This window comes from Actinomycetota bacterium, assembly GCA_004297305.1.
In the GTDB taxonomy this organism is placed as follows: domain Bacteria; phylum Actinomycetota; class Actinomycetes; order S36-B12; family FW305-bin1; genus FW305-bin1.
This window is the reverse complement of record SCTR01000008.1, coordinates 1-115,343: the sequence shown is the minus strand read 5'-3', so window position 1 is coordinate 115,343 and position 115,343 is coordinate 1. Positions and strand designations below refer to the sequence as shown.

General features: G+C 71.7%; 103 protein-coding genes, 1 tRNA gene, 1 other RNA gene and 1 pseudogene. 47 read left to right on the top strand and 59 right to left on the bottom strand.

Translation table 11 applies throughout. The features are described from left to right. Positions 1-361: 361 nt before the first annotated feature. The 5 genes from EPO13_08305 (at position 362) to EPO13_08285 (ending at position 5,155) form a co-directional block, all read left to right on the top strand. Positions 362-1,834: an MFS transporter gene (locus EPO13_08305; protein TAK69240.1), complete on the top strand. Its 1,473-nt coding sequence runs from the start codon at positions 362-364 to the stop codon at positions 1,832-1,834. A gap of 96 nt (positions 1,835-1,930) precedes the next feature. Beyond that, entirely contained in the window at positions 1,931-2,443 is a 513-nt protein-coding gene (locus EPO13_08300; protein ID TAK69196.1) for a hypothetical protein, read from the top strand. Between the two features lie 346 nt (positions 2,444-2,789). After that, complete coding sequence (locus EPO13_08295) at positions 2,790-3,068, top strand: GlsB/YeaQ/YmgE family stress response membrane protein (protein TAK69195.1); 279 nt, start codon at positions 2,790-2,792, stop codon at positions 3,066-3,068. A gap of 26 nt (positions 3,069-3,094) precedes the next feature. Further along, complete coding sequence (locus EPO13_08290) at positions 3,095-4,075, top strand: iron-containing redox enzyme family protein (GenBank protein ID TAK69194.1); 981 nt, start codon at positions 3,095-3,097, stop codon at positions 4,073-4,075. Positions 4,076-4,093: 18 nt separating this feature from the next. Further along, entirely contained in the window at positions 4,094-5,155 is a 1,062-nt protein-coding gene (locus EPO13_08285) for a glycosyltransferase (protein ID TAK69193.1), read from the top strand. Here EPO13_08285 and EPO13_08280 read toward each other — a convergent pair. From EPO13_08280 to EPO13_08265, 4 genes are all read right to left on the bottom strand, one after another. Next, positions 5,093-5,338, bottom strand: coding sequence for a CDGSH iron-sulfur domain-containing protein (locus EPO13_08280; GenBank protein ID TAK69192.1), 246 nt, complete (start codon positions 5,336-5,338; stop codon positions 5,093-5,095). The two genes, EPO13_08285 and EPO13_08280, sit on opposite strands and share 63 nt — an antisense overlap. Positions 5,339-5,635: 297 nt before the next feature. Then, positions 5,636-6,889, bottom strand: coding sequence for an MFS transporter (locus EPO13_08275; GenBank protein ID TAK69191.1), 1,254 nt, complete (start codon positions 6,887-6,889; stop codon positions 5,636-5,638). Between the two features lie 7 nt (positions 6,890-6,896). Next, positions 6,897-9,980: a bifunctional [glutamine synthetase] adenylyltransferase/[glutamine synthetase]-adenylyl-L-tyrosine phosphorylase gene (locus EPO13_08270; protein ID TAK69239.1), complete on the bottom strand. Its 3,084-nt coding sequence runs from the start codon at positions 9,978-9,980 to the stop codon at positions 6,897-6,899. 167 nt (positions 9,981-10,147) lie between these two features. Next, positions 10,148-11,485 carry a glutamine synthetase gene (locus tag EPO13_08265; protein ID TAK69190.1) on the bottom strand — a complete coding sequence of 446 codons (1,338 nt, stop codon included), beginning with the start codon at positions 11,483-11,485 and terminating at the stop codon, positions 10,148-10,150. A gap of 195 nt (positions 11,486-11,680) precedes the next feature. Between EPO13_08265 and EPO13_08260 the strand changes: the two genes are divergently transcribed. Beyond that, the gene (locus EPO13_08260) at positions 11,681-13,492 is read left to right on the top strand and encodes an NAD+ synthase (GenBank protein ID TAK69189.1); all 1,812 of its coding nucleotides are present in this window, start codon (positions 11,681-11,683) and stop codon (positions 13,490-13,492) included. Here EPO13_08260 and EPO13_08255 read toward each other — a convergent pair. Then, entirely contained in the window at positions 13,389-14,042 is a 654-nt protein-coding gene (locus tag EPO13_08255) for a TetR/AcrR family transcriptional regulator (GenBank protein TAK69188.1), read from the bottom strand. The genes EPO13_08260 and EPO13_08255 overlap by 104 nt on opposite strands. After that, a complete protein-coding gene (locus tag EPO13_08250) occupies positions 14,042-15,679 on the bottom strand; it encodes an MFS transporter (protein TAK69238.1) in 1,638 nt (545 codons plus the stop codon). The genes EPO13_08255 and EPO13_08250 overlap by 1 nt, the downstream gene beginning before the upstream one ends. Before the next feature lie 303 nt (positions 15,680-15,982). On the opposite strand from EPO13_08250, the gene panB reads away from it, so the two are divergent. Then, on the top strand, positions 15,983-16,900 hold the full coding sequence (panB, locus tag EPO13_08245) for a 3-methyl-2-oxobutanoate hydroxymethyltransferase (GenBank protein TAK69187.1): 918 nt from the start codon (positions 15,983-15,985) through the stop codon (positions 16,898-16,900). A gap of 56 nt (positions 16,901-16,956) precedes the next feature. Here panB and npdG read toward each other — a convergent pair whose 3' ends face one another. Continuing rightward, positions 16,957-17,676, bottom strand: coding sequence for an NADPH-dependent F420 reductase (gene npdG, locus EPO13_08240; GenBank protein TAK69186.1), 720 nt, complete (start codon positions 17,674-17,676; stop codon positions 16,957-16,959). Positions 17,677-17,705: 29 nt separating this feature from the next. On the opposite strand from npdG, the gene EPO13_08235 reads away from it, so the two are divergent. Together EPO13_08235 and EPO13_08230 are read left to right on the top strand one after the other, a co-directional pair. Then, the gene (locus tag EPO13_08235; protein ID TAK69185.1) at positions 17,706-18,383 is read left to right on the top strand and encodes a hypothetical protein; all 678 of its coding nucleotides are present in this window, start codon (positions 17,706-17,708) and stop codon (positions 18,381-18,383) included. A 132-nt stretch (positions 18,384-18,515) separates the two neighbouring features. Beyond that, positions 18,516-19,166 (top strand): histone H1, encoded by a 651-nt coding sequence (locus EPO13_08230; GenBank protein ID TAK69184.1) that lies wholly within the window; start codon positions 18,516-18,518, stop codon positions 19,164-19,166. A gap of 97 nt (positions 19,167-19,263) precedes the next feature. Here EPO13_08230 and EPO13_08225 read toward each other — a convergent pair whose 3' ends face one another. Then, positions 19,264-20,199 (bottom strand): acyl-CoA thioesterase II, encoded by a 936-nt coding sequence (locus EPO13_08225; GenBank protein TAK69183.1) that lies wholly within the window; start codon positions 20,197-20,199, stop codon positions 19,264-19,266. 346 nt (positions 20,200-20,545) lie between these two features. Between EPO13_08225 and EPO13_08220 the strand changes: the two genes are divergently transcribed. The 5 genes from EPO13_08220 (at position 20,546) to EPO13_08200 (ending at position 24,121) form a co-directional block, all read left to right on the top strand. Next, the gene (locus EPO13_08220) at positions 20,546-21,469 is read left to right on the top strand and encodes an ROK family protein (protein TAK69182.1); all 924 of its coding nucleotides are present in this window, start codon (positions 20,546-20,548) and stop codon (positions 21,467-21,469) included. A 58-nt stretch (positions 21,470-21,527) separates the two neighbouring features. Continuing rightward, positions 21,528-22,043, top strand: a complete 516-nt coding sequence (locus EPO13_08215) for a MarR family transcriptional regulator (protein ID TAK69181.1) — start codon at positions 21,528-21,530, stop codon at positions 22,041-22,043. A gap of 121 nt (positions 22,044-22,164) precedes the next feature. Beyond that, positions 22,165-22,983 (top strand): TIGR03620 family F420-dependent LLM class oxidoreductase, encoded by an 819-nt coding sequence (locus EPO13_08210; protein ID TAK69180.1) that lies wholly within the window; start codon positions 22,165-22,167, stop codon positions 22,981-22,983. A gap of 149 nt (positions 22,984-23,132) precedes the next feature. Next, positions 23,133-23,615 (top strand): hypothetical protein, encoded by a 483-nt coding sequence (locus EPO13_08205; GenBank protein ID TAK69179.1) that lies wholly within the window; start codon positions 23,133-23,135, stop codon positions 23,613-23,615. Between the two features lie 149 nt (positions 23,616-23,764). Next, positions 23,765-24,121 carry a cupin gene (locus EPO13_08200; protein TAK69178.1) on the top strand — a complete coding sequence of 119 codons (357 nt, stop codon included), beginning with the start codon at positions 23,765-23,767 and terminating at the stop codon, positions 24,119-24,121. A 61-nt stretch (positions 24,122-24,182) separates the two neighbouring features. Here the strand turns inward: EPO13_08200 and EPO13_08195 are convergent, their stop codons facing one another. Continuing rightward, positions 24,183-24,473, bottom strand: a complete 291-nt coding sequence (locus tag EPO13_08195; GenBank protein ID TAK69177.1) for a hypothetical protein — start codon at positions 24,471-24,473, stop codon at positions 24,183-24,185. 241 nt (positions 24,474-24,714) lie between these two features. On the opposite strand from EPO13_08195, the gene EPO13_08190 reads away from it, so the two are divergent. After that, positions 24,715-24,954 carry a hypothetical protein gene (locus tag EPO13_08190; GenBank protein TAK69176.1) on the top strand — a complete coding sequence of 80 codons (240 nt, stop codon included), beginning with the start codon at positions 24,715-24,717 and terminating at the stop codon, positions 24,952-24,954. Between the two features lie 636 nt (positions 24,955-25,590). Here the strand turns inward: EPO13_08190 and rnpB are convergent. Continuing rightward, positions 25,591-26,007, bottom strand: an RNA gene (gene rnpB / locus EPO13_08185) — RNase P RNA component class A. A 90-nt stretch (positions 26,008-26,097) separates the two neighbouring features. Between rnpB and EPO13_08180 the strand changes: the two genes are divergently transcribed. Further along, complete coding sequence (locus EPO13_08180; protein ID TAK69175.1) at positions 26,098-27,273, top strand: hypothetical protein; 1,176 nt, start codon at positions 26,098-26,100, stop codon at positions 27,271-27,273. A gap of 2 nt (positions 27,274-27,275) precedes the next feature. After that, positions 27,276-28,061, top strand: a complete 786-nt coding sequence (gene yaaA, locus EPO13_08175; protein ID TAK69174.1) for a peroxide stress protein YaaA — start codon at positions 27,276-27,278, stop codon at positions 28,059-28,061. 22 nt (positions 28,062-28,083) lie between these two features. Here yaaA and EPO13_08170 read toward each other — a convergent pair whose 3' ends face one another. From EPO13_08170 to EPO13_08135, 8 genes are all read right to left on the bottom strand, one after another. Further along, entirely contained in the window at positions 28,084-29,304 is a 1,221-nt protein-coding gene (locus EPO13_08170; GenBank protein TAK69173.1) for a bifunctional RNase H/acid phosphatase, read from the bottom strand. A gap of 1 nt (position 29,305) precedes the next feature. Next, positions 29,306-30,070 (bottom strand): hypothetical protein, encoded by a 765-nt coding sequence (locus EPO13_08165; protein ID TAK69172.1) that lies wholly within the window; start codon positions 30,068-30,070, stop codon positions 29,306-29,308. Beyond that, positions 30,067-31,221: a Nif3-like dinuclear metal center hexameric protein gene (locus EPO13_08160; GenBank protein ID TAK69171.1), complete on the bottom strand. Its 1,155-nt coding sequence runs from the start codon at positions 31,219-31,221 to the stop codon at positions 30,067-30,069. The genes EPO13_08165 and EPO13_08160 overlap by 4 nt, the downstream gene beginning before the upstream one ends. 47 nt (positions 31,222-31,268) lie before the next feature. Further along, entirely contained in the window at positions 31,269-31,832 is a 564-nt protein-coding gene (locus tag EPO13_08155; protein TAK69170.1) for a DNA starvation/stationary phase protection protein, read from the bottom strand. 135 nt (positions 31,833-31,967) lie between these two features. Beyond that, positions 31,968-33,188, bottom strand: a complete 1,221-nt coding sequence (locus EPO13_08150) for an ABC transporter permease (protein ID TAK69169.1) — start codon at positions 33,186-33,188, stop codon at positions 31,968-31,970. After that, positions 33,185-34,102: an ATP-binding cassette domain-containing protein gene (locus EPO13_08145; GenBank protein ID TAK69168.1), complete on the bottom strand. Its 918-nt coding sequence runs from the start codon at positions 34,100-34,102 to the stop codon at positions 33,185-33,187. Before EPO13_08145 ends, EPO13_08150 begins: the two co-directional genes overlap by 4 nt. A 134-nt stretch (positions 34,103-34,236) precedes the next feature. Beyond that, positions 34,237-35,001 carry a class I SAM-dependent methyltransferase gene (locus tag EPO13_08140; GenBank protein TAK69167.1) on the bottom strand — a complete coding sequence of 255 codons (765 nt, stop codon included), beginning with the start codon at positions 34,999-35,001 and terminating at the stop codon, positions 34,237-34,239. A gap of 117 nt (positions 35,002-35,118) precedes the next feature. Further along, a complete protein-coding gene (locus EPO13_08135) occupies positions 35,119-35,598 on the bottom strand; it encodes a MarR family transcriptional regulator (GenBank protein ID TAK69166.1) in 480 nt (159 codons plus the stop codon). Between the two features lie 115 nt (positions 35,599-35,713). Here EPO13_08135 and EPO13_08130 point away from each other — a divergent pair, with 115 nt between their 5' ends. Continuing rightward, entirely contained in the window at positions 35,714-36,373 is a 660-nt protein-coding gene (locus EPO13_08130) for a DsbA family oxidoreductase (protein TAK69237.1), read from the top strand. After that, positions 36,373-37,230: an LLM class flavin-dependent oxidoreductase gene (locus EPO13_08125; protein TAK69165.1), complete on the top strand. Its 858-nt coding sequence runs from the start codon at positions 36,373-36,375 to the stop codon at positions 37,228-37,230. The genes EPO13_08130 and EPO13_08125 overlap by 1 nt, the downstream gene beginning before the upstream one ends. 140 nt (positions 37,231-37,370) lie before the next feature. On the opposite strand, the gene EPO13_08120 is transcribed toward EPO13_08125, so the two are convergent. Then, a complete protein-coding gene (locus EPO13_08120; GenBank protein ID TAK69236.1) occupies positions 37,371-37,730 on the bottom strand; it encodes a transcriptional regulator in 360 nt (119 codons plus the stop codon). A 117-nt stretch (positions 37,731-37,847) separates the two neighbouring features. Here EPO13_08120 and EPO13_08115 point away from each other — a divergent pair, with 117 nt between their 5' ends. Both EPO13_08115 and EPO13_08110 read left to right on the top strand, forming a co-directional pair. Further along, positions 37,848-38,759, top strand: a complete 912-nt coding sequence (locus EPO13_08115) for an alcohol dehydrogenase (protein ID TAK69164.1) — start codon at positions 37,848-37,850, stop codon at positions 38,757-38,759. Between the two features lie 44 nt (positions 38,760-38,803). Next, positions 38,804-39,814: an alpha/beta hydrolase gene (locus tag EPO13_08110; protein TAK69235.1), complete on the top strand. Its 1,011-nt coding sequence runs from the start codon at positions 38,804-38,806 to the stop codon at positions 39,812-39,814. A 183-nt stretch (positions 39,815-39,997) separates the two neighbouring features. Here the strand turns inward: EPO13_08110 and EPO13_08105 are convergent, their stop codons facing one another. Then, complete coding sequence (locus EPO13_08105) at positions 39,998-40,294, bottom strand: MerR family transcriptional regulator (protein TAK69163.1); 297 nt, start codon at positions 40,292-40,294, stop codon at positions 39,998-40,000. Positions 40,295-40,419: 125 nt separating this feature from the next. On the opposite strand from EPO13_08105, the gene EPO13_08100 reads away from it, so the two are divergent. After that, the gene (locus tag EPO13_08100; protein ID TAK69162.1) at positions 40,420-40,851 is read left to right on the top strand and encodes an Hsp20/alpha crystallin family protein; all 432 of its coding nucleotides are present in this window, start codon (positions 40,420-40,422) and stop codon (positions 40,849-40,851) included. A gap of 306 nt (positions 40,852-41,157) precedes the next feature. Here the strand turns inward: EPO13_08100 and EPO13_08095 are convergent. From EPO13_08095 to EPO13_08085, 3 genes are all read right to left on the bottom strand, one after another. Beyond that, a tRNA-Val gene (locus EPO13_08095) sits at positions 41,158-41,233 on the bottom strand. A 20-nt stretch (positions 41,234-41,253) separates the two neighbouring features. Beyond that, positions 41,254-41,715, bottom strand: a complete 462-nt coding sequence (locus tag EPO13_08090; protein TAK69161.1) for a peroxiredoxin — start codon at positions 41,713-41,715, stop codon at positions 41,254-41,256. An 88-nt stretch (positions 41,716-41,803) separates the two neighbouring features. Beyond that, positions 41,804-42,235: a DUF3052 domain-containing protein gene (locus EPO13_08085; protein ID TAK69160.1), complete on the bottom strand. Its 432-nt coding sequence runs from the start codon at positions 42,233-42,235 to the stop codon at positions 41,804-41,806. Between the two features lie 163 nt (positions 42,236-42,398). Between EPO13_08085 and aceE the strand changes: the two genes are divergently transcribed. The 7 genes from aceE (at position 42,399) to EPO13_08050 (ending at position 51,876) form a co-directional block, all read left to right on the top strand. Beyond that, positions 42,399-45,215: a pyruvate dehydrogenase (acetyl-transferring), homodimeric type gene (aceE, locus tag EPO13_08080; protein TAK69234.1), complete on the top strand. Its 2,817-nt coding sequence runs from the start codon at positions 42,399-42,401 to the stop codon at positions 45,213-45,215. Positions 45,216-45,304: 89 nt separating this feature from the next. After that, positions 45,305-46,465 carry a PucR family transcriptional regulator gene (locus EPO13_08075; protein TAK69159.1) on the top strand — a complete coding sequence of 387 codons (1,161 nt, stop codon included), beginning with the start codon at positions 45,305-45,307 and terminating at the stop codon, positions 46,463-46,465. A 79-nt stretch (positions 46,466-46,544) separates the two neighbouring features. Then, the gene (locus EPO13_08070) at positions 46,545-47,732 is read left to right on the top strand and encodes an acyltransferase domain-containing protein (GenBank protein TAK69158.1); all 1,188 of its coding nucleotides are present in this window, start codon (positions 46,545-46,547) and stop codon (positions 47,730-47,732) included. An 11-nt stretch (positions 47,733-47,743) separates the two neighbouring features. Next, on the top strand, positions 47,744-48,736 hold the full coding sequence (locus tag EPO13_08065; GenBank protein ID TAK69233.1) for a ketoacyl-ACP synthase III: 993 nt from the start codon (positions 47,744-47,746) through the stop codon (positions 48,734-48,736). Positions 48,737-48,873: 137 nt separating this feature from the next. Continuing rightward, positions 48,874-49,113 (top strand): acyl carrier protein, encoded by a 240-nt coding sequence (locus EPO13_08060; GenBank protein ID TAK69157.1) that lies wholly within the window; start codon positions 48,874-48,876, stop codon positions 49,111-49,113. 115 nt (positions 49,114-49,228) lie between these two features. Then, positions 49,229-50,467, top strand: a complete 1,239-nt coding sequence (locus EPO13_08055; protein TAK69156.1) for a beta-ketoacyl-[acyl-carrier-protein] synthase family protein — start codon at positions 49,229-49,231, stop codon at positions 50,465-50,467. Next, positions 50,467-51,876: an acyl-CoA carboxylase subunit beta gene (locus tag EPO13_08050; GenBank protein TAK69155.1), complete on the top strand. Its 1,410-nt coding sequence runs from the start codon at positions 50,467-50,469 to the stop codon at positions 51,874-51,876. The genes EPO13_08055 and EPO13_08050 overlap by 1 nt, the downstream gene beginning before the upstream one ends. Positions 51,877-51,926: 50 nt before the next feature. On the opposite strand, the gene EPO13_08045 is transcribed toward EPO13_08050, so the two are convergent. Next, a complete protein-coding gene (locus EPO13_08045; protein ID TAK69154.1) occupies positions 51,927-52,682 on the bottom strand; it encodes a DUF3145 domain-containing protein in 756 nt (251 codons plus the stop codon). Here EPO13_08045 and EPO13_08040 point away from each other — a divergent pair. After that, on the top strand, positions 52,660-53,085 hold the full coding sequence (locus tag EPO13_08040) for a hypothetical protein (protein ID TAK69153.1): 426 nt from the start codon (positions 52,660-52,662) through the stop codon (positions 53,083-53,085). The two genes, EPO13_08045 and EPO13_08040, sit on opposite strands and share 23 nt — an antisense overlap. Positions 53,086-53,135: 50 nt before the next feature. Here the strand turns inward: EPO13_08040 and EPO13_08035 are convergent, their stop codons facing one another. Then, a complete protein-coding gene (locus tag EPO13_08035) occupies positions 53,136-54,407 on the bottom strand; it encodes a hypothetical protein (GenBank protein TAK69152.1) in 1,272 nt (423 codons plus the stop codon). After that, positions 54,404-55,126, bottom strand: coding sequence for a hypothetical protein (locus EPO13_08030; protein ID TAK69151.1), 723 nt, complete (start codon positions 55,124-55,126; stop codon positions 54,404-54,406). The genes EPO13_08035 and EPO13_08030 overlap by 4 nt, the downstream gene beginning before the upstream one ends. Positions 55,127-55,233: 107 nt before the next feature. Here EPO13_08030 and EPO13_08025 point away from each other — a divergent pair, with 107 nt between their 5' ends. Next, positions 55,234-55,479: a DNA-binding protein gene (locus EPO13_08025; protein ID TAK69150.1), complete on the top strand. Its 246-nt coding sequence runs from the start codon at positions 55,234-55,236 to the stop codon at positions 55,477-55,479. Between the two features lie 50 nt (positions 55,480-55,529). Here the strand turns inward: EPO13_08025 and EPO13_08020 are convergent, their stop codons facing one another. After that, complete coding sequence (locus EPO13_08020) at positions 55,530-56,108, bottom strand: hypothetical protein (protein ID TAK69149.1); 579 nt, start codon at positions 56,106-56,108, stop codon at positions 55,530-55,532. A gap of 398 nt (positions 56,109-56,506) precedes the next feature. Between EPO13_08020 and EPO13_08015 the strand changes: the two genes are divergently transcribed. From EPO13_08015 to EPO13_07995, 5 genes are all read left to right on the top strand, one after another. Then, the gene (locus EPO13_08015) at positions 56,507-56,695 is read left to right on the top strand and encodes a hypothetical protein (GenBank protein ID TAK69232.1); all 189 of its coding nucleotides are present in this window, start codon (positions 56,507-56,509) and stop codon (positions 56,693-56,695) included. Further along, complete coding sequence (locus EPO13_08010; GenBank protein ID TAK69148.1) at positions 56,692-57,486, top strand: ImmA/IrrE family metallo-endopeptidase; 795 nt, start codon at positions 56,692-56,694, stop codon at positions 57,484-57,486. The genes EPO13_08015 and EPO13_08010 overlap by 4 nt, the downstream gene beginning before the upstream one ends. Beyond that, positions 57,483-58,043: a hypothetical protein gene (locus EPO13_08005; GenBank protein TAK69147.1), complete on the top strand. Its 561-nt coding sequence runs from the start codon at positions 57,483-57,485 to the stop codon at positions 58,041-58,043. Before EPO13_08010 ends, EPO13_08005 begins: the two co-directional genes overlap by 4 nt. A gap of 117 nt (positions 58,044-58,160) precedes the next feature. Further along, entirely contained in the window at positions 58,161-58,865 is a 705-nt protein-coding gene (locus EPO13_08000) for a hypothetical protein (GenBank protein TAK69146.1), read from the top strand. 123 nt (positions 58,866-58,988) lie between these two features. Next, positions 58,989-59,522, top strand: coding sequence for a hypothetical protein (locus EPO13_07995; GenBank protein ID TAK69145.1), 534 nt, complete (start codon positions 58,989-58,991; stop codon positions 59,520-59,522). Positions 59,523-59,963: 441 nt separating this feature from the next. Here EPO13_07995 and secA read toward each other — a convergent pair whose 3' ends face one another. The 8 genes from secA to EPO13_07955 form a co-directional block, all read right to left on the bottom strand. Next, the gene (gene secA / locus EPO13_07990; protein ID TAK69144.1) at positions 59,964-62,771 is read right to left on the bottom strand and encodes a preprotein translocase subunit SecA; all 2,808 of its coding nucleotides are present in this window, start codon (positions 62,769-62,771) and stop codon (positions 59,964-59,966) included. 144 nt (positions 62,772-62,915) lie between these two features. Further along, complete coding sequence (locus EPO13_07985) at positions 62,916-63,689, bottom strand: SDR family oxidoreductase (protein ID TAK69143.1); 774 nt, start codon at positions 63,687-63,689, stop codon at positions 62,916-62,918. Positions 63,690-63,771: 82 nt separating this feature from the next. After that, complete coding sequence (locus EPO13_07980; GenBank protein TAK69142.1) at positions 63,772-65,739, bottom strand: glycoside hydrolase family 15 protein; 1,968 nt, start codon at positions 65,737-65,739, stop codon at positions 63,772-63,774. A gap of 74 nt (positions 65,740-65,813) precedes the next feature. Next, positions 65,814-66,530 (bottom strand): ribosome-associated translation inhibitor RaiA, encoded by a 717-nt coding sequence (gene raiA, locus EPO13_07975; GenBank protein TAK69231.1) that lies wholly within the window; start codon positions 66,528-66,530, stop codon positions 65,814-65,816. A gap of 134 nt (positions 66,531-66,664) precedes the next feature. Then, positions 66,665-67,441, bottom strand: a complete 777-nt coding sequence (locus tag EPO13_07970) for a ComF family protein (GenBank protein TAK69230.1) — start codon at positions 67,439-67,441, stop codon at positions 66,665-66,667. Positions 67,442-67,656: 215 nt separating this feature from the next. Beyond that, on the bottom strand, positions 67,657-69,390 hold the full coding sequence (locus EPO13_07965; protein ID TAK69141.1) for a hypothetical protein: 1,734 nt from the start codon (positions 69,388-69,390) through the stop codon (positions 67,657-67,659). After that, complete coding sequence (locus tag EPO13_07960) at positions 69,387-71,405, bottom strand: HAMP domain-containing histidine kinase (protein ID TAK69140.1); 2,019 nt, start codon at positions 71,403-71,405, stop codon at positions 69,387-69,389. The genes EPO13_07965 and EPO13_07960 overlap by 4 nt, the downstream gene beginning before the upstream one ends. A gap of 1 nt (position 71,406) precedes the next feature. Beyond that, positions 71,407-72,084 carry a response regulator transcription factor gene (locus tag EPO13_07955; protein ID TAK69229.1) on the bottom strand — a complete coding sequence of 226 codons (678 nt, stop codon included), beginning with the start codon at positions 72,082-72,084 and terminating at the stop codon, positions 71,407-71,409. Here EPO13_07955 and EPO13_07950 point away from each other — a divergent pair. Further along, positions 72,026-74,335 (top strand): glycosyltransferase, encoded by a 2,310-nt coding sequence (locus EPO13_07950; protein TAK69139.1) that lies wholly within the window; start codon positions 72,026-72,028, stop codon positions 74,333-74,335. The genes EPO13_07955 and EPO13_07950 overlap by 59 nt on opposite strands. Positions 74,336-74,366: 31 nt before the next feature. Here the strand turns inward: EPO13_07950 and EPO13_07945 are convergent, their stop codons facing one another. From EPO13_07945 to EPO13_07900, 10 genes are all read right to left on the bottom strand, one after another. Beyond that, positions 74,367-75,185 (bottom strand): CPBP family intramembrane metalloprotease, encoded by an 819-nt coding sequence (locus EPO13_07945; GenBank protein ID TAK69138.1) that lies wholly within the window; start codon positions 75,183-75,185, stop codon positions 74,367-74,369. Positions 75,186-75,195: 10 nt separating this feature from the next. Next, on the bottom strand, positions 75,196-76,635 hold the full coding sequence (locus tag EPO13_07940; GenBank protein ID TAK69137.1) for an adenosylhomocysteinase: 1,440 nt from the start codon (positions 76,633-76,635) through the stop codon (positions 75,196-75,198). A 120-nt stretch (positions 76,636-76,755) separates the two neighbouring features. Next, positions 76,756-77,685 (bottom strand): cation diffusion facilitator family transporter, encoded by a 930-nt coding sequence (locus EPO13_07935; GenBank protein ID TAK69136.1) that lies wholly within the window; start codon positions 77,683-77,685, stop codon positions 76,756-76,758. Next, complete coding sequence (gene manA / locus EPO13_07930) at positions 77,682-78,782, bottom strand: mannose-6-phosphate isomerase, class I (GenBank protein TAK69135.1); 1,101 nt, start codon at positions 78,780-78,782, stop codon at positions 77,682-77,684. Before manA ends, EPO13_07935 begins: the two co-directional genes overlap by 4 nt. Before the next feature lies 1 nt (position 78,783). Continuing rightward, on the bottom strand, positions 78,784-79,911 hold the full coding sequence (locus EPO13_07925) for a mannose-6-phosphate isomerase (protein ID TAK69134.1): 1,128 nt from the start codon (positions 79,909-79,911) through the stop codon (positions 78,784-78,786). Positions 79,912-79,914: 3 nt separating this feature from the next. Continuing rightward, positions 79,915-80,103 (bottom strand): Trm112 family protein, encoded by a 189-nt coding sequence (locus EPO13_07920; protein ID TAK69133.1) that lies wholly within the window; start codon positions 80,101-80,103, stop codon positions 79,915-79,917. After that, on the bottom strand, positions 80,100-81,470 hold the full coding sequence (locus tag EPO13_07915; protein ID TAK69132.1) for a phosphomannomutase/phosphoglucomutase: 1,371 nt from the start codon (positions 81,468-81,470) through the stop codon (positions 80,100-80,102). Before EPO13_07915 ends, EPO13_07920 begins: the two co-directional genes overlap by 4 nt. Positions 81,471-81,559: 89 nt before the next feature. Beyond that, the gene (locus tag EPO13_07910) at positions 81,560-81,805 is read right to left on the bottom strand and encodes a hypothetical protein (GenBank protein TAK69131.1); all 246 of its coding nucleotides are present in this window, start codon (positions 81,803-81,805) and stop codon (positions 81,560-81,562) included. Between the two features lie 176 nt (positions 81,806-81,981). After that, positions 81,982-82,344: a DUF3499 domain-containing protein gene (locus EPO13_07905; GenBank protein ID TAK69130.1), complete on the bottom strand. Its 363-nt coding sequence runs from the start codon at positions 82,342-82,344 to the stop codon at positions 81,982-81,984. A 68-nt stretch (positions 82,345-82,412) separates the two neighbouring features. Further along, positions 82,413-83,069, bottom strand: a complete 657-nt coding sequence (locus EPO13_07900; protein TAK69129.1) for a hypothetical protein — start codon at positions 83,067-83,069, stop codon at positions 82,413-82,415. A 170-nt stretch (positions 83,070-83,239) separates the two neighbouring features. On the opposite strand from EPO13_07900, the pseudogene EPO13_07895 reads away from it, so the two are divergent. Next, positions 83,240-83,729 (top strand): annotated as a pseudogene (locus EPO13_07895) (metallopeptidase family protein). 24 nt (positions 83,730-83,753) lie between these two features. Here the strand turns inward: EPO13_07895 and EPO13_07890 are convergent. The 5 genes from EPO13_07890 to EPO13_07870 all read right to left on the bottom strand — a co-directional run bounded on the left by EPO13_07890 (position 83,754) and on the right by EPO13_07870 (position 93,023). Further along, positions 83,754-84,569 carry a glycosyl hydrolase family protein gene (locus EPO13_07890; protein ID TAK69128.1) on the bottom strand — a complete coding sequence of 272 codons (816 nt, stop codon included), beginning with the start codon at positions 84,567-84,569 and terminating at the stop codon, positions 83,754-83,756. Positions 84,570-84,773: 204 nt separating this feature from the next. After that, on the bottom strand, positions 84,774-86,246 hold the full coding sequence (locus EPO13_07885) for a hypothetical protein (GenBank protein TAK69127.1): 1,473 nt from the start codon (positions 86,244-86,246) through the stop codon (positions 84,774-84,776). Continuing rightward, the gene (locus EPO13_07880) at positions 86,243-89,668 is read right to left on the bottom strand and encodes a family 2 glycosyl transferase (GenBank protein ID TAK69126.1); all 3,426 of its coding nucleotides are present in this window, start codon (positions 89,666-89,668) and stop codon (positions 86,243-86,245) included. The genes EPO13_07885 and EPO13_07880 overlap by 4 nt, the downstream gene beginning before the upstream one ends. 63 nt (positions 89,669-89,731) lie before the next feature. Beyond that, positions 89,732-89,980 (bottom strand): WhiB family transcriptional regulator, encoded by a 249-nt coding sequence (locus tag EPO13_07875; GenBank protein TAK69228.1) that lies wholly within the window; start codon positions 89,978-89,980, stop codon positions 89,732-89,734. Positions 89,981-90,269: 289 nt separating this feature from the next. Beyond that, positions 90,270-93,023, bottom strand: coding sequence for a 7,8-didemethyl-8-hydroxy-5-deazariboflavin synthase (locus tag EPO13_07870; GenBank protein TAK69125.1), 2,754 nt, complete (start codon positions 93,021-93,023; stop codon positions 90,270-90,272). A gap of 60 nt (positions 93,024-93,083) precedes the next feature. Between EPO13_07870 and EPO13_07865 the strand changes: the two genes are divergently transcribed. The 3 genes from EPO13_07865 to EPO13_07855 all read left to right on the top strand — a co-directional run bounded on the left by EPO13_07865 (position 93,084) and on the right by EPO13_07855 (position 96,135). Further along, positions 93,084-94,118 (top strand): 2-phospho-L-lactate transferase, encoded by a 1,035-nt coding sequence (locus EPO13_07865; GenBank protein TAK69124.1) that lies wholly within the window; start codon positions 93,084-93,086, stop codon positions 94,116-94,118. A gap of 19 nt (positions 94,119-94,137) precedes the next feature. Further along, positions 94,138-95,493 (top strand): coenzyme F420-0:L-glutamate ligase, encoded by a 1,356-nt coding sequence (locus EPO13_07860; GenBank protein ID TAK69123.1) that lies wholly within the window; start codon positions 94,138-94,140, stop codon positions 95,491-95,493. Positions 95,494-95,574: 81 nt separating this feature from the next. Continuing rightward, positions 95,575-96,135, top strand: coding sequence for an HNH endonuclease (locus EPO13_07855; GenBank protein ID TAK69122.1), 561 nt, complete (start codon positions 95,575-95,577; stop codon positions 96,133-96,135). Here EPO13_07855 and EPO13_07850 read toward each other — a convergent pair. Continuing rightward, positions 96,120-97,046, bottom strand: a complete 927-nt coding sequence (locus tag EPO13_07850; protein ID TAK69121.1) for a DNA-3-methyladenine glycosylase 2 family protein — start codon at positions 97,044-97,046, stop codon at positions 96,120-96,122. The two genes, EPO13_07855 and EPO13_07850, sit on opposite strands and share 16 nt — an antisense overlap. Between EPO13_07850 and EPO13_07845 the strand changes: the two genes are divergently transcribed. Then, positions 96,949-97,902, top strand: coding sequence for a DUF3105 domain-containing protein (locus EPO13_07845; protein ID TAK69120.1), 954 nt, complete (start codon positions 96,949-96,951; stop codon positions 97,900-97,902). The two genes, EPO13_07850 and EPO13_07845, sit on opposite strands and share 98 nt — an antisense overlap. Positions 97,903-98,023: 121 nt before the next feature. Here EPO13_07845 and EPO13_07840 read toward each other — a convergent pair whose 3' ends face one another. Continuing rightward, positions 98,024-99,106 carry an NDP-sugar synthase gene (locus tag EPO13_07840; GenBank protein TAK69119.1) on the bottom strand — a complete coding sequence of 361 codons (1,083 nt, stop codon included), beginning with the start codon at positions 99,104-99,106 and terminating at the stop codon, positions 98,024-98,026. On the opposite strand from EPO13_07840, the gene EPO13_07835 reads away from it, so the two are divergent. The 3 genes from EPO13_07835 (at position 98,996) to EPO13_07825 (ending at position 101,548) form a co-directional block, all read left to right on the top strand. Continuing rightward, positions 98,996-99,916, top strand: coding sequence for a TIGR03089 family protein (locus EPO13_07835; GenBank protein ID TAK69118.1), 921 nt, complete (start codon positions 98,996-98,998; stop codon positions 99,914-99,916). The two genes, EPO13_07840 and EPO13_07835, sit on opposite strands and share 111 nt — an antisense overlap. 464 nt (positions 99,917-100,380) lie before the next feature. After that, positions 100,381-100,851, top strand: a complete 471-nt coding sequence (locus EPO13_07830) for a winged helix family transcriptional regulator (protein ID TAK69117.1) — start codon at positions 100,381-100,383, stop codon at positions 100,849-100,851. Positions 100,852-100,969: 118 nt separating this feature from the next. Further along, complete coding sequence (locus EPO13_07825) at positions 100,970-101,548, top strand: carbonic anhydrase (GenBank protein TAK69116.1); 579 nt, start codon at positions 100,970-100,972, stop codon at positions 101,546-101,548. Between the two features lie 259 nt (positions 101,549-101,807). Here the strand turns inward: EPO13_07825 and EPO13_07820 are convergent, their stop codons facing one another. The 3 genes from EPO13_07820 to EPO13_07810 form a co-directional block, all read right to left on the bottom strand. Further along, a complete protein-coding gene (locus tag EPO13_07820; protein ID TAK69115.1) occupies positions 101,808-103,574 on the bottom strand; it encodes a SpoIID/LytB domain-containing protein in 1,767 nt (588 codons plus the stop codon). 180 nt (positions 103,575-103,754) lie between these two features. Then, positions 103,755-106,307 carry a glycosyltransferase gene (locus EPO13_07815; GenBank protein ID TAK69114.1) on the bottom strand — a complete coding sequence of 851 codons (2,553 nt, stop codon included), beginning with the start codon at positions 106,305-106,307 and terminating at the stop codon, positions 103,755-103,757. Beyond that, positions 106,304-107,248 (bottom strand): glycosyltransferase family 2 protein, encoded by a 945-nt coding sequence (locus EPO13_07810; protein ID TAK69113.1) that lies wholly within the window; start codon positions 107,246-107,248, stop codon positions 106,304-106,306. The genes EPO13_07815 and EPO13_07810 overlap by 4 nt, the downstream gene beginning before the upstream one ends. Positions 107,249-107,455: 207 nt before the next feature. Here EPO13_07810 and EPO13_07805 point away from each other — a divergent pair, with 207 nt between their 5' ends. Continuing rightward, positions 107,456-108,361, top strand: a complete 906-nt coding sequence (locus EPO13_07805; GenBank protein TAK69227.1) for an ABC transporter permease — start codon at positions 107,456-107,458, stop codon at positions 108,359-108,361. After that, positions 108,348-109,256 (top strand): ABC transporter ATP-binding protein, encoded by a 909-nt coding sequence (locus EPO13_07800; GenBank protein ID TAK69112.1) that lies wholly within the window; start codon positions 108,348-108,350, stop codon positions 109,254-109,256. The genes EPO13_07805 and EPO13_07800 overlap by 14 nt, the downstream gene beginning before the upstream one ends. Positions 109,257-109,267: 11 nt before the next feature. Here the strand turns inward: EPO13_07800 and EPO13_07795 are convergent, their stop codons facing one another. The 4 genes from EPO13_07795 to EPO13_07780 all read right to left on the bottom strand — a co-directional run. Then, complete coding sequence (locus EPO13_07795) at positions 109,268-112,399, bottom strand: glycosyltransferase (GenBank protein TAK69111.1); 3,132 nt, start codon at positions 112,397-112,399, stop codon at positions 109,268-109,270. Then, a complete protein-coding gene (locus tag EPO13_07790; GenBank protein TAK69110.1) occupies positions 112,396-113,394 on the bottom strand; it encodes a hypothetical protein in 999 nt (332 codons plus the stop codon). Before EPO13_07790 ends, EPO13_07795 begins: the two co-directional genes overlap by 4 nt. Further along, complete coding sequence (locus tag EPO13_07785; protein TAK69109.1) at positions 113,394-114,470, bottom strand: hypothetical protein; 1,077 nt, start codon at positions 114,468-114,470, stop codon at positions 113,394-113,396. Before EPO13_07785 ends, EPO13_07790 begins: the two co-directional genes overlap by 1 nt. 11 nt (positions 114,471-114,481) lie before the next feature. Then, positions 114,482-115,343, bottom strand: an 862-nt coding sequence (locus EPO13_07780) for a glycosyltransferase (GenBank protein TAK69108.1), incomplete at its 5' end; no start/stop codon positions are given.

Below are 115,343 nucleotides of genomic sequence, written 5' to 3'. Positions count from 1 at the left end.
ACGAGTACCCAGCGCTGCACAACACTTGACGAATCCACCGCCAACGGCCGCGCCCCAACCGCGCTTGACGATCGAACGGCGGGGACCAACCGCGCTCGACGATTCGAGGGCCGACGTTCCCCAAACCGTGCTTGACGGATCGACACAGGGTGGCCGCCCGACCTTGCCCACGATCACGACCGCGGTGCGCCAACCGTGCTTGACTATTAACGGCCAGCGGTGTTCCGACCAGGCTTGACGATCGTGGCGAAGCCGGAAGCCAACGCTGCTTGACTATCCCGGCCGGCCGGCGACCGGAACGATCGCTCCGGTCCGCGGTACAGTGACGCCCATCGAGGTCGCCGAGCCGGGGGAGGTCGCCATTCCACCGCCGGCCCACCGCACCCATCACCAGCGGACGTTCGCGCTGCTGGCGACCGGCATCGGTGCCTTCGCCCTGCTGCAGTCCCTGGTCGTCCCTGCCCTGCCGGTGTTCCAACAGAGCATGGGGACCTCTCAGGCGGCGGTCACCTGGATGCTGACGGCGTACCTGCTGTCGGCGTCGGTGTGCACTCCGATCATCGGGCGCCTCGGGGACATGAAGGGGAAGAAGCGCCTCTTCGTCATCACGCTGATCGTCCTCGGCGTCGGGACGGTTCTCTCCGCCTTCGCGACCACGCTCCCGATCATGATCGTGGGCCGGGTCATCCAGGGCATGGGAGGCGGTTTGCTCCCGCTGGCGTTCGGCATCATCCGCGACGAGTTCCCATCGGAGAAGGTGCCGAACGCGATCGGGTCGATGGCCGCGCTCACCGCCGTCGGCATCGGGTTCGGCATCGTCTTGGCCGGGCCCATCGTCGACCTGCTCAGCTATCACTGGCTGTTCTGGTTCCCGATGATCCTCATCGTCACCTCCACGATCGGGACGGCGCTGTTGGTCCCGGAATCGCGGGTGCGGGCCGCCGGCCGGATCAACTGGACGGCCGCGGTGCTGCTGTCGGTGTGGCTGGTGGCGCTCCTGTTGGCCATCAGCCAGGCACCGACCTGGGGGTGGCTCGCGCCCGGGACGCTCGGCCTGCTCGGCTGCGCCGTCGTCGTCGCCGCCCTGTGGGTCGCCGTCGAGGCCCGCTCGGCACATCCGCTGATCGACCTGCGGATGATGACGATCCGCGCGGTCTGGACCACCAACCTCGTCGCGCTGCTGTTCGGGATGGCGACGTACGGGACCTTCGGCTTCCTGCCCGCGTTCCTGCACACCTCGCCCGAGGCTGGCTACGGCTTCGCCGCACCGGTGTCCGAGTCCGGCCTGATGCTGCTGCCGCAAGCGATCATGATGTTGCTGCTGGGGATGTGCGCTGGACGGCTCGCGCAACTCATCGGCTCGCGAACCGTCCTCATGCTGGGCGCCGCGATGGCCATTGCCCCGTTCCTCATGCTGGTGTTCTTCAACGACCAGAAATGGCAGATCTACCTGGCGACCGCCTTCCTCGGCATCGCCATGGGGATGGCCTTCGCCGCGATGGCCAACCTGATCGTGCAGGCCGTGCCACCGGACCAGACCGGCGTCGCCAGCGGCATGAACGCCAACATCCGGACCATCGGCGGCGCGCTGGGTACCGCCCTGATGGCCACCATCGTGACCGCCGGAGTTGCTCCGGGCGGTGTCCCGGAGGCGGCCAGCTACGACCGCGGGTGGAGCTTCCTGTGTCTGGCCACCGCGTTGAGCGTCGCGGCCGGCTTCCTCATCCCGCGCTTCCCCGCTCCCCCGGGCGGCACCGAGCCCGACGTCGAACTGCGCCACGCCGAACTGGCGATCGTGGCGGGCGGCACCGTCGTCGGCGACGACCCGGAGTAGCCGACCCGTTCGTCCTGGTCGCCGCAATCCCGCAACACCGGGCACCACCGCCGGACAGCTGCCTATGCTCGAAGCCGGACTACCGACAGGGGGACCATGGCCGCCGAATCCACCCACCAGCACTTCGTCCGAGGCCTCGTCGCAGTGCACGAGCAGCTGCGAAGTGGCGCGGAGCAGGTACGTCAGCTTGCCGCGGCCTCCAGTCCTCACCAAGGGGCGCAGCTTGCCTCCGCGGTTGACGGATTCACCGAAACGCTGCTGGACCATCACCGATCCGAGGACGTCTTCTTCTTCCCTGCCTTTCGCGCTGCGGCTCGGTTGTCGCGCAACGACTCGGAATTCCTCGACCTCCGCGACGCCGAACATGTCCCGATCCACCGGCTTGCCGTTGAGCTTCGCGACCTGCTCCCCCAGTTCGACGGACGACGAGTCCCGACGCAGCTCGAGCATCGAGTGACCGCGAACATCACCGAGCTGGGCGAACTGTCACTGCCCCACTTCGCCGAAGAGGAACGAGTTCTCACCGCGGACCACCTCGCAACCATGATCACTGACCGGGAACTCGGCAACGTCTACCGGGACATGGGCCGCAACTGGAACCGCACCTGAGGATCGGCCCGCACAAGGGCGGCCCGTACGCCGGGGCCCGCTGCGCTCCGGGCACCGCTTCGGTCGGCCGCCGGCAGTGACCGGAGCAGCTCCCGCCACGCCCACGGACGACGCGGTCGCCGTGGGCGTGCGCGACGGCCCGTCGCCCCCGGTCCCCCTGGCTTGTCTTGCCGGACGGCCGCGGCCCGTCATGCCGCGCGTCCGCCGCCCGCGGCGGGCGGGGTTGGCCGGACTGCGGCCGGCGTGATGGCTGGTCGCGTTTCGCCCCACGGGTTGCCGGGGAAGACCTCCGCCGTCGATGTACCGCGCCGCAGGGCGCCGTCCCGATCCAACTCGGAGGAACGACATGATCGGCTTCATCATCGGTCTGCTCATCGTGGGCCTCATTGCGGGGGCACTTGCTCGGCTGCTGGTCCCCGGGCGGCAGGACATGTCGATCCTCATGACCATCGTGCTGGGCATCATCGGATCGTTCGTCGGCGGCTTCCTCGGCTACCTGATCTTCCACAAGGACGCGAGCGAAGGCTTCCTGCAGCCGGCCGGGATCATCGGCTCGGTGATCGGGGCAGTCATCGTGCTGCTGCTGTGGGGCTGGCTGTCCAACCGGACCGCCGTACGCCGGTAACGCCGGCCTCAGCCGGAATCGCGACGATGCGTACCCCGCTGGCGAGGGGCCCCATCAGCGAGGCCGTCATTGGAGTGGTCCGTGGTCGCCAGCCCATGGGCCACTCCGTCTCCCAGGCGATAGCCGATAGCCCCGATCCCTTGTCCGACAGCGATCTGCAGCTCGCCTTGGCCGTGTCGTACGAACTGAACTACGGCGGCTTCGTCGACGAGGTGGGCGAGCCGGAGTGGGATGAGACGCAGCTGGCGCTACGGCGGCAACTGGAGACCGCCTTCGCGTGCGCCCTGCACTCGACGGTGCAGCAGCCGACGCCCTCCGAGGAGCCGGTGGCACGGCAGCTACGCCGCGTTGTCGAGGGCACCCCAGGTCCGCCGCTGTCGTCGTTCCTGCAGCGCACGGCCACCGCGAGCCACTACCGGGATCTGCTGACGCAGCGCGCCGTCTATCACCTGCGGGAAGCCGATGCGCACACCTGGGGCATCCCCCGATTGCGCGGGCGTGCCAAGTCGGCACTGGTCGAGATTCAACTGGACGAGTACGGCAGCGGGGTTCCGGGCCGCGCCCACGCGGCGCTCTTTGCCGCCACCATGCGCCAGTTGGGCCTCGATGACACCTACGGCGCCTCCTGGGATGTCGCCTTCGCCGAGACCCTCGCGGCCAACAACCTCATGTCGTTCTTTGGCTTGCACCGCAAGCACGTCGCCGCACTCGCCGGGCATCTCGCGGCCCTGGAACTCACCTCGACCGTGCCGAACCGGCGCTACGCCGCGGGTCTGCGACGGCTCGGGTTCGGCGCGGACGCGACGGCGTTTTTCGACGAACACGTCGTAGCCGACGCCTTGCACGAACAGGTCGCGGCTGTCGATCTGTGCGGGTCGCTGGTCCGCGACGACCCCGGCGCGCTTGGCGACGTGCTCTGGGGTGCGGCAGCGTGCGTGGAGCTGGACGCGCGGGCTTCCCACGCCCTGTTCCGCCGCTGGCAGTCGTCCAGCGTCGGCGCGGCGTGACCGCCGGACGGCCTGGGCATGACGACGACCGAACTCGACGTGGACTACGTCCTGCCGCTTCGCTGGCAGGACGACCGCGACCTGGCCGACCTCGCCGAATACCTGCGCGGGATCTCGCCGTACGTCCGGATCATCGTCGTCGACGGCTCCGACGAGGAATTGTTCCGTAGCCACTGCCGGACCCTGGACGAGATCGCGGACGTCGTACGGCCGTGCTTCGCCGGCCGCAACGGCAAGGTCACCGGCGTCCTCACCGGCCTCGCCCGCTGCCACAGCGAGCACGTCGTCATCGCCGACGACGACGTCCGGTACAACCCGTTCAGTTTGGCGGCTGTCGTCGCGGCACTGGCCGACGCGGATCTCGTCGGACCCCAGAACTACTTCTCTCCGTCCCCGTGGCACGGTCGCTGGGACACCGCGCGTTCGCTGCTGAATCGCTGCTTCGGCGCGGACTATCCGGGCACTTTCGCCGTACGCCGCTCTCGTTTCGTGGCAATGGGTGGCTACAGCGCCACGGTCCTGTTCGAGAATCTCGAACTCATGCGGACGGTACGCGCGGCCGGCGGCCGGGTGAGCCGCCCCCTCGGAATCTACGTCGAACGCCGTCCGCCGAGTTCCGCCAAGTTCTTCTCGCAACGCATCCGGCAGGCCTACGACGACCTCGCGCAGCCGCCGCGTGCAGCGCTGTTCCTGGCGGTCGTCCCCGCTGTGCTCGTCACAGCCCTGCGTCGCCCTGGCTGGTTGATACCGGCCGCTGCGGCGATCGTCGGGATGGCCGAGGTCGGCCGGCGCCGCGCCGGCGGCCGGTCCGTCCTACCGGCATCCGGCAGCCTGCTCGCGCCGCTGTGGGTGCTCGAACGCGGCATCTGCAGTTGGCTCGCGGTCGGCTGTCGCTGGCGGTACGGCGGCGTCCGTTTCGGACCGCACCGCCTTCGGCGGGCGGCGCATTCGAACCGGGAACTGCGCGCCATGGCTCGGCATCGACGCGACGCACTGCTAGCCGAGCCCGAAGAAGGCTCAGGCCGGCCGGTGCGGCCGCTGATCGAGACCGTCGTCGGAGAACCGGCTGCCCTGATGTGAGCCGTCGCAGAACGGTTTGGTCGAGGAGAAACCGCAGCGGCACAACGCAACGGTGCGGCGACCCGGTTCGATGAGACGGCCGTCGGCGTCGCGGATCTCGAACTCGCCCCGCAGGACCAGCGGTCCGTCGCGGTACGGCGTAATGCTGGCCCCACGCGTCGGCTCGCCCACGGCTGCGGGCATTCCCGGGCCGCGGGGGCGTCAAACGGGAGGGACGAGACTGATCAGGACGCGTCAGCGGTGCGCACCGGATCGACGGCAGCGTCACGACGGCGTTCCGCGACGGTGTGGTCGAGCACCGGAATGAGCCCGACCAACAGCGCGATCTGCTTCTCGTCCCTGGTGGTGGCCATGACGGGTCCCCTCATCAACGTGGTCCCTCGTCGAACACGACTCACCGTAGTCGCCCTGGCACGCACCGGCGGCTGTCGTCAGGCAGCTGCGACACGACTGCGACCGGCGTGACCAGACTGCGACACGTCACATTTCGTCGAGCGCCCGCAGCCGGCTTCGGAGTTCATGGCCAGGCCACAACCGCACCATCAGCCCCAGCGCGAGCAAGCCGACGACGCCGCCCACCACGACCGCGAACGCCGGCGAGGTGAGGTCCGCGATCCAGCCGGTGAGCAGGAAGCCGAGCGCCGAGGTCAGGGTGAAGCCCGCACCCGCGATCCCGGCGACTCGCCCGCGCTGTGACGGCGGAGTGAGGATGTTGGTGAAGGCCATCAGGGAGACGACGAAGGCCGACAACACGCCCGCGGCGCACCACAGCAACGCGGTCACCGCGACGGTAGGGCTGCCGGCCGTCGCCAGCATCGGCAGCGTGCACGCCACCGCGAACGGGAAGACCAGGTCCAGTTGCACCAGGGGCCGTTGCCGGCCGATGAGGACGCTGCCGACCGCGGCTCCGGCCAGGCTGATCGCCATCAACGCGCCGCCCCACTCGTCGCCGACACCCTGGTCTCGCGCGTAAGCCAGGGCCGCCGCCTCCGGCGCCACCAACGGCCAGGCCATCAGGCAGGCCAACAGGACGACGGACCGGCGGGACCGGTCGCGGGCCAACAGCACCGCGCCCTCGCGCAGATCCGACAGGAGGACCAGCAGCGACGGCTCGCCCACCAGCGCGGCCGGACGCGGCTTCAACGTCAAGGAGAGAATGAGGAATGACGCGGCGAACGACACGGCGTCCAGCGCCAGCGCCACCTGCGAGCCGAGCAGGTTCACCACGACGGCGCCCAGGGCGAGCCCGATGATCTGGTTGATCAACGTCAACGAGCGCGTCATCCCCATGCCGGCCGCGATCTGATGGGCCGGCAGCACGTCGGGCACCGTCGCCGTACGCGCCGCATCGAACGGCGCGGTGAACAACTCGGCGACGAAGAGGATGGCGAACGGCACCCAGAGCGGCACGCCGGTGACCACCGTCAGTGCCATGAACGCGACGATGAGGGCGCGGGCGGCGTCGGCGACGAGCATGACGCCCCGCCGGGACAGCCGGTCGGCGAGCGGGCCGAGCAACGAGCCGCCGAAGACCGCGGGGACCGCGCCGACGGCGAATGCCGCCGCGGCCCCCAGCGCCGACCCGGTCCGGTCCAGCACGAGCAGGGCCAGCGCTACCCGGGCGACCTGGTCACCGGATTCGCTGGCCACCTGGGCGGCCACAATGCCGCGGAACTCGCGGTGCGCGAGGACGTCCCGGTACCGGACCGGACTCGCCCCCGACTGCACGCTCATCTCCGCCTCACTGGTAGAAGACCCGCTCGACGACACTCCTCGCCCGGCGGGTCAACCGTCGGTAATCGTCCAGCAACCGACCGCTATCGGACGGACCGTAGCCCAGCACGTGCGCCACCGCTCGCAGCTCGCGCAGGTCCGACGGGACCGAGTCCACCGGCCGGCCCCGCACCAGCATGGCGGCGTTGCGCACCCGGCTGGCGATCCGCCACGCCCCGAGCAGCGCCTCGGCGTCCTGGTCGTCGAACAGCCCCGCTGCTTCGGCGGCGCGCAGCGCGGCCAGCGTGCCGGTGGTCTGCAGGTTGCGCTGCTGTCCGGCGTACCGCAGCTGCATGAGCTGCACCGCCCATTCGACGTCGGACAGGCCCCCGCGGCCGAGCTTCGTGTGCATCGCCGGATCCGCGCCGCGCGGCAGCCGTTCGGCCTCCATGCGCGCCTTGAGCCGCCGGATCTCCCGGACCGCCTCCTCGTCGACCCCGCCGTCCGGCCACCGCAAGGGGTTGGCGAGTTGCAGGAAGCGCTGCCCCAACTCCGGATCGCCGGCGACGAACGAGGCACGCAGCAGTGCCTGGCTCTCCCAGGTCTCGCTCCACCGCGCGTAGTAGGCGGCGTACGCCGACAGCGTCCGCACCAGCGCCCCGGCGCGGCCCTCCGGTCGCAGGTCCGCGTCGATCACCAGCGGTGGGTCCGGTGACGGTACGGCGAGCAGCCGGCGAAGCTCGTTGGCCACCGCGAGCGCCGCGTCAGCCGCCGCCCGCTCGTCGGCGCCGGGCAACGGGTCATGGACGAAGATCACGTCGGCGTCGCTGGCGTAACCGAGCTCACGGCCGCCGAACCGGCCCATCGCGATGATCGCCAGGCGCGTGGGCAGCTTGCCGCCGGTGCTCCGTCCGACCGACCGGACCGCGGCCTGCAATGCCCCGACCACGGTCGCGGCGGTCACCTCCGACAGCGCCGCGCCGACCGCCTCGATATCCAGCAGCCCCGACAGGTCCGCCACCGACACCCGCAACAGTTCCCGGCGACGCAGCGCCCGCACCGCGGCGACGGCCAGTTCCGGATCGTCGTAACGCGTCGCCGCCGACAATGCCTCGGTTTCCAGGGCTTCCTGACTGCGCGGGACAAGTTCGCCGTCGTCGGCGAGCATCCGGACCGCCTCCGGGGCGCGCAGCAGCAGCCCGGAAGCATAACGACTGGTCGCCAGCACCGCCGCCATCCGCTCTGCCGCAGCCGATTCGTCGCGAAGCAACCGCAGATACCACGGGGTGGCTCCCAGCGAATCGGACAGCCGGCGGAAGGCCAGCAGCCCGGCGTCGGGGTCGGGAGCGTCGGCGAACCACCCCAACAGCACGGGCAGCAGCGTGCGCTGGATCGCCGCGCGCCGGGCCATCCCGGAGGTCAGCGCTTCGATATGCCGAAGCGCCCCGGCGGGATCGACGTACCCGAGCGCGACCAGCCGCTGCTCGGCGGCCTCCGGGGTGAGGCGGGCGTCGCCGGCTGGCAGCCGGGCGACGGCGTTCAGCAACGGCCGGTAGAACAGTTTTTCGTGCAACCGGCGTACCTCACGCCGGTGCCGCCGGAACGCCGCCACCAGGTCGTCCACCGGATCGACCCGGAAACCCAGCGACCGGCCGAGCCGCCGCAGGTCCGCGTCGTCGTCCGGGACCACGTGGGTACGGCGCAACCGGTGCAACTGGATCCGATGCTCCAGCCGACGCAGGAACCGGTACGCCGTGGCCAGCGAGGCGGCGTCCTCCCGGCCGACGTAACCCCAGGTGGACAACGATTCCAACGCTTCCAACGTGTTGGAGCTGCGCAGCATCACGTCGCTTCGCCCGTGGACCAGCTGCAGCAATTGCACCGCGAACTCGACGTCGCGCAGGCCACCGGGCCCGAGTTTGAGTTGCCGTTCGGCATCGCGGGACGGTACGTGCTGCTCGACGCGGCGCCGCATCGCCTGGACGTCTTCGACGAAGTTCGACCGGTCAGCGGCGGCCCAGATGAACGGCAGGACCGCATCGACGTACGCCGCCCCCAGCGCGCGGTCGCCGGCCGCGGGGCGCGCCTTCAGCAACGCCTGGTACTCCCAGGTGCTCGCCCAGCGCTGGTAGTACGCCACATGGCTGGCCAGCGTTCGAACCAGCGCGCCGCTGCGACCCTCCGGGCGCAGTGCCGCGTCGACCTCCCAGAGGCTGCCCTCGGCAGTGGTCGCGCTGCAGGCCCGGATCACCCCGGCGGCGAGCTTGGTCCCCGTCGCCAGGGCGCCGACCTCGTCCCCGCCCGGGAACGGTTCGGCGACGAAGATGACGTCGACGTCGCTGACGTAGTTCAGTTCACGCCCGCCACACTTACCCATCCCGATCACCGCGAACCGGCACGGCGGCGCATCCGGCGGCAGGCCGGCACGGGCGACGGCGACCGCCGCGTCCAATGCGGCGTCGGCGAGCGCGGCCAACGCCGCGCCGACCTCCTCGACCGGCAGCCCGGGGCCGCCGTCGTCGCCGACCAGGTCGAGCGCGGCCAGGCTCAGCAGCAGGCGCCGGTAGGCGACGCGCAGGTCGGCCAGCACCTCCGGACCCGCACCCCGGGCGACCGGCACCTCGTCCGTCGGGTCCGCGCCCACGGCCCGCAGCAATGCGCCGCGGACCGCCGCGGCGTCCAGCGGTTCCCGTACCCAGTCGTCGGTCAGCGCCCGCCACTGCCCCGGGTGGCGGACCAGGTGGTCGGCCAACCCCAGCGAGGTGCCGAGGACGGCGATCAGCCTGCGGCGCAACGGTCCTGCTGCTGCCACCGCGCCTCGCAGCGCGGTAGCCTCCGCGGCGGCGGCGTCCGGCGTGCCATCCCCGCCGGCGGCACTGTCCACGACTCGGATCAGGCAGACCAGCGCTTGATCGGGATCGGCGGCATCCCCGAGGTCGTCGAGCAGCAGGTCCACGGCGTCCGCCGGCAGCGCCGCCAGCAGTGCCTGCATCGCCGGGGAATCCAGCAGGCCGTCCGCGCGGGCGACGTCGACGAAGCCGAGCCGAGCCAGTCGGGCCTGCCGGCTCGACGGCCGGCCCGCCGGTCCGGGCTCGGCCCGGTGGCCGGGCAGCGTCGTCACCCGGCGACCCTAGCCGCCACGTCGCCGGCCGATCCCCGTCCGCCGCGCACGCTCAAGCGCGGGAACCTGCACCTGGTCCGCCGGCACAACCTCAGCAGACCGGCGACGTCAGCGCGCGGCCACCTCAGCGCGCCGGCAACCTCCGCGGACCGGCGACCTCAGAGGACCGGCAGGTACCGATCGAGCTCGTAGCGGCTGACCTGACGCCGGTAGTCCTCCCACTCCGCCTTCTTGTTGCGCAGGAAGAAGTCGAAGACGTGCTCCCCCAAGGTCTCGGCCACCAGCTCCGAGCCCTCCATCGCCTCGATGGCCTGGTTCAGCGACTGCGGCAGCGGTCGCATGCCGAGCGCCCGGCGTTCGGCCTCGGTGAGCGACCACACGTCGTCCTCAGCACCCGGCGGCAGTTCCAGGCCGAGTTCGATGCCCTTCAGGCCCGCGGCGAGCAGCACGGCGTACGCCAGGTACGGGTTGCACGCACTGTCCAGCGAACGGACCTCGACCCGGGTCGAGTTGCCCTTGGTCGGCTTGTACATCGGAACCCGTACCAGCGCCGAGCGGTTGTTGTGCCCCCAGCACACCCACGCCGGCGCCTCGCCGCCACCGGCCAGCCGCTTGTACGAGTTGATCCACTGGTTGGTGACCGCGGTGATGTCCGGAGCGAACTGCAGCAGGCCGGCGATGAACGACCGCGCGACCTTCGACAGCTGGAGATCCGCGCCCGCCTCGTGGAAGGCATTGCGATCGCCTTCGAACAGTGACAGGTGCGTATGCATACCGGAGCCCGGATGGTCGCGGAACGGCTTGGGCATGAACGAGGCATACATGCCCTGCTCCAGCGCGACCTCCTTCACCACCAGCCGGAACGTCATGACGTTGTCGGCGGTCGTCAGCGCGTCGGCGTACCGCAGGTCGATCTCCTGCTGGCCCGGCCCGCCCTCGTGATGACTGAACTCGACCGAGATCCCCATCGCCTCGAGCAGGCCGATGGCCTGCCGGCGGAAGTCGTGACCCACGTTCTGCGGCGTGTGGTCGAAGTACCCGAAGCTGTCCACCGGGACCGGGTCGCCGCCGGGCTCCGGCTTGTCCTTGAGCAGGAAGAACTCCACCTCGGGATGGGTGTAGAAGGTGAAGCCGAGGTCGGCGGCGCGCGCCAGGGTCCGCTTGAGCACCCAGCGCGGATCGGCGTACGACGGCGACCCGTCGGGCATGAGGATGTCGCAGAACAACCGCGCGACACCCTGGTTCTCGCCGCGCCACGGCAGGATCTGAAAGGTCGACGGATCCGGGCGCGCCAGCATGTCCGACTCCGACACCCGGGCGAAACCTTCGATCGCCGAGCCGTCGAAGCCGATGCCCTCGGCGAACGCGCCTTCCAGTTCGGCCGGGGCGATCGCGACCGATTTGAGAGTGCCGAGCACGTCGGTGAACCAGAGGCGCACGAACCGCGTGTCGCGCTCCTCGATCGTCCGCAGCACGAACTCGGTCTGCTTGTCCATGGCGGTCATCCTGCCCCGTGATCGGTTACGGCGGTATTGCAGGGGCCCGCGACACGGAGGGGACCGTCGCGATGCGACGCCTGGTGCGAGCATCGGCGCCCGCCACGACCGGACGGTCCCGCGATCGTCGGCCGGCGAGAGTCGGCGTACCGGTCCCCGGCAGCGCGGTCGCTGCGGCGCGGCTAGCCTCCCGACGTGCCATCGCTGCGCCTCGCCCTCGCCCAGTGCAATCCCACCGTCGGAGCTATCGCGGCGAACGCCGCCGACGTCCGGCGCTGGACCGCACAGGCGGCAGCGGCCGGCGCCGACCTGGTCGCCTTTCCCGAGCTGATGCTCACCGGCTATCCGGTCGAGGACCTGGCACTACGACCGTCGTTCCGCGAAGCCTCCCGCCATGCCCTGCACCAGCTGGCCGGGGACCTGGCCGATGACGGGCTGGCCGGGATCCCCGTCGTCGTCGGCCATCTGGACTGGATCGACGGCCGCGAGGACCGCGTCGGGGCGCCCCGCGGCGCGCCGGTGAACGCGGCGTCGGTGCTGTACGGCGGGCAGGCCGTGGCGCGCTACGTCAAACACCATCTGCCGAACTACGGCGTGTTCGACGAGGCCCGGTACTTCGTCCCCGGGGCGCAGGCCTGCGTGGTGCGGGTGCGCGGTGTCGATGTCGCGCTGGCGATCTGCGAGGACCTCTGGCAACCCGGCGGGCCGGTCGCGCAGGTGCGCGGTACCCACGCCGGCCTGCTCGTGGTGATCAATGGTTCGCCCTACGAACGCAACAAGGACGACGTCCGGCTGCAGTTGTGCACCGACCGGGCCGCCGAGGCCGGCTGCACGCTGGCCTACCTGAACATGGTCGGCGGGCAGGACGAGCTGGTTTTCGACGGCGACTCGATCGTGGTCTCCCCCGCCGGCGACCTGCTCGCCCGGGGGCCGCAGTTCGCCGAGCACCTGCTCGTGGTCGACCTGGACCTGCCAGCGGCCACCGCGCCACGACGGCTGCCCGATGGCGGCGACATCCTCGTGCTGCCCGATCACCCCACGCCGGACCGCCCACGCCAGATCCCACCGCGGGCCGAACCGCTGGCCGAACCGGCAGACGTGTATGCCGCGCTCGTGCTCGGCCTGCGGGACTACGTGCGCAAGAACGGGTTCCGCAGTGTCGTGCTCGGCCTGTCCGGTGGCATCGACTCGGCGCTGGTCGCCGCCATCGCCTGCGACGCCATCGGGGCGCAGAACGTCTACGGCGTGTCCATGCCGAGTTCGTACTCCTCCGAGCACTCCCGCAGCGACGCCGCCGAGTTGGCGCGCCGCACCGGCTGTCAGCTGCGTACCGTGCCGATCGCCGGCATGGTGGACGCGTTCGCCGCAGTCCTGCCGCTGTCCGGGCTCAGCGAGGAGAATCTGCAGGCCCGGGTCCGCGGGACGACGCTGATGGCGATCTCCAACTCCGAGGGACACCTCGTCCTCGCGACGGGCAACAAGAGTGAGCTGTCGGTCGGCTATTCCACGATCTACGGCGACGCGGTCGGTGGCTTCGCACCGCTGAAGGACGTGGCCAAGACCCTGGTGTGGGAACTCGCGCGGCAACGCAACGCCGCCGCGCTGGCCGCCGGACAGGTCCCGCCGATTCCGGAGTCCAGCATCGACAAGCCGCCCAGCGCGGAACTTCGGCCCGGCCAACTCGACAGCGATTCACTGCCGGACTACGCCGTCCTGGACGACCTGCTCGACGACTACGTCGAACACGACCGCAGCGCCGCCGATCTCGCCGCCCAAGGCTTCGACCCGATCCTCGTCGAGGACGTCCTGCGGCTCACCGACGGCGCCGAGTGGAAGCGACGGCAGTACCCCCCGGGGACCAAGATCTCGTTCCGGGCGTTCGGGCGGGACCGCCGGTTGCCGATCACGAACCGCTGGCGCGAACCGGCGCCTCCGTCCCCGCCACATCCGTCGCCACCGCAGCAGCAGTCCGCGGGGCCTGGTCTGGACGAAGCCCCCGCAGGATGACGTCGAGATACTCCTCGACGGTCGCCTCGGGAGCGACATCGACCCCGCTGCGACGCAGCCCGGCCTGGTGCAGGATCGGACCGACCAGCAGCTGAATCATGACGTCGAACTCGACGTCGTCCCGCAGTTCCCCTTGCGCGACAGCGTCTTCGAGCACCTGCCGCAAAGCCGCTCGCCGGGGCCGTACCACGCGCTCGAAGTAGAGCTGGAACACCTCGGGATCGCGCGAGTGGGTCAGCATCATCGGCCACAGGTCGTCGGCCGCGCACGGCGACTGCTTGTGCCGGGCCAGCTCTCCCAGGAACTGCAGGAGATAGTCCCGCAGCGGGACGTCTCCACGCGGCGGCGGGGGCGCCGGTTTGAGACCGTCGATGACCGCAGACACGAGATCCGTCTTGGTCGGGAACCGGCGGTAGATCGTCGCCTTGCCGACGCAGGCCCGGGCGGCGACGGCGTCGACCGACAACTCGGCCAGGCCGCGTTCGTCGATGATGTCCATCACCGCCTGGGTGATCGCTCGGTCAGCCGCCACGCTGCGCGGTCGGGCCATCACCGCTCCTGACGGATCGATTCCGCCGGAGCGTTGCGCTCCAACGGAGCCTCCTCGACATGGGCGAGGTGGTCGCTGTCCTCGTCGACCAGATGAACGGCGTCAGCAGCATGCTCCGGCTCCGGCGCCCTGCCCGGCTGGCCGTGACCACCCGCCCAGGGCACCGCCTCCGCCTGCTTGGGCAGCCACACCAGAATGGCCAGCGCAGCGACAAGCAACGTGACCGCGGCCACCCAGCCACTGACGTGCAGTACCTGCAGGAACGCGTCGTTCGCGTCGTCGAGCAGCGACGCCGCGACGCCGGCTGGCAGCTGCCCGGACGCAGTCGCGGCGTCCACCACACCGACCGTCGCTCCCAATGAATCCGACGCCGCGGTCTGGGCGGCCGGCGGCAACGCCGAGGCAGACAGCGCCGGCGAGAACGCGTGCGCGTAGATGCTCGCCCCGACCGAACTGATGATCGCGACGCCGAGTACCCCGCCGACCTGCCGGACGGTCTGCTGCACCGCCGACGCCGGCCCCGATCGCTGCGGCGGAGTGGCCAGGGTCATTCGCGTCGTCGCCGGCGCCATGACGTTGCCCATGCCGTACCCGAACAACAGCGCTGCCACGATCATGAACCAGATAGGCGTGTCCCGGCCGTACAGCGCAATCCCGACCGATCCCAGTGCCGCGAAGGCCAGCCCCCCGGCGATGACCGTACGGGCCCCGATCCGGCGAACGACCGCAGCGCTGGCCGGCGCACCGAGCAGCTGCCCGGCGGCGAACGGCAGGAACAAGCAGCCAGCCACCAATGGCGACCAGCCCCGCACGATCTGCATATAGAAGGTCAGAAACAGGATGACTCCGGATAGCGCCGCGAACGACAGCGACGCCACGCCCAGCGGCGTACTGAAGGAGCGGATCCGGAACAACGTTACGTCCAGCGACGGATGGTCGATTCGGGACTCGTACCAGAGGAAGGCGGCCAGCACCGCGACACCGCCGGCGATCCAGGCGTACGTCGCCCACAGTCCCCAGCCGGCTTCCTGAATGCCGTAGACCAGCATGAGCAGGCCGATGACCGACAGGACGAGGCCGACCGGATCGAGCTTGCGCCGCACCGGGTTCTTCGTCTCCGGCACCACCCACGCCGTGCCGACGAGCCCGATGACGACCACCGGGACGTTGATGAGGAAGACCGAACCCCACCAGAAGTGCTCGAGCAGCATGCCGGCGACGATGGGCCCGAGCGCGATGGAGCCACCCGCCGCCGCCGCCCAGATCCCGATGGCCTTACCGCGCTCCTGCGGCGGGAAGATGACCGTGATGATGGCCAGCGACAGCGGAAGCACGGACGCGGCACCGACGCCCATGAGGGCGCGAGCGGCGATGAGTTGTTCCGGGGACTGCGCCCACGCCGTCAGCGCGGAGAACAGCCCGAAACTCGCCATGCCGATCATGAGGGTCTTCTTGCGCCCGTAGCGGTCTCCGAGGACGCCCCAGGTGAACAGCAAGGCGGCGAAGACCAACGCGTAGGCATTGATCGACCACACCAGTTCGCTCTGCGTCGCGCCGAGATCCTCCTGGATCGTCTTGAGCGCGACGTTGAGGACGGTGTTATCGAGCACGACGATCACGAGGCTGGTGACGAGCACGGCGAGCATGGACCATCGCCGCGCGTAGATGCCGTCGGTGACGCTGTGCTGCGCCACGCTCCCCGTGACCGGACCGGTCTGCCGGCTACCCGGCGGCTGCTGCGCACTCATCGTTGCCTCCTCGTCGGTCGCGTTGGACCGTACGCCCGCCGATTCCGAAACGCAACGGTATCGTTTCGGAATTCTGAGGATGCCGCCGCGGATCCTCAGCAAGCGGGCCGCATTGGCGTCGGCATCCGGGCTCTGCGACCATGGCTCCGTCCGGGGACTCCGTCAGGGAGCCTCGAGAGCGGAGGTTTCGCCATGTCTGAGCACGTCGTCGGGGCTGGGCCATCCGAGGCTGGGCTATCCGAGGCTGGGCAATCGACGCCGGTCGGACGCGACCTGGCCCCCACCCCGTTGCTGTACGGCGGCGCATCCGGGGGCCGACGGGTCACCGTTCGCGACATCGCGGAGGCCAAGGCCCGCGGCGAACGCTGGCCGATGATCACCGCCTACGACGCCCCCACCGCGCAACTGTTCGACGAAGCCGGAGTTCCGGTCCTGCTGGTCGGCGATTCGGCCGCCATGGTCGTCTACGGACACGATTCGACCGTGCCGGTGACGGTCGACGAACTGCTTCCCTTGGTTCGCGCCGTGACGCGCGGCAGCCGCCGCGCCCTGGTCGTGGCGGATCTCCCGTTCGGCTCGTACCAGGCGTCAGTGGCGCAGGCGCTGGAAACCGCGTCCCGGTTCATGAAGGAGGGCGGCGCGCACGCGGTCAAGCTCGAAGGCGGCCAGCGGGTGCTACCACAGGTCGAGGCGCTGGTATCCGCCGGGATTCCGGTGATGGGTCACCTCGGACTGACCCCGCAATCGGTCAACGTGCTCGGCGGCTACCGGGTCCAGGGCCGCGGCGAAGCCGGAGAGCGGTTGTTGCAGGACGCCAAGGCGCTGGAGGCGGCGGGGGCATTCGCCATCGTGCTCGAGGTCGTGCCGGCCCAGCTGGCCGAACGGGTCACGGCGTCGATCTCGATCCCGACCATCGGGATCGGTGCCGGCCCAGCTACCGACGCCCAGGTGATCGTGTGGCAGGACCTCGTCGGCCTGACGCCGGGGCCGGGCCCGAAGTTCGTCCGGCGGTACGCCGACATCCGTACGACGATCGCCGAGGCGGTCAATGCCTGGGCCGCCGACGTCGTCTCGGGGGCGTATCCGGCCGAGGCCAACACCTACCACTAGCCCGATCTCGGTTCCGGCGGCGCACGGATTCCGCGTGGGGATCCGGCGTAGGGGGATCAGATGTCGGTGATCCGTACGCCCGCGTGGGCCTTGTAGCGCCGGTTGATCGAGATCAGGTTGGCGGTCAGGGCCTCGACCTGTCCGGCGTTGCGTAACCGTCCGCCGTACACCCCGCGCATTCCCCGGATGCGGCTCGCCAGCGCCTGAACGAGATCCGTGGCAGCCCGGTCGTCGCCGAGGACCAGGACATCGGTGTCGATGCTGTCGATCTGCTCGTCGAGCAGCAACAACGCCGAGACGTGGTGGAACGCCGCGGTGACCGTGCTGCGCGGCAGGATCGCTGCGGCCTGCTGCGCTGCGGAACCTTCGTCGACTCGCAAGGCGTAGGCACCCTGCTTGTCGAAGCCCATGGGATTCACGCAGTCGACGACGACCTTGCCGGCCAGCTCGTCGGCAAGGGACGCCAGTAGCGCTCGATGGCCGTCCCACGGGACCGCCACGACCACGATGTCGGCCTGCCGGGCACAGTCAGCGTTGGTCGCGCCGGATGCGTTGGGGCCCAATGCGGTGGCGGCAGTCTGTGCCCGACCGGCGTCCCGGGAACCGACGACGACGCGCTGCCCGGCACGGGCCAGGCGCAGCGCCAACCCGCGGCCCTGATCTCCGGTGCCGCCGAGGAATCCGACGACCAACGACGACACGTCCGGCGCAGCTGACGCGGCCTCGGACCCTGCTGCACTGTTCGACACCTCGGTCACGGAGCCAGATCCTGTCATGGCCGCTGTTGCTACGGCACCATGGGTTCATGGACGTGTCCCGCGTCGGCCTGCTCCGCGAGATCCTCACGGATACGCCGTGGTTGCGCCGCACCGCCGAGTTCGGCAGGTCCCTGCAGCGCTCGACACGAAGCGAGCAAGGCCTGTTGCTCGTCGGGACACCGGACGACGAACCATGGCATCTGGCCGCCCACCTCGACGACGAATCCCGATACGCCGGACTTCCCGGACTGCGACCGATGTTGATCCGGTGGTCGCCGCCGCCCGATGCGCCACCGCACCTGGCCATCACGCTGGAACGACTCGAACGCGCCAGTCGCGGCGAAACGCTGTTCGTCGTGTCGCCGGGCGACTCCCCGGGTGACCTGCTCGAACGGGTCGAGGACGCGAAACGGGTGGGCGCGACGGTATTCGCCATGTCGGCCGACGACACCGAACTCGGGTCGATCGCCCATGAATCGCTTGTCGTGCCGGCTGCCGGCTTGATCCTGCCCCCCGACGCGGCGCAACTGCTGTCCATTCCGCCGCCACGAGCGGGTGGGATCGTCCTGGAACCCGGGCTGTCCTTCGACACCGCCCAGCACCTGGTGTCCGCTGCGGCCGGCGAACCCGGCGAGCGCGGGTCGCGCCATAAGGCTGGTCTGCGAGATCGCTTGGCGCGCATGCTCGATGCTATTTCCGGGAGTCCGCGCGGCGACGCCTTCTGACACGTGCCGTTATCACGACTCCGGCACGATCGGCCGTACCGACGCGTGTCAGCCCGCGTTTTCTGCCACGCTCTGCAACAGTTCTGCTGAGTCCTTCCGGCATCCGGTCGGAGGACAACCCAAGGAGGCACCGTGGCGGCCCTCGCCAAGAAGGCCCCGGCCAAGAAAGCGCCAGCGAAGAAGGCTGCCGCCAAGAAGGCCCCGGCCAAGTCCGTGGTGAAGAAGGCACCAGCCAAGCGAACGTCGGCGAGGACGACCATCGCCACCAAGGCCCCGGCCAAGAAGGCGGCCGCGAAGAAGACGACGGCCAAGAAGGTGACGGTGAAGAAGGCTGCGGCGAAACGTGCGCCGGCCAAGCGGACCGCGGCATCCTCGCCGGTGCGGAAGGCGACAACGACCAGAACAGTTGCCAAGCGGCCCATCGCCAAGAAGGCCACTGCTACCGGGAAGTCGGCGGCGACCACCAGGACAGCGAAGAAGGCCACCACCAAGGCAGTAGCCCGTAAGGCGGCTACCCGCACAGCAGCCCCAGTGAAGCCTGCGACCCGGACGACAGTGGCCAAGAAGGCGCCAGCCAAGAAGACGACGGCGAAGAAGTCGCCGACTCGGGCCGTTCCGGTCCGCAAGACCGCAGCGCCGACTGCCCGGAAGGCCGCTACGAGGAAGACCGCTGCCAAGAAGACCGTCGTACGCAAGACGACGGCACGCAAGACGACGGCACGCAAGACTGCCGTGCGCACGACTGCCGCACAGAAGGCACCCGGTCGACGCACGACTCGCTGACCTGGTCAGTCGGAAGACCTCACCTCGCAACGAGGGTGGCCACGCCCGGACGGACGTGGCCACCCTCGTTGCCTGTGTACCACTGCCGACCCGGGCGCTACCGCCGGCGCCGGAAAAGTCCTTCCTGCACAACCGATGCCGCGAGGACGCCGTCGGCGGTGAAGAAGCTGCCCGTGGCCAGACCACGCGCCCCCGACGAACTCGGCGACTCCTGCGCGTACAGCATCCACTCGTCCATCCGGCAGGGCCGGTGGAACCACACCGCGTGGTCCAGACTCGCGACGTTCGCATACTGCTGCTGCGTCAACAGTTCATTCGGTCGACCGCTCGCGTTGACCACGGCTCGCAGCAACGCGATATCGCTGGCGTACACCAGGATCGTCTGATGCAGAAGCGGATCGTCGGGAAGGCTCGACGACGTTCGGATCCACATGTTGGTGCCCAACCCCGGGCCGCCGTAGCCGCGAGGATCACCGTCGTACCGCACGTCGAACGGCGAGTCGGCGCCGGTGAGCGGCGACTTCGCGCCCTCGTGGAGCAGCGAGTAGCTGACCAGTTCGTCGGCCGGCCGCACCTCGGGCATAGCGGCCTGGTGATCGAAGCCCTCTTCCTCCACCTGGTACGACGCCGAGAGGACGAAGATCGCCTTGCCGTGCTGGATCGCCACGACCCGTCGGGTGGCGAACGACCGGCCGTCGCGAAGGCGATCGACCTCGTAGACGATCGGAATCGTCGGGTCGCCGGGCCGCAGGAAGTACGAGTGCAGCGAATGGATGCTGCGGTCGGTCGACACCGTCCGGCTGGCAGCGACCATCGCCTGCGCCGCGACCTGGCCACCGAAGACGCGCTGCATTCCGTCGTCCGGGCTGCGACCCCGGAAGATGTTCTCCTCGATGCGTTCCAGATCGAGGATGTCGTCGACGAGGGTCCGCAGCGTGGTGTCGGTGGCCGCAGCGTCGACCGTCGCCTCGCCGACAGCCGTGTCATCGAGACCCGTCGTTACGGCCTGGCCGGTACCCGTCGACTCGTTCATGCGCCACTCCTCCTGGCCCGGCCCCCTGGGACCGATCGCCGCCGGCTGCACCCTACGGGCGTGCCGGAGTTGGCCGGCCGCAGGCGCTCGCGAAGACGCTCGTCACCCGCCGTCAGCTCGATGCGTCGGCTGCTGCGGGTGAGCGGCGTCAGTCGTCTTCGGCGGCCTCCCAGGCGTCGTTGCGTGCCCGGGCGGTGTCCAGGGCTCGTGCGGCGGCAGCTTCGGTCGGGAACGGTCCGAGGCGCTCGCTGTGGGGGCAGCCGGCCTCGGGTTCCACCCGGTTGTGGATCAGGCACCAGTACCAGTTCATGGGCGCTCCTACCCTCGTCGCGACGACAAGCCCAGCATGCCCGGTCGGCACGCTGCCGTCGCGCCCCGCAGTACGGCGTACCCGCGGCTGCGGCGCACCGGGACGGTTCGGCTCGTCGCGAGGCAAACCCGGGTGAGCCGGTGGCAAGGTGTCGCCCAGACCCGTGCGGCGAGCGGAGGACCGATGGACGCCCAACCAACCACCCCGACCACCTGGCCTGACGACGTGCGAACGCTGTCGGTCGACGTGGGTGGCTCCGGTTTCAAAGCGTCCGTCCTGGACTCCCTGGGCCAGATGGTTGCCGACCGGGTCCGGGTCGACACGCCCTATCCGTGCACACCAGAACGATTCGTGGAGGAGGTCAGTGGCCTGGTGGCCGGACTTCCTTCGCACCACCGGGCTTCGGTCGGCTTCCCCGGCCTGGTCCGATCCGGCCGCGTGGTCCACGTGCCCTCGCTGTCGCGGCGGGAGTACGGCGGCCCGGAGGACCCGGAACTGGCCACCATGTGGCGCGGCTTCGACCTGGCCGGACCACTGGCGCGCGCCTTCCGCGTCCCGACGAAGGTCGCCAACGACGCCGACGTGCAGGGGTGCGCGGTGGTCCGCGGAGACGGCTTCGAGTTCGTGATGACGCTCGGCACGGGCTGCGGCACAGCGCTGTTCGACAACGGCCGGCTGCTGCCCCACATCGAACTGTCGCACGCGCCCTTCCGGAAGAAGGAGACCTACGACATCCAACTCGGCAACGCCGCACGCAAGGAGATCGGCAACGACGAGTGGGCCAAGCGGGTCGTTCAGGCGATCGAGTCGTTCGACTCGTGGCTGTACTTCGATCGGATCTACGTCGGCGGCGGCAACGCCAAACACCTGGGAGACGCCCACCTGGGCGCCAAGGCCGAAATCGTGCCCAACACCGCCGGCATCCTCGGCGGCATCCGCATTTGGGATCTTGAACGCTGACGGGTGCTGCCCGATAGTTGCGGTTTCAATGGCGCGTCCCGGCGCGTACCCTCGCGACATGACCCGGTGGCTGGACGCCGAACAGCAGAAGCACTGGCGGGCGTGGCTGGCCGCCAGCCGACTGCTGACCGAGCACCTCAACCGCGATCTGATCGCCTCGCAGGGCTTGTCCGGCGCGGACTACGAGATCCTGGTCCGGCTGTCCGAGGCACCGACACGGGCGCTGCGCATGAGCGAATTGGCGGACAAGACGTTGTCCTCCCGGTCACGGCTGTCTCACCAGGTCGACCGCATGGAGGCAGCGGGCCTCGTGGTCCGGCAGGAATGCCCCGGTGACCGGCGCGGCGCACTGGCGGTCTTGACCGAGGCGGGCTTCGCGCGTCTGGTCGCCGCTGCTCCCGACCACGTCCGGGCGGTGCGGGAGAGCCTGGTCGACGTCCTGACCGACGAGGAGTTCGCTGCGCTCGGCCGCGCGTGCGCCAAGGTGGTGGCGCACCTGACCGGCGAGGAACCGACCGGGTCTGCCTGCGGCACCGGCGGGACGCTGGATGCGGCGGAAGCCGTTACCGGCTGACCCGTTCTGCCGCAGCGGGTCTGGACGACGGCTCCGTGCGAGTGTTCCCGGCTGCAGCGCGACAATCCGCTTCGGATATCGCCGTTGACCTCAAGTGGACTTGACGTCGTACCGTTTCCGGATGCGCAGCTTGCCGGATCTTCAGGGCATCGGGATCGCCAGCACCACACCGTTCACCGATGACGCACAGCAGGTGGCCGACGAGGCGCGGCAGGTCGAGGAACTCGGGTTCGCGACGCTCTGGCGCTCCGGGGTTCTGCCGATGGTCGAGGTAGCGGTTCGCGCCACCGACCACCTCCCGGTCGCGACCGGGATCATCCCGGTGTCGAAGGTGGCGGCACCGGACGTCGCCACGACCTACCAGGCGCTGCAGCACGACCATCCGGGCCGGTTCGTGGTCGGGCTGGGCGGCGCGCATGACCGGCACCCGCTGCGCACCCTGGGTACGTACCTCGACGCCCTCGACGCGGCAGGCATACCGCCCGAGGCCCGGGTGCTCGCCGCGCTCGGGCCGAACATGCTCGACCTGGCCCGCGACCGGGCCGGCGGCGCCTATCCGTACCTGGTGACTCCGCAGTACGTCGCCGACGCCCGGGCGCGGCTGGGTCCCGACCGCCTGGTCGCCGTCCTGCTGATGACAGCGCCGACCACCGACCGGGAGCGGGTACGCCGCGTCGCTGGCGAGCCGCTGGCGTTCCTGACCGCCGCCGGCGGCTACCGGCGGAACCTGCTGCGGCTGGGCTTCAGCGAGTCCGACATCGACGAGGTGAGCGACCGGCTGCTCGACGGCATCGTCGCCTGGGGCGACGTTGACGACATTGCGGCACGGATCGCCGCGTACCACGCCGCGGGAGCCGACCAGGTCGTGCTCCGGATCCTCGACATCGATGGCGACCTTCCGGCCAGCCGCGAACGTCTCGCGTCAGCGCTCCTGCACTGACGGCCGCCGACCGGCGGCGTCCTGAACCAGGTCGAACAGGGCTGCGCGCGAGAGTGTTATGCGCGGCAACGCAATCCGGGACGGGGCGGGATCCTCGATGTCTGACCCTGCTGAGACAGTGTCGATGAAAACAGCAGAAGGGGAGAACGATGGGTCAGAAGATCCTGTACATCGACATGGACGGCGTCATCTGCGACTTCGAGTCGGCCTTCGACAAGCTCGACCCGGAAGTCCGAGCTGAATACAAGGGACGGGAGGACCAGATTCCCGGCCTGTTCGCTCTGATGGACCCGATCCCCGGCGCAATCGAGGCGGTCACCACGTTGGCGTTGCTGTTCGACACCTTTGTGCTGTCGACCGTGCCATGGGGCAACACCGCCGGGGCCAGCCAGAAGATCGAATGGATTCAGCGTCACTTCGGATCCGACAACGGCAGTCCGTTGTGGAAGCGCGTGATCCTGTCGCACCACAAGCATCTCAACCGGGGCGATTTCCTCATCGACGATCGTCACCGCAACGGTGCAGCAGAGTTTCCGGACCACAATCCGGGAGGCGAGTGGCTGCACTTTGGTAGCGAAGCCTTCCCCGACTGGCCGACCATCGTGGCCTACCTCCGCGGGCGGGCCGCCTGACATTGCGCTCCGGCGCGTGCGGCGTCGGCTCGGTCCGGCGCCAACTGCTCAACGCCTTTCCGCACCCTCCGGCCATTGACGTCCGGTCAGCGGAGGAGTACGCCTGAACCGGCCCCAATCCGGCACCGACCGCACCGTGGGAGACCGCCATGTCAACAATCGACAGCAGGAGCTTCGACAAGCCAGACGAGACCCGCCGACCGGCCAAGTCCAGCATCGACATCGTCCGGCTCGGGGACAACGAGGTCGGCCGCTTCACCTTCGAACCTGGCTGGCGTTGGTCGGAGTGCATCAAGCCCATCGTGGGCGGCGAAGCCTGCCAGGTCGAGCACGTCGGCTATGTCGCGTCCGGACGGTTGCACGTGGTGCACGACGACGGCTCGACCGCGCAGCTGTCCGCCGGGGATGCGTACCGGATCTCACCCGGGCACGATGCCTGGGTCGAGGGCGACCAACCGTTCGTCGGCTACGAGTTCAAGGGCGCGGCGACCTACGCGAAGGCCTGACCGCCCGATCGCTTCGACATGGGCCACGGGCCGCGTCCTGTCTGGCGCCGCAGGCGTCGGATCAGAAATCAGACATGACGAGGGCGTAGGCGACAGCCATCGCCACCACTGCCGCGAGAAGGACGAACTGCAACGCCAGGCTGACGAGCATGACGATCCGGTCGGCGCCAGATGAGCGGCGCCAGTACACGGCCGCCAGCACGACGCTCGCCATCAGCACGACAGGAAGCAGGAGCACACCGCGATAGGTCACGAGACAGATCAGGGCAAGCGGGATGGCGAGCAAGAGCCACACCCCGCGCCGCCGCGGATCGGTGAGACTCGGCAATTCCGCAGGCGGCGGAATAGCCATGGCACCTCCCCCGCGTCCGCGCCCCAACGGTTCCGGCGTTACGACGTTCCGATCAGGGCATCGTACGGCGTGACGCGTCGTGTCGGCTCCCCTGGGCGCCCAGGTCTCACCGGTTCGACGTCGCACGGACGGCAAGCCCACCGAGCCCGTCACGGTTCCCTCGGCCTGTAGCTGGCGGAGGTTCACGGGCCCGTCACCTCTCCTCGTCACCCTGGCCGTACCAGCTGACGAGGAGGCCACGATGATGGCGATTCCCGATGCCACGCCCGACGTTCTGACGGCCTGGTGGGACGGGTTGAGCTTGGACGACCAGCGTGCGATCCATCTGGAATGGGTGCGCACCCCGGACCCGCTCGATCCGCTCACCCCGGCCAGCTTGCGTCGGTGGTTCCTCCTGCTCCCGCCGGTGGTGGCGACGGCGCTGCTTCGAGCGTGGCAGGACGACGAGGGAGCGGTCGGAACTCACCCGTCGCTCCGTTAGCCGACGGCAACGCCGTCGCCCTGCCCACTCGACGTGGCTCAGCAGGCTTGCCGTTTCGGGTCGAACCGTGACGTGGCTTGCGTGCGAACCGGATGCACCGGGCTAGAAGGCGACTCGCAGGTCTCGTGCGTGCATGCCGAGGAATCGCCTGGCCTCACGCATCGTGTCGAACTCCAGGTCGAGGCCGCATCCGCAGCCGCACCTGACGACCCAGGACTCGTCGTGCAGAGCGAGCGAAGCATGGTGGAGTTTGTCCATGCACCCAGGATGACCCCGTGGCAAGCCATCTGCGAAACCATTCGGGCACTGTCGCAGGGAGTTCACACGACTGTTGCTTCGCTTCAATATGACACGAAGGAGCGAGGGTTTTGGCCCCGCCCGGCTACTGGGTCGACGGCCGGGCGGGTATCCCGACAGTACGACGCTCGTACCCGCGCCGGATGAAGTCCGGATGAACATCGAGCAGCATGCCGATGTCGGACACCGCCGCCAGGTCTAGCGGCATGTCATCGCGCAGGCCCGCCAGCCGTCGTACCGACCAGACGGCCGTCAGGGCCGCGCAGACCGGATGGCCGTCGGGGCAATGGGTGATCTGCAGTGCCCACTGTCGCGCGCCAGGAGCGAGGGGGCAGGTGACGGACGAGTCGACCTGTAAGCCGGATCCTGTGCCCACCGCGAGCGGCGAGCGACGGTCATCCATCTGCGACCACCGTTGCCGGTGGCCTGGTGCGGTCTACCCGCGGACTCGGGCGGGCAGCCCTCGAACGTCCGCGCAGGTGCCTCGCTCGAAGGCTCGTCACCCTCTCGACCTTGCTCCGGGTGGGGTTTACCAAGCCGCGCCGGTCACCCGTCGCGCTGGTGGTCTCTTACACCACCGTTTCACCCTTGCCTGCCGCCCGGGTCGAAGACCTGGCCGGCCGGCGGTCTGTTCTCTGTGGCACTGTCCCGCGGGTCACCCCGGGTGGGCGTTACCCACCACCTTGCCCTGTGGAGTCCGGACTTTCCTCTGCGGCCCTCACGAGGGAGCGCCGCAGCGACCGTCCGGTCGGCTCGTCCGCCGGCACTGAGCGTATCCGGCCGGCCCCCTCGAGGAGTCGACGGGTGGCCGGCCCTCAGGTCAGCGCGCCCGCGAGGATCTGGCCTATGTCTGCACCGTTGTCGGCCGTGCGCGCCGTGCCGGCGTGGTCGGCTGCGGTGGGCCTGGCAGCCGTCCTGGTCGTGACCGGCGCCGTACCGTGGGCGCAGGCCGGCCAGACCACACAGCGATTGGCACCGCTGCTGGTCTTCCTCGTGGCCGCGACGGTCCTGGCGGAGCTGACGGACGCCGCGGGCGTCTTCGACCGTGCGGCTGCCTGGGCGGCACGCGGCGCCCGCGGTCGCACCCGGGTGCTGTACGTCCTCATGTCCCTGGTCGCCGTTGCCGTCACCGTCGTGCTGGGTCTGGACGCCACAGCGGTGCTGCTCACCCCGGTCGTCCTCGCTGTGGCGCGGCGGATCGGATCGCCGCCGTGGCCGTGGGCGCTCGCCACCGTCTGGCTGGCCAATACCGCCAGCCTGCTGCTGCCGGTGTCCAATCTGACGAATCTGCTTGCGGCGGAGCGCCTTGGGCTCGATGCCCGGAGCTTTGCCACACTGCTGTGGCCGGCCGCCCTGACGGCTATCGCCGGGACGATCCTGGTGCTCACGCTCACCGTCGGCCGGCAGGTCCGCGGCAGGTACGCGGTGATGGACGCTCCGCCCGTGGCCGACCGCGGCCTGCTCGTCGTGGCGAGCGCATGCTGTGCCGCACTCGTGGTGCTGACGCTGGCGGGCCTGCCGCTGCCGGCCGTTGCCGCGGGATGCGCGACGGTCCTCGCGGCGGTGACGGCGGTACGACGCCCGGCCGCGTTGCGGACCGCGTCCCTGGTGCCATGGCGGCTGTGCCTGCTCGTCGTCGGCCTGTTCGTGATCGTGACGGCGCTGCTGGACCACGGCCTTGCCGCGTGGACGGCGGCCGCTGCAGGCGACGGCGACGGGCTCGGCGCGCTCGTGCGGTTGGCGGGGCTCGGTGCGCTGACGTCGAACGCCGTGAACAACCTGCCTGCCTACCTCGCGCTCGAACCGACTGCAGCCGAACCCATGCGGACCGCGGCCCTGCTGGTCGGCGTCAATGTCGGGCCGGTCGTCACGCTGTGGGGTTCGCTCGCCACGATGTTGTGGTGGGACCGCTGCCGTGCACGCGGCATCCCCGTATCGGCGCGACGCTTCGCCGGCTCCGGTGCCGTCCTCGCCCTCGTCCTCGTCCCGCTGGCCGTCCTGGCCTTGTCCTGGAAGGGCTGACCGTGCTGGTTCTGCTGCCACCCAGCGAAGGGAAACGTCCGCCGGACCGGGGACACCCGCTGCAGTTGGACACCCTGTCGTTTCCCGACCTCACCGTGACCCGGGAACGGGTGCTCGACGCGCTGGTCCGGTTGTGTCGCAACGACGCCGGGCAAGCCGCGCGGGTTCTCGGCCTGTCCGCGGGGCTGGCCGACGAGGTACGGCGCAACGTCCGGCTGGCCGCTGCACCGACCGCGACGGCCGCCAGGATCTACACCGGCGTCCTCTACGAAGCGCTCGACGTGGCGTCGCTGGATGCAGCGGCACGGCGGCGTGCGCACCGGTGGATCGCGGTGTGCTCCGGCTTGTGGGGCCTGCTGCGGCTGACCGACCGGATCCCGGCGTACCGGCTCGCTGGCGGCGTCGTGCTGCCGGGCCTCGGATCAGTGACGGCCGCCTGGCGACCGGCTCTGGCACAGGCACTTCCACGCGCAGCCGGTAACGGGATCGTGCTGGATCTCCGGTCGACCAGCTACGCCGCGGCATGGCGGCCGGACGCGGCGACCGCCGGCCGCACCGTGGTCGCCCGAGTCCTGGCGGAACAACCCGACGGCAGGCGAACGATCGTGAGCCACTCCAACAAGGCGACCAAAGGCCGCCTTGTCCGGGCACTGCTGACCTCCGGCCGTACGCCGGCAACCCCGGCGGCGTTGGCGGCCGCGTGCTCCGACGCCGGGTACGACGTCACGCTCACCGCGCCCGGCCGGCCTGCGGCGGCCTGGACGATGGACGTGGTCGTCCGCGACTGACCCCTGACCGGTTCGGACCGTGCTAGGCGTCCTCGGCAGATTCCACGCCGCGCAGGTGTGCCGCTTCGGCGTAGCCGAGCAGCGTCGACGTACCGTCCTGCCACCACGCCACCGTGGAGATCGAGCACGGCGCGAGTTCCATGCGGAACAGGCTGTGCAGCGGCGCGTCCAGCGCGGTCGCCACGGCGACCTTGATCGGTGTGACGTGGGCGACCACGACGATCCGCTTGCCGCGGTAGCGGTCGATCACTGTGGCCAGCGCCGCGGCGACCCGGGTCGCGACCTCGGCGACGGATTCTCCCCCCGGCGGTGCGACGTCGGTCGAGGCGAGCCACGCCGTCAGCTGCTGCGGCCACCGCTCCTGCACCTCGGCGAAGGTGAACCCGTCCCACTGGCCGAAGGCGCACTCCCGCAGGTCCTCGACGAGGTCGACAGACGCACCGAGTTCGGCTGCCACCACCTCGGCGGTCTGCCGGGTGCGTCGCAGTGGCGACGCGACGACGACGTCTGCCCCGCCGCGTGCCACCAGGTCGGCCGCTGCCGCAACCGCCTGTGCCACACCGACGGGCGCCAGCGCCGGATCGGTCCCGCCGGAGCCGGAGAACTGCCGGGCCAAGCTCATCGGACTGGCGCCGTGGCGCAGCAACAACGTCGTGGTCGGCGGCCAGGCTGCCCGCCAGCCGGTGAACCGGTCCGGTGGCCTGACCTGGTCTCCGGTCGCACTGGCGGTCCCGGTCGCGGCTGCCTCCGCGACGGCGGCCGGGCCATCCGGTCGCTGCGGGGGCGGAGCCGGCGGGCTGCCCGGCGTACGGCGCAGTTGCCCGGACTCCCCCCGCTGGACCGCGTCCAGCGACTCGTTCACCAGCGCGTCGGCGGCGGAGTTCGCCTTCCGCGGCACCCACGTGAACGTCACCTGCCTGGCTGAGATCAGCTTGCGGGCCCGCGTCGCGAGTTCTCGCATGGCCGGGTGCTTGATACTCCACCGCCCCGACATCTGCTCGATGACGAGTTTGGAGTCCATCCGGACCTCGACGGCCGCGGCAGCGTCCAACGCTACGGCTTCCACCAGTCCGGCGACCAAGCCGGAATACTCCGCGACGTTGTTGGTCGCCACGCCGAGGAAACCCGCGACCTCGACCAGCACCTGACCGGTCCCGGCGTCGCGAACCAGTGCGCCGTACGCCGCCGGCCCCGGATTCCCGCGCGAGCCGCCGTCGGCCTCGACGACGAACGAACGACCCACGTCAGTCCGCAGCCGGCCGGCCGGACAGGCCCGATTCGGGGGTGCGGACCAGAATGCGGCGGCATTCCTCGCACCGGACTATCGCGTCGGCCGGCTCCGCCCGGATCCGCCCCAGGTCGGTCACCGTCAACTCCATGTGACAGCCCTCGCACCGGCCCCGCCGCAGCGCCGCAGCGCCGACGCCACCGTTGTCGGCGCGGAGCCGGTCGTACAGTGCGTGCACGTCAGCTGGGATGTCGGCGGCAACGCCCCCTCGTGCCGAGCCGACCCGATCGCGTTCCCGCTCGAGATCAGCCACCGCGGCGTCTCGCGCCGCGGTGGCGTCGGCCAGGTCGGCGGTGGCGGCGTCGCGGTCGTTGACCAGGGAGCTCACTGCCTGCTGAGCGCCGTCCAGCCGCTCCATGAGATCCAGTTCGATGTCTTCCAGTTCGGTCTGCCGGCGAGCCAGGGAGGCCAGTTCGTGCTGCAGGTCCTCCAGTTGACGGGCCGACCCGATGCCGCCGGAGTCCAGCAGCCGTTGGTCGCGAGCCACCCGTTCGCGGACCTGCTCGACGTCGGCGTCGGCCTTGGCCTGGTCGCGCTCCAAGTCCGCCACGATCGTCTGCGCCGCAACCACCTTGTCGCGCAACACCCGCAGTCTCGCTTCGACGTCGGCCAGCCGCGCCGCCTCCGGCAGATTGCGGGCCCGGTGATCGAGTTGGGCGAGGGTCGTGTCGATGGCCTGCAGGTCGAGCAGGCGCAACTGCACGGCGGGGTCGGCGTTCACCGGATACTCCTCAACTGCTGCGTCCAGGGATCGGTCGGGGTTCTGGACACCTCGATGTCGACTGTGGCTCCGACAGCGGCGAGGTCCTGGGTCAACAGCGCGGCAGCCTGCGGCAGCCACGGCCACTCACCCGCCCAGTGCGCGACGTCGATGATCGCGCAGCCGCCGCGGGCCAGGTGCTCCAGCGCTCGATGGTGGCGCAGATCCGAGGTGACGAAGACGTCGGCACCTGCCGCGTCGGCGGCGTCCAGCAGCGAGTCGCCGGCGCCACCGCAGACCGCCACCCGGTTCACCATGGCGTGGAGGTCACCGGCGACACGGACGCCGTGTGCCGTGGCGGGCAGGGCCGCGGCTACCACGGCGGCGAACTCGCCCAGTGACGTCGACGCGGGCAGCCGGCCGACCCGGCCCAGCCCAGTCGAGGCCGGTCGGGGCGCCAGTTCGATGACGTCGTACGCCGGCTCCTGGTACGGATGCGCTGCGACCAGGGCACGCACGACCTCGACCCGTCGCTGCCGGGGCACGAGCATCTCCAGCCGGCGCTCGACGACCGAGGTCAGCTGACCGACCTGACCGACCGCCGGCATCGCCCCCGGCAACGGACGGAAGCGGCCCTCCCCGTCGGTGAGGTAGGAGCAGCGGTCGTAGTCACCGAGCTGACCGGCACCGGCGTCGGCCATCGCATCGGCCACCGCCTCGACGTCGTCCGGCGGCACGAAGACCACGACCTTGTCCAGCGGCGGCGCATCGTTGCGCTGCAACGGGACCAACTCCCCGACACCGAGTACGCCGGCCAAGGCGTCGGAAACCCCGGGAGCTGCGACATCGGCGTTGGTGTGCGCGGTCAGCAACGCGCACCCGCCACGCACCAGGCGATGGACCAGCCGACCCTTCGGGTCATTGGCAGCGACCCCGTGCACTCCGGCCAGGAAGAGCGGATGGTGCGTCACCAGCAGGTCTGCACCGCTGGACAGCGCTTCATCGACCACGACGTCGACCGGGTCCACGGCGAACAACACCCGCGAGACGTCCTCGTCCGGATCACCGCACACCAGGCCGACGGCGTCCCAGGACTCCGCACTGCTCGGGTCATAACGCCCGTGCCACAACCGCAGCAGCTCAGCGAGCCTGACGCCGTCGGACCGGGACACCGCAGCAGGCTAGCGGCCGCGTCCCCGCGCGCCGGCCCACGGCGGTCTCAGCGCTGGGCGCGACGCGCCGCGGTCCGCTCCGTCTTGGCGCCCGCGGTCGCCAACCGGCCGTCCGAGCTCTCCAGGTGGGCACGGACGAACCACTGGAACTGCTCGAGTTGTTGGGCCTGCTCGATCAGCATGTCCTGGGTCACCGGGTCCGGCTCGTCGGTGGCCTCGATGGCCTCCCGGTGCGCGGCGATGACCCCGTCGTACACCTGATCCAGCGCGCCGAGATGCGCTATCGCGTCGGCCCGCCCGATCGCGTAGTCGTCCCAGCTGCGGGCCGCGACGAGGGCACCCGGCGTGCCCTGCGGCGATCCACCGAGGGTGGCGATCCGCTCGGCAGTGTCGTCGACCATGAGGCGTACGGCGTCCACCTGCGGATCGAGCATGGTGTGGACGGCGATGAAATGCGGGCCGACCACGTTCCAGTGGATGTGCTTGAGCGTCAGCGCGAGGTCGTTGAGCGCGTCGAGCCGGCGCTGCAGGAGGGCGGTGACGGTATCGGCGTCCTTCTGGTCCATGCCAGGGACGGTGAAGGCGACCTTGCTGCTTCGAGACGACGGCATAGCGAACCTCCACGAGGACGGCGGGACGGCCCTGACCTACCCCACGCGCCATCGGTCCGAAACGCGACGGCACCGATACGGCTGCGCGGTGGTGGCCCGGCTCGACGGCTACCCGTTGGTGGCCCGGCGCGACCGCTACGAGGTCGTAGCCCGGCGCGCCCGGCCGCGCCGTACGCCGGCAAGCGCGTCACGCCAGCCGATCCGGGCACCGCGGCGCAGCAGGACCTGCTCGTACACGATCGCTGTCAACCACCAGCACAGCGCGATGGCCAGTGTGAGCAACAGCAGCCCGAGGCCGACCTGCCATACCGGTGCCGCGCCGGCGGCCATGCGCATCGGCATGAGCAGCGGAGTCAGCGGCGGGATCAGCGACAGCACCGTGGTCAGGGTGCTCTCCGGGGCGTACCCGACGACGAACACCACGAGGTAGGCGCCCAACAGGACGGTGCTGATGGGAGCCGCCGCGGACTGCGCATCCTCCTGCCGGCTCACCAGCGAGCCGGCCAGGGCGAACAACACGGAGTACAGCGCATATCCCCCGAGGAACCACACGATGGCCATCGGGAGGGCCGCCCAGACATCGTCGGGCACGACTACCCCGCTGATGCGTAACGCCGCGACGCCGGCGATGACGACGAGCACGAACTGACCGAGTGCGACCAGCCCGATGCCGATGACCTTGCCTGCCAGCAACTGCCGGGGGTGGACTCGGGCGAGCAGGACCTCCACGACCGCCGACGCCTTCTCCTCCACCACACCCACCAGCACGTACTGCCCGAACGTCTGCAGCATGATGAACAACAGAATCGCCGCCACCGTCCCGGCAACCACTTGCAGCGGCGCGACCTGCGGCGTCTCGGCGACGTCGCTGACCGGCAGTGCCGGTGGCGACAGTGCGGTGGTGATCTCGGCGCTGCTCAGCCCCGCCGCCTGCAGGCTCTGCACGGTCCGGGCTCGAGCAGCGGCGTCCTGTGCGAGGGCTCGCGCGTCCTGCCCATCCGAACCGGACACGAACAGCGTCAACGGATCTCCGGCGATGGCGACGTCGACATCACCGTGCAGAACTGCCTGTCGCGCCGCGTCGGTCGTCGGCAGCGTGACGACCTCGATCGCCCGGCCCTCCGCCGCCGCGACGGCCGGCAGCGTTCCCGTCACGCCGGCGCCGACCTGCATCGTCACGCCGATGCGGACCGGCTTGGGGTCGTTACCTCCGACGAGCCGGGCGATCACCCCGCCGGCCAGGATCGCTACCAGAAGGAGCAGGGTCACCACGATGAAAGACTTGGCGCGCAGGCGCTCGCGAACTTCGCGATCGACGATCAGGCGGACCGCCGGCGCCGCGGCGTCGGCCCTCACGAGGCAGTCCCGACCGGCTCGTCGTCCTCAAGTGCGGCTCGGCCGACCGCGCGGAGGAACACGTCGGACAGGCTCGGAGGCGCAAAGGTGAACGACACCAGGCGGCCGTGGCTGCCCGCGGCGGCGATGAGATCTCCCGGGTCGGCATCCTGGCCGACCTCGAGGCGGTAGCGCCGGCCGTCGTCGATCGCCACCGCCCCCGCCGCCTGCCATCGGGTGGGCTCGGCGAACTCGACATCCACGTAGCGCGCAGCACTGCGGGCCCGCAGGTCGGCGACGTCGCCGCGCAGCACGACCTGGCCACGATCCACGATGATCACGGTGCTGCACACGTCGGCGACGAGGTCCAGTTGGTGGCTGCTGAGCAGCAGTGCCGCGCCTCGCTGGACCTGCGACCGCAATACGGCGACCAGCCGCTCGGTCGCGAGCGGGTCGAGGCCGGAGAACGGTTCGTCGAGGATCAGCAACTCCGGTTCGTCGAGGAGAGCGAGCGCCAGTTGGACCCGCTGCTGGTTGCCGCTGGACAGCTGTTGCACCGCGTCGTCGGCGCGCTCGGTCAGATCGAGCCGGTCCAGCCACTCGTCCGCGGACTGCCCCGCCGCGGACTTGCTCCGCCCGGACAGCCGCGCGTAGTAGACGAGATGGTCTCGTACCCGCATGCGCTGGTACATGCCGCGTTCGGCCGGCATGTACCCGAACCTGCGACAGACGGCTCGGTCGACGGCCTGCCCCTGCCAGGTGACGCGCCCGGCGTCCAATGTCAGCAACCGCATGATGGCGCGCATCGTGGTGGTCTTGCCCGCGCCGTTCGGCCCGAGAAAGCCGACCGTCTGGCCGGGTTCGACTTCGAACCCGACGTCGTTCAAGGCGAGCACGGAGCCGTATCGCTTGGTGAGTCCCTCGACGAAGAGCACCGTCCCGACGGTACCGCCGCAGCCGGGCAGGTGCTGCGTATCGGGCTGCTGAGGCCGCCAGAACGCGACTGGTCAGCCTGGGCGACGGCATCACGCGGACGGATTCACGCAGTGACGTCGGCGCGACGCCACCGCTACTGCGGCGATGCCGGCGCAGGGCGTGGTCGGCAGAAGAACAGGTGGTCGTAGGCGTCCCCGTCCAACGCGTACCGGGCGCGCTGCTCGGCCGTGAAATCCATCGGATCCACCTCGACGGTGAACCCGGACTCGGTCAGCCGCGCCGCGAAGCCGTCGACGGTGTACCACCGCACGTGGTCCCGCTGGCCGAAATGCTTCGCGCGCTCAGCCGGATCCACGATGGACGCGTCCTCGTAGATCTCCGTCCGGTTGGGATCGCAGGGGACGTTGAGCACTGCCCATCCGGCCGGCCGGAGAATCCGGGCGAATTCGGCCATGGCGACGCGATCGTCGGTCACGTGCTCCAGCACATGGGAACACAGAATGACGTCGAAACTGTCGTCGGGGAAGTCGATGGCGGTGATATCGAGCTGCAGGTCCACACCGTGGGCGTACAGGTCACCGGTGAGATAGTCGAGCTTCTCCAAGCGCCCGAGAGTACGGCGCAGGCTGCGCTCTGGCGCGATGTGCAGGACCCGCAGCTTCGCGTCGAACAGGTCGGTACGTTCCCGAAGAAACAGACCGACCCTCCGGTGACGCTCCAGCGCCGCACAACGCGGGCACTTGGCGTTCGTCCGGTTCTTCACGGGCATGAATCGGTCGAAGTGCCCGCCGCACAGCGGGCACTCGACCCGGTTGCCGCGGTAGGCGCGAGCCCGCCGCAGCCGTCGTACCACCGCGAACGCACGCGCCCTGATGGCGCCGAACCGGCCCTGCGCCACCGGCCCACCTTCCGCCAGCTCACGGGCGGATCGGACGACCGCCCCGCGCAATATGGCCAATCCCGCCGTCGGTGTCCACCATGGCCAGCTCCGCATTCTCAGGAACGTTGGTGGGCCCTACAACCCGCAGTCGAACTCTCCGATCCCGGGATTCGCCGTAGCAAGCCGATCCAGGGCCGCGGTGACGCGGCGAAGTTCGGCGGCGTCGAGGTAGTCGGCGAAGAAGGTGGACACGACGGCGTCGATGACCGGCTGGGCGGCCGCCAGCAGCTGGCGCCCCGTGGCGGTCAGTTCTGCCCACGTGGCCCGGCGGTCGGTGGGTGGCCTGGTCCGCGTCACCCAGCCGTCGGCTTCCATCTTGGTGACCAGGCGGGTGATCCCGCTGCGCGAGATCATCAGCTCGGTGGCCAGTGGCGCCATCCGGAGCCGTCCGTCCGAACGTTCCAGTGCCGCCAACACCTCGCGCTCGAAGTAGGTCACGCCGAGGGTGGCCCGCAGCTGGTTGTTGAGATGCGCAAAGAGCAGCGAATCCGCGCGGTACAGCGCACGCCACGTGGCGAGCTGGGTCTGCGTCGCTGTCATTCGCTTGGTCACCATCTGCCCGATTCTACGGCTAACAGTTGACTCGTGAACCGTCGGCGCTTAGGTTTAGGTGCGAATCGTTCATATACGAACTGTAGACGGGAGCGGCGACTCGATGGCCGACCATCAGCTGATGATCGACTTCTACGCCGACATCCTGTGCCCCTGGTGCTACATCGGCCATCGTCGGCTGCGGTCGGCGTTGCGCGATGCGCCCAGCAGCGCGGTCATCGTCCGCTGGCGCAGCGTGGAACTGTCGCCTGGCCTGAGCCGGGTCCCCGCTGACACCGCGGCGCAGCAGATGGCTGCGGCGACATGGTGGGGCGACCAGGCAGCCGCGCGGATCGCTGACATCCGCTCCCTCGGCAGCGCCGAGGGGCTGCAACTCAATCTGCACGTCGCTCGCCCCGTCAACTCCTTCGATGCGCACCGTCTGGTGAAGTTCGCCGCCCACCACGGTCGGCAAGGCGACATCGTCGAGGGCCTGCTGTACGGCTACCACACCGAAGGTGTCAACATCGCCGATCACGGCGCACTCGAAGAGATCGGTACCCGGGCGGGACTGGGCGGCAACGACATCCGGTCCTTGCTGGCCGGCGACGCCTTCGCTGCGGAGGTACGAACCGACGAACGATCCGCCCGGCAGCGCGGGGTGAGCGGCGTACCTTCGCTGGTTCTGGGCGACGGCCCTCCGCTCACCGGCCTGCACTCGACTGTGTTCCTACGCCAGCTCATCCACCAGGCCGTGACCGACGCTGGCGACGCGCTGACACGAGACGAGAATCCCTGATGGACATCGGAGTCGGGCTGCCCGGTCACGCCCCATGGCGCGATGCTCGACAGCTCGTCGAGTGGGCGAGGCGCGCCGAGGCGCGCGGCTTCTCCTCGGTCAGCGTGAGCGATCGCCTGCTGTGGCCGACGCCGGAACCGCTCACCCTGCTGGCCGCGGCGGCGGCGGCCACCAGACGGATCCGCCTGCAGACCAGCGTCTTGCTGGCGCCGCTTCACAGCAACAGCCTGCTGTTCGCCAAGTCGATCCTCACCCTCGACCACCTGGCCGGCCCTCACCGGCTGCGGCTCGGACTGGTCGCCGGCTTCCGGGACGACGACTTCGCAGCCTCGGGCGTGCCGTACCGAACCCGTGGCGTCGCCTTCGACGCCCTGCTCGGGCGACTCGCCGACGCGTTTCACGACGGCGCCGGTACCGGGCTGCTGCCCGCCACACCAGGCGGTCCTCCCCTGCTATTCGGGGGCACCTCCGCCGCCACCGTCCGCCGTATCGCTCGCCGGGGACAGGGATGGCTGGCCGGGACCGCCACCGCGGACGACCTCGACCAGTTCGTACCCGAACTGGTCGAGACCTGGCAGCAGCGCGGCCGCACCGGCACGCCCCGAGTGATCGCCTCGACGATGTTCGCACTCGGTCCCAACGCGAGAACCGCGGTGCGACAAGCTATCGGTCCCTACTACGCCTTCGCCGGCGACGAGTGGGCACAGCACGGCATTGCCACCGCCCTCACGTCGCCTGACAGCATCGCCGCCACCGCAGCCGAGTTCGAAAGCCACGGCTGCGACGAACTCATCTTCACCGGCAACGACGCCGATCCGGATCAGGTCGACCTGCTCGCCGACGCCCTCGGCCGGTAGCCGAACGGTGGCATGAAGGACGCGCCCACGAGCACGTCCTGCGCGGCTGCCGACACCACGCAAGCTCTGAGCGCCCTGCTTCTCGTCGAGATGATGTGCGTTGTGCGGCCACGAGTCGTCGTGAGCAGCGGGACGGAAACTCACCCGCCGTCGGTGAGCGCCGGCTGCTGATCGTAGGTGTCGCGGGATGCGGCAATCTCGTCCATGTGGGCATACGCCCACCGGCGGACAACAGCGATGGCGTCCTCGAGGCTTTGGCCGAGCGGGGTCAGTCTGTACTCCACCTTGGGCGGAATCGTCGGGTACGCGTGGCGGTGGACGAGCCCGTCTCGCTCCAAGGCCCGGAGGGTCTGAGTGAGCATCTTCTGGCTGATGCCCTCGACCTCAGATCGCAGCTGCGAGAACCGCTTCGTGCCGGTCGACAACGCGTAGAGGACGAGCAGCGACCACTTGTCCCCCACCCGTCCGATGACCTGGCGGGTGGGACAAGCCGCAGCCATGACGTCGAAGCGCCCGTCGTCCGACCGCAACGCTGCGATGTTGGTTACCACAGGGTGTGTATAGCACCAATTGATGCCTACTTCCCAAGAGGGCCTGTCGTTGTGACGCTGTCGTGCATGCAAGCGTGGATGACGACAGAACCCGGATCGATCGCCCTGGGGCAGGTCGGTGAGCCCGAGCCCGGACCAGACGAGGCAGTGGTTGCGGTCCAGGCGTTCTCGCCCAACCGGGGTGAGACTTTCGTGCTCGACCATGCCCCGCCCGGCTTTCGGCCCGGCAAGGACATCGCGGGGGTCGTCTTGCGGCCCGCCGCCTCCGGACGAGGACCGGGTGCGGGGACTCGCGTGGTCGCGCACCTGGACCACTCCGGTTGGGCCGAGCGAGTGGCCGTGCCGTTGGATCGGCTCGCGGTCCTTCCCGAAGCGATTAGTACTACCCGGGCCGCTGCACTGCCGCTGGCCGGCCTCACCGCGATCCGGCTGACCAGGGTCACCGGGCCCCTAGCCTCGCGCCGCGTCCTGTTGACCGGCGCGTCAGGCGGAGTCGGCCACTACTTCGTGGAACTTGCCGCGGCCCAGGGTGCGCAGATCACCGTCGTGACCGCGGACGAGGACCGCAGCCGCCAACTGATCGAGCTCGGCGCCGCCGATTGGGTCAGCAATGCAGCAGAAGCCGTCGGGCGGTTTGACGTGGGACTGGACTCAGTGGGCGCCGCAGCAACCGCGACCGTGCTGAGCAAACTGACCGTGCACGGGATGCTGGTCTGGTTCGGCCAGGCCAGCCGAAACCCTCCAACGCTGGACTTCTTCGATTGGAGCGGCGGATCGAGCGCCACGATCCGCAAGTTCCTGTACACCGACGATCCAACCCCGACTGCAGACGACCTCGCCGCGTTGGTACGTCTCGTAGCTGCCGGCCGGCTGCACCCCGAGATCGGCCGAGTCGCCGGTTGGGCAAACACGTTGCAGACGATCGAGGCGATGGTAACCCGCCAGGTACGGGGCAACGCGGTCTGCACTTTGCCCTGAGCTACAAGGAGATGCTGATGACTGTCCTGCTCGATCAACCCGAGATGCTGGAGCCAGTGGTCGCGTTGGGCCGATCGCGGGCGATCGCTGCCGGCGTCGATGCCAGTGAGTACGACGCCATCACGGCTACGCTGCGCCGCGCCAGCGAGTGGACGACAGCGTTTCGAGCCGCCGGCGCAGCCCACCTCGCCGACGCCCGCCGGGCCGAAAGCGACGGCAACCCCATCACCCAGGCAGACGCCTACCTGGCTGCGGCCGCGTGCTGTCACATCGCGACCACCCTCCCGGCCGACGATCGCGACGGCCACGCCGAAGCAGCCGACGCCATGGCCCGAGCGCTCGCCATCCTCCAGCCCGGTGCGCAGACCCTGACCGGTGCGGCCTTTCGCGGCACCCTGACCGTCCCGCAGGGCGACCCGGAAGCACCACTGGTCGTGGTCGTGCCTGGACTGGACTCGAGCCGCGTCGAGTTCCACGCCAACACGATCGCCTTGCAGCGCCGCGGGCTCGCCACCCTGTCGATCGACGGCCCCGGGCAGGGGGAACTGGCATCGACCACGACGGTCCGCGCGGACTATCACGCGGTCGTCAGCGAGGCGCTCGACACCGCCCTGGCGACTGGGCTGACGCCGCGCAGGATTGGGCTGATGGCGCTCAGCCTCGGCGGGTACTACGGCGCGCTGTCCCTTGCCCGTGAGCCCCGACTACAGGCCGGCGTCACCGTCAGTGGCCCCTCAACCATGGTCTGGGACGAGCTTCCCGCACTCCTCCAAGCAATCCTGACCATTCGCGCCGGCAGTCGCGACGCTGCTGCCGCCTTTGCGGCTCATGTCGACGTGCGCACTTTCGCTGCGGAGATCCGCCAGCCGCTGTTGGCCATCGACGGCGAGAACGACGTCATTCCCGGGTACAGCGACGGTGCCGATCTCGCCCACCTGGCGCCGCACGGCGAACATCTCGTGATTCCTGCGGGCGACCACCTGGTGGGCAACCGCAGATGGCAATGGCTTCCCCGAGCCGCCGACTACCTCCACCGCAAGCTCACGCGGCAGTGATTGCGCGGGACACCCGCCCGACAGCGCATGATCACGCAGGGGCGGCTGGCGTGCATTACCCCCCTCCCCACCTGCGCACTGCCTGGGTCCGCCGACCACCCGGTTGCCCCTGGACTCCCATCTCGTCCGGCAGCATGGCGGCCGCGGAGTCCCTAGAACGGATCCTGCACCGCGGCCGGTCGCTTAGGACGTACGCAGCTGCTCAATCTGGGCCCGGAGGTCAGCGTTCACCGCTTCCAGTTCCAGGATGGCGGCGACGCCGGCGATGTTGATCCCGCTGGACATGAGAGCGGTGATACGTCGCAGGCGGGCCACGTCGTCGGTGCTGTAGCGGCGCGTCCCTCCGGGCGTCCTGCCGGGCTCGAGGAGGCCTCGTTTCTCGTAGAGGCGCAGGCTCTGGGCGTCGAGGCCGACGAGCTCAGCGGCCGTGGTGATGCCGAACAGGCCCTGGCCGGCCTGCAGGTCCTCGTCGGCGGTCATGACTGCCTCCGTTGCCGGCCCGTCCCGATGTTGCGATCTATGTTAGACGACATCTAATATCTGTGGCTGTCGACATAGATAGGTGGTTTGGGGCCACCTATCCGAGCCAATGGAGGCGACCTGTGATGCTTCTGCGCACTGACCCGATCCGTGACTTCGATCGGCTCGCCCAGCAGTTCTTCGGCACTGCCGGCACCGCGTCACGGCCGGTCACCATGCCCCTCGACTCGTGGCGCGACGGGGATGACTTCTTCATCGAGCTCGACCTGCCCGGTGTCGATCCGGCCACCGTCGACCTGGACGTCGAGCGCAATGTCCTCACCGTCCGAGCCGAACGCCCCGCGCCTGCGGACACCCACGAGTGGTTGGTCACCGAACGCCCCCACGGTGTCTTCAGCCGACAGGTGATTCTGGGCGACACGCTCGACGCCGATCGCGCCGAGGCGACGTACGACGGCGGGGTGCTCCAGGTGAGAATCCCGGTGGCGGAGAAGGCGAAGCCCCGCAAGATCACTGTGCAGGCCACAGCCAACGAGCCCCGAGCGATCGGGGGTTGAGGTGAGCCTGTTGCAGTTGAGGTGGACGCTAACCGACGTCTCCACCCTCTTGCACGAGTACCTACACGTGCACTCGGAACGCTCGCCTCGGAATCCGTGACGTTCCACGCGTGGGCACCGTCCTGCCCGTCAGGACGGGGCCCACGTGCGTGGCACGACAGAGTCCCGTCAGCCCGCATCTGCGCCCCGTCCCATGCCGGCGGCGGGCCGCATGAGTGGACCAGCGCAGGAGCATCGCGCCCCGGCCGTCGAAGTCGCCCCCGAATCGCGCGGCATTCGACCGCGGAAACCGTTGTGGCACTGACGTTGTGGGCGCAGAGGGACTCGAACCCCCGGCCACCTGCTTGTAAGGCAGGCGCTCTACCAACTGAGCTATGCGCCCGCTCGAAAACCCCTGGGCCGCTAGGCGAGGTTGGCGAGCGCCTTGCGGTAGTCGTCGTTGCTACGGGCATCACCCATGGCATTGACGACCGACCACCGGACGATGCCGTCCCGGTCGATCACGAACGTACCCCGCGTCGCAGCCCCGCGGTCCTCACGGAAAACGCCGTACTGCCGCGCCACCTCGCCATGGGGCCAGAAGTCCGACAGCAGCGGGTAGTCGAACCCTTCCTGCGCGGCGAAGATGCGCAGCGAATGCGGCGTGTCACAGGAGATCGCCAGGATCTGCGTCTGGTCGTTGACGAAGTCGGCTCGATCGTCCCGTACGGCGCACAGCTCGCCGGTGCACGTGCCGGTGAACGCGAACGGGTAGAACAACAGCACGACGTTCTTGCTGCCGCGGAAGTCCGACAGTTTCACCAGTTCGCCGTGCTGGTTCTTCAGTTCGAAGTCCGGGGCCGGCTGGCCTACTTCGACTGTCATCAGGCAGCTCCTCTTGATCCTTCGGTTGACATCGTCAGACACCGTTCGCCGCTACGGCTGGGCCACGGCACCGGAAGTAGCCGTGCGGTCAGCGTTTGCCGGCACGGGGGGCGACCAACCGGCTGCCCTGCCATTCCCGGGACGCGCTGATCGTGCTGGTGTGCTGCAGCCCGGCGGTCGGGGCCGCGTCGGCGATGTCCTCGGACTCCACGTGACCGTCGCGACCCGGCTTCGGAGTGAGCAGCCACACCACGCCGTGGTCGGCGAGCGGTCCGATCGCGTCGACCAGCGCGTCGACGAGGTCCCCGTCGTCATCGCGCCACCACAGCACGACGACGTCCACGACGTCCTCGTAGTCGATGTCCACCAGCTCGGAACCGGTCGTCTGCTCAATCGAGGTGCGCAGCGCCTCATCGCAGTCGTCGTCCCAGCCCAGCTCCTGGACGGTCTGCCCCGTGCGGATGCCGAGCCTGGCGGCCAGGCCACGCTGCCCTTCCGCGTGGTCCGCGGTCGCGGTCACCAACGTCCTCCGTCATGGTCGTCGCCGGCGGTCCGGCTGGCTGCTCCCCGGGTCCGGGGCTGTGGGCGTAGTCCACCCGACCCCTGCGTGCAGCGCAAGCGCCCTAGCCGAAGGCGTCGCCCTTTCGCCCCGCCAGTCACCTCGGCCACCCCGGCGCGCGATGATGGGCCGGACAACACCGACGACGGGCGGCGGCCCACCCCTGCCGGCGCCCCGATGGGACGGAGGATCGCGCGTGACCCACGGACGCGACCGGGAACCCCTACTGGCCGGCGGTCTGCCCACGCAGTACGTCGACGTGGACGCCGAAGAGACCCAGGAATGGATCGACTCCTTCGACGCCGTGGTCGACCAGGCTGGCGCCTACCGGGCGCGCTACCTCATGCTGGCGCTGCTGCGTCGCGCCGCGGAGCGGCAGGTCGGCGTGCCCAGCCTGCGCAGCACCGACTACATCAACTCGATCCCACCGGAACACGAGCCGTGGTTCCCCGGCGACGAGACCATCGAACGCCGGATCCGCGCCTACACCCGGTGGAACGCCGCGATCATGGTGCATCGGGCGCAGCGCCCCGGCGTCGGCGTGGGCGGTCATATCTCGACGTACGCGTCGAGCGCCTCGTTGTACGAGGTCGGCTTCAACCACTTCTTCCGCGGCCCCGAACACCCCGGCGGCGCAGACCAGATCTTCTACCAGGGGCACGCCTCGCCGGGCATCTACGCCCGAGCGTTCCTTGAGGGCCGGCTCAGCGAGGACCAACTCGACGGGTTCCGGCAGGAACTGTCGCACGGCGGCCTCGGACGCGGGCTGCCGTCGTACCCGCACCCGCGCCTCATGCCGGACTTCTGGCAGTTCCCCACGGTGTCGATGGGCCTGGGCCCGATCGATGCGATCTACCAGGCGCGCTTCAACAAGTACCTGCACGCGCGCGGTATCAAGGACACCTCGGACCAGCGCGTGTGGGCGTTCCTCGGCGACGGCGAGATGGACGAGCCGGAGTCGTTGGGCGCCATCGGTTTGGCCGCGCGTGAGGAACTGGACAACCTCACGTTCGTCGTGAACTGCAACCTGCAGCGCCTCGACGGCCCGGTCCGCGGCAACGGCAAGGTCATCCAGGAACTGGAGTCGATCTTCCGGGGCGCCGGCTGGAACGTCATCAAGGTGATCTGGGGCCGCGAGTGGGACCCGCTGCTGGCCCAGGACCGTGACGGCGCACTGGTCAACCTGATGAACCAGACCCCCGACGGGGACTACCAGACGTTCAAGGCCGAGAGCGGCACGTTCGTCCGGGAGAACTTCTTCGGTCGCGACCCGCGGACCGCCGCGATGGTGGCGGGGCTGACCGATGACCAGATCTGGCAGCTCAAGCGCGGCGGCCACGACTACCGCAAGTTGTATGCGGCGTACCGGGCGGCCGTCGAGCACCGCGGCCAGCCGACGGTGATCCTGGCCAAGACCGTCAAGGGCTGGATGCTCGGGTCGCATTTCGAGGGCCGCAACGCCACCCACCAGATGAAGAAGCTGACGCAGGAAGACCTGTTCGCCTTCCGCACCACGCTGGACCTGGACATCCCCGATTCCGCGCTGGACCCCTACCTGCCGCCGTACTACAAGCCGGCCGACGACCACCCCCACATGAAGTACCTGCACGAGCGCCGCCGCGAACTGGGCGGCTACCTGCCGTCGCGTCGCCGTACGTCGCGGCCACTGGCCCTGCCGGCGGATTCGGCGTACGCCAACAGCAAGCGCGGGTCAGGCAACCAGCTCGTGGCCACCACGATGGCCTTCGTCCGGCTGTTCCGGGATCTGCTGAAGGACCCGAACATCGGTCCGCGCTTCGTCCCGATCATCCCCGACGAGGCGCGCACGTTCGGGATGGACTCGCTCTTCCCGGTGCAGCAGATCTACTCCCCGCACGGTCAGCAGTACATGTCCGTCGACCGCGAACTCATGCTGTCCTACAAGGAGTCCGAGCGCGGCCAGATCCTGCACGAAGGGATCAACGAGGCCGGTTCGGCGGCATCGTTCCTGGCGGCCGGTTCGTCGTACTCCACGCACGACGAACCGATGATTCCCGTCTACATCTTCTACTCGATGTTCGGATTCCAGCGGACCGGAGACACGTTCTGGGCCGCGATGGACCAGATGGCGCGCGGCTTCGTGCTGGGCGCCACCGCCGGCCGTACGACGCTGAACGGCGAGGGCCTGCAGCACGAGGACGGCCACTCACCGCTGCTGGCCTCGACGAACCCGGGTGTGGTGGCGTACGACCCGGCGTACGGCTACGAGATCGGGTACATCGTGCGCGACGGGCTGCGCCGGATGTACGGCGAGGACCCGGAGAACGTCTTCTACTACCTCACCCTCTACAACGAGCCGGTCCTGCAGCCGGCCGAACCGGCCGACGTGGACGTCGACGGGATCCTGCGCGGCATTCACCGCGTCGCGGCGGCCCCCGCCGATTCGCCGGCGCCGCGTGCCCAGCTGCTGGCCTCCGGAGTGGCCGTGCCATGGGCGATCGACGCCCAGCAGCTGCTCGCGCAGGACTGGGGCGTCCAGGCCGACGTCTGGTCGGTGACCAGCTGGAACGAGTTGCGCCGCGACGGGCTCGCCGTGGACCGCCACAACTTCCTGCACCCCGACGAAGAACCGCGGCAGGCGTTCGTCACCACCCGGCTGGCCGGGCAGCCCGGGCCGGTGGTCGCGGTCAGCGACTACATGCGGGCCGTGCAGGACCAGATCCGTGAGTGGGTTCCGGCGGACTTCTGTTCGCTCGGCACCGACGGCTGGGGGATGTCGGACACCCGCGGCGCGCTGCGGCGGCACTTCCTCGTCGACGCCCAGGCGATCACCGTCGCCACGCTGACCCGGCTGGCCGGTCGCGGTGAGATCGCCGCCGACGTGGTCGCGAAGGCCATCGAGCGGTACCAGCTGCAGAATCCGGCGGCCGCGGACGCGGGCAACACGGAGGGATCCGGCTGACCGTCGCCGACGGACCCGGCGGCCGGGAGTCCACGACCCAGCGGCTGCAGCGGGCGACCGGAGCCCTGGGTACCGCGGCGACGGCCCGGATGGACGACGAGCTGCCGTGGTTCCGGCAGCTGCCCGCCGAGGCCCGGTCGTGGGTCGGGCTGATCGCCCAGGCCGGTATCGCCGGGTTCGTCGAGTGGTTCCGCCACCCGCAGCAGCCGCAGCAGATCACCGCGGACGTCTTCGGCACCGCTCCGCGGGAACTGGTCCGGGCGATCTCCCTGCAGCAGACCGTGGAGATGGTCCGCGCCACGATCGCGGTGATCGAGGAGCGGGTCGACGAGTTGGCCGCCCCCGGCCGGGAGGGGGAACTGCGCGAGGCGATCCTGCGGTACTCCCGGGAGATCGCCTTCGCCGCCGCCGAGGTGTATGCCCAGGCCGCCGAGGCGCGTGGCGCCTGGGATGCCCGGCTGGAGTCCCTGGTCATCGACGCCCTGGTGCGCGACGAGGTCGACGACGGCGTGGTGTCGAGGGCCGCCGCCCTCGGCTGGCCGTCGGCCGGTGCCGTCGCGGTCGCGGTCGGCCGCTGCCCGACCGGCGACCCGGAGACCGCGGTCGACGCGGCACGCCGGCTGGCCGCCCACCACGGTTTCGAGGTCCTCACCGGCGTCCACGGCGACGTGCTGGTCGTCGTGGTCGGCAGTGCCGCCGACCTGACCGCGGCCGTCCGGCATCTGCTGCCGGCCTTCGAACGCGGGCCGGTCGTCGTCGGACAGGCTCGGTCCGGCAGCGACGGTCTGGTCGCTGCCGGACAGGCCGCGGCCGAGGCGCTCGCCGCGCTACGGGTCGCCGACGCGTGGCCGGAGTGCCCTCGCGTCGTCGACAGCGCTGAGCTGCTGCCGGAACGGGTCGTGGCCGGCGACGCGCGCGCCCGCGCGGCGCTGCGGGCCCAGGTCCTCGACGCCCTCGCCAGCGACGACCGGGTGCTGCTGGACACCCTGGCCGCGCTGCTGGAGCGGGCCGGCACGCTGGAGGCGGCCGCGCGGCTGCTGTACGTCCACCCCAATACGGTTCGCTACCGGCTGCGCCGCGTCGCCGAGCTGACCGGCCTGCACCCGTCCGATCCGCGCGGCGCCCTCATCCTGCGGCTCGCCCTGATGCTGCAACGGCTGCCCGCGGACGCCGTCACCCGCTCGTCCGAACCCCGTGACGCTGGCCGCGCGTCAGGCGGCGCGGCGCGAGACGATGCTGCCGCTTTGTAGGTTTCCTCCAAAGATCTGATGCCGACGTTGGCGGCGAGGTGCTGCCGAACGCCGGCCCGGCTTGGGGAGGGTAGGGCCCGTGCTCGTCGTCGTCGCGCCCGGACAGGGCTCCCAGGTTCCCGGCTTCCTCACCCCGTGGCTCGAGCTGCCGGATGTGGCCGACCGCCTCCGGTGGCTGTCCACCGTGAGTGGAGTCGACCTCATCAAGCACGGCACCGAGTCCGACGCCGACACCATCCGCGACACCGCCGTCGCCCAACCGCTGCTGGTGGGCGCGGGCCTGGTGACGCTGCTGTCGCTGTTCCCCCAGCCGTCCTCCGGATTCGGGCTGGTCGGTGCCGGCGCCGGGCACTCCGTCGGAGAGATCACCGCTGCGGCAGCGTCCGGCGTCATCACGGCCGAGCAGGCCATGGTTTTCGTCCGGGAACGCGGCCGCGCGATGGCCGAAGCGTCGGCGCTGACCCCGACCGGGATGAGCGCGGTGCTCGGCGGCGACGCCGACGAGGTGGTGGCCGCGGCGACGCGGCACGGCCTCACCGCCGCCAACATCAACGGTGCCGGGCAGATCGTGGTCGCCGGCACGCTGCCGGAACTGGCGGCGTTCGCGGCCGATCCGCCCGCCAAGGCGCGGGTCCGCCCGCTCCAGGTCGCCGGGGCGTTCCACACCCACCACATGGCGTCGGCGGTCGACCTGCTGGCGTCGTACGCCCGTTCCATCACCGTGCACGACCCGCGGACCCGGCTGATCTCCAACGCCGACGGCACGATCGTCCACCACGGCCGAGAGGTGCTCGCGCGTCTGGTCTCGCAGGTGAGCAACCCGGTCCGGTGGGACCTGTGCATGGCCACGATGGCCGATCTCGGGGTGACCGCCGTCCTGGAGATCCCGCCGGCCGGCACGCTCACCGGTCTGGTGAAGCGCGCCCTGCCGGGAGTGGAGACCCTGGCCGTCGGCGGCCCGGACGACCTCGAAGCCGCCCGCGACCTGATCGCCCGGCACGCCAGCGACTCCCCGATCGACACCGGCCCGACGTGGCGACTGCTGGTTGCTCCGGCGAAGGGCACCTTCCGCCTCGACGAGGGCTCGCCCACCGGCACCGACCTCACGCCGGGCGCCCGGGTCGGCAGTGTGGTCAACCTCCGCGACGAGCTCGCGGTGACCGCCCCGCACGGCGGCCGCATCGTTGAATGGCTCGTCGAGGACGGCGACCCTGTATCCCCGGGCCAACCGCTGGTCCGGCTTCATCCGGAGGCGGTGCACGTATGAGTTCGAACCCGATGACGGCGCCGCGTGGACCGGCGTACGCCCGCATCCTGTCCGTCGGCGGCTACCGGCCCTCCCGGGTGCTGACCAACGACGACGTCGTCGCGGCGGGCCTGGATTCCAGCGACGACTGGATCCGGGAACGCTCCGGGATCACCGAACGCCGGTTCGCCGGGCCCGAGGAGACCGTGCCGGACATGGCCGCCGCGGCGGCGGAGAAGGCGCTGGCCGCGTCCGGGGTGCCGGCCGACCGCATCGGCATGGTGCTGCTGGGCAGCATGAGCCACCACGCCGGCTACCCCGCGGCTGCTGCGGAGGTCGCGCATCGCATCGGCGCGGTCAACGCCGCCGCGATGGACCTCGGCGCCGCGTGCGCCGGGTTCTGCTACGCGCTGGCCACCGCACGGGACATGGTGGTGGCCGGTTCCGCCGAGTACGTCCTGGTCGTCGGCTCCGAGAAGATGTCCGACATCATCGATCCGACCGACCGCGGGACGGCGTTCATCTTCGGCGACGGCGCCGGGGCAGTCGTGGTCGGACCGTCCGACATACCCGCGATGGGCCCGGTGGTGTGGGGCTCGGACGGCGGCGCGCGCGAGGCCATCATGCAGTCGCAGAGCTGGTTCTCGTTCCGGGACAACGGCGGCGAGTTCCCCACCATGCGGATGCAGGGCCAGCAGGTCTTCCGCTGGGCGGTCGGCGACGTGTCGAAGGTCGCCGTCGAGGCCCTGGCCGCCAGCGGGCTCACCCCCGCCGACCTGGACGTCTTCATCCCGCACCAGGCCAACATCCGGATCACCGACGCGATGTTGCGGACCCTGAAACTGCCCGACCACGTGAAGATCGCGCGCGACATCGTCACCAGCGGCAACACCTCGGCGGCATCCATCCCGCTGGCGATGGAGCGCATGCTGGAAGCCGGCGAGATCAGCAGCGGTGACACCGCGCTCGTCATCGGGTTCGGCGCCGGCCTGGCGTACGCCGCACTCGTGGTCACCGTGCCCTGAGCAGCCTGGCGCGGCGACGCCTGCCGCGGCAGACCCGCCGTACACGCGAGCCGCAGCAACGCCGGCCGACCTCCGTGGACCGGCACACTAAGCCCCGAGCACTACCCCTTCACCCATCGGACAAGGAGTAACCCCGGATGAGCGAGCAGGACATCCTCGACGGCCTCGCGGCCATCATCAACGAGGTCGCGGGCGTCCCCGTCGAGGACGTTCAGGCCGACAAGTCCTTCGTAGACGACCTGGACGTGGACTCCCTGTCCATGGTGGAGATCGTGATGGCGGCCGAGGACAAGTTCGGCGTGAAGATTCCCGACACCGAGGTCAAGAACCTCAAGACCGTCGGCGACGCAGTCAGCTTCATCAGCAAGTCGTCCTGAGGCCGGTCGGAGCGTCGCATCCCGGCGCTCCGACCGCTCGGGACGGCGGCCGGGCCGTCCGCAGCCTGACCGCTGCAGCGTCGCCTCCCCCACACCCATCACCACAGGAGGATCCATGGGAACCAGCCGATCCGTCGTCATCACCGGGCTGGGCCTTACGACTCCTCTCGGCGGCGACGTCGCCACGACGTGGGCTTCGTTGCTGGCCGGGCGGTCGGGGGTACGAGACCTCGGCGCCGACTGGCCCGAGGACTTCCCGGTCCGGATCGCCGCCGGCGTCGCGGTCGACCCGGCCGAGGTGATCGCCGGCCACGAGGGTCGCCGGCTCGACCGCTACGAGCAGGTGTGCCTCATCGCGGCCCGGCAGGCCTGGAGCGACGCCGGGCAACCGGACGTCGACGGCTTCCGCCTCGGGGTGGTGATGGCGACCGGGATCGGCGGCGTCGACGCCCTGCTCAAGCAGTACGAGGTCCTCAAGGAGCGGGGCTGGTCGCGGGTGTCGCCCAACACGGTCCCGATGATCATGCCCAACGGGGCAGCCGGCTGGGTCGGCCTCGAGGTCGGCGCGCAGGCCGGGGTCCATACGCCGGTCAGCGCCTGCGCGTCGGGTGCCGAGGCGATCGCGCTGGGCGCCCGGATGATCGACGACGGGCGCGCGGATGTCGTGGTGGCCGGCGGTGGCGAGGCGTGCATCCTGCCGCTGACGATCGCCGCGTTCGCCACGATGCGCGCGCTGTCGACACGCAACGCCGAGCCCGAGCGAGCCAGTCGCCCGTACGACAAGGGCCGTGACGGGTTCGTCATGGGCGAGGGTGCCGGCGCGGTGGTCCTGGAGTCCGAGGAGCACGCGCGGGCGCGCGGCGCGACGATCTACGGCCGGTACGCCGGTGCCGGGATGACGTCCGACGGGCACCACATCGCCCAGCCGCACCCGGAAGGGCTGGGGGCCACCCGGGCGATCGCCGCGGCGCTGGCAGCCGCCGACGCGGCCCCCGGCGAACTGGTCCACGTCAACGCCCACGCGACCTCGACCCCGCAGGGCGACATCGCCGAGTCCGTGGCGCTGCGGGAGGTGCTCGGCGACGCGGTCGACGGCGTCGCGGTGACCGCGACCAAGTCGATGACCGGTCACCTGCTCGGCGGCGCCGGTGCGGTCGAGAGCGTCTTCACAGTCCTGTCGCTGCACCACCGGCTGGTCCCGCCGACGATCAACGTCGACGATCCCGACGACGAGATCGCGCTGGACGTGGTGTGCGGCGAACCACGACCGTTGCCCGCCGGAGACCTGTTGGCGCTGAACAACTCCTTCGGTTTCGGCGGCCACAACGTCGCGCTCGCCTTCCGGTCCGCCTGATGGCGCTCGCGACGGCGGCACCGGCCGCCGAACTCGATCCCCGGTCGCCGCGCGCCCGGCTCGCCGCCCTCTTCGACGACGGCGTCTTCACCCCGCTGCACCCCGAGGACGACCGCGGCATGCTCGCCGCGGTCGGCACGGTCAACGGAGCCTGGGTCGCGGCGTTCTGCTCGGACCCGACCGTGCAGGGCGGCGCGATGGGGCTGCAGGGCTGCCGATCGATCCTGCTCGCCTACGACCGGGCGCTGGCCGACTCGGTCCCGGTCATCGGTATCTGGCACACCGGCGGCGCGCGGCTGCGCGAAGGCGTGGAGAGCCTCGACGCGGTCGGGCAGGTCTTCGCCGCGATGACCCGCGCCTCCGGGCGCGTGCCGCAGATCTCCGTGGTGCTCGGTCCGGCTGCCGGCGGCGGGGCGTACGGGCCGGCGCTCACCGACATCGTGATCCTCGGTCCGCACGGCCGGATCTTCGTCACCGGTCCGGACGTGGTGCGGTCGGTGACCGGCGAGGACGTCGACATGCTCCGGCTCGGCGGGCCGGACACCCACGGCCGCCGCAGCGGCGTCGTCCACGTCGTCACCGACTCGCAGGAGGAGGCGCTGGACTCGGCGCGGCGGCTGGCCCACCTGCTCAGCCGGCAGGGCACCCTGGACGTGGCCAGCGTCGCCGACCGTGACCTCGGCGCCCACCTGCCGGACAACGTCCGGCGCGCGTACGACGTGCATCCGGTCATCGACGACCTGCTCGACGACGGCAGCGCACTGGAACTGCACCCGCGCTGGGCACCGAACGTCGCGACGGTGCTCGGGCGGTTGGGCGGCCGCACCATCGGCGTGGTCGCCAACAATCCGCTGCGGCTCGGCGGTTGCCTGGACGCCGCCAGCGCGGAGAAGGCGGCACGCTTCGTACGGATGTGTGACGCCTTCGGTGTCCCCCTCGTCGTCCTCGTCGACGTGCCCGGGTACCTGCCCGGGGTCGGCCAGGAGTGGGACGGGGTCGTGCGGCGCGGCGCGAAGCTGCTGCACGCGTTCGCCGAATGCGTGGTGCCCCGGGTCACCGTCGTCATGCGCAAGACGTACGGCGGTGCCTACATCGCGATGAACTCCCGCGCGCTCGGCGCGACCCGGGTGTACGCCTGGCCCGGCGCGCAGGTCGCCGTCATGGGGGCCGTCGCCGCGGTGCGGATCCTGCACCGCCGGCGCCTGTCGGAGGTACCCGACGACGTCCGCGAGCAGGTCGAGAACGAACTGGCCGAGGAACACGAGCGCATCGCCGGCGGGGTGGATCGCGCTATCGCGCTCGGCGTCGTCGACGAGGTCCTCGATCCCGCGCTGACCCGGTCGACGCTCGCTCAGGCGATCTTCGACGCGGGCGCCAGCCGCGGCACCCACGGCAACATCCCCCTGTAAGCCTGATCCCCGGTAGGCCGAGCTCCCGGTACGCCGGAGCGGGTGGCCGCTCAGCCGACCTGATGCAGCCAGCGGACCGGTACGCCGTCACCGGCGTACCGGAACGGCTCCAGTTCGGTGTCCCACGGCGTACCGAGCAGTCGGGCGATTTCGTCGGCCAGGCCCGCGCCGCTGCTCAGCGCGGACCGCAACCGGTCCTCGTTGACCAACAGGTCGCCGTGCACACCGACGGTGGAGCGGAACAGGCCCAACGACGGGGTGAACGCGTACCGCTCACCGTCGCGGCCCGCGGTCGGCTCTTCGGTGACCTCGAAACGCACGTCCGGGAACGCCCGTAGCGCGGAGGCGATCGACGAGCCCAGCCCGGCCTCGCCCGTCCAGGACAGCTCAGCTCGCGCGGCGCCCCGCAGCACCGGCTGGGGCGTCCAGTCCAGCGTGACCCGCGACCCGAGCAACTCGGTCAGCGTCCATTCGACATGGGGGCACACCGCACGCGCGCATGCGTGCACGAAAACGACGCCGCGCGCAACCTGCGCACGGCGAGAGGCCGCGAGGACGGACACCGTCGACTCCTTCGCTCGAGTGGCGCCTTCCCCAGCGATCTCGAACGAAGCGATAGTCGACAGCGCACTGTAGCTGGCCGTTCCGACGGCGAGGCCGCGACGCGCCGACGGCCACACCGGGTGCGGCGCATTCAAGTCGCCGGCCGGATCGGCCGATGGTGGCCGAGAGGTTGTTGCGTTCTGGCGCGACCGCGGCCGGCAGGAACGAAGGAGGACTCGGGTGTCGGATTCCGAGATCTTCATGACCGAGATGTACGACGAGGGCGTCGTGACCGAGGTCATTCGCCCGGCGGCGATCATCCCGGAGGAGTCCGCGCGTGCCGTCCTGGTGGAGTTGGCGTTGCGCGACGTACAGAACGGTGGTCTGTGGCTGTCCGACCCGTCCCGCTGGGCGCGCTACGACGCGTCGTGGAACGGCGCGGGCGACCCGGGGCCGGCCCAGCTGATCGGCACGATCCAGGTCGCCTACGGCACGCCCACCCGCTACGAGATCACCGTCTACCGCGCCACCGTGACCCGGCTGGGCACGTCCCGCGGCTGGACCGTGGTGAAGCTGTGCGACGAAGCCCTCGGCTTCGGCAACCTGGACCTGGCGACCTGCCCTCGCGCGAGCCTGGCCACCCCGCCCAAACCCTTCCGCTTCTGACACACCGGCCGTAGCAGCTGTCACCTCGGCTCCGCTGGAGCGAGGGCTTGTCAGGTCGGCTTGACGACTCGTCCGGCTACCGGCAGCGTCGCGGCGAAGTCGCGCAGCGCGATCCGGGCCGCGGAGCGCGGCGCGGCATCGGCCAGCGTCGTACCGTCCCGCTGACACCGGTCCAGCGCCGGACGGTCGTCGGGCACCAGCACCACGTCGTCCAGTCCGCTCAACTCGTGCAGCGTCTGGCTCACCTGACGCGCGGTGGATCGGCCGGCGATGCCGCGTCGAACGCGCGTCACCACCACGCGAATCGGCGTCTCCGGAATCACTGCCCGCAGGTCCGGCAAGCCGGCGGCGAGGCGGGCCAGCCCCAGCGGCTCGGCGCCACCGACCGCGACCACCACGTCAGCAGCAGCCAGCGCCGTGATCGTCGCGGCGTTGCGCTGCAACGTGAATGGCTCCATCGCAGGGTCGTCGTCGCGCTCGAGGCAGAAGCCGGTGTCGATCACCGTGACCTCGGCCAGGTCACGGGCCCGACTCCACACCGCCTGCAACGCGGCGGGCCGCAGCTCGCTCCACCGGTCCGGCGTACGGATCCCGGTGAGCACCCGCAGCCGCGGACCCAGGGCCCGGGTGCAACGGCTGAACGCCACCAGATCCAGCCCACCCAGATCGGCACGCCGTACGGCGACAGCCAGACCGCTCGCGTCGTCGACCAGGCCGAGCATCATGGGCAGCGCGCCGCCGTAACTGTCGGCGTCGACCAGCAACGCCGAGTTGCCGGACCTGGCCAGTTCGTCAGCCACGGTCACCGCGACGGTCGACCGGCCGGGAGCGCCGGTGGGTCCCCACACCGCGACCACGACGCCGTCTCCAGCAGCAGCCCCGCGCCCGTCCGGCCGGTCGCGCCGGGCGCTGTCCCCCACCTCCTGCGGCGCGGCAGCGGTATGCCGCTCGGCCGCGGAGACCAGCAGACCGATCGCCCGGCCGACCGCGGCCGGGTCTGTCCCGTCGACGGCCGTCACCGTCCCGACGCCGAGCGCCCGCAGCCGCGTCGCGTCGCCGGGGCGGTCGGGGTCGGCCGCCCCGACCGCGACGACGCCGAGTCGATGCAGCCGGGTGACCGCCTCCAGCGTCAGCCGCGGCAGTGACGCCGAGACCAGCGCGGCGCGGCTGGTGCCGTCGGCTGCCGCGGCCAGCAGATCGGTGGTGTCGCGGCATCGTCGTACCACCGTGACCGCGGAGCCTGCCGCGGCGGCCGCCACGACGTCGGCCTCGCCGGGCAGACTGCCGAGGGCCAGGATCACGGGCACCGGCGCGGCCGTCACCGCACACCGTCCGATGCCGTCACCCGGACCAGGTCGATGGCACCGGAGCGCACCGCGGCCACCACGACGCCCGCGTCGGCTTCGGCGACGTCGAGCACCACCGCGAGATCACCGGAGCCGAGCCCCTCGTACGTCGAGACCGCCGCCACTACCGCGCCGGCGAGGGCACGCTTCGGGACGGCGACCGACGACCCGGCATCGTCGGCCGGCGTGACCCACAGGTCGATCCGGTCGCCGTGGCCGAGGTCGGCCGGGGCGTGCGACGGTTGCACCGCGACCGTCACGTACCGCCGGTCGGCGGCGGGCAGCGCCAGCGCGGACTGCGGCAGCAGTTCGCCGGCGGCCAGATCACGGTGCAGTACGCCGGTCGGCACCGCCGTCGCCGCGACGTATGCACTGGCGTCGCCGTCGAGCCGGACGGGGACGAGATCGGCCGCGCCGATCGTGGTACCGGCCGCCAGCGGCTTGGCCGCCGCCCAGACCGCCGTACCGGCGGGGCCGCTGCCCACCAACCGCGCGCCGAGCACGACCGAGACCATCACCAGGACGAGCCCGGCGACGAAGCGCGGCTCGCGCCACCGCTGCGGCCGCAACCGCTCGGCCGCGACGCCGGGCGCGGGGAAGCGTCGCTCGCCGCTGGCTGCGGTACGGCTGCTGGGCGCGGCACCGCCGGGTACGGCGACGCCGTGGGCGCGCCGGGAGAAGAACGGACGAGGCACGATCAGCTCCGGGGTTCGGTCGTCGTCGGCAGTGGTCGCACGCGGCTGTCCACCGCCGCCGAGCGGACGACAGCGTCAGCGGGCATCGGCGTGCCAGGATCACCGGCGTGACACCCCGATTCCTCACGCTCGCCGACGTCGCGGAGGTGCTCAACATCTCTGCGGCACAGGCCTATGCGCTGGTACGCGCCGGGGATCTCCGCGCGATCAAGATCGGCGGCCGGGGCCAGTGGCGCGTGGAGGCACCGGCGCTGGAGGAGTACATCGCCCGGATGTACGCCGTCACCGAAGAGTTCGTCGCCGCCCATCCCTTCGGACGCGACGACGACCGGGATGAGCCGCCGCCGACCTAGCACAGAGCGGCCGCTCACGCCCGCACCGTCACTGACGCCTGCACCGCCACTCATGCCAGCACCGCCACGATCGCTGCCAGGGGAACCAGTACGCGTGCTCCGCCGGCATCCGCGTCCGAGGCGAGCAGCAGATCGAGGTGGTCGGCACGCAGCGTGACGATGCGTCCGGCGACAGTGGAGGCATCCCGAAGGTGGACGACGACATCGCTGCCAGCCTCGGCCAGCCGGCGAAGCCCAGCCCGCCAGCCCAGCCGGGCGGCAATCGGACCGGCACTGGCGGCGCTCATGAACCGGTCGCCGGGGCCGGTCACCACGAGGACCGCGGCCACCGGGATCAACCAGCGACGGCCGTCGTGACCCCGCAGTACCACCGCGTCGGCGGCAGCGGCGACAAGCACGCCGCGCAACCGGCCGATCGCCGTGACCCGCAGGTCGATCGGCGCATCGACGTTGTCGCGCAACCGATCCAGTAAGGCGACGACCGATCGGCGCTCGCGGGCCAGGTCGACCAGCAGTGCCTCGTCGTCGAGTTCGGCGCGCACCGCTGCGGTCGCGTCGAGATCCGCCATCACCCGGTCCACCGGTGACCAGGCCGGGGTGCGGCCGTGCTGTCCTGCTGGATCTGTCACGGCCGCCCCCGATCCCCCACGACCAGCGCCCCCGCGCCGGTCCACCTGATGTCGATCACCGACGGGAGCACCGGCGGCCCCGTTCCGGCCGGTGAGGATGCTCACTCGAACGGCCTATCGTCCGATCACAGACGACCACGGTGAGTGACCACACCCCGTCCCCACGTCTGCCCGCGCTCAGGAGGACTTGCGTCCGCAGCCGCCCAGGGAGCACACTGAATGACAAGGAAGGGTTTATTCAGATGACCGATCTTGCCGCCCTGCTGCCGCGGCGCATCCGCGAAGTGCGCGAACAATGCGGCATCTCCCAGGACGCCGCCGCCCGCGCGCTGGGGGTATCCCAGCCCACCTACTCTCGCATCGAGGACGGTGCCCGCCCGCTCAAGGGTGACGAGCTCGTGCGCCTGGCCGACCTGTTCGGCGTACGTGCCGCCACCATCACCGGGCTGCCGTCCATCCGCGAGCGAGCTCGCTATGCCGCCCGTACCGACGGCAGCGCGTCGGACATGACTGCAATGCGTGAGCGCCTCTACGCCTACCTGGAGCTCGACGACTACCTGAGCCAGCAGGGCATCCCGACCCGGTGAGCAGCAACGAATCTCTGGGCCGTGCGCGAGCCGAGGCCTTCCGCGCCGAGCACGAGCTAGGGGTGAGCGCAGTCAAGGACGTGTTCGCGCTCGTGCACGCCACGACCGGCATCGACGTCCTGAGCCTGGACGCCGGCGAGGCGGAGCACGGCCTGTCGATGCGGGACCCGGCCACCGGACGCTCCGTGATCGCAGTGGCCACCACGAGCAACCCGATGCGGCAGCGAACGTCCGTGGCGCACGAACTGGGCCATGTGTTGGCGGGCGATATCGACCGACCGACTGGTGACCGACCGGGAGCACGCACGCCCGCCGAGATCCAGGCCGACACGTTCGCGCGCCACCTCCTCCTACCCCTGGCCGCGGTGCGCATACGGGTTGCGACGAGCAACGTCTCACGCGCCGAGCTGTCCGCGATCGTGCAGGAGTTTGAGGTGTCGCCGCGCGTCGCCGCGATTCAGCTCAAGGAAACGAGGTACATCGACGCAGCAACGTGCGGGGCGTGGGCGCCGCTGTCGGCGCAGGTGCTGGCGGCGGAGTTCGGTTGGCTGAGCCAATACCGCTCACTGGTCGCCGCCTCCCAGCAGCCGCGCGCACCCCAGGCGCTCATGGCTCGGGCCGTAGCCGGCTACTACAGCGGCGTCCTGGGTCTGCCGGAGGTCGCGCTCTGGTACGGACAGGACGCGGCCGACCTCGAAGCTGAGCTAGGCCCTCCAAGCTCTGGGTCGCAGATCGACGAGGACTGGGGCCGTGATGCGCCGCTGTTCCCGACGGACCGCCCGTCGCCGTGAGCATCCTGCTCGACGCGGGACCGACGCTGAACTTCATCGCCGTCTCGGAGCAGGCCCTCCTCCTCGACCTGGCACGTGCGCACGGACTATGCCTGGCCGCGCCGGATGCCGTCCGGACGGAAGTAGATCGCAATGCCGGACAAGGGCGGTTCGCCGCGACCGGGGCGCAGCGGACGTGGCGCACGCTCGTTGCCGCCAAACGGGTTGAGATCCTGGACGACACGTTGGTCGATGAGGCGTTCATTGCCGCAGTCGCACGGGTGTCCGGCCGGCCGGCTGCGGACCGCGTGCGCTCGAAGCGGAATCTTGGCGAGATCCTGGTGATCGCGCACGGATCGGTCCTGGCTCAGCAGGGAAACGAGGTGTTCGTTCTCATCGACGACGGCGACGGTCAGCGTCGGGCGTTACGGGAGCGGACATGGCTGGTCACCAACGCCGCACCAGGGTCGCTGACTCTGTGGAACACAACTCGGGTCCTGAAGCACACGGCGCCGGACCGTTGGCAGGCGCTCTACCGACGGATGCGGGCGTTCGACGACGGGCTGCCCCCGCTGTAGCGGGCCTCGGACACGTGAGACACAGGTCAGAGACCGGCTCTTGACAGCGAGCGAGCGTTGACAGACGCTAATCGCGGTAAACAGAGGTAAACACAGCATCTGGGGGCGGATGCCGCTATGGGTCTCGACGTCATCGATACCGGGGCGAGCGCAGCTGATCTCGAGCACGTCGTTGTCCTGGCGACCGCGGCAGCTGCCGGAGCGGTCGTCGTACTCAAGTCGGTACGAGCCGCCGGCCGGGGTGTCGCTCGGTTGCCCAGCGCCTTCTCCCGCTGCCGCAGCGAGCTTCCGAACCTGCGATTCCTGCTGGGCCGCAGCGTGATCGCGGCCTCGGGAGGGACAATCGGACTGGCCACCGTGGCTACCCCGGCCGCGGCCGTCGCATCGGAGGTCAGCGCACCAGACGTCAGCGCACCGGACCTCAGCGCACCGGACCTCAGCGCACCGAAGGCCGACGCGCCGAAGGGCGGCACCCCGGGCGCCACCGGCCCGGATGCCAGCGCCACGGACGTGAGCACCGCGCCGCCGGGCGCGCAGCCAGGCGGTCCCACCCCGCTCGGGCCCGTGCTGGATCGGCTCCCTGGACCTGCCGTCGCCCCGGCGGTCGCGCGCGGCGTGCCGCCGCCGAGCCCCCGTCGGGTCGTCGTTGTTCGACGCGGGGACTGCTTGTGGCACATCGCCTCACAGGTGCTGCCCGATCGCGCGACGGCCGCTGCGATCGATCGAGAATGGCGACGGTGGTACGCCGAGAACCGCCGCACGATCGGCCCCGACCCTGACCTGCTCATCCCCGGCCAGCGCCTGCGAGAACCCACGCGCTGAGCCTTCCCAGCCCGCTTTCCGGGCCTGCGAACGTCACCTGCCCGGCCTGCCACCACCGCCCTCCGCGGCCCCCGACGCGGTCCACCGTCCCCACCCCCGGGGACCGCGTCGAAGGAGACCTCCGTGGCCCATCCCGCCACCGGCCTGCCGTCCACCGGCCGCCACCTGCGCCTGCTGCCGTCCGGCGACGGTCACCAAGCCGAACTCGCGCTGGACTGGCAGCTGCCTTCAGGCTTGCCCGTCGAGCCGCCGGCACCGAAGCACCTGCGGATCGTCGGCCAGGGTCCCCGGGTCGGACCGGATGCCGAGCTGCCGCTGGCCGGCATGCCACCGGCAGCCCCGTGGGCGGCCCGCCTGGCCCGGGCAGTGCTCGAGGTCGTCTGCGGCGAACGACCTGGATCCCAGCTCAAGCGATGGACCGCGCCCGCGGTCATGGCCGAACTCACCCGACGTGGAGTGGCGGCCTCACGACACCCGTCGCGGCACGGTCGTTCCGCGCAGTGCCGCCGGGTCAGCAGTGTCCGAGTGCACGTCGTCACGCCCACGATCGTCGAAGCAAGCGCCGTGGTGCGGGGCGAGATCCGAGCCCGCGCGGTCGCGCTGCGGCTCGAAGCGGTCGGGGGACGCTGGCTGGCGACAGCCGTCGAGGTCGGCTGACAACGGCCGGGCGGCGGATGGAGCCGCTGCTGCCCGACCACCGTCAGCGATAGGGCCGCGGCCCTCCGGCAACGGTCGGCTGCGGCAGTCCGCGCAGCGGTCACCTGCGTTGGTCGGCGAGCCGCACCGGGGACGGCTCGCCGACCAACGCAACCGGCGTGCTCGCCGAACCCGATGCCGCCCAAGGCACGACCCGTTCGGCAAACCGCCGATCGAGTACACCCGGCTACCTGGCTGCCCGAGGCGGCCGTACCCACCACCCGGGGCGAGTCCTCGTGCCCGCTGCCCGGCGGGCGAGTCGTCGGCGCCCGTTACCCGGCGCGGGGACTCCCCCAGCCTCTCACCGACTGTCCGGCAACCGCCGGATGTCCCGGCGCGCCTCAGCCCCGCTTGCGGGCGGCCCTCGCTTGACTGTCGCGTCGATGCCGCGGGACGAGAAGCTCAGCCCCGCTTGCGGGCGGCCCGCGCAGCGCGGCGCCGCTCGGCCCGGCTGGCGTCGGGTCCCGGCTCGGCCACGACGTCCTCGTCGACGCTGAGGTGCTCCGGTTCGCCGTCGCCGTCGACGGTGGGCGCGGTGTACTCCAAGTGATCCGGCCGCTGCGGGTCGAGGCCCTTCGCCGCCACCCGCGGCACCGCACGCGGTTGCAACTGGACCACCAGGTCTTCCTCGACGGCCTCGGCGACCACCTCACCGTCGACGACCTCGACCACGTCGCTCGTCACCACGTCGACCCCGGTGACCTCGGGGCTGTCGTCCACCTGAACTTCGACGTTGAACAGGTAGCCGACGCTCTCCTCCTTGATCCCGTCCATCATCGCGTTGAACAGGTCGTAACCCTCGCGCTGGTACTCGACCAGCGGGTCGCGCTGAGCCATCGCCCGCAGCCCGATGCCGTCGCGCAGGTAGTCCATCTCGTACAGGTGCTCACGCCAACGGCGGTCCAGGACGGACAGGATCACCCGCCGCTCGAGTTCCCGCATGACCGGCGCGGTCAGCGCGGCCTCGCGGGCGCTGTACGCGGCCTGGGCGTCCTGGATCACCTGTTCGCTGACATAGTCGGTGGACAGCCCCTCACGGCCGCCGCCCGAGGACTCCTCCAACTGCTCGATGGTGATGCCGACCGGATACAGCTGGCCGAGGGCGGACCAGAGCTTCTCCAGGTCCCAGTCCTCCGGATATCCCTCGGCCGTGGCGGCCGACACGTACCCGGTCACGGTGTCGGACAGGAACTCTCGGATCTGGTCGACGAGTTCTTCACCCTCCAGCACCCGTCGGCGCTCGTCGTAGATCACCAGACGTTGCCGGTTGAGCACGTCGTCGTACTTCAGGACGTCCTTACGGATCTCGAAGTTCTGCGCCTCCCGCTGGGTCTGCGCGGAGCGGATCGCGCTGGAGACCATCTTCGCTTCGATCGGGACGTCGTCGGGGACGTTGAAGCGCCGCAGGAACGCGTCGACGAGGTCGGCCTTGAACAACCGCATGAGATCGTCCTCCAGCGACAGGTAGAACCGGGTCTCCCCCGGGTCTCCCTGCCGACCGGAACGGCCGCGCAACTGGTTGTCGATCCGGCGCGATTCGTGCCGCTCGGTCCCCAGGACGTACAGGCCGCCCAGTTCCGCGACCTCGTCGTGCTCGGCCTCCACCGCCTTCGTCGCCTTCGCCAGGGCATCGGCCCAGGCCTGGTCGTACTCGTCGGGAGTATCGGTCGGCGACAGGCCGCGCTGGGCCAGTTCCGCGGCGGCGAGGAACTCGGGGTTCCCGCCGAGCATGATGTCCGTACCGCGACCGGCCATGTTCGTCGCCACGGTGACCGCGCCGCGCCGGCCGGCCTGCGCGACGATGGCTGCCTCGCGGTCGTGCTGCTTGGCGTTGAGCACCTCGTGCGGCACCCCGCGGCGGCGCAACAGGGTCGACAGGTGCTCGCTCTTCTCGACACTGGTCGTCCCCACCAGGACCGGCTGGCCCTTGGCGTGCCGCTCCTCCAGATCGTCGGCCACCGCCTCGAACTTGGCGGCCTCGGTGCGGTACACCAGGTCCGGAGCATCGATGCGCTGCATCTGGCGGTTCGTCGGGATCGGTACCACGCCGAGCTTGTAGATCTGCTGGAACTCCGCGGCCTCGGTCAGCGCGGTGCCGGTCATCCCGGACAGCTTGTCGTAGAGCCGGAAGTAGTTCTGCAACGTGATCGTGGCCAGCGTCTGGTTCTCGGCCTTGATCTCGACGCCTTCTTTGGCCTCGATCGCCTGATGCAGGCCCTCGTTGTACCGCCGGCCCACCAGCATCCGGCCGGTGTGCTCGTCGACGATGAGCACGTCGCCGTCGACCACGACGTAGTCCTTGTCCTTCTTGAACAGTTCCTTGGCCTTGATGGCGTTGTTCAGGAAGCCGACCAGCGGGGTGTTCACCGTGTCGTAGAGGTTGTCGATGCCCAACTGGTCCTCGACCTTGTCGATCGCACTTTCCAGGACGCCGATCGTGCGCTTCTTCTCGTCGACTTCGTAGTCCTCGTCGATCCTCAACAGGTTCACGATGCGGGCGAACTCGGCGTACCACTTCGTCGCCTGGTCGGCCGGGCCACTGATGATCAGCGGGGTCCGTGCCTCGTCGACCAGGATCGAGTCGACCTCGTCGACGATGGCGAAGTTGTGGCCCCGCTGGACCATCTCGTCCTTCGACCACGCCATGTTGTCGCGCAGGTAGTCGAACCCGAACTCGTTGTTGGTGCCGTACGTGATGTCCGCGGCGTACGCCGCGCGGCGCTGCGCCGGCGGCAGCTGCGACAGGATGCAGCCAACCTCCAAACCGAGGAACCGGTGCACCCGGCCCATCCACTCGGAGTCGCGCTCGGCCAGGTAGTCGTTGACCGTCACCACGTGCACGCCCTTGCCGGACAAGGCGTTGAGATACGCCGGCAGCGTCGAGACGAGAGTCTTGCCCTCACCGGTCTTCATCTCGGCGATGTTGCCCAGGTGCAGTGCGGCGCCACCCATGATCTGGACGTCGTAGTGGCGCTGGCCCAGGACCCGACGGGCGGCCTCGCGCACGGTGGCGAAAGCCTCGGGAAGCAGGTCGTCGAGGGTCTCGCCGTCGGCGAGCCGGGCGCGGAACTCGTCGGTCATCGCCCGCAGCTCGGGGTCGGACAGCGCGACGAAGTCATCCTCGATGGCGTTGACCTGAGCGGCCAGGGCGCTGAGCTTGCGCAGCGTCTTGCCCTCGCCGGCACGAAGGATCTTGTCGAGGATGGACAAGGCGACGGCCTCTTCCGTTCGTCGGACCGCCGGCGACGATCAGGGCGCGCGGCGGTACGGCGGAGGCGCCGCCGTACGACCATCGTAGAGAGACATCCGCCGCCGGGCGTACGCCTGCGCCGTCGAGCCGTGGACCGGCCCGGGTCAGCCGCCGGACTGAGGCCGGCCGGCCGCCGTGCCGCCGTCGACCGGCAGGCACACCCCGGTGACGTACGACGCCTCGGCCGACAGCAGGAAGCCGATCACGGCCGCGACCTCGGCCGGCTGACCGAGCCGGCCGTACGGCAGGTGGGCACTGAGCTGCTGGCGTGCCTCGGGGCTGCCGAACCGCTCGCGGAGCATGGCGGTGTCCACCGGGCCCGGCGCGACGGCGTTGACCCGGATCCCCGCCGCGGCGCCTTCGATCGCCGCGGCTTGGGTCAGCGTGGCGACGGCCGCCTTGGACGCCGAGTAGTGGGCCTGACCGGCGATCGGGACCAGCCCGGCGGTCGAGCTGACGTTGACCACGGCGCCGGCCGACCGCCGGGAGTTCAGGTGGCGGAACATCGTCCGGATCCCGAGGAAGGTCCCGGTGACATTGACGGCGAACAGCGTCTCGAAATCCGACAGCGACATGTCGGCGATGCCGACGCTGCCGCGAACGCCGGCGCAGTTGACCAGCGCGTCCACCGGCCCGGCTGCGGCGAAGAGGTCCTGCCAGCCGCGCTCGTCCCGGACGTCGAGGACGTGACCGCCCGCCGGCGCGGTGCGGTCCGTCCCGATCACCCGCCAGCCGGCCGCAGCCAGGTGCTCGGCCGTGGCAGCGCCGATGCCGGATCCGGCCCCGGTCACCACGACAGCCTTCGGTGGCAGGTCACCTTCGTCGGTCACGGGCCCTCGTCTCGTCGCCGGTCGGTGTGGCTGCCCGACCGTAGCCATCGGCGGCCGCCCGCCCGGCAGTGGCTCCACAGAGCCTGCCCGCGCCGTGGTTCCGCGGGCGCCGGGGACGGCAATCGGTCCGTCAGTGGACCGCGTGAGCCGGGTTGAAGCGCGGGGTTTCGATGCCCTGCTCGATCCCGATGACGTGCACGACGGCGTTGATCAGGGCCAGATGCGTGAACGCCTGCGGGAAGTTCCCGAGGTGACGCCCGGACCTCGGCTCGATCTCCTCGGCGTACAGCTGCAGCGAACTGGCGAACCCGAGCAGCCGCTCCAGCAGGTCGTGGGCGCGCTGCGCCTCGCCGATCTCGGCGAGGGCCGACACCAGCCAGAACGAGCAGATGGTGAAGGCGCCCTCCACGCCGTGCAGGCCGTCGTCGGTCTCCTCGACCCGGTAGCGCAACAGCAGTCCGTCGGCGCTGAGCTCGTCGGCGATGGCGTTCACCGTGGCGACCATCCGGGGGTCGTCCGGTGGCAGGAAACCCAGCAGCGGCATCAGCAGGTTGGAGGCGTCCAGCGACGTCGAGCCGTAGTACTGGGTGAACACACCCCGCTCGTCGAGGGCGTTGGCGCAGATGTCCTGGTGGATCTCGTCGGCCACCTGCTGCCACCGGCTCACGAACTCCGGCTCGTCGTGCATCTGTGCCAGTCGTACGCCGCGATCCAGCGCGACCCAGCACATCAGCTTCGAGGACGTGAAGTGCTGCGGCTCGCCGCGAACCTCCCAGATCCCGCGATCCGGCTCCTGCCAGCGCTTCGCGGCGGTGTCGACGAGCCGCACGAGCATCGGCCACATGCTCTCGGGCAGTTGCTCCCGGGAACGCGCGTGCAGGTACAGCGAGTCCAGGCAGGCACCCCAGACGTCCAGTTGGGTCTGCTGGTATGCCGCGTTCCCGATCCGGACCGGGCGGGCACCCTCGTAGCCACCCAGGTGCTCCAGGACGGACTCGTCCAGTTGCCGCTCGCCGCCGACGCCGTACATGACCTGCAGGTCCTTGTCACCGGCGACCGCGTCGGCGATGAAGTAGAAGAAGTCGTCGGCCTCGCGGTCCAGGCCGAGCGTGTACAGCCCCCACAGTGCGAACGTGGAGTCGCGGACCCAGGCGTAGCGATAATCCCAGTTCCGCTGTCCCCCAGGTGATTCCGGCAGACTCGTGGTGGGCGCCGCCAGCAGGGCCCCCGTCGGGGCGTACGTGAGTCCCTTCAGCGTCAGCGCGCTGCGCTGCAGGTAGCTGCGCCACGGATGGTCGGGGAACTCGCCCTGGTTCAGCCACTGCCGCCAGTACTCCGAGGTTCGCCAGAGCCGGTCGGCGGCCTCTTCGTACGTCGTGGGGGCCGGCAACGGTGACCAGGACAACGCCACGAACGCGGATTCGCCGTCGCTCAGCCGGCGACGGGCGTGCACACCGCGACCCTCGATACCCAGTCGCAGGTCGGTCGACAACCGCAGCGTCACCGCGCCGTCCTTGGCGACCACCTCGCCGTAGCCGGAGCCGGCGTAGCTCCATTGCGGCTCATCGCGGCCGTACTCGAACACCGGCTCGCAGGCCACCTCGACGTCGACCGCGCCGGAGATGCACCGGACGGTCCGCAGCAGGACGTGCTCGGCGTCGAAGTCGCTCGGGGTACGCCGGTGGGTACGCGAGCGCTGGTCGACGTTGTGCCAGGGACCGATGGACAGCGCATCGCGGACCACCAGCCAGCCGGTGTCGGTCATCCACGTCGTCTCGAGCACCAACGTGCCCGGCAGGTACCGACGGGCCGCGGGAACCCGCACGCCCCACGGGCCGACGCGGAACGACCCGGCGGCGCGATCGAGCATCGCGGTGAAGATGCTCGGCGAATCCGGTCGGGGCAGGCACATCCACTCGACGGCGCCCGAGGGCGCGATCAGGCAGTTGGTCTCGCAGTCGGACAGGAACCCGTACTCGGCGATCGGCGGGAAGCGGGAGCGGTGACCCGGCGTCCAGCCGTCGTCGGAGGCGGTGGCCGCGCCACCGAGGAACACCGCTCCGTCACCGGCGCCGACCGACGTCATGGGCCCCAGCATCTCCGGTGGGGATCATGTTTGCCAGCCCACCACGGCCAGCCCATCGCGCGGCCGGCCGTACGCCGTGAGGCCGGTCAGCCGGCCTGCTGCGTCGAGAGCGACTCGGACGCGGCGGACCCGTCGACGGCCAGCCGGATCAGCCCGTAGTCGTAGCCGCGGCGGCGATAGACCACGCTGGGCCGGCCGCAGTCGGCGTCGGCGAACAGGTAGAAGTCGTGCCCGACCAGTTCCAGCGCATCCAGCGCCTGGGCCACGGTCATCCGACCGCCGTCGTGCACCTTCTCGCGCACGACGACCGGGCCGGTGGCGAACACCACGTCGTCGTTGCCCGCCGCTACGTGGCCGTCCGACAACGCCGTTGCCGAGCCGCCGTCGGACTGGGCCGCGGCCGGTACGCCGTCAGCGGGGGTGGCGACGTACCCGTCGGCAGCGGGTGGCACGCCAGCCGGGCGGATCGGGTCGAACACCGGGTCCGGAGTCGCGTGGCGGCGGGCCCGGCGGCGGTCCGCCGCACGGCGCAGCCGCTGGTCGAGGCGGGCCAGCGCCAGGTCCAGGGCGGTGGTGCGGTCGGCGGCGTCCGCCTCGGCCCGGATGACCGGCCGGTGGCCCAGGCAGGTGATCTCCACGCGGAACGCGAGATCGGCTAGCCGGGGATTGCGCTCGTGACAGATCTCCACGTCGATCCGGCTGAACGGGACCCCGAACCGCGCCGACCGCGACACCTTGTCGATCACCAGCTGGCGGAAGCCGGTGGTGATGTCGGTATGCCGGGTCCGCACCACGATCTGCAGCGCCTCGGGCGGCGCCGGATCGAGTTGGCCAGCGGCTGCGCCGGGAGTCCCGACGGCGTCGATGCTGGTGTTGTCCGCGGTGACGTTGCGGTTCACGAGACCTCCCGGTAGCTGTGGGCGTCCAGACGGCAACGCTAGCCCTTCCCGGCCCCGCTCGGGGGACGGTCGCCGGGCTCCGTTCGCCCGGACGGACGGCGTACCGGTGCCGCCACCGCCGCCACGCCGGCCACGGTCACCCCCCGCGCCGCCAACGCCGCGACTGCCGCCCGCGCGGTGGCCCCGGTCGTCACGATGTCGTCGACGACGACGACCAGCCCGCCGCACTCAGCGCCCAACGCTCGGCGGAGCCGACGAGTGCCCCTGCGCGACAAGGCGAAAGCGCCGGCCAGGTTGGCCGCGCGCGCCGCGGCGGACAGGCCCGCCTGGTCCGCCCGCCGCCGGGTCGGCCGCAAGGCCTTCACCACGGTGACCGGCAGTCCCTGCCGCCGCAGCGACGCCGCGGCGGCCGCAGCCAGCAAGGCCACCGTGTCGTCGCCCCGGCTGGCGATCGCCGCCCGCGACGTCGGGACGGCGACCAAGGCCACCGGCGTACCCGGGGCAGCACCGACCTCGTCGAGCACCGACTGCACCGCGGCTGCCAGCGCCCTCCCCAGCGGCCGGGTCAGCGACCGCACGCCCCGCTCCTTGTGTGCCAGCACCGCGCCGCGGTGCACGCCGCGGTAGCTGCCGGCGGTGTGCACCGGTGGCAGCCCGGCCGGGCGCGGTCGCGGATCCCGGCGCTGGGCCGGACCGCCGAGCGCAGGCGCGCACGCCGGGCACAGCCACCGGCCCGGTGCCCGGCAACCGACGCAGAACCGCGGCAGCGCCAGGTCGACCAGAGCGTCCGCGAGGTCCCGCAGCGATGCCGACATCCCGGCCAGCCACGTCCCGGCGGACGACAACACCTCGGGCCTGCCGCCAGCCGACCACCCCCGGCGCGTCCGGGCAGACGACAGCGCCCGGCGCGTGCGGGCGGACGACAGAAACCGGCGCCACCAGGCGGCCGGCGGTGAGTGCGGCACCGCGGCATCCTCGGCGTACCGGGCCCGCGGCCGGGGGTGCCGCCGTGGTCTGGGGAAGCCCGCGCTCAGCCGGCGTACGTCGGTGCGGACGCGCGCGCGTACGGCGCCCAGACGCCGACGGTCGGCTGGTAGACGATGCCGTCGCCGGCCGCGACGAGCACCCGCTGCCCGGGGTAGGCCGCCAGTTGCACCGGGTCCGCGGGGCTGCCGAGACCGGTGACGATGCCGAGGCCGGTGTCGACGGTGAAGGCCTGCCGGGTGCCGGCTCCTTCGGTCGCCAGCACGGTCAGGCCGGCTGCGGCGGACCAGGCGACGTCGCTGACGCCGTCCAGCCGGGACTCGATTCGGCGGGGCGCGGCGATGCGCGGATTCTCGGCGCGGTCCTCGACCCGGGCCACCATCAGTTCGGTCCGGGCGCCGGTCCGCACGGTCAGCGCGATCCGGGTGGCATCCGACGGTACGGCGACCGCCAGCACCGTGCTGGCCGGCCCGAGCCCGGACACCGACACCCGCGTCACGCTGCCGTCGGGTCGCAGGTAGCGGACGACCCCGCCGCGGTCGACGAACCAGGCGCCGCGCCAGCGATCGAACGAGGGCCGTGACAGATCCGCTCCGGCGAACCGCTGCGTCCAGGCAGCCCCGGTCGCCAGGTCCCCGGACCACAGGCCGGTCCCGTCGGCGTCCACCCCGACCGCGGTGCGCTGGTCGCGCGCCACGGCCACCGATCGCAGCGGCGGCGCGCCGTACCCGCCAGCGCTCGCGCTCGGACCGGACGCCGGGAACTCGTCGAGGGCCACGATCCCGCCGCGGCCGTCCAGGCCGTACCCGGTCGCCGACACGACGGTGCTCCACGGATCGGCCGCTGCCGGACCGGACGCCGGGATCAGCTGCCCGGTCAGCAACAACGTGACCGCCTGGACCTCCGGCAGCTGCCGCAGAGTGGCCGACAACTGGGCGCGCAGCGCGTCGGCGGTCGGATCGTCCAGGACGGTCGGGGCACCGACCAGGTCCACCCGGGCATTTCCGAAGTCCACCGGCACCGCCTGCAACGCCAGGTCCGCGCCGGCCGGCACCGCGGTCCGCACCGCCGGAGCGAGCCAGCTGCTCGGACCGGCGACCAGCAGCCGGGTCAGGTACGTCGCCATCCCGGTCGTCGTGGCGGGGACCAGCCGCAGATCGGGCACGAGCACCTGGAACAGCGGGTCGAAGAAGTAGACGGCGTACTGCCGGTAGCCGCGGTCCAGGTCCGATCGGGACAGCACGAGCCCGGGATCGAGTACCGCGATCCGCCACTCGCCGTTCTCCCGGACCAGGTTGTAGACCGGGGTCAGCCGGGTGCCCGCGTCGGCGACCGTCCGGCTGCCGTCGGCGGCCAGGGTGCTGTCGAGGGTCGCGGCACCGGACACCACGCCCGGCGCGGTCTCGGTCAGCGCCACCGACGGCTCGGCCGAGACCTGCACCCGCGCGGCGGGATCCCACGACATGCGCGCACCACTGGTGAGGTACTGCCGGGCGACGGCGTGATCGTCTTCGAAGGACGCCGATGCCTCGAGGAAGCCCTGGACCACCTGCACCGGGGTCAACCCGGGCCGCGGGGGCCGGGCGATCACGCGGATGACTTGGTCGTCGCCTCCGGGGCCGACCTGTGCGCCCTGCCGCACCGGACCGGAGGTCGGGATCCCCGCGCAGCCGGTGGCCACCAGGACCAGCAGCACCAGGCAGTACCGGATCGCCCGCGGCGGTGCGACGTGCCGTACCCGAACGTGCCGTACTGCCCGCGGCCCGCGGCCGGCGATCATGGCCGGCCGCCGGACGTGCGCGACCCGCTCGGCGACAAGGGCCGGTGCTCGCCGGACCGGTCCTCGGCGACGGCGTCGGGGGCGGGCGCGTCGACCGCCGGGGCATCGACCGCCGGAGCTTCGACCGCCAGGGCATCGACCGCCAGGGCATCGACCGCCAGGGCATCGACGGCCGGAGCTTCGAGTGCGACGGTGTCCGCTGCATCGTCGGCCGCCACCGTGCCGCCAGCGATGTTCTCGCCGACCCCGCTGCCGGCCACCACGTCCCCGGGCAGCGCGTCCCCGGGCAGCGCGTTCCCGGCCACCTCGTCCCCCGGTGCCCCGCTCCCGGCCGCCACGGCGCCGGCAGCCACGCTGCGGTCCGCTGGTCCCCGAGCGGCGTCGGACGGACGGCCGCCGTACGGCGACACCAGCGCGGCCCGGGCCGATTCGTCGACGTCGCCGGGCTGCAACGGCAGCGGTGAGCGATCCAGCGTGACGGACGCGTCGCGTGGCAACGTCAGGCGGAACAGCGAACCCTCGCCCGGCGCACCCCAGGCCTCCAGCCAGCCGCCGTGCAACCGGGCGTCCTCCAGCGCGATGGCCAGGCCCAGCCCGGTGCCCCCGGTGGTGCGGGCCCGCGCCGGGTCGCCGCGCCAGAACCGGTTGAACACCAACGACGATTCGCCCGGCTTCAGGCCGACCCCGGCGTCGCGCACGGTGACCGCGACCGCCGATGCGTCGGCACCGACCGTGATGCGGACCGCCGCGCCCTCACCGTGCTCGATCGCGTTGACCACGAGGTTGCGCAGGATCCGGTCGACCCGGCGCGAGTCACACGACACCACGCACTCGCCGGCCGGCAGCTGCAACCGCACCACCGCGCCACGCCGCTCGGCCAGCGGCGCGGTCTCCTCCACCACCCGGCGCGCCAGGTCCCGGACGTCGACGTTGTCGACGTCGAGCACCGCGGCACCCGCGTCGAACCGACTGATCTCCAACAGGTCCGCCAGCAGCGACTCGAACCGGTCCAGTTGGTTCTGCAGCAGTTCCGCGGAGCGAGCCGTGGACGGATCGAACCGCTCCCGCGCCTCGTAGATGACGTCCGCTGCCATCCGCACGGTGGTCAGCGGTGTGCGAAGTTCGTGCGACACATCGGAAACGAAGCGCTGCTGCACCCGCGAGAGTTCCTCGAGCCGGTTGATCTGCTCTTCCAGGCTCTGCGCCATCTCGTTGAACGACGTCGCCAGCACCGCCAGGTCGTCCTCGCCCTGGACTCGCATCCGGTCGGACAGGTTGCCCTCCGAGACCCGTTGCGCGACCTGGGCTGCCTGCCGGACCGGAGAAACCACCTGGCGGGTCACGAACAGAGCGAGCAAGCCGAGCCCGACGACCAGCAGGGCCGCGGTCCCGAACACCGTCGAGCGCACCAGGTCCAGGGTCGACTGTTCCTGGTTGAGCGGGAACAGGTAGTACAACTCGTACGCGCCGACCGTGGGCACCGCAACCGGCTGGCCGACGACGAGGCCCGGCACGGTACGGCCGTCGACGTACCGGATCTCGTGGTAGGTCCACGACTGCCGCTGCGAGCCGGCCACCGCCTGCCGCAGCTGGCCGGGCACGCTGTCCTCCGAGACCAGGTTCGTCCCGCGCTCCGGCGCTTCGGCCGCGGTGGGCGCCGAGGCCAGCACGAGGATGTCGAACAGTCCCGGCGTACCGGCACGGGCGGCGAGGGTGGCGGCCACCGAGTCGATCAGCCGGACCGGCGACGGCGTCGTGGTCCCGGTGTCGGCCGCGTCCAGCAACCGCTGCGCCTCGTTGCGGCCGGCCGACGCCTCGGCCAGCGCCGAACGCTCCTTGGCCTCCAGCAGACCGGACGTCACCCGGCTCAGCAGCAACGCCCCGAGCAGGCCCACGACGACCGCGGACACCAGCAACGTGGTGGTGATGACCCGAAGCTGCAGCGACCGGCGAAAGACCCCCTGGACACTGGACCAGGCCGTGCGGACCGCGGCCGGCGGTCGCAGCCGGTCCATCTCAGCCCTCGCCGGCCTTGTACCCCACGCCGCGGACCGTCACCACGATCTCGGGAGCTTCGGGATCACGTTCGATCTTGGCGCGCAGCCGCTGGACGTGGACGTTGACCAGCCGGGTGTCCGCGGCGTGCCGGTAGCCCCAGACCTCCTGCAGCAGGATCTCGCGGGTGAAGACCTTCCACGGCGTGCGCGCCAGCGCGACGAGCAGGTCGAATTCCAGGGGCGTCAAGGAGATGGCCGCGCCGTCGCGGCGTACCGCGTGGCCCGGCACGTCGATGGTGAGGTCGCCGATCCGCAACGTCTCGGGCCGCGGATCGTCGTTGCGGCGCAACCGGGTGCGGATCCGGGCGACGAGTTCCTTGGGCTTGAACGGCTTGACGATGTAGTCGTCGGCCCCGGACTCCAGGCCCACGACGACGTCCACGGTGTCGCTCTTGGCCGTCAGCATGACGATCGGAACGCCGGACTCCGACCGGATCGCGCGGCACACGTCGATGCCGTCCAGACCGGGAAGCATGAGGTCGAGCAGCACCAGATCGGGCCGCGCCTGCCGGAATACCCCGAGCGCAGCGGATCCGTCGGCGCAGAACACCGGATCGAAACCCTCGCCGCGCAGCACGATGCCGAGCATCTCCGCGAGCGCGACGTCGTCGTCGACGACGAGGACCCGTCCCTTCACGACGGTCATGGTGTCACTCCCTGGCCCGCCGCCGCTCGGCGCACCGTCGCGGGTGCGACGCCGGGGTGGGCGGCGTGGTTCCGGCAGCAGATCCGCACGGATCTCCGGTCCGCATCTCAGGTCCGCGGCGGCCGCGGCCGATGGATCGGTCATGGCCATCGTCCTGCCGCGGCGTCGCAACCGCACCGATCAGCTGTCCCATCGGCGACGCCCCGGCGCCCCGCGCTGGCGCGCCGGGGTGGAACGCCTGCTCGGCGCCCGTACGCCGCGCGCCGGCGCACCTGGGGCGGGCGCGGTCCGGCTCGCGCCGTACGGCGCCTGGATGGCCCGGCACCAACTGCTGCTGCGGTGCCTCGCGCTGGTCGCCCTCGGCTGGGGTGCGGTCTACCTGGGGTGGCGGATCGCGTTCAGCGCGGCGGGCGCGCAGCCGGTCCTCTGGCTGGCGCTGCTGCTGTGCGAGCTGTACGGCATGTGGTCGCTGGGGATCCAGACCTGGTACTCCTGGCGCCGCCCGGGAGTCGCCCGGCCCGCGATGCCGACGGATCGCACCGGGCTGCAGGCGGATATCTACGTGTGCACGTACAACGAGCCCGTCGAGGTGCTGACCGCGACCCTGGTCGGCTGCGAGCGCGTGGCCTACCCGCACACGACGTACGTGCTGGACGACGGACGCCGGCCCGAGGTCCGGGCGCTGGCCGACCGGCTGGGTGCGCAGTACCTGACCCGCTCCGACAACGCCCACGCCAAGGCCGGCAACATCAACGCCGCCCTGCCGCGCACCGGCGGCGACCTGGTGCTGGTGCTGGACGCCGACCACGTACCGATGCCCGACGCCCTCGACGCGATGGTCGGCTACTTCGCCGACGACACGGTGGCCCTCGTGCAGAGCCCGCACGACTTCTACAACCAGGACTCGTTGCAGCACTATGACGCCGGCCGGCACGAACAGTCCGTGTTCTACGAGGTGGTGCTGCCCGGCAAGGACCGCCACGGCGCGGCCTTCTGGTGCGGCTCAGGCGCCCTGCTGCGCCGCGCGGCGCTGCTGCAGGTCGGCGGCGTCGCCACCGAGACGATCGCCGAGGACTTCCACACCACGCTGCGGCTGCACAGCCAGGGCTGGACCACCCGGTACCACGACGAGGTGCTCGTGCAGGGCCTCGCGCCGCATGACCTGGCGTCCTATCTGCTGCAACGGGACCGGTGGGCGCGGGGCAATCTGGCCGTGTTCACCACCGCGGAGAACCCGCTGCGCGTCGCCGGACTGACCGGCCGGCAGCGGCTGTCCTACCTCGGCAGCCTGTCGGCGTACCTGGCCGGTCCGGTGCGGCTGCTGGTGCTCGGCGTGCTGGCGGTCACGCTGTGGACCGGTTGGCTGCCGATGTCGCTGGACCCCTGGGCTCTCGCCGCACTGTGGGCGCCGAGCGTGGCCCTGTGCATCGCCGGCGGCTCGGCGCTGTCGCGGGGGTGGATGCGGGTCTCGGAGGCGGTCCACTTCGAACAGCTCACCGGCTGGATCTACCTGCGCTCGCTGCGGTGCGCGGTCCGGCCGGGCCGCGCCTCGTTCCGGGTGACCCCGAAGCAGGGCACGGACACCGGCGGCTGGGCTGCGCTGCGGCAGCTGCGGATGCTCGCCGTACTCGGCGCCGCTATCGGTGTCGGCGCCGTGGTCCGCGCGGTCGACTGGCTCGTGCCGGCCGACCTGCTGCCCGCGGTGCCCGGTGTGGCCGTCTGGCTGCTGCCGCTGCTCGGGCTGATCGAACTGCGCCGCGTCACGCGCAGCCTCTACCTCGTGGGGCTGCGCCGGCAGCGGCGCCGCGAGTTCCGGTTCCCCACCCAGGTGCCGGTCGTCGTGCAGGACGCCACGGGCCAGCTGACCTCCGGTACCACGGTGGACGTCTCGACCGGCGGCGCCAGCCTGCTGCTGGCGGCGGCGCCGCACACCTCCGACGTCGCCACGGTGAGCCTGCTGCTGGGCGGCGACGACGACGGGCCGGCGCACCTGGTGCGCCTGGAGGCGCGGCTGCTCGACGACCGGCTCACCGCGCACGGCACGACGGTCCGGGTGGAGTTCTGCGACCCCGACGCCGACGCGGTGGACGCCCTGGCGGCCTGGTGCTACGTCGTGACCTCGCATCGGCGGCTGCGCGGCTACCGTCCCGCGGCACCCGAGCTCGACACGGTGCCGGCCGGCGACCTGGCCGCCGGCCTTCCGCAACCGGAACTGCGGCCGGGGATGCACGCCCAGTCCTGAGCCGAGCCGGGCTACGCCGTGACTGTCGCGCTCAGCCCGGCTGCAGGGCCAGCAGGGCGATCGCTCCCGGCAGGTTGTTCACGCCGTGGGCGATGATCGACGCCGACAGGGCGCGGGTCCGCCACCGCACGACGCCCAGCACGGCGCCGATGACCAGCAGGACCAGCAGCCGGCGTGGCTCGAAGTGGAACAGCGCGAACGCCACTGCGGTGGTCGCGACGGTCCAGGCGGCACCGAGCCCGCGCTTGCGCAGCGCGGCGAAGAACAGGCCGCGAAACGCCAGCTCCTCCACGGCCGGCGCGCCCACCACGACCAGCACGGCGAACACCGTCAGCGCCGCTCGCTGCCCGCTGTCGGCCACCTCCTGCGCGGCATCGCCTGCCGCGGAGGTGAAATCGCCGAACAGCCACTGCGTGAGCAGGCCCGCGAGAAGGCCCAGCGCGATCGCGGCCACCCCGCCGAGCAGGCCCCAGCCGACGTCGCTACCGCGCAGCCGCAGGCCGAGGTCGATCCGCGGGCCGTTGCCCCGCCACCGGGTGAACAGCAGCGGCACGCCGGCCAGCGCCAGCCACGGTACGACGAGCCCGAGCAGCAGGTGCACGCCGACCGGCAACGGTTGCCCGTTGTCCCGCAACGAGATCAGGACGCTGGCGACGACGACGGCGAGGGTGATCGTGCCGAAGATCGCCAGCAGGGCGTCGGGAATGCCCCACCCCGGCGCGCGCAGGACACGACCGCGGGCCTTCGCCTCGTCGACGGTGACCGGGCAGCCGTCGTAGTCGGCCGGGGCCGGCGGCCGGATCAGCCACGACGGTGGCTGTCGTGGACCCGCGCCGGGCGTCAGCGTCACAGGCGGCCTGTCAGTACCGGTAATGGTCGACCTTGTACGGCCCGGCGACGTCGACGCCCAAGTACTCGGCCTGATCCTTGCGCAGCTCGGTCAGCCGGACCCCGAGGGCGTCCAGGTGCAGCCGCGCGACCTTCTCGTCGAGCACCTTGGGCAGCGTGTGGACGCCCAGCGGGTACTGCTCGCCCTTGGTGAACAACTCGACCTGCGCCAGCACCTGGTTGGTGAACGAGTTGGACATGACGAACGACGGGTGACCGGTGGCGTTGCCCAGGTTCAGCAGCCGCCCCTCGCTCAGCACGATGATCGAGTGCCCGTCGGCGAAGACCCACTCGTCCACCTGCGGCTTGACCGGACGCCGCTGGATCCCGGGGACCCGGGCCAGGCCGGCCATGTCGATCTCGTTGTCGAAGTGGCCGATGTTCCCGACGATCGCCTGGTGCTTCATGCGGGACATCTGGTCGGCGGTGATGACGTCGAAGCAGCCGGTCGCGGTGACGAAGATGTCCGCGGTCGCCACCACGTCCTCCAGCGTGGCGACCTGGTAGCCGTCCATGGCGGCCTGCAGCGCGCAGATCGGGTCGATCTCGGTGATCACGACCCGGGCACCCTGGCCGCGCAACGACTCCGCGCAGCCCTTGCCCACGTCGCCGTAGCCGCAGACGACCGCGACCTTGCCCCCGATCAGCACGTCGGTGGCCCGGTTGATGCCGTCGACGAGGCTGTGCCGGCAGCCGTACCGGTTGTCGAACTTGCTCTTGGTGACCGAGTCGTTGACGTTGATCGCCGGGAACAGCAGGGCGCCGGCCCGCATCATCTCGTAGAGCCGGTGTACGCCGGTCGTGGTCTCCTCCGTCACGCCGCGGATGCCGGGCGCGAGCCGGGTCCACCGGGTCGCGTCGGCCGCCAGCGACCGGCGCAGGCTCGCCAGGATGACGGCGTACTCCTCCGAGTCGGTCGCCGCGGTGTCCGGGACGGCACCGGCCGCCTCGAACTCGACGCCCTTGTGCACCAGCAGGGTCGCGTCACCGCCGTCGTCGAGGATCATGTTGGGGCCCAAGCCGTCCGGCCACAGCAGCACCTGCTCGGTGCACCACCAGTACTCCTCGAGCGACTCGCCCTTCCAGGCGTAGACCGGCACGCCCGCGGGTGCCTCGACGGTGCCTGTGGGACCGACGGCGATGGCGGCCGCGGCGTGGTCCTGGGTGGAGAAGATGTTGCAGGACGCCCAGCGGACCTGCGCACCGAGGGCGACCAGCGTCTCGATGAGCACGGCGGTCTGCACGGTCATGTGCAACGACCCGGTGATACGGGCACCGGCCAGCGGCTGGGAGTCGCCGTACTCCCGGCGCATCGCCATGAGGCCCGGCATCTCGTTCTCGGCGAGGCGGATCTCGTGGCGGCCGAAGTCGGCCAGGGACAGGTCGGCGACCTTGAAATCAGGCTCGGTCATGCGTGCAACTCCTGCTGCGGACAGGGCACGTCGAACGGCACGAGGCTTCGATGGTTCGCGCACTCGGGGAGGGGCAGCGCCCCGCGGTCAATGGCGGGACAGTCTCTCACGACGAGCCCGTCAACCGGCCGCACCGGGCAGCTGCCGGTCGAGGTCGGGCTCGAGGAAGATGTAGCGCGCGGCAGGCACGGCCGACCGGACGGCGCGTTCGGCCGCATCGATCCCCGCAGCGATCTGCGCGCCGGTGTCGTCACCGGCGATCGCGATCTTGGCGGCCACCAGCACGTCGTCGGGCCCGACGTGCAGCGTGCGCAGGTGGATGACGCGGTCGACCAGATCCTCGGTCTCCAGCGCGGTCCGGATACGCGCTTCCTCTTCCGGCAGCGCACTCTCGCCGACGAGCATGCTCGACATCTCGAACGACAGGAAGACCGCGATCACCACGAGCAGGGTGCCGATCGCCATGGAGCCGATGCCGTCGTAGACGCCGTTTCCGGTGATCGCCGCAACCACGACACCGACCAGGGCGAAGACCAGCCCGACCAGCGCGCCGGCGTCCTCCAGCAGCACGACCGGCAGCTCCGGCTGCCGCGCGGCGCGGATGTAGCCGAACAGCGAGCGACTCCCCCGCGACTTGCTGGCCTCCCGGTAGGCCGTACGGAAGGAGAACGACTCGAGCACGATCGCGACCAGCAGCACGACGATCGCGACGGTCGGGGAGGTCAGCTCCTCCGGGTGCTGGATCTTGTGTACGCCCTCGTAGATCGCGAAGACGCCGCCGACCAGGAACAGCACGATCGCGACGATGAAGCCGTACACGTAGCGGGTCCTGCCGTACCCGAACTGGTGCTGCCGATCAGCGGCGCGGCGGGCTCGGCGGCCACCGATCAGCAGCAGGACCTGGTTGCCGGAGTCGGCGACGGAGTGGATCGCCTCGGACAACATCGACGACGACCCGGTGATGACGAACGCGACGAACTTGCTCACCGCGATGCCGAGGTTGGCCACGAGGGCGGCGAGGACGGCCTTGGTGCCGCCCTCGGTGCTCACGGCGTCACGGTAGCGGTCGGCACCGGTGGGCACGACCGGGCGACGACGGCCAGCCCGCCGCTGGTGGCGCTCAGCAACGGTTCGGCGGCTTCGACGACCAGCGCGTCGCCAGGGCGCAGCAGATACGTCACACCGGCCACGCCCACCACGGCGTCGGCGTGGACGGCCAGCACGAGGCGGTAGCTACCGGCGGGCGCCTGGACCGCCACCGGTCCGGCGGCAGTAGCGACGGCGAACGGCGCTCCGGCCGGCTCCAGCCACGCGCCGGCAGCCGTGCCCCGGGCGACGACGGGAGCCCGGTCGTGGCGCAACGCACCGAGCGCGGCCTCGACGGCCACCGTCTTGGGCGTCAGGCCCAGCCGCAGCACGTTGTCCGACGCCGCCATGACCTCCACGCCCATCCCGTGCACGTAGGCGTGCGGCGTACCGGCCGGCACGAACACGGCGTCGCCGGGCTGCAGCGTCTCGTGCTGCAGGGTGGCCGCGACCAGCACCCCGGGGTCCTGCGGGTAGTGAGAGGCGATGGCCGCCATCGCCTCGGCCGCCGCTGCCGGCCACCCGAGATCGGCGGCCGCATCGCCGATCGCCGCGACCGCCGGCGCGACCTGCGCCGCCGGTAGCGCCAGCAGGTGCCGGATGGCGCCGGCCCGCTGCCCGGCCCGCAGCGTTGCCGCTGCCTCACCGACGCCAACCCGGTGCAGCAGGGCGGCGGCGTCGGTGAGATCGCGCCACCCTGCCAGCACCGAGAACGGCTGCACGGCCAGCAGCAGTTCGGTCTTCTCCGCATCGTCGGACAGCAGCGCCGGAGCCTCGCCGGACTGCTGGGCGGCCAGCACGGCGGCGGCGGTCGCGGCGTCCGGGTGCAGCTGGATGCTCAACGGCGAGGCGGCGGCCAGTAGCTTGACCAGCAACGGAACCTCGCCGACCGCGTCGGGCAACTCGCCGGGGGCGTCGCGCAGCACGGCCGGCCCCGACGGGTGGGCGCCGAACCACAGTTCGGCCTGCGGGCCGCCGGTCGGTCCGCCGGCCCAGTCGCGCAGGCCGTCCACCACGCCCCAGGCGTAGTCCTTCAGGTGACCCCGCACGACGACCGCCACCTCAGCCCCCGTATCCCAGCGCCGGGAACGCCCGGGCCCCCGGGTCGACCCCGACGGCCAGTGCGGCGTAGGCCGCCGCGAAGTCCACCAGCGGCAGGATCGACGCCAACCGCATCACCGGGTGGTCGCCCTCGGCGCGCACCGTGCGACCACCCAGCCGGCGCTGCTCGGCCAACGTGGCGACGGCGTCCGCCCACTGCGACACGACCTCGGTCTCGTCGGTGTCGCGCAGCAGCAGCAGCCGGATCTGCCGCTGGCCGTCCGGGTCGGCGACCCGGTCACGGAACAGGTCCTCGGCGTCGTCGGCGGCGGCCAGCGGACCGTCCAGCAGCGGCAGCTGGGTTCGGGCGGCATGGGGCAGCCGGCCGCCCACCGCCGGGAGCCGGGCGTAGCCGGCGAACTGGGCGACGGCGCGGCCGGCGGCCACGCCCCCCACCGAGCCGCTGCCCCACACCACCGGGACCGCGGGAGCCAGTTCCAGCGCGAGTTCCTTGGCCAGGTTGTCCGCGGTCGACACCGCGGGGCCGTACGACGCGGCCCGCGCGTCGAGCACGTCCGCGGCGAGCTCCCAGATCTGGGTGGAGACAATCTGCGCCGCAACGCATTCCAGCGTGGACACGAGCGGGACCAGCAGCGACCACAAGTGGGCGCGGGACGCCTCGGAGGGTTCGGGGATCTGCAGCAGGACACCGCCGCGCGCACTTCGCACCTGCTCGGCCAGTGGCGTGCGCGGCGGCGCGACCACCACGGTCCGGGCACCGCGTCGCGCGGCCTCAGCCGCCAGCAGGACCGGCTCGGTCGCGTCGCCGGTCACCGAGGTCACGACCACGAGGTCGACCGGGCCGACCCAGCCGGGCAGCTGATGGCCGGCGACGGCAACCACGGGCGCCGGCAACAGCGGGCCGAAGACTGCGACGGCGATATCGGCGGCCAACGCCGCAACGCCCACACCGGCAACGACAACCGCCCGCGGCCTGCCGTCGGCCAGCACCCGGTCCAGCATCGTGTCGTCGAGTCCGGCGCGCCCGAGGCGCACCTGGGCACCGGCCTCCGCCGTCGTCCAGAGGACCTGGTGGCGGTCGCGGTCCACCAGGGCGTCGGCGTCGTCGAGTACGACGTCGTCGAGCACGGTTCAGCTCTCGGGCAGGACGTCGTCGCGCAGCATCACCGGGATGCCGTCACGAACGGGATACGCGTTGCCGCACACCACACACACCAGCGCCGAGCGCTGCCGGTCGATCTCGAGCTCGCCGTGGTGGGGCTCCGGACACCGCAGCAGCTCCAGCAGCACCGCGTCGAGCCCGAGTCGGTCCTCGCTCATGACGAGCCCTCACGAACCACCGCGAGGACGTGGTCGCGCAGCGTGGTCATCGTGGCGACGTCGGCAGCTTCGACGTTGAGCCGCAACAACGGCTCGGTGTTGCTGGGCCGCAGGTTGAACCACCAGTCCGGCCCGCTCACCGTCATGCCGTCGAGGTCGTCGACCTCGCAGCCGGTCGCGAACCGGGACCGGACCCGCGCGGTCGCCGCCGCCGTGTCGGCCACCACGGAGTTGACCTCTCCGCTGGCGACGTACCGCTGGTACGGCGCGAGCAGGTCCGACAGCCCGGTGCCGGCCGGAGTCTCGCCCAGCGCGGCGAGCACGTGCAGCGCGGCCAGCATCCCCGAGTCCGCCCGCCAGAAGTCACGGAAGTAGAAGTGACCGGAATGCTCGCCGCCGAAGACCGCGCCGGTCTGCGCCATGGTCGCCTTGATGAAGGAATGCCCGACCCGGGTCCGGACCGGAACTCCCCCCAACTCCGTGACGATCTCCGGCACGGCCCGGGACGTGATGAGGTTGTGGATGATCGTCGCACCGGGGTGTTTGCCCAGTTCGCGGGCGGCGATCAGCGCGGTCAGCGTGGACGGGTCGACCACGCCGCCGCGTTCGTCGACGACGAAACACCGGTCGGCGTCGCCGTCGAAGGCCAGCCCCAGGTCCGCTCCGCGTGCCAGCACCTCCGCCTGCAGGTCCCGCAGGTTGTCCGGGTCGATCGGGTTGGCCTCATGGTTGGGGAACGTCCCGTCGAGTTCGAAATACAGCGGAACCACTTGCAGCGGAAGACCTTGGAGAACTGCCGGGACGGTATGACCGCCCATGCCGTTGCCCGCGTCGACGACGACGACCAGTTCCCGGCTGCTCGACAGGTCCACCAGCTCCTTCAGGTAGGTGGCGTAGTCGTCCAGCAGGTCCCGGTGGGTCAGCCGGCCCGGCTCACCGTCGTACGCCGGCAGGTCGCGATCGGCGAGCTCGCGGATCCGGCGCAAACCCGACTCCTGCCCGACCGGCGACGCGCCGGCGCGGCACAGCTTGATTCCGTTGTACTGCGCCGGATTGTGGCTGGCGGTGAACATCGCGCCGGCCAGCTGCAGCCGGCCGGACGCGAAGTACAGCTGATCGGTGCTGGCCAGTCCGATCGACACCACGTCGCAGCCCTGCGACGTGACTCCCTCGGTGAACGCCGCGACCAGGTCCGTACCGCTGGGTCGCATGTCGTGCCCGACCACGATGCCGGCCGGACGCTGCCCGTCGTCGGCCAACACCGCGACGAAGGCGGCACCGATCCGCCGCGCCACCTCGGCGTCGAACTCGTCGGGGACGACGCCGCGCACGTCGTAGGCCTTGATGATCCTGTCCAGGTCACGCACGGCGGTGAGCCTAGCGACGCGGCGAGGCGCCAGCGCGGCGACGCAGCCGGCCGGGTTCGGCCAGCTGCCATGGCAGGACGCCGGCCGGGTTACCGATCAGGCCGGCGCGTCTTGTGCAGGACGGTGTCGACGGTCAGCACCTCGCCGTCCTGCTCCCAGGTCCGCTCCTCGCAGTCCAGGCACGAGGTGAAGTCCACCAGCGACCCGTCGGTGAGTTCCATGACGATGTGCGTGACCCGGACGCTGGAACAGGCCCGGCAGCTCCGCTCGCCGCGCGCGCCGCGCTGGGTCAGCGACCCCAACGGCTCGCGTTCAGCCCCGGACACACCCGCCATGATGACTCCCGATCCCCGACACGACAGTCACGGGCCAGCCCCCTGAGCGTCGACCAATCCGCACCCGTACCGGTGCGCGCCGCCGCCGACCGTAATGGACGCTCGGGCGGGGAGGGAAGCGTTCCCCTCGGAAGCGGTCGCGGAGCCTGTCGCGACTACCGGGCAGGGGCGACTGGTCAGTCCGGAGACCGCAGCACCCGCAGGTGCCCCCGCCGGGCGGGCTCGGGGCCGTTCGGTTCGTCACCGGCACCGGCGACCGCGGCGCGAGGGCGGGCGGCTTCCCGTACGGCGTCAGCCAGCGCTTCGAGGTCGTCGCTGGACGGCTTGAGCGCTTCCGGATCGGGCTGGATCCGCACGACCTCCCAGCCACGGGGTGCGGTGAGCCGTTCGCTGTGGTGCTGGCACAGGTCGTAACAGTGCGGCTCGGCGTACGTGGCCAGCGGCCCGAGGACGGCCGTGGAGTCGGCGTACACGTAGGTGAGTGTGGCGACGGCGGCACGGGTACAGGAGGGCTTGGAGCAGCGCCGCACGGGACTCACGAGCGCAAACTACCGGCGCGGCCGGGGTTGACCGGCTCGGCGCGCCGGACCGGTTGGTGGGCCCGGTGCTAGAGGAAGCCAGGCGGTACGGCCCCGTCGGCCGGGTCGCGCTGCCGCATCCACAGGATCGTTCCGATGGCCCGCAGCACGGAGACCCGGCCGACGAGCATCGTCTGGATCAGCAGGTCCTCCACCTGGTCGTGCAGGCCGCCGCGCAGCCGCTGCCGGAGCGGCTCCCACAGCGTGTCCGGTTCGCCGAAGGCCGCCATCGTCACGTCGTCTTCGATGGGGACGAGCCCGGGCCACTTGCGGGCGAGCACCGCCGACGTGGTGCTGCGGGTCATCCCGGCCATCCCCGCGACGGCGGCCTGCGCCGCCGCGGCCATCCTCAGCCACTCGCTGGCCGGGTCGTCGACCTTGCCCAGCTCCGCCTCCGGGGGAATCGCCTGCAGCGCGTCGACGAGTTCCGGCGGCGGGCTCTGCACCAGGCACGCCGCGGCGCGCGGCGGGATGACCTGCGACAGCATGCTGACCGCGAGGATGTCGCCCGGGGTGACCGCCGGGGTGGCGGTGCTCGCGGCGAACATCGGCGGGTCGAACAGCCGGCCGATGAAGCCGACGCCTTCCAGGCTGACCGGCAGGTGGTGGTACGCCGAGAGGTCGCCCAGGCACTGCTGCGGATAGGCCAGAGCGTCGTCGAGGATCGTCCAGTCCGGTTCCCGCATGACGACCTCCGGGTCTGCCGGCCGGCCGGCTGCTGCCGGATCCGGCAGCCCCGCAGGGCTTGGCTCACCGTAGGACAACGGGCCGCCAGGCCGGCGACGGGACGTCGGTCGGTCGCGCTCGGTACCGTCGGCGGCATCCAGCACACCGTCCTGCTTCAGCGAGGTTCGGCATGCCCGACGGGCAAGGACAAGACGGCGGCGCACCCGCTCCCGACGGCGGCGCACCCTCTTCCGGCGGGAGATTCCGGCGGCGGCGGGATCGCCACGGCCGGGGGGTCCGGGGGCCGCTCGCACCGCCGGCGCTGCCGTTCGTCCGCACCCGGGCGGAGGCGTTCGACGACCTCGTGCTGGACGCCGTCGAACGGCTGCAGCGTCACCTCCCCGATGTCGCGCGGATCGAGGTCGGTGTCGACGACGTCCCGGCAGCGCCTTCCGGCGATCCGGCCGGCCCGCCGATCCCGTTGGGCCGCAGCGTGGATGCCAGTGGCGACCGGCCGGCGCGGATCATCGTCCACCGCCGCCCGGTCGAGCTGCGCGCCAACGGCACCACCGAGCTGACCGCGATCGTGCAGGACGTGGTGGCCGAACAGGTGGCCGTGGTGCTCGGGCTGACCCGAACAGGTCGACCCGACCTACGGCGGCCCCGACGACGAGCCCTGACCGTCGGCGCCGCCGTACCCGGGGTCAGGCCAGCCGCCACACCTTCACCCAGTCGACCTTGAGGTCGGCCGGGTTGGCCTGCGCCCGAGCCACTCCCTCGGTCTGGATCGCCAGGTGCATGGCCTTGGTCGGGACGGCCGGACCGGTCACCGTGCCCCAGACCTTGCCGTCGATGAGGAAGCGCAGCTGGCCCGGGGTCCACTCGACGCCGACCCGGTGCCACTTGGTCATGTTGACCCGCGGCGCCACCCGATGGATCTGCGCGTTGTTGGCGCCGTAGTGCACGAAGGCGCTGAAACCGGAACGCGAGCCGCCGAAGTCCTCGGCGAAGTCGACCTCGCCGTCCATCGGCCAGCGCCCGCTCTGCGGCCACAGCAGCGCGACCCACTTGACGCCCCGGTCGGCCTGCACCTTGATCTTGGCTTCCCACCGGCCGTAGGTGAGGTTCAACGAGCATAGGCACAGTCCGCCGGTCACGGCGCGTCCCCCGGCGGCGTCGCCGCGCAGCACCAGCTTGCCCTTGCGGGCCGTCACGTTGCTGCGGCTCCACAGGCCGTAGGCGTTGCCCCCGGGCTGCCCGGCGTAGACCGACCACGGCCGGGTGACCCCACGCTTGAACCCGTCGGAGAAGACCTTGACCCAGCCGGTGGCAGCCGGGGCGACGACGGCGGCCGGCACCGTCGCCGGTGATACCGGCCCGGCAGCCGGCACGGCGGCCGGGGTCCCGGTCGCGGCCAGCAGCGGGACGACCAGCGCGGTCGCGGCGACCGGCAGCGCCAGGGTCGACAGCCGGCGGGACTTCAGGCGACCGACGACCCGGTCACGGAGGGCATGCTGCACGGAGTGCTCCTTCCTCGCCCCGGTGGCGCGGTGCTGATCCGGGGTTCGTGGGGCCTGGGCGATCCTGCGATCTCCCTCAGGGATCGGTCACCGTAGGGGCTGTCCTGAGAACACCAAGCGGATCGTCCGGTAGCCGGAGCGCACGGTCCGACCCCGGCAGCGGAACGTGGTCGACGGCGCAGGTCAGCCGGCCGGACGGGGGTTTCAGCGGCGGAGTGTGACGGCCAGATCGGCGTCCACCGCCGGGACCACCACCGTCACCCGCAGCGGCGACCAGGGATAGCCCGTCATGGCGACCCCGTTGGGAACCGGCTGGGTCACGGTGTGCCCGGCGTACAGCGGCCCGCCGGCGACCGGCGTCAGGACGGCGGTGAACCACGCCGCCCCCGGCGGCGGCGTCACGCCGACGGCGACCGTCGTGGCGTCGGCGACGTCGATACGCCGTGGCGGCGTCGGGACGGCGACGCCCGCCGCGGTGTAGCCGAGCAGGGTGAGGTCGGCCGCGCCACCGGCGCCCGAGGCGCTCACGACGATCGACGTCGCCAGGCCGGGCTGGCCGGGCAGGCCGGTCACCGCAGCGGGACCCGTCAGCGGCGAGGCGCCGGCACTGTAGGACTCGTCGATCACAGCTCCCGCGGACCGCGCCCGCAGTCCCGCCACCACCGGGACGTCGCTGGTCAGCTCGACAGCACCGGCGGCGCCGCCCAGCGCGGCGGTCAGGTCCACTGAACTCAGCCGGGCGCGAGGGGCGTCGAGATTCTCCTGCCCGGCCGGGGAGAACGCGCCTGACCCGGTCACCACGCGGATCGCCACCCGAGCGTCAGCGGTCGGTGATACCACCTGCAGCACACGGGATCCCGCGCCCGCGGGGATCGCCGGGAGGACGACCCGCGTGGCCGGGGCCGCCGCGAGCGGGACCCAGTCCACGCCCCGCGGATCGATACCGGCCGACTCGCTGTCGTGGACGCCGGCGGCCACCCGCCCGGACCGGACTGCGACGTGGACGGCGAGGTCGGCGACGCCGGGGGCCAGCGCGTCCAGCCGCAGGGTGGTACGACCGCCCGGTGGCACCACGACGCCGCGGCCGGCCGGAGCCTCGATCGGACCGGCCGGCCCGACCAGCAGCACGTCCACCTGCGCGGCCGCCTCGTCGGCGTTGACCAGGATGACCCGGCTCACCCGGCCCGTCGTGCCGCCGCCGCCGACGAACCACTGATCGGCCGCCGGTGACTGGCAGGCGGTCGAGGCCAGGCCCCGGTCCCGGCCGCGGCCGTCGACGCCGAACTGGTCGGCGACGAAGCCTGGGGCGAGCCCCCCATCGGCGTGACCGACCACCGCCGGCCGGGCCAGCTGGGTGCTGACGATCTCCGCTTGACCGCCGGGAGCGGTCACCGTCGCCGTGGCCGAGGCGTCGCCGGCCTGGGTGCGCAGCACCGCGGCACCGGGCCGGTCCTGCCCGGGCAGTCCGGGCACGACCGCCGCCGAGGTACGGACGGTGTCCACGTCGCCCGACCCCGCCTCCGGGCAGACCACGGTGACCGAGCCGACCGGCACGACCACGCTGGACGGCGGTGCTGCCGGTCCGCTCCGGGCGACGGCGGTCCCGATCAGGGCGAGCAGGATGACGATGCCGACAGCGATGAGTCCCACCCGGATGGGAGGCAGCTGGGCTCTCACGAGGACCCCCGCTCCGCTTGCCGATCGGGCTCCAGTTCGTCGCCGGGCTCCGGTTCGTCGGCGGACTTGAGTTGAGCGCCGGAGTCCGGTTGAGCGCCGGCCATTCCGGCAGGGCCGGCCGCCAGCGCCGCGGCGGTCTCGACCGCCTCGGGGTCGACCTGCTCCCGGCGCCGGCCCGGCAGCGCCAGCACGATCACGACCAGCACCGCTACCAGCTGCGCCAGCAGCTGCCAGGTCCGCGCGCGGCCGTCGTACGTGACGGTCACGGCACCGCCGGCCGCCGGTACGGCGAAACCCTGCGCCCAGCCGTCGACCGTGCGCGCCGGACCGGCGCCGTCGCCGGTGACCTGCCAGCGGCGATCGGTCGCCTCGGCCAACTGCAACCGCCGTCCCGCCGGTCCCGGCGGAAGCGTCGTCGCGACGAAGGTGCCGGCGCCGGGCGAGTCGGTCGCCGGCACCGACGTGGCCGCGCCCGCGGCGTCGGCGAGCCGGACTCGGGATGTGGTCCCGGCCACCCGCCACAGCGCCTCGCCGGCCGAGGTGGACAACCGCCGCAGTCCGGGCTCGGAATCCAACGTCGCGACCAGACCGTCGGAGCCCGCCGTCACCGCGCCGGCCAGCAGCACGTACCGGACGGCGTAGGTGCTCAGGACGGCGACCTCGTCGCCGCCTCGGCCGGCCGCCAGCGCCGACACGACGGGGTCCAGCCGGCGGTACGCCGAGGCCGGTGGTCCGGTCTCCGCGTCGCCGAGCACCGAGCCGGCGCCGCTGAGCAGCGCGTACCCGACCGTGCCGTCCGGCGCGACGCGCAACACCAGCGTCCGGGGCAGGTCCGGACCGGCGGCATCGGCGGCGACGAAGGCCGGCACGGTGCTCGGATCAGCGCGGCGCAGCGGCGGATCGAACCCGCCGAGCAACCAGCCCGCGGACAGCACGGGCGCCGCGAGGACCAAAACGACGATGCCGGCCACCGCCAGCTGCCGCCAGCCGAACGTGGTGCGGGTCAGCCGGCGCACCAGGCCCTGGCCGGCCACGCCGATCGCGAACAGCATCGCCGCACCCATGACCAGCGTGGCCGGTCCCGGCCACGGCTGCGCCGCCGTCGTCGAACTCGGCGGGACCACCGTGACCAACGTCTGCAGGGTGCCGAAGCCGGCCGCGACGGCGACCACCAGCCACGCGCCGACCACCGCCCGGGCGCGGTCCCGCCGCAGCAGGGCGAACAGCGCGGCCACCACCACGCCGGCGGTCAACCACAACGGGGTCATGCCGGGACCACCGGGATGCAGCAGGACGACGTCGGCGGTGTCCAGGTCCGCGTCGACCGGACCGGGGAGGCCGGCCTCCAGCAGCAGCAGTTGCGGGTGTTGCAGCAACTCGCCGCTCCAGGGCAGCAGCAGCGCCGGTGCCGCCAGCAGGACCAGCACCAGCCGCCGCCAGACGACCTGTGGCGGATCCATGACGACGGCGGCGATGCCGCCGAGCACGACCGCGAGCAGCCAGCTGCCGGGGACGAAGGCGGTCGCCGCGGCCAGCAGCAAGGTGGCGCCGGCGGTGGTCCGGGGCCCGGCTGGTTTCGCCCCGGCCGGCACCAGCCCGAGCACGCGGGCGAACATCCGGGCCGTGGGCGGCAGCAGGACCGCGAACGCCGCCGTACCGAGCCGCCCGGAGCTGGTCGCGCCCGTCACCGCCGGAAGCAACGCGTACGTCGCGGCCATCCAGCCCCGCAGCAGCGGCGCGGCGACCAGTCCTCGCAGCGCCGCGAATGCCGATACCGCCGCCAGCGGCACGGCGAGTAGCAACGTCACGTCGACCGCCAGCGGGGCGCGGCCGACCAGCAGGAAGGCCAACGACCCCAGTAGCGCCAGGTACGGCGGAGCCGGCGCCGACGATCCCGGCCCCACCTCGTGCCAGGCCTCGGTGTACGACCGCCACAGGTCGGCAGCGCCATCGGGTGCCGGCAGCAGGGCGCCGCCCAGCAGCCGCCCGTCGGCGAACAGCAGGCCGCGCGCGGCCACCAGCGAGACGAGGGTGAGCACGAGGCCGAGCAAGACACCGGGCCGCGCGAGGGTCCGGCGGAGCAGCCCGGACCCGGTGTCCTCCAGGTACGCCGCGGCCTCGTCGACCGGGCCGGTCTCCACGGCGCCGGACCGGCTCCGTTCTCCCCCGCCGGACGCCGTGGTCAGCAGGCCGGCCAGATGCTCCACGGCATGCCGCACGGCGGTCGCCGGCCGCGGCCGCAGGTGCCGGACGTAGGCGCCGGGGGCGGCTGCGGCGACGCGGTGCCGGGAGGCGAACACCGCGGCGGGGTCGGCGAGCACATCGCCGAGGGCGACCACCTCGTCGCGAGCGTCGGCGGGTGCTTTCGCGATCAGCAGCCCCAAGGCCCGTACGGCGGTGCCGAGGACGAGTCGCACGACGGTCAGCGGCAACCGCCAGCCGGGGGCGTGGGCCAGCAGCACGTGCAGCGCCGATGCCCGATCCCGGCGCAACGCGCTGCCGTGGGCGGCGTCCAGCGGGCGGCGGGCGGAGGCCGACGCCTCGGCGTGGTGCACCACCGCGGCCGGGGCCAGCAGGACGCGCTCACCGGACAGATTGGCCCGCCAGCCGAAGTCCACGTCGTCGCGGAACAACGGCAGCGCCGGGTCGAACCCGCCGAGCCGGTCCCAGACGTCGCGGCGTACCAACATGCCGGCGCTGCCGACGGCCAGGACGTCGCGAACCGTGTCGTGCTGGCCCTGGTCGTGCTCCCGCCATTCCAGCCCGGTGTCGCGGCGTCCCGACGTACTGATGCTGACGCCGCACTCGAGCAGCAGCCGGCGGTCGTACCAGCCGCGCACCTTGGGCCCCAGCACGGTGGTGCCCGGCGACGAGTCGCTGGTGAGCAGCAACTCGTCGAGGGCGTCCAGTGCGGGGGCGCTGTCGTCGTGCAGGAACCAGAGCCAGCGGATCGGTTCGCCGGTCCCCGGCCGCCAGCCGTCGTCGTCGTTGCCGTCGTCGTCGTTGCCGTCGCCGCCACCGTCGTGGCCGGCCTCGTCGTGGTCGCCGATGTCGTTGCCGCGCAGCGATTGCGACGCATCGCTGGCCAGCAGGCCGTCCGCCAGCGCGAGCCCGCGGGCCAGCGCCGCGCCGTACGACGTGTCCCGGGGCGCGCTGCCGACGTGGTCGTCGCCGAGCGCGGACCGCAGCAGCAGGCCGCTGTTGTCGTGCGATCCGGTATCGACTCCGACGACCAGCTCGGCGGGGCGGGTCTGGGCGGCCACGGTGGCCAGGACCGCCGGCAGCCAGCGTGCGCCGTCGTGACTGACGATGACGGCGGTGACGTGATGACGGCGCCGGGGGATGGAGTCGCCGACGGCCGGGGCGTCCTCGTCGGGGACGACGTCAGGGCGGCCCGGGCCGGAATCGAGGTCGGTCGTCATGGCGAGCGGCCCACCCTATGCGACAGGCCTCCGACGCCGGCGGTTCGGCGACCGGGCGTCCGGTCAGCCGGCAGCGCGCTTGAGACGACGCCGCTCACGCTCGGACAGGCCGCCCCAGATCCCGAAACGCTCGTCGTGCCCCAGCGCGTACTCCAGGCACTCCACGCGGACGTCGCAGGCCTGGCAGACCCGCTTCGCCTCGCGGGTGCTGCCCCCCTTTTCCGGGAAGAAGGCCTCCGGGTCGGTCTGCGCGCACAGCGCGCGCTCCTGCCAGGACAGCTCCTCGGCGTCGTCCAGGGGAAGCCAGACCATGTCTCCCACCGCGCGCCTCCTCGTCTGACTGTCCGACGCCTGACCTGCTGCCCGGCATCGGATGCCACGGCCAGCCGGCCGACGGCCGCGTCAGCGGCTCCGGGCCCCACCCGGACCGCTCCGGGCGAGATGACGAGGGTAATTACATTGGTGTTGTTCCGTGCGGTCAAGCCGGATGCGCAAACCCGTCACCGAACGGCCGCACGGGGCGCCCGCGCGTCGCCGGGACATCGTTCTCGCAGCTACAGCGTCGCACCGTCGAACTCAGTGATCCCTACAGCCACATCAGTCACGGCTGTACCACAACAAGATCGGGTGCACGTCGGGCAGCGGCCTGCCGCTCGGCCGGCACTTCGCCGTACGTCGTCGTCCGCTGCCGCGCCGGCCGGCCGGCGAGCGCGGCGATCGCTGCGAGCTCGGCGGCGGTCTTGCGGGAGCCGTTCTCCGAACCCGCCATCCGGCTGATGGTCTCCTCCATCAACGTGCCGCCCAGGTCGTCACACCCGGCCTGCAGCATCGCCCGGCACCCGGCGTCGCCGAGCTTCACCCACGAGCACTGCACGTGATCGATGGCACCGTGCAGCATCAGCCGCGCCATCGCGTGCACCGCCCGGTTGTCCCGCGGCGTCGGGCCCGGCCGCGCGACCCCGGCCAGATAGACCGGGGCGTTGTGGTGGACGAAGGGCAGCGCCACGAACTCGGTGAACCCACCGGTGCGCTCCTGGATCGACCGCAGCAGAGCCAGATGCCCGACCCAGTGCGCGGGGGTGTCGACGTGGCCGTACATCATCGTCGAGCTCGACCGCAGGCCCACCTCGTGCGCCGTGGTCACCACCTCGACCCACGCATCGGCCGGCAGCTTCCCCTTGGTCAGCACCCAGCGCACCTCGTCGTCGAGGATCTCAGCAGCAGTGCCGGGGATCGTGTCGACACCGGCAGACCTGGCCTCCTGCAACCACTCCCGGATCGACAGCCCCGTGCGGCTCGCGCCGTTGAGGACCTCCATCGGGCTGTAGGCGTGCAGGTGGATGCCGGGCTCGGCAGCCTTCACCGCTCGGGCCAGGTCGAAGTACGCCGTACCCGGGAGGTCCGGATGAATGCCGCCCTGCACGCACACTTCGGTGGCGCCCACCGCCCATGCCTCGTGGACCCGGTGCCTGACCTCGTCGAGAGTGAGCGTGTACGCGTCGGCGTCGGTGGCGCGCTGCGCGAAAGCGCAGAAGCGGCAACCGGTGTAGCAGACGTTGGTGAAGTTGATGTTGCGGTTGACGATGTACGTGACGTCATCGCCGACGGTGTCACGCCGTACGGCGTCGGCGATGGCCGCCAACGCGTCCAAGGCCGGGCCGTCGGCGGTCATCAACGCCAGCGCCAGGTCGCGATGCTCGGGCCGGGCCAGCGCCGCCGGATCGTCGGCGGCCAGCGCGAGCGCTTCCCGCTCATCGGTCGAGAGCCGTTGCGGGGCAGCCTGTCCCGCCGCTGCCCAGCCCGCCACGCGCTCGCGCAGCTCCTGCCAGTCGCCGTACACCTCGTCGAAGTCGCCGCGACGGTCGGCGGTGCGTCCCTCGGTATCGATCGCGGTGTGCAGATCCGTTCGCCCACCGGCGTTCCGCGCCGCGAAGTCGTCGTACGCCGCGGCCTGCGCCAGGTCGTCGGGCTCCTGCCACGGCAAGCCGACCGGGCGGGCCTCGGCACGCCCCAGCGCGGTGACCGGATCGGCCAGCGCGCGCACGTGCGGCCGGATCCGCACGTCCAGCCAGGGGTCTTCGCGCCGGACGTACTCGGGGTGGGCAGTCAGCCTGGGCAACAAGGTGAAGCCGGCCGCCGCGGTGATCTCCCGGAGGCTGTCCAGGTGCGGCCACGGCCGTTCGGGGTTGACGTGGTCGGGCGTCAGCGGACTGACACCACCCCAGTCGTCCACACCGGCGCGCAGCAGGTCGGCCAGCTCGTCGGGCGCGGACAGGTTCGGTGGCGCCTGTACCCGCATCCGCGGACCCAGCAGGATGCGGGCCACAGCCAGCGTCGCCAGATACTCGGCCAAGCCCAGGTCGTCTTCGCCCCGCATTGCAGTGTCCGGCTTGGCGCGGAAGTTCTGCACGATCACTTCCTGCACCTGACCGTGGCGGCGGTGCGACGCGCGGATCGCCAGCAACGACTCGACCCGTTCGCGCGGGGTTTCCCCGATTCCCACCAGGATCCCGGTGGTGAACGGAATCGCCTGCCGGCCCGCGTCCTCCAGCACCCGGAGCCGGACCGCCGGTTCCTTGTCCGGCGAACCGAAATGCGGGCCGCCCGGCTCGCTCCACAACCGCGTAGCGGTCGTCTCCAGCATGAGGCCCATCGAGGGCGCCACCGGCTTGAGCCGGCGCAGTTGCTGCCAGGTCATGACGCCGGGATTCAGATGCGGCAGCAGGCCGGTCTCTTCCAGCACCCGGATCGCCATGGCACGCACGTACGACAGCGTGTCGTCGTAGCCGTGGGCGTCCAGCCACTCCCGAGCCGCCGGCCACCGGCCCTCCGGCGCGTCGCCGAGGGTGAACAGCGCCTCGGTGCAGCCGAGCGCGGCGCCCGTCCGGGCGATCTGCAGCACCTCGTCGGCACTGAGGTACGCCGCGGGCAGCCGGTGCGGCACCGTGGCGAACGTGCAGTAGTGACACCGGTCCCGGCACAGCCGGGTCAGTGGAATGAAGACCTTGGGCGAGTAGGTGATGACACCCGGCCGGCCAGCGGCGACCAGTCCCTGGTCGCGAAGCCGGCCGGCGACGGCCAGCAGCCGGTCCAGGTCCGCGCCCCGCGCAGCCAGGAGCGCGGTCGCCTCGTCGACGTCGAGGCTCACGCCACGTTCGGCGCGAGCCAGTGAACGGCGCACCTGCCCAGCTGTGGGTGCGGCAGCGGCCGCCTGCCCCGTCGTTGCCCCGCCCGCGGTCACGCCGGCCCCGTCATGCCTGTCGTCATGCCAGTCCTGTCGTCGTGTCGGCACGGATACCTCGGGCGCTCTAACCACGCGGGCCCCGTCGCCATGCCCGGCCGCCGCCGTAGCCATGGCCAGCACTGTAGGAGGGCGCTCCGGGGGCTCCGGCGGCGGTAGGTCAAGATTCCGGGCATGCGCATCACGGCCCTCGCCGGCGGCATCGGCGGCGCCCGCTTCCTTCGCGGCCTGCTGCACCACCTGCGTCAGGTCCGGCCGGACGGCGCTGGCGGGACGACCGACGAGCTGACGGTGATCGTCAACACCGGCGACGACATCCGGATCCACGGATTGAACGTCAGCCCCGACCTTGACTCGGTCATGTACACCCTTGGCGGCGGCATCTCCGAGGAGCGCGGCTGGGGCCGCGACGGCGAGACGTTCACGGTCAAGGACGAGCTCGCGGCGTACGGCATGGAGCCGACCTGGTTCGGCCTGGGAGACAAGGACACCGCCACCCATCTGGTCCGCAGCCAGCTGCTGGCCGCGGGTTATCCCCTGTCCGCGGTCACCGAGGCACTGTGCGTGCGCTGGAACCCGGGCGCCCGGCTGCTGCCGATGAGCGACGATCGGCTGGAGACCCACGTCGTGGTGAACGACCCGGACCGCCGGGCCATCCACTTCCAGGAGTGGTGGATACGACACCGTGCCCAGCTGCCGGCGGAGGCGTTCGTCCTGGTCGGTCTCGACGAGGCACAGCCGGGTCCCGGTGTGCTGGAAGCGATCACGAACGCCGACGTCGTCCTGCTCCCGCCGTCCAACCCTGTCGTGTCGATCGGCACGATCCTGCAGGTCCCCCGGGTGCGTGACGCGCTGCGGGCGACCGCGGCACCGGTCGTGGGGCTGTCGCCGATCGTCGGCGGTGCGCCGGTCCGCGGCATGGCCGACGCGTGCCTGACCGCCATCGGCGTCCCCACCACCGCGTCGGCTGTGGCGCGCCACTACGGGCCCCGCCGTACCCGGGTCCCGGCCGGTGGCGACGGAGGCGGCCTGCTGGACGGCTGGCTGGTCGACGAGCTCGACGCGGACGTGGTCGCCGAGGTCGAAGCGCTCGGCATCCGGTGTGTCGCCGTACCCCTGCTCATGCACGACGTCCCGGCGGCCGCCGCCATGGCGCACGCCGCCCTCGACCTCGCCGCGAGCGTGAGCGGGGACACCGGTGGCCGCTAGCGCGCCACACGCTGCCTCGATGCCGGCCGCGCCCCTGCAACTGGTCGGCGTGGCCGGGCTGCCCGAAGTGCGTCCGGGTGACGATCTGGCCGCGCTGCTGGCTGTTGCGCTGCCGTCCGTCGCCTGGCCGGACGGCAGCGCCGGCGTCCGCGACGGCGACGTCGTCGTGGTGACCAGCAAAGTGGTGAGCAAGGCCGAGGGCCGGATCGTGGCTGGCACCGACCGCGAAGCGGCGATCGACGCCGAGTCGGTTCGGGTCGTCGCCTCCCGCACCACCGAGCACGGCACGCTGCGGATCACCACGACCCGGCACGGCCTGGTGCTGGCCGCCGCCGGAGTCGACGCGAGCAACGTCGCCGCGGGGACCGTCGTCCTGCTGCCGGTCGACCCGGACGCGTCGGCGCGGCGGCTGCGGGCCGGGCTGCGCAGTGCACTCGGCGCCGACGTGGCGGTCATCGTCACCGACACCATGGGCCGGCCCTGGCGGCAGGGACTCACCGACAACGCGATCGGCCTCGCCGGCCTCGACCCCCTGCTGGACCTCCGGGGAACCACCGACAGCTACGGGAACCCGTTGCAGGCCACCGTGATCAGCGTCGCCGACGAGCTGGCCGCCGCTGCCGATCTGGTCAAGGGCAAACTCGGGGCAGTGCCCGCGGCCGTCGTGCGCGGCATGAGTGGCGTCGGCGGACCGGACGGTCCCGGCGCGCGCGCCCTGGTCCGCGACGCGGCCGACGACCTGTTCGCCCTCGGTACGGCGGAGGCCGAGGCACTCGGCCGTCGGCAGGCGCCGTACCACCGTCGCACGGTCCGCCGGTGGACCGACGAGCCGGTGCCACAATCGCTTCTGCTGGAAGGGATTTCCGCGGCGCTGACCGCGCCGGCTCCGCACCACAGCGCCCCGACGCGGTTCGTCGTGCTGGACTCGCCTACGGCGCGAACCGAACTGCTGGACGCCATGGCGGCCCGCTGGGCGGCCGACCTGCGCGCGATCGACGCGTTCGACGAATCGGCGGTGGCCCGGCGGCTGTCGCGCGGTGACGTGCTGCGGCGAGCGCCGGCGCTCGTCCTGCCGTTCCTCGCCCTCGACGGCGCGGCGCACCCGTATCCGGACGAGCGGCGCCGCGGCTTCGAACGGGATCTGTTCCTGCTCGCCGGCGGCGCGGCGGTGCAGAACCTGCTGCTCGCGCTGGCGGCGGCCGGGTTGGGCGCAGCGTGGGTGTCCTCCACGGTCTTCTGCCCGGACGTCGTCGCGGACGTCCTCGCCGTACCGGACAGCTGGCAGCCGCTCGGCGCCGTTGCGGTGGGCTACCCCGCCGAGCCGCCGGGCGCCCGGCCCGTCCCGGACCCCGACCCCATGGTCCGCATCATCTGACCCGCGCCGACCGGTCGGCCGGTCCGCTGAAGGGGTGAACTGCCACTGACCAGCGGGTGAGACGTCAATACAGTCGTCGACGTGACGACGGGGGCGGCGGCCGGGACCGACTGGGGCGCAATACTCGAGGGCATCATCGGCGGTGTCCGCCCCGTACTGCCGTACGCCGTCGTGGTCGGCTTGCTGCTTCTCATTCTGCGGATGCCGCTTCCCGGTCGGGGACCGAGGTTCTTCCGACGCCTTGATCCCTGGCGCACGTTCAGGTTCGACGCGCGCCGCGTGGTGCTCGCACACGCCGGCAACCGCTGTGAAGCACCGCTCCTGATGGCGTGGGGACGGTGTCAATCCACAGCCGAAGAAGTCGACCACATCTATCCATGGTCCCGCGGCGGCGACACTGTCGTCAGCAACGGCCAGGCCCTGTGCCGCAGCCACAACCGAGCGAAGTCGAATCGCACCCCCGCCTGGTGGTATGTCGTGTCGTTGGAACGTCGACGTCGCCGGTACTACCCGGCCGGACACCGTGGGCGCGTCAAGGCAGCCATGGCCCCGGCAGACCGCGCCGCTCGGGAGGCGTGGGCGGCGCGCGAGCCAACTCGTCGGCCCGCCAGTCCGGCTAGGCCCGGTCAGATCCGGCGGTAGTCGCGCACTACGGCGCGCGGCCCGTGACGTTCTCGGCGTACGCCGGCCAGTTCCACCATGCGCTGCACGCGGTAGCGGTGCCCGGCGTACGGCGCGAGCACCTCGGCCAGGTCCGCATCGGTGCCGTCGTCGCGTCCGGTGAACGCGCGCACGACGTCGCGGGCGACGTGGTAGTCGCCGTACGACACCGCGTCTGCGTCTCCGAAGGCTCGCACGGCGACCTCGGCGGCCGTCCACACGCCGACGCCGGGAAGCGCCTGCAGGCGTTGCCGGGCGAGCGGACCCGGCAGCGACGCGCACGCTTCGACCGCGGGTGCGGCCACCGCCGCAGCCACCACCGAGCGGACCCGAACCGCTTCCAGCCCGACCTGGTGCCACTGCCAGGAGTTGATCTGCCGCAACCGGTCCGGGGTCGGGAACACCAGCATCCCTGCCGGTGCCGGCCCGGGTGCCGGCTCGCCGGCCAGCCGCAACAGCGACCGCCAGGTGCGCCACGCCTCCTTCCCGGTCACCTTCTGTTCGATGACCGCGGCGACCAGCGCCTCGAGTGCCCGCTCGGTCCGCGGCACGCGCCAGCCCGGGCCGTGCCGGCGCCACGCGCGCTGCAGGAACTCGACGTCACCGGGGTCGAAGCCGGCCGGGTCGTCGCCGGCGCCGAGCAGGCCGGGTACCCCGTCGGCGACCCAGTCGGCGCCCGGACCCCAGGACTGCGACACGACGTCCGCAGCAGCCCGGTCCACCCGCAGCACCTGCGTCGCCGGCCCGTCCGGGGTCCGGGTGGTCCGCCACCAGGCGCCGTCGGGGGTCCGGGCCGTGGTCGGGTCGCCGGAGCCACGACGCAGGGTTCCCAGCGTCGTGGCCACGTCGACCTGCCGGCCGGGCCGCCACCGCCGGGTCACGCTGGGGGCCACCGGCGCACGGTACGCCGGAACCCCGTACGGCGACGCGACGTCCCTGATAGGCGGCGTCGCTGAGACGACCGTCTACGGTGATCCCGGCGAGTGGCCAGTGCGGGCGGACGCCGATGACAGGAGGCGCGAGGTGGGCAAGGACGCCCGGAAGGCCGGCGGCGTGAACCGTCGCGACAAGATCGAGGCCTTGCGGCGCGAGGAGAAGGCCCGCCAGCGCAAGCGCACCCTGCTGATCACCGGGACGGCCGCCGTCGTCGGGGTTGCGCTGATCGTCGGTGCGGTGTTCGCGATCCGCGCCGAGCAGGCCAGCTCGCCACGGGCGCAGGACCCCGCCTCGTTCGGTGTGGCCGCCGCCGTGGCGTCCTGCCAGCCGGCGACGACCGATGCGGTGGCCGGCAGCGGCGACCACGTCGGTCCGGGGACGTCGCAGCCCAACGTGACCAAGGTGCAGTACGCGACCGTCCCGCCGACGTCCGGGCAGCACTTCCCGGTCTGGGCCGACGTCAACCGGTCCTTCTACACCGCCGCTGACCGGCCGGCCATGGAGAACCTCGTCCACAACCTCGAACACGGCTACCTGGTGATCTGGTACGACGACACGGTGCCGGCCGACCAGGTCCAGGCGCTGCAGGACCTCGCGACCCGCTTCAAGGCGGACAACACCACCCGCAAGGTCATCGTCTCGGCGTGGGATCCGGCGTACGGCGCGCTCGGCGACGGCGTTCACGTCGCCGCGTCCCGGTGGGGCGCCTCGCAGGGCCACCGGCTGCTGTGCGGTCAGGTCAGCGGCGAGGCGCTGGCCAACTTCTTCGCCGCGTACCCCTCGACCGACTCCCCCGAGCCCAACACCCCCTGACCTGCGGGACGGTCCGACTCGGGGACGGCGTGACCGCGGAGCGGTCGCCGACCGTCCGGCGCGTCTGCCGTCGGCCGACCGGAGAGCGGCAGCGCCCTGCGACGCCTGACCGGCGCCTGGGTCAGCGGTCGGACGAGAAGCGGATCGTGGTGTCGCCCAGGGCGACGCCGGGCCAGACCCGGGCGCCGGTCAGCAGTTCGTTGCCGGCACCGAGGACGGCGCCGTCACCCACCACGACCCCGTCGAGGTGGGTGCCCGGTCCCACCGTCGCGGCGCGGCCCACGATGCTGCCGCGCACGGTTGCGCCGGCCTCGACCACGGCGGAGTCGAACAACACCGAACCGTCGACCACGGCACCGGCGCCCACCGTCGCGCCGGCACCGACGACGGTGCCGCCCCGCAGGACTGCGTCGTCGGCCACCTCGGCGCCAGGCAAGACGAGGAACTCCCCGGTCGGCCCGGGCACGGCCGGGGACGGCGCGTGGCCGAGCACCAGATCGCAGGAACCTCGGACGAACGCCAGCGGCGTCCCCAGGTCCAGCCAGTAGCCGGGATCGACGCGGCCGGTGAGCAGCGCCCCGGATTCCAGCAGGCCGGGGAACGTCTCGCGCTCCACCGACACCGGGCGACCGTGCGGTATCTCGTCGATCACCTTGCGGCGGAAGACGTAGCAGCCGGCGTTGATCTGGTCGGTGACGATCTCGGCAGGCGTTTGCGGCTTCTCCAGGAACGCCGACACCCGACCGGATTCGTCAGTCGGTACCAAGCCGAATGCCCGAGGGTCGGGCACCTGGGTCAGATAGAGCGAAACCTGGGATCCGGTGTCGGCGTGGTGCTTCAGGAGGCCGCCGATGTCCAGGCCGCTCAGCACGTCGCCGTTGAAGACCAGGACCGGGTCGTCGGGGCCGGACAGCAGGTGATCGGCCACGTTGCGGATCGCTCCGCCCGTACCGAGCGGATGCTCCTCGGTCACGTACACCAGCTCGACGCCGAGGTCGCGACCGTCGCCGTAGTGGTCGCGGAACACCTCCGCCTTGTACGCCGTACCGAGCACCACCCGGGTCACACCGGCGTCGCGAGCACGCAGGATCTGGTGCGTCGTGAACGGCACTCCGGCGACCGGCAGCATCGGCTTGGGCGTGGAGATCGTGAGCGGGCGCAGGCGTGTGCCCTGCCCTCCCACGAGAAGAACGGCTTCGGTCACCGGGTCACGGTGCCATACGGCACGCCGGTGTTGCCGGGCGGTAGCGTCCGCTCGGTGACCGGCGACACCCTTTCGGCCCAGCTGCGGACGCGACTGCGTCACGACCGGCCGCTGCCGTTCGTGACGTTCTACGACCAGACCAGCGGCGAGCGGGCCGAACTGTCGGTCGCGTCGTACGACAACGCCGTGGCCAAGACCGCGAACCTGCTGCGCGACGGGCTCGGCCTGCAGCGCGGCGCCGCGGTCGGCGTACGACTTCCGCTGCACTGGCAGCTGACCGTGGTGTGGGGGGCGTGCCTCCAACTCGGCGCGACGCTGGCGGTCGGCAGCGACGGCTTCGATGCCGACGTGCTCGTCGTCGGTCCGGCCGACCTCGACCTCGCCGGTCGCGCGCCTGACACCCTCGCGGTGTCGCTGCGGCCGTTCGGGATGCCGTTCGACGCTGCGCTGCCGCCCGGTGTGCTCGATCACGCCCTGGAAGCCCGTGCCCACGGCGACGTGTTCACCCCCGGCCCGGACGCCACGGCCGACGACGTCGCCCTCGTGCTGCCCGATGGCACCGCACTGAGCCAGCGAGAGACGCTCACGGCCGCACGGGAACTCGCCGAGCGCAGCGGGCTGCCGGTCGGTGGGCGGCTGTTGACCGCCCGCGGCCCGGACACCGCCGACGGCCTGTTGGCCGCGCTCGCCGTACCGATCGCCGTGAGCGGTTCGGTCGTGCTGGTCGCGGCAGGCGATCCGGCGACCGCCGTCTCCCGGCTGTCCGAGGTGGCCCGGACCGAACACGCGGAGACGATCCTCGGTCCATGACGTGGAGTTTGCCCTCGGACTCAGCCGGCGCTGGTACGCCGCCCGATCCGCTCCGCCTCAGGCCGTGAGATGTCACGGTGACTGACACCCGTCCGGCCGACGTGGGGCACGCCCTTTGACAAACGGTGCCCGTGACAAACGGTGCCCGTGACAATCGGTGGGGCCGAGACGCAGTGCCCCTGACACGCAGTGCCCTGACAGATGGTGCTCCTGACACGCAGTGCGACAGCTTCTTTGACAATCACGATGCGAACGGGAGACCATCGCGCATGGTCTGGTCCGGGGTTCGCCAGGTGGTCTGCGTCCACCTCGCCCTGGTCCGGCACGCCAGCGCTCGCTGTTGCTGACCTGATCCGGCCCGGCCGACGCCGGCGAGAGCCTGTGGCCCACGGCGTCGCGGAACTGTCCCCTGATCGTGTGCTCAGCCGGCGCTTCCGGCTGACAGTCCCCCCGCGAGGTTAGTCATGCCGTACGACGACATCCGCACGTTCTGGCGCACCGCGCCGGTCGCTGCGACCACCATCGACTTCGACACCCCCAGGACCGCAATCGACACCCCGAGCAGCAGCGGTGTCAGTTCGGCACAGCTGGACGACACTCCTTCAGCCACAGGCATATCCAGCCCGGTATGGGTCGACGGCGACTACCGCGTCGCGGTCGCCGGGCAGCGGGTCCTCGACCTGACACGACTGGAATTCGACCTGCTCGCCCACCTGGCCAGTCATCCGCTGCGGGTCTTTTCGCGAGACCAGCTCGCCGACCGGGTCTGGGGCTACGACGCAGCCTCAGGCAGCCGCACCGTCGATGTTCACATCACCCGGCTGCGCCGAAAACTCGGCGTGCACCGCGACGCGATCGAGACCATCCGCGGGGTCGGCTACCGCTTCCGCCCGCCACGGTCCGCGATCGGCGTCAGTCTGCGGGGTACGGCCTGACGGCTGGGAGATGTCAGCGGCGGTGACGTCTGTCATTTTCCACACTTTCCCTGTAGTGTTGGTGAGGACAGCCGCCCCCGCCGTATCCGGGGTGCGCCAAGCAAGGAAGGAAACCCGCATGTCGGTCCTACCCGAGGTGCTCGACGCAAACGACGCGTACGCCGCCAGTTTCGGCAGCAAGGGCGACCTGGCGCTGCCGCCGGCACGCCGGTTCGCCATCCTGACCTGCATGGACGCCCGGCTGGATCCGGCGAAGTACGCCGGTCTCAGCGAAGGCGACGCCCACGTGATCCGCAACGCCGGCGGCCGGGCCAGCGACGACGCGATCCGGTCGCTGGTGATCTCGTACAAACTGCTGGGCACCCGGGAATGGTTCGTCATCCACCACAGCAACTGCGGGATGGAGTTCTTCACCGACGACACCATCCGTGGACTGTTGGCCAGCAGCCTGGAGACGGCCGTGCTCGGCCCGGACGGGTTCTCCGACGTCGGGACCGGGCCCGGCTCCGCGGAGGGGCGCTACATCGACTGGCTGACCATCACCGACAACGCCACCAGTGTCGTGGACGACGTGGCGCGCATCCGGTCACACCCGTTGGTACCCAAGTCGATCCCGATCTACGGCTACATCTACGACGTCACGACCGGCCGCCTGATCGAGGTACCCGAAGCCACCGCCGCCGGCGCCGCGATCTAACCGCGACCGCGTCCGCACCGACGGGCACCGACGTACGACGTTGGCGTACCGGCGTACGACGTGGGGTACCGGCGTACGGCAACCGTTGGGTACCGGTGTTGCGCGCCGTACGGTTCTTCAGGAGGCCAATCCAGGCCGACATTGCAACCAAAAGGCGCGCAACACTGGGGCGACGCCCCCCGGGAACGGAGCGTCCGGCACCCCTGGGCTGCACCCCTGGGCTGGCACCCCTGGGCCGGCACCTCTGAGGGCGGGAGCGTTAGAGGCGGGTCACTTTCAGGGCGGTCCACGTCGCCTTGGTGACTTTGCCGGTCGCCTTCAGTTTGTGGGACCGCTGGAACGCCTTGACCTTGGCCGTCGTCGTGGGACCGAACCAGCCGGAGCGCGGCTTCACCTTGAGTTTCTTCTGCAGCAACGACACCACCGGTCCGGCATCGCCCTGCTTCAGGCCGGGGGGTGCCGCCCCGACCACCACGGCCGGCCACCGGGTGATACCGAGCGCCTTCCAGGTGGCCGCGTCCACGACGCCGGTGCGCTTCAGACCGTGAGCGCGCTGCGCCTTCTTGACCGCCGCCTTGGTCTTGCTCGCGAAGGTTCCGGTGACCGAGACCCCGAGCCGGGCCTGCAGGACCCGGACGGCGTCGCCGGTGCTGCCGCTGGCCAGCACCGGCAGCCCGGCGCTGATCGGAGCGGAGGAGGCGGGCACGGGCACCCCGGCCTGCTGACCGGCCGGGACGACCGTGCTCACCGCGGTCGAGCGCAGCGATAGCTTGCCCTGCAAGGTCGAACCGGCGATAGACGCCGTACGACCGGTGCTGGAGACCGCGGTCACCGTCTGCGCGGCACCGCTGACGTACCGGGCGCTCACCGTGACCGAGGCGACGTCGGGCAGCCCGAAGGCGGTCGCCATCGCGGCCTGCCCGACGTTCACCGACCACACCCCGCCCGGGTTCACCGACGGCGCGATGCTCCAGTGGTCGTCGACCGAACGAGCCCAGGGCAGCGCGGTGGTCCAGACGTCCTCGCTGTTCTGGGTACGACCACCGGTCGAGGACGAGTAGTACGCCATGATCGGCGTTCCGCCGTACGTCACGGCCAGGCTTCCGGTGGAGTCCACGGCGTTGCGCCACACCGCGCCCCACGCGCCCTCGTTCAGTTTTCCGGTACCGGTGAACGTCTGGTCGTAGTACGGGCCGCCGCCGTCGTCGACGTGGCAGCGGCACGACGAGGTCGTGCCCAACGCGACCTGCGCCAGCGCGTACGACCGGCCGGCGATGATCTGCGCCTGCAGTGCTGCCAGCGGCCACGACGACGGCACTTCGGCCAGGCCGTAGAGGTATTCGTCATGCACCCGTACCACGTTGACGACCTCGAGCGCACCGGACACCGGCTGCACGTCCAGCCAGCCGTAGCGGTACGCCGGCGCCGACCCGAGGGTCTGGCCCGGTCCGGCGACCGCGACGTCGGTGCTGGTGCCGCCCAGGCCGGCCGCCGCCGCGAAGCGGGTGCCTTCCCAGTAGATCCGCAGCCGGCTGCCGGCGGCGGTCTGGCCGCTGTTCCGCTGCGTGGCCGTCACGGTCGCCCCGCCGACCCCGAGTCCGAACGTGGTACCGGGACCCGCGACCAGTTCGGCGGTGACGGCGTCCCCCGACATCACCTGAACCTTGACGTTGCCGCCGCTGCGCGCCTGCACCGTCGCGCTGGACGCCTGGTGCAGCAGGTTGACCCGGATGTCGGTGCTGTCGTCGACGGATTGGACGGCGGTGTTCGAGTAGTAGTGGGTGAGGATGTCGGTGGCGGTGAAGCCCTCCCGCGCCATACCGAGGGCGCCGTACTGCGACAGTCCGACGCCGTGCCCCCAACCCGCCCCGGCCACGGTGAACGTGGCGGGGACGCTGGCCGCGGCCGCCGTCGTCCCAGGCACGAGGGCCGCCGCACCGGCGACAGCGGCGGCCAGCGCGACGCTGCCGGCGCGGGCCCACCGGCTGGGGCGCCGGTCCGCGGATCCGTCGGGCTGCCAGTTCACGTGCCACCGCCGTCCTGGTCGTCGCGCGGCTGGCGGCTTACGCCGTACGGGTGAGCCGCGGTCGCTTCCCTGTCCGTGGCTACGTCGGCCGTGGCGCCCCGAAGCTTGAACCTCAGACCCAGGATGTCCGGTATCCGAGCCGCCGCCTCCGCAGGCTTAAGGTCCAGTAGACGGTTCGGGTTACAGCGCGGCGATGCGCTCGAGCAGTCGGCGCGACACCGCTGCGGCCGCGAACTGTTCGGCCCGCTCCCGAGCGGCGCGGCGGACCGCCGCCGACCGCAGTTCCGGCACCGTCGTCAGGGCCTGCGCGAGCGCGCCGGGGGCCGTGGGGTCGTAGAGGACCCCGCACTCCGCGGTCACCACCGCGGGAAGGCAGCCGAGTGCCGGGGCGACCACAGGAGTGCCGAAGCCGAGCGCCGCCAGCGCCGAACCGCTGTTCAGCGCCCGCCGGTAGGGCAGGACCGCGGCATCGGCGGCCTTGTAGCAACGCGCGACGTCGTCGTGGTCGACGAATTCCCAGCGCGTCGTCACCCGCGGATGAGCACTCAGCCGGCGCAACGTCTCGGCCATCCCACCGGCCCGCAGCGGCCGGCCGACGACCAGCGCCCGCAGGCCGGTCGCGGCGACCCGCGGATCGTCCAGCGCGTCGAGCAGGTCGTCGGCGCCCTTGTACCCGCGCAGCACGCCGAACAGCACCACCACCGGCTCGTCCCCGGTCAGCCCGAAGCTCGCCCGCGCTCGCCGCCGCGACACCGCGTCGGGGTAGTAGCCGAGGTACGACGGATGCTCGACCACCACGAGGCGGTCCGGCGGCACGCCGTACCGGGCGGCCACCTCGCGCGCGCTGTCGTGGCACATGACGTGCACGAGATCGGCGTGCGAGGCGACCACGTCGAGCACCCGCTGCTCCGCCGCCGGGTCGTGCGCCTCGTGGGGGGTGGCGTTGTGCACCGTCCACGCCACCCGGCCGCCGCCAGCCCGCCAACCCGACAACGCGGCGTCGAGCGCGAGGACCCGCTGCTGGACGTCCACGGCCGACACCGCACCCTGCAGCACCCGGTGGGTCCAGTGCAGGTGCAGCACCCGAGGCCCGGCCGCGGCCGGGTCGGCCAGCACCGACCGGGAGCTGTCGGCGAGGTCCCGCAGCGGTGCGACCACCACGCCGAGGTCGGCGGCAGCGGCGTAGATCAGGTCCTGGTAGGGGTTGCTGGCCCGCTCGTCCGGCCAGAACGCCAGGCGGACCGCGGGCCGGGCCACCGGCGACCAGCAGGCGACCAGCTCGGTGAACCGGGCAGCACGCACGTCGTAGGTGTGGCGGTCGAGCACCACCTCGCGCAGCTGGCCTGCCAGCTCGCCGGCGCGGTCGCCCGTGCCGAACTCCCCGAGCAGGGCGGCCAGCGACGCGGCGTTGGTGTAGACCGGGACCGCCTCCAGGCCCGACCCGGTCAGCGCGAGCCGGGAGTTGGTCAGCGGCAGGGCGCCGGCGCAGATCGACTCGTAGATCCGCGAGTTGAGGCTGCCGACCTCCCGGGCGACCGGCAGTTGATCGTCGAGCACCAGCCGGGCCCGGGCGTACGCCGCCGGCAGCTGCAGGAAGCCGACCCGGCCCGCGTCGTACCCCCGCAGCTCGCGGCGGCCGGCGCCGCGGCGCTCACCGAACAACGCCAACGGCAGCCGGGGTGGCCGGTCGGCCAGCCACTGCAGCAACTGCCGGCCGCTGCCGAAGTCGTTGGCCGTGCCGACCGCGCCGAGCCGGGCACCGGCCTCGGCATCGCCCTCGGGACACGCGAACAACTCCGGGTCCGCGGCGATCGGCAGGACGTCGACATCGCGTCCGGTCGCCGCGGTCAACTGCGCGGCGAACACCTCGGAGGCCGCCAACCAGCGATCCCACAGCAGAGCCGAGGGCTGCTCCAGCCAGCCGCCGATATCCGAGCGGGCCCACGCGACGCGAACCGCGGTCGCCGGCAGCGCCGCCGGGTCGACGGCCGGCACCATGGCCACCACCACGTCGGTGCCTTCGGCGACCAGGTCCCAGGCGTCCACCGGGTGCAGTGCGGTACGCCAGCCGAGGCGGCGCAACGCGCGGGCCAGTCCGGCGGCGACGTACAGGTCACCCCGCCCGCTGTCCAGGTCGGTACTGGACACGCAGAACGCGACCGAGCGAGTACCTGCCGTCGGCTGCTGCCGCTCGCCGACCAGCGCCCGGTACTGCGCGGCCAGCGGCGACTCGGGGAGGTCGGTGAAGGGCTCGGGCACCAGGTCACCGCGCCCGCGCGAGCGCAGGGTGCGCAGCGCGCGCCACGTCTGAGTACCGAGTTCGGCCGCGTTGTGGGCGGCGGACTCCGCGCCGCGGTAGGCCCTGGACCGCCGCAGCACCCGCTGCTGGACCTCCCGCGCGAGCTCGCCGGGTCCCATGGATCGCAGTGCCGCGACCTCGGCCGGAGACAACCGCAACCGCCGGACCACCGGGTCGGAGGTGGCCGTGCCGACGGTCACCCGGTACGCGCGGCTCCCCCGTAGCCCCCGCCCCCGCAGCCGCCCGAGGAGCCCGGGCCGCCGGCCCTGCCGCAGCGCCGCGACCTCCGCCTGCGTCCGGGCGAGCCGGCGGCGTACGGCGTCCTGCGCCGGATCGGGCACACCCACCGTCCCGGGTCCCGGCTGGTCGCCGCCCGGGGCCGGATCCGGCGGAGCCGGCTGGTCGGGCTGGGCCGGCTGGTCGGGGGCCGTCACTGCCAGCCCACCGAGGTCGGCACGTCGCTGCGACCGCTACGCCCGGCAGCGCCGTCGGCCCGGGCCTGCGCCACCAGCGCGTCGAAGGCGAGCAACTCGTCCGGCCGGGCGACCGCGATCCGTTCCCGCGCACTGGCCACGAACACGTCGGTCGGCTGCGGGGCGGCCGGGTCCGGCACGAAACCCCAGCGGCGGGCGAACAGGTCGCGGTTGCGGATCATGTAGTAGACGAAGGTGGCGGTCGGGATGTCGGTCACCGACCGCCGCAGATGGTGGACCCGGGATCGCGGTTCCAGCAGCACCCGGAAGCCGCGCCGCCGGGCCTGCAGCGCGTAGTCGGTCTCCTCGAAGTAGAGGAAGTACTCCGTCGGCAGCGGGCCGAGCACCGCCATGGCCCCGACCCGGACGAGCATCGAGGCGCCGTTGGCGTAGTCGGTGTCGAGGTGGCCGCGGGCGGGCCGCTGGCTGGCCGGCACTCCCCGCCCGAGGTGGCGCGTCGCGCCGGTGACCGGGTCCACCACCGCGCCGTCGTACGCGATCGGCGCGTCGGGACCGGGACCGTCCAGCAGCCGCGACCCGACGATCGCGGCGTCCGGCACGGCGTCGGCCGTGGTGACCAGCCAGCCGAGCGCCGCGGGCTCGGCGACCGCATCGGGGTTGAGCAGCCACAGGTAGTCCACGCCGAACCGTTGGGCGGCAACGGAGGCCGCCAGACCGACGCCGCCGGCGAACCCGAGATTGGACGGCGCCGGCAGGTACGTCACGGTCGGGTCGAGCGAGTCCGCCAACGGCGACCCGACGCCCGCGTCCGGACCGTTGTCGACGACCAGTACCACCTGGGACGGATAGTCGGCATCCTGCGCCGACCCGACCGCCCGCAGCGTGTCGGCCGGCTGACTGTGGTGCACCACCACGGTGGCGACGCGCGGGCGCAGGGACATCGGGGCAGATCCTAGGTCCGCCTCGTGCCGAGCCGGGGCCACGACCGGCGCGGTATGCCGACGGACGCCTCGAGCGCCGGAGCGCGGGATCGCTCACCCGGCTCGGCCAGGATGCGAGGATGTCCCGCGGCTCCCGGCTGGGAGTCCCCGACCGGCGCACAGGCGCCGCGGGCCACCTGAGGCGAGCGAGGACGCGTGGCGAGCACGGTGCAGCAGCCAGGGCCGGCCGCCCCGGCACCGGCGTCCCGATGGGACGGTGCCGGCTCGGCCGCCGAGCTGGCCGCTGCCAACGGCCTGGGCGCGGCGGACGCTCCGCTGTCGCTGCCCCGCTACCTGGCCGCGCTGTGGCAGCGCCGGCACTTCGTCTCGTCGCTGGCGTCGGCGCGCCGGCGTACCCAGTACTCGGAGAACCGCCTCGGACCGGTGTGGTTCGTCCTGAACCCCATCCTGTCCGCGGCGATCTACTACTTGATCTTCGGCGTCCTGCTGCAGACCTCGCGCGACATCCCGAACTTCCCCGCGTTCCTGGTCATCGGCGTGTTCGTGTTCGGCTTCACGACCCGCTGCACCGGTTCGGGCGCAACGGCGATCACCAGCAACACCGGCCTGATCCGCGCGCTGCACTTCCCCCGCGCGACGCTGCCGGTCGCCGCCGTGGTCGTGCTGTTCCGCGACTTCCTCATCTCGCTGGCGGTGATGGCGGCCATCGTGCTGCTGATGCGGGAGCCGCTCACCTGGAACTGGTTGCTGGTCGTGCCTGCCATCACGTTGCTCACGATGTTCAATCTCGGCTTGGCGCTGTTCCTGTCCCGGCTGGTCGCGCAGGTCCGCGACATCAACCAGGTCCTGCCCTTCATCATCCGGATCTGGATGTACATCAGCGGCGTCTTCTTCAGCGTCACGATGGTGAGCGATCGCCTCCCGCACAACCTCAACTGGTTGCTGGAGGCGAACCCAATGGCTACCTACATCAGCCTCGTCCGCGACTGCCTGATGTACAGCGAGGTGTCGCAGCCGTGGGCCTGGTGGGCCGGGGCCGGCTGGGCGATCTTCGCCCTGGCCGGAGGCTTCTGGTTCTTCTACCGCGCCGAGGAACGCTATGGCCGCAGCTGAGCCCGTCCCCGGCGGCGCCGATCCGCAACCGGTTGCGGCCGTGGCCGAACCGGCCACCGGCACGCTGGAGTCCGGCGTACGACGGGCCGACCCCGCGGCACGGCCGTCGATCATCCTCGACGACCTGCACGTGACGTACCAGGTCCGCGGGGAGAAGCGCGTCGCGAACGCGATGGCCGGCGGTCGCCGATCCCTTCTGCCGGAGCGTTTCCGGCGGTCGGCCACCCACGGCACCCAGCAGGTCCGGGCGTTGCGGGGCGTGGACCTGGTCGCCCGGCATGGCGACGTGATCGGATTGGTGGGCAGCAACGGCTCGGGCAAGTCGACGATGCTGCTGGCGATCGCCGGGCTGCTGTCGGCGACCGACGGCAAGGTCTACACCTCGGCGCGGCCGTCGCTGCTCGGGGTGAACGCCGCCCTGATGAACGACCTGTCCGGCGAACGCAACATCGTCCTGGGATGCCTGGCGATGGGCATGAGCCCGGAGGAGATCGACGAACGCTTCCAGTCGATCGTGGACTTCTCCGGCATCGGTCGCTTCGTCTCGCTGCCGATGAACACCTACTCGTCGGGGATGGCCGCCCGACTGCGGTTCGCCATCGCGGCCAGCGTCACCCACGAGATCCTGCTGATCGACGAGGCATTGTCGACCGGTGACGCGAACTTCCAGCGGCGCAGCCAGGAACGGATCGAGGAACTGCGCGACGAAGCCGGCACCGTCATCATCGTCAGCCACGCCCTGACGTCGATCCGGGAGAACTGCAACCGGGGCGTCTGGCTGAACCAGGGCAAGATCCTCATGCAGGGCGAGGTCGAGGAAGTGCTCGAGGCGTACGAGAACCGTGACCGCGACCCGAACTTCGCCGAGAGCGTCGGCGGCCTGATCGGCGACTGAGCAGCCGGTGTTCAGACCGAACGCTTGTCCCACAACGCAGTAGCGACGTCCAGGAGCCGCGCGGCGCGGGCGGCGAAGGAGTGTTCAGCCCGGATGCGCCGCGAGATCTGCTGCACCCGAGCCTCCGACGGGAACGCCGCCGCGGGATCGGCCGCCCACGCCGCCAGCTCCGCCGGCGACCGGTAGCCACGGACCAAACCGTCGAAGACCTCGTCGATACCGTCGACCGGGTCGCTGATGACCCGCCCGCCGGCGGCCGTGGCGTCGAACAGCCGGTTGGACAGGAAACCCTCGCGGGCCATGTCCTCCCAGTGGTCGTTGAGGACGACGCCGGCCGCGCGGTACGCCGCTCCCAGCGCGGCGTTGTCCAGGTACGGCGCCTTCCACCAGCGCGGGTCCAGCCGGCCGCCCCAGTTCGGGCCGTACACCGACAGGTCGACGCCGGCGGCGACCGCGTCGGCGATGATCCGCCGGTCCTGGTCGCGTGAGTCCCCGACGAACAGCACGGCGTCACCGGAGTCCGGCGCGGCGAGGCCCGGGTGGAACCGGTCGGGATCGGTGGCCTGCAGCAGCGCCTCCACCGGCACCGCGACGGTCCCCGCGGTCCGCCGGGCCCAGGGCAACGACGCGGCGAACACGTGGTCGTACTCGCGAAGTTCACTGCGCTGCACCAGGTCCGGGTGGCTGATGACCCACAGCAGGCTGAGCTGACCGGGTTTCGGCCGGTACCGGACAAGGCCGCGGATGACCAGCACCACGTCGTCGTGCTGACCGGATTCGCGGTCGAAGGACTGCCGCCGGTCCACGATGACGTCCTGCCCCAGGTCGCGCAGCGCGTCGGCGAGATGCGCGGCGAAATACGTGTCGCCCCAGCTGTCGCCGCCGGGCCCGGCCGGTGCGGCGATCTTGATCGCCCATCGCAGCGATGGCCGGCTGGCGGCGGCCACCGCCGGGGTACGGCGTACGGCGCGGTCCACCCGGACGACCCCGGCCTCGCACGTCGCGGTGAACCCGGCGCGCTGCCAGGGTGCCGGATCGAAGTCCGGCAGTGCCGGTCCGTGCCGGTCCAGCAGCACGCGCGTGGCCTCGGGATGCCCGTAGCCGCCGGCCTGCCGGGCGCCGTCGTCGCGGTTGGCCACGGCCGCCGGGACCACGACCAGTCGCCGGTCGGGCCAGCGCCGGCGGATCCGCAGGCTGAGGTCGACGTCCTCCCAGCCACCGGTGAACCGCGGCTCCAGGCCGTCGACGGCGACGAGGTCGGCGGCCCGCATCGCGATCACCCCGGCCGCCAGCGCCGGCACCTCGACGACGTTGGCTCCCACATCGGCGGTGGCGTGGCCGGCCAGGATGGGCACCGGCAGACGGTCGGGTCCGGTGAAGGCGAAACCCGCTGCGGCCACGGTGCCGTCGGCGTCGCAGAGCAGGGCCTGCGCCGCGACCACGGCCGGGTCGGCGAGCGCGTCCAGCAGCGGCGGCCACCATCCCGGCGCGACCTCGACGTCGCCGCGGACCGCGACGACGTACTCGCCGGTGCTCGCCGCCAGCGCCAGGTCGACCCCGAGGGCGAAATGGCCGTTGACGGGGCGGGACACCAACACGATCCGCGGATCGGCCGCCGCCATGCCGGCCAGCTGGCCGGCCAGCGCGGGCTCGGATCCGTTGTCCACCACCACGATCTCGGCGTCGGCCGTCGGCGGCAGCGTGTCCAGCAGGGCGCGCAGGTTCCGCAACGTGACCCGCACATCGGGGATCGACGGTGCCAGCACCGACACCCGGCCGGCGACCCGTTGCAGCACACCGGATCGCAGCGCCGCCCAGTCGATCAGGTGTTTGCCGAGCACGGTCCACAGCCAGCCGAAGGTCTCCCGGCCGGTGATCCGGTCGGCGCCGTCCTCGGCGTACTCCACCCCGACGAACGGGACGAGGACCGGTTGCTGCTGACGGGCCAGCCGGATGACCAGGTCGTGATCCACGCAGCGCCGCAACGATTCGTCGAAGTCGCCACCGGTGGCGGCGAGCACGTCGGCCCGCACGACCAGGGCGTTCAGGTCGACGTGGTTGCGCACGAGCAGGTGGTCGAGTCCGCCGGTGAAGAACCGGTACCGGATGCCGGCCGGGCCGTGCATCCGGACCCCGCTGTACGCCACGCCGAGCCCGTCGGTCTCCATCGTGGTGAGCATGACCTGCAGGAACTGGGGCCGCCACGTGTTGTCGGAGTCCAGGAACGCCACGTACCGGCCGCGGGCGGAGACCAGGCCTGCGTTGCGGGCAGCCGACACCCCGCCACCGGCGGTGCGCGCCAACCGGATCCGCGGGTCCGTCGCCGCGATGCCGGCGACCACATCGGCCGTGGTGTCCGTGGAACCGTCGTCGACGACGACCAGCTCCCAGTCCGGCAGCGTCTGGGCCTGGATCGACGCGATGGCCTCGGCCACCTGCACCGGCCGGTTGCGGACCGGCATGACGATGCTGACCCAGGGCCGGTCCCCGGGAGGCGGCAGCGGCCGGGCCAGTGCGCGAGCGACGGTCGTAGCGGCGAGATCCTCGTCGTACGTCGTGGCGACCCGCTCGGCGGTGAGACCGGCGTCGGTCCGGCGCTGCCGTGCCGCGGCGATCATCGCCGTGCGCACCGCCGGCCACGTCGCCGGACCGGGGGCCTGCCAGGACAGCGGCAGCGGCACCGACGGGTCGGCGGCGGCCTCGTGCAGGAACCGTGCCAGCGGCGGGACCGGGGTGCCTGCGCGGGTTCGCAGGAACTCGACGTCGGAGAACAGCGGCGACGGTCCGGGGTTGGGCCGCACCAGGAAACCGCCGGTCGTCACGTACCGCACCGTCGGGTCGGGCGGCCGCGGTTCGCGGCCGGCGGCCCGCGAACACCAGGCGGGGACGAACAGCGGGCTGACCGAACTGGCGGGAAAGTCCCCGCGCAGCAGGTACTCCCGCGTGCTGGCGTGCACCGCGGCGGTCGCCGCGGCCCGGGCGTGGGGCTGAGCGATGCCGGTGACGGCCTCACACCAGTCGAGATCGACCAAACCGGACGCGACGAGCGCGTCGCGCTGACCGGGCCGGGCGGACCGGGCGACCCGCAGTCCCCGTCTGCCCGCCGCGGCGATCCGGCGGGCATGCCGGATCCGCGCCGTCACGACGCCGGGACGGGTGGGCGCGCCGGGGCGGGCCGGCGCGAGGCGTGGGCGCGGACCAGGTCGACCAGCCAGGAGTCCATCGCGGTCAGCCGCCGCAGCCGCCGTGCCTGCGCCGGGGAGATCGCGACGAGGTCGTCGTCGGCCGGGGACGTGTTGCGGCGCAACGCCTGCTCGCGTTGCGGCTGCCACCCCAGCAACGCACACACCCGGCAGTACACGTCGAACAGCTCGTCGGTCACACCGGCGACGTCCACTCCGGCGACCAGCCGCTGCAGCAACGCGGCGGCCGCACCGGGGTCGTGCTGCAACCGCTCGCCGGTGCCGACCAGGCCGGTGGCCGGGGGGACGAGGCTGTCGAACATCAGCCGGGCCCGCGACAGCAGCCACGACGACTGCGGGTTGGACAACATCTCGTCGCTACGGCCTGCCAGCCACTGGTCGAGCGTCATGGACATCATCGGGTCGTCGCCGCGACCCATCGTGGGCAGCCGCCGGCGGTTGTACTTGTAGTAGCTGGTCCACCAGTCGACCGGGTCGCGAACGGTCAGCACGCTCACCCACTCGTCGGTGGGGAACTGGTACAGCGGCTCCAGGAAGTTGTGCCCGACGAAAAGCCGGTAGCCGCGTAGCTCTTCCACCGACCGCGACGTCCACTCGTAATTCCCACTGGCCGTGAAGATCTGCTCGGCAGGAACGTGCGCCCCGAGCATCGCGGCCATCGAGGTACCGCCGGTCTTGGGCACGTGCAGATAGAGGATCCGGGGGCGGGCGACGTCCGGCGCTCCGCTCAGCCGCGGCTGGAGGCTCTCGGTGACCCAGCCGGGCCGCAGCATCTGGCCCTGCAGCGCCAGCGGGGCACGCCGGGTCCGGCGCCGACCGGCCCGGCGGTCGTTGACCCGGGCCCGGGCACCCAGCACGGTGGCGCGGACCGGCGCCGGGGACCGGTCGACGAGGTCGAGGACGGTACGGCGCACCTCGGCACGCGAGATCGCCATCAGGCACCGTCCGTAGCCGAGGGTGCCGCCGGCCCGCCCGGCGGCACGGTGGTGAGGTCCACGGCCGCGGCACCGCCAGCCGGGGACGTCGTGGCGTTGGCGGTCGTCGTGGCGTTGGCGGTCGCGGCGCCCGTCGTCGGGGCGTTCGCCGCGGCCGCGACGCCGTACAGCCACGAGTCCACGACGTTCAGCGAGTAGAGCCGGTCGCGCTGGCCGTCGGACAGGTCGAGCAGGTCGTCGGCCACCGAGGACCGGTTGCGCTGCATGGCATTGTCACGGGCGCTCTGCCATCCCATGACCGCACAGGTGCGCTGGTAGATGCCCAGGATGTCGTCGGTCGTGCCGATCACGGTCACCCGGGCCACCAGCGCCGCGAGCATCGGCACGGCGCGGCCCATGTCGTCCAGCAGCGCCAGCCCGGAGCGGGCGATCTGGCCCGCGGGCGCCAGCGGGCTGTCGAACATCAGCCGCATCCGGGTGACCAGCCAGGATGCCTGCGGATTCGACAGGAACTCGTCGGTCTGGTCGGCAACCCACTGGTCCATGGTCTGGGTCAGGATCTTGCCGTCCTTGCCGGCGTCCTGCAGGCGGCGGCGCAGGTACTTGTAGCGGCTCTCCCACCAGGACACCGGTTCGCGCAGCGGCAGCACGGTGACCCAGTCCGCGTCCGGCAGTAGGTAGAGCGGCTCGAGGAAGTTATGGCCGACGAACAGCCGGTATTGCCGGCAGAGTTCCGCCGATGCCGTCATCCACTGGTGTTCGCCGGTGGACAGGAACGTCTGGTCTCCCGGCACGTGCGCGGCGAACATCCCCCGCAGCGACGACCCACCGGTCTTCGGCACGTGCAGCAGCAGGACCCGGCGGGTGTCCGTGCCGGGCGGGTCCAGCAGGCGCGATGCCATCTGCGGGGTGATCCACCCGGGCCGCAACCGCTGCGTCGCCAGCGCCGCCGCTCCGCCGGGGACGTCGGGGATGTCCCGCTCCACCACGGGCAACGGCTCCCACCGGCCGCTGGCGGCTGGGGCGCGACGGGACTGCAGCCGCAGGGCGATGCGCTCGCGGAGGGCCTTGACCATGGGCCGCCACTCTAGCCGGGCGTTGTCCCCCGGCCGGCGAACACCGAGCCGAGAAACGCCTGGGACATCGCCGTGGCCGGCCGGCGGTCGGCGGCGGCCCGCGCCGCGTGGCGCGCCGCGGGATCGGTCAGCCGGCGTACCGCCACCGCGAGCGCCTCGGCGAACGCGCCGGGCCGGTCGGCGTCGTACAGCTGCGCGCACGACTCGTCCACGGCGTCCGGGATGCACCCCTGCGCGGGCGCGACGACCGGGGTACCGAAGCTCAACGCGGCCAGGACCGCGCCGCTGGACAGGGTCCGGCGGTACGGGAAGACCGCGAGGTCGCAGGCCTTGAGGTGGACGGCCAGCTCGCCGGCCGGTACGTAGCCGGACCGCACGTGCACCCGGGGGTGAGCGTGGGCCGCCTCCAGCTGGGCGGACAGTTCCGGCAGCGCCGTACGACCGCGTCGGCCGGACACCAGGACGTGGACGTCGGCCAAGCCGGGCTCGTCGAGCGCATCGACGAGCGTGTCGATCCCCTTGTAGGGGCGAAGCGCGCCGACGAGCCCGACGACGACCTTGTCGGCCGGCAGCCCCAGCAGTCCTCGCGCGGTCGCCGGGTCGACGGAGTCCGGGTACCAGCCCACGTAGCTGGCATGCGGGACCGCGAGGATCCGGTCGGGTGGTACGGCGGCCAGCGCGGGGACGTCGCCGACCGTGGTGTCGCAGAAGACGTGGACGAGGTCGCTGCGACCGGCCAGCAGGTCGGCGAGGGCATCCTCGGCGGCCGGGAAGCGACGTTCGTGCGGCGCGACGTTGTGTACGGTCCAGACCAGCCGGCCGCCCCGGGCGGACCAGGCGGCCAGTTGCCGGTCGAGGCGGCGGACCCGGGCC

Bases quoted from the DNA above. Each gene is read 5' to 3' on its own strand.
- EPO13_08300 (TAK69196.1), top strand. From the start codon at position 1,931: ATGGCCGCCGAATCCACCCACCAGCACTTCGTCCGAGGCCTCGTCGCA.
- EPO13_08295 (TAK69195.1), top strand. From the start codon at position 2,790: ATGATCGGCTTCATCATCGGTCTGCTCATCGTGGGCCTCATTGCGGGG.
- EPO13_08290 (TAK69194.1), top strand. From the start codon at position 3,095: ATGCGTACCCCGCTGGCGAGGGGCCCCATCAGCGAGGCCGTCATTGGA.
- EPO13_08285 (TAK69193.1), top strand. From the start codon at position 4,094: ATGACGACGACCGAACTCGACGTGGACTACGTCCTGCCGCTTCGCTGG.
- EPO13_08280 (TAK69192.1), bottom strand. From the start codon at position 5,338: ATGCCCGCAGCCGTGGGCGAGCCGACGCGTGGGGCCAGCATTACGCCG.
- EPO13_08275 (TAK69191.1), bottom strand. From the start codon at position 6,889: ATGAGCGTGCAGTCGGGGGCGAGTCCGGTCCGGTACCGGGACGTCCTC.
- EPO13_08265 (TAK69190.1), bottom strand. From the start codon at position 11,485: ATGGACAAGCAGACCGAGTTCGTGCTGCGGACGATCGAGGAGCGCGAC.
- EPO13_08255 (TAK69188.1), bottom strand. From the start codon at position 14,042: ATGGCCCGACCGCGCAGCGTGGCGGCTGACCGAGCGATCACCCAGGCG.
- panB (TAK69187.1), top strand. From the start codon at position 15,983: ATGTCTGAGCACGTCGTCGGGGCTGGGCCATCCGAGGCTGGGCTATCC.
- npdG (TAK69186.1), bottom strand. From the start codon at position 17,676: ATGACAGGATCTGGCTCCGTGACCGAGGTGTCGAACAGTGCAGCAGGG.
- EPO13_08235 (TAK69185.1), top strand. From the start codon at position 17,706: ATGGACGTGTCCCGCGTCGGCCTGCTCCGCGAGATCCTCACGGATACG.
- EPO13_08225 (TAK69183.1), bottom strand. From the start codon at position 20,199: ATGAACGAGTCGACGGGTACCGGCCAGGCCGTAACGACGGGTCTCGAT.
- EPO13_08220 (TAK69182.1), top strand. From the start codon at position 20,546: ATGCCCGGTCGGCACGCTGCCGTCGCGCCCCGCAGTACGGCGTACCCG.
- EPO13_08215 (TAK69181.1), top strand. From the start codon at position 21,528: ATGACCCGGTGGCTGGACGCCGAACAGCAGAAGCACTGGCGGGCGTGG.
- EPO13_08210 (TAK69180.1), top strand. From the start codon at position 22,165: ATGCGCAGCTTGCCGGATCTTCAGGGCATCGGGATCGCCAGCACCACA.
- EPO13_08205 (TAK69179.1), top strand. From the start codon at position 23,133: ATGGGTCAGAAGATCCTGTACATCGACATGGACGGCGTCATCTGCGAC.
- EPO13_08200 (TAK69178.1), top strand. From the start codon at position 23,765: ATGTCAACAATCGACAGCAGGAGCTTCGACAAGCCAGACGAGACCCGC.
- EPO13_08195 (TAK69177.1), bottom strand. From the start codon at position 24,473: ATGGCTATTCCGCCGCCTGCGGAATTGCCGAGTCTCACCGATCCGCGG.
- EPO13_08190 (TAK69176.1), top strand. From the start codon at position 24,715: ATGATGGCGATTCCCGATGCCACGCCCGACGTTCTGACGGCCTGGTGG.
- EPO13_08180 (TAK69175.1), top strand. From the start codon at position 26,098: ATGTCTGCACCGTTGTCGGCCGTGCGCGCCGTGCCGGCGTGGTCGGCT.
- EPO13_08155 (TAK69170.1), bottom strand. From the start codon at position 31,832: ATGCCGTCGTCTCGAAGCAGCAAGGTCGCCTTCACCGTCCCTGGCATG.
- EPO13_08135 (TAK69166.1), bottom strand. From the start codon at position 35,598: ATGGTGACCAAGCGAATGACAGCGACGCAGACCCAGCTCGCCACGTGG.
- EPO13_08125 (TAK69165.1), top strand. From the start codon at position 36,373: ATGGACATCGGAGTCGGGCTGCCCGGTCACGCCCCATGGCGCGATGCT.
- EPO13_08120 (TAK69236.1), bottom strand. From the start codon at position 37,730: ATGGCTGCGGCTTGTCCCACCCGCCAGGTCATCGGACGGGTGGGGGAC.
- EPO13_08115 (TAK69164.1), top strand. From the start codon at position 37,848: ATGCAAGCGTGGATGACGACAGAACCCGGATCGATCGCCCTGGGGCAG.
- EPO13_08110 (TAK69235.1), top strand. From the start codon at position 38,804: ATGCTGGAGCCAGTGGTCGCGTTGGGCCGATCGCGGGCGATCGCTGCC.
- EPO13_08105 (TAK69163.1), bottom strand. From the start codon at position 40,294: ATGACCGCCGACGAGGACCTGCAGGCCGGCCAGGGCCTGTTCGGCATC.
- EPO13_08100 (TAK69162.1), top strand. From the start codon at position 40,420: ATGCTTCTGCGCACTGACCCGATCCGTGACTTCGATCGGCTCGCCCAG.
- EPO13_08090 (TAK69161.1), bottom strand. From the start codon at position 41,715: ATGACAGTCGAAGTAGGCCAGCCGGCCCCGGACTTCGAACTGAAGAAC.
- aceE (TAK69234.1), top strand. From the start codon at position 42,399: ATGGGCCGGACAACACCGACGACGGGCGGCGGCCCACCCCTGCCGGCG.
- EPO13_08075 (TAK69159.1), top strand. From the start codon at position 45,305: ATGGACGACGAGCTGCCGTGGTTCCGGCAGCTGCCCGCCGAGGCCCGG.
- EPO13_08065 (TAK69233.1), top strand. From the start codon at position 47,744: ATGACGGCGCCGCGTGGACCGGCGTACGCCCGCATCCTGTCCGTCGGC.
- EPO13_08060 (TAK69157.1), top strand. From the start codon at position 48,874: ATGAGCGAGCAGGACATCCTCGACGGCCTCGCGGCCATCATCAACGAG.
- EPO13_08055 (TAK69156.1), top strand. From the start codon at position 49,229: ATGGGAACCAGCCGATCCGTCGTCATCACCGGGCTGGGCCTTACGACT.
- EPO13_08050 (TAK69155.1), top strand. From the start codon at position 50,467: ATGGCGCTCGCGACGGCGGCACCGGCCGCCGAACTCGATCCCCGGTCG.
- EPO13_08045 (TAK69154.1), bottom strand. From the start codon at position 52,682: ATGAAGATCTCGGAATCCGACACCCGAGTCCTCCTTCGTTCCTGCCGG.
- EPO13_08000 (TAK69146.1), top strand. From the start codon at position 58,161: ATGGGTCTCGACGTCATCGATACCGGGGCGAGCGCAGCTGATCTCGAG.
- EPO13_07985 (TAK69143.1), bottom strand. From the start codon at position 63,689: ATGGCTACGGTCGGGCAGCCACACCGACCGGCGACGAGACGAGGGCCC.
- EPO13_07980 (TAK69142.1), bottom strand. From the start codon at position 65,739: ATGCTGGGGCCCATGACGTCGGTCGGCGCCGGTGACGGAGCGGTGTTC.
- EPO13_07970 (TAK69230.1), bottom strand. From the start codon at position 67,441: ATGTCGGCATCGCTGCGGGACCTCGCGGACGCTCTGGTCGACCTGGCG.
- EPO13_07965 (TAK69141.1), bottom strand. From the start codon at position 69,390: ATGATCGCCGGCCGCGGGCCGCGGGCAGTACGGCACGTTCGGGTACGG.
- EPO13_07960 (TAK69140.1), bottom strand. From the start codon at position 71,405: ATGGACCGGCTGCGACCGCCGGCCGCGGTCCGCACGGCCTGGTCCAGT.
- EPO13_07950 (TAK69139.1), top strand. From the start codon at position 72,026: ATGCCGAGCATCTCCGCGAGCGCGACGTCGTCGTCGACGACGAGGACC.
- EPO13_07940 (TAK69137.1), bottom strand. From the start codon at position 76,635: ATGACCGAGCCTGATTTCAAGGTCGCCGACCTGTCCCTGGCCGACTTC.
- EPO13_07920 (TAK69133.1), bottom strand. From the start codon at position 80,103: ATGAGCGAGGACCGACTCGGGCTCGACGCGGTGCTGCTGGAGCTGCTG.
- EPO13_07910 (TAK69131.1), bottom strand. From the start codon at position 81,805: ATGGCGGGTGTGTCCGGGGCTGAACGCGAGCCGTTGGGGTCGCTGACC.
- EPO13_07900 (TAK69129.1), bottom strand. From the start codon at position 83,069: ATGCGGGAACCGGACTGGACGATCCTCGACGACGCTCTGGCCTATCCG.
- EPO13_07880 (TAK69126.1), bottom strand. From the start codon at position 89,668: ATGACGACCGACCTCGATTCCGGCCCGGGCCGCCCTGACGTCGTCCCC.
- EPO13_07875 (TAK69228.1), bottom strand. From the start codon at position 89,980: ATGGTCTGGCTTCCCCTGGACGACGCCGAGGAGCTGTCCTGGCAGGAG.
- EPO13_07870 (TAK69125.1), bottom strand. From the start codon at position 93,023: ATGGCTACGGCGGCGGCCGGGCATGGCGACGGGGCCCGCGTGGTTAGA.
- EPO13_07865 (TAK69124.1), top strand. From the start codon at position 93,084: ATGCGCATCACGGCCCTCGCCGGCGGCATCGGCGGCGCCCGCTTCCTT.
- EPO13_07860 (TAK69123.1), top strand. From the start codon at position 94,138: ATGCCGGCCGCGCCCCTGCAACTGGTCGGCGTGGCCGGGCTGCCCGAA.
- EPO13_07830 (TAK69117.1), top strand. From the start codon at position 100,381: ATGCCGTACGACGACATCCGCACGTTCTGGCGCACCGCGCCGGTCGCT.
- EPO13_07825 (TAK69116.1), top strand. From the start codon at position 100,970: ATGTCGGTCCTACCCGAGGTGCTCGACGCAAACGACGCGTACGCCGCC.
- EPO13_07810 (TAK69113.1), bottom strand. From the start codon at position 107,248: ATGTCCCTGCGCCCGCGCGTCGCCACCGTGGTGGTGCACCACAGTCAG.
- EPO13_07800 (TAK69112.1), top strand. From the start codon at position 108,348: ATGGCCGCAGCTGAGCCCGTCCCCGGCGGCGCCGATCCGCAACCGGTT.
- EPO13_07790 (TAK69110.1), bottom strand. From the start codon at position 113,394: ATGGCGATCTCGCGTGCCGAGGTGCGCCGTACCGTCCTCGACCTCGTC.
- EPO13_07785 (TAK69109.1), bottom strand. From the start codon at position 114,470: ATGGTCAAGGCCCTCCGCGAGCGCATCGCCCTGCGGCTGCAGTCCCGT.